The organism is Niallia sp. XMNu-256 (genome assembly GCF_036670015.1).
GTDB lineage: Bacteria > Bacillota > Bacilli > Bacillales > Cytobacillaceae > Bacillus_BD.
Map to the genome: position 1 here is coordinate 1,711,137 of NZ_CP137636.1, position 115,343 is coordinate 1,826,479.

Here is a 115,343-nt window from a genome sequence, read left to right on the forward strand (position 1 = left end):
TAGCAGAGGTTGACTCAAGTAACCAATTAACTATAATTAAATAAGGAGGAAACAACAGGGGAATTTAAAATAAATAAAAATGGAAATCATTTAATTGAAAAAGCAATTTCTGAAAATAAAATTCAAAAGTACAATGATGATGCAAAATTTCGTAAGATTCATTATTTAGTTTTACCTTTTAAATTTGACCAAAAAATTTACGTTATTGTTTTAAACGATTATCAAATTGGCTTTGTAAACCTCGATGAAATAATTTTGGAGAGCTTATTTAGAATAGTTGGGTTAAGCAAAGAATCGCTTGAATATTTCATACTATCCAGGAAGTTACAAGCAATTCTTAGGAGTCATGGTTTGATTTAAATTTGTGTTTTGCATTACTTTTTCTTATAATAATTTAAAGGGGGTAATAATTATGCCTCATGATAATGATAAAATTAAATTAACGGAGCATGATATTAAATTACTAGCCAAGGCAGCAGACACGATTCTGATTAAAGATAATGGAGAACATCTGGTTGTAGAAGTAAAGCATCATGGCGGAGCCATTCAAAGAAAAAAACGAAATTTAAAAACAGAGCAAACTAAAGAGGATAATCTTGAAATTAGGCGTGCCTATTCAAAATTAGGAATTTAACCATATCTCAAGGAGATATGGTTTTTTTTTAACAAATTCTTAAATTATACATAAATTATTCCAGGAGGTGCTGAAAAGATTATGAGCCTTAAGGAAGTTTTGGACGATTACTTCAATGGTATTAGAACAGAACCGAAATTAAAAGTTAGGAACTTAATTAACCGCCCTAAAAATCTGGAGGATGTTAAAAATCAAACAATGGGATTTCCTATAATCAATAAAATACTCACTGATTATTATCGTAGCTTATGGGAAAAGGACAATAATAGTAAAGAATGACATAGGTACGGTTGTAAAAATAAAAGAGAAAATCATTCAAACGATGGAATTGCTTAAATAAATATTGAATTTAGCTACCCTTTACGTAATCTGGCTTTTTATATTTTATTGCTTAACCTTTTGAATCCTAGACCGTCGTATTTACCATTATACAAATACATTTTTTGCAAATCTGCTTCATAGAACTAACTCAAGTTTTATCGAGTTGCATCTTTAGTGAAAAGGCCATTTAAATGCAAGTTATTCTTATCTGCAATTAGAAATAATGGTCATATTCTAGTCACGTAACAGATAGAATTAAATATAATTTGGTTTCCGTTTTGCTAATTAAATATATTCACCCCTTGCTATTTCGGTAATATTTTATTTCCTATTACTTCTTATTTAAGTTGCAAATTAAAGGGCGTAAGAAATACGGCCTTAAAGCTGCCCGTCATGCACCAGAATTCTCAAAACGTTAATTTGTGGGCATTCAGAAGGCTCTCAACCATTTTTGTTGGGGGTCTTTTTTATGCCTGAAAACTACTTTTGGCCAAATTTAAACCACCAAAAAACTTTTTGACCAACATCGTATTAGGCAGGCTGTTTCCACTTTTCTTGATAAGACATTTATCCATCTTTTTATATTTAATTGGCTGTGTTAAAGGTATATGTTGATAATTGAAACCTCCCTGATTCCCTTATATTATTAATATAAGAACAAGTAGTCGGGGAGGTTATAAGAATGGACAAGGCGTTTAGCAATTTAATAAAGCACATTGATAAATTAGCCCTTACAAAAAAAGAACAAGTCTATCAATGGGTAAAACGCTATGTTGATCCTTCTTCCTCTGTCGGCGGACGTTTAATCAATGAAATGAGGGAAACTCGCTTTAAAGACGGGTTCGAGTGCCCTCACTTTAATTCAGAGCACGTTGTTCGATTCGGAAAATACAATGGTCGTCAACGTTATCGTTGTACATCTTGCAGGAAGACTTTTACAGACACAACAAATACCGTTTTGTTCCGCACTCGAAAAGGCGACGAATGGATTACATTTGTTGATTGCTTGTTTAAAGGCTATTCTCTACGAAAATCGGCTGAAATCGTAGGGGTTACTTGGGTTACGCTTTTTTATTGGAGGCACAAACTCTTGAACGCTCTTAAACAAATCGAATTTGAACAATTTGAGGGTATTGTTGAGGTCGATGAGACCTATTTCTTATACTCTCAAAAAGGTCAACGTGGCATTACTGACAGAAAACCCCGTAAACGCGGTGGCAGCTCTAAACACAGAGGAATCAGCCACGAGCAGGTTTGTGTTCTTGTTGCCAGAGATCGTACAAAAGAGACTGTTTCAAAAATAGTTTGTATGGGGCGTATTGTTAAGACGAAAGTTGAAAAAATGATTGGTTCAAAGTTGACACCCGAAAATGTACTTGTAACAGATGCTTGGAGAGCCTATAAAACGTATGCAAAAGAAAAAGGCATTGAGCATTACAGAATTAAAGCGAATGATGGTAAACACGTTATTAAGGGCTTATATCATATTCAAAACGTTAATGGTCTCCATTCCCGATTGAAACAATTTATAAACCGATTTAAAGGTGTAGCAACGAAGTACCTTGATAACTACCTAGCCTGGTTTTTGTTCGTTGATAGCCGCAGTAACGAAAACACAAAGCCAATATTAAAGATTTTCTATTATCATCATTTGTCTTTGAAATGACAGATACTTACGATAGTTACGCTTATCAAAATTCGCTGTATAGTGCTTATTTAACTATCGTGGCAGGAATTTGCAATAAGTTAATTGAATAATTCTGGAAGAGTACTTGATCTCAAGGAGGTATTAGATATGAAGATCAATAGAATAGATCATGTGAGTATAAACGTAAATGATCTTTCAGAGGCTAAAGCGTTTTTTCTTGATTTAGGACTTGAAGTGCAAGCGGAATGGGAATTGGATGGAGAACAGTTGGACAGAATAGTTGGGCTTAATGATGTTAAAACGGCATGTGTAGGATTGGGGATGCCAGATGGTCAAGCATGGATAGAACAGAACTAGTCAAATTTTATACGCCGTCAGATGAAAAAGATATTCAGCAACCTTTTGCAAATACGCTGGGTATTCGACATTGCTTTGCTGTTGAAGATATTGAAGCTATTATTGCAAAATTGAAAAAGAAGGGCACGGAAGTCTTTAGTGAGATACAGCAATATGAAGAAAGTTATAAGTTATGCTACGTTTGTGGTCCAGAGGGAATTATTTTAGAGTTGGCGGAGAAAATCAAATAAACAGACGATATTTTTACATCTATTGACGAAATGGATCTGGCGGTTCGTGGGTTCTTATATAAATTCAAATCATCTCTATCAGAGGGGGTAATCAAAGTGTTGAATTTCCTGTGGAGATATTCAGTGAAAGTGGTTGGGGTGTCCTTTGCGAAATATGATACCATTGCAAACGAAATCAGTTTGAGCTGCAGAACGGTCATTCGTGCGGTGAAGTTGTTAGAGGAACTTTCCTTTCTTAAAAAAATTCCGACGGCTCGAATGAATGGAAAGCAAGGAGTGAATCTATTAGTGATCCAGCCTTTTGAATCAATTGACTCCCTTTTACAACCTGTGTCACCCCATGATGTCACTCTACCTGTCACTCCTAATAAAGCAGAGAATAAACAAAGCTCACTCTGTGAGATTAATAAACAAAACCGTTTTGACGTAAAGGGGTCTAAAATTAATCAACAGTCCATGGAATCTACTAATTCTTCAAATACTTATACAGAGGAGAATCAGGATAGAAATTTAGAGGAGCACACTAACACTAATCAGAATCGTCATGCTGTAATCGATGCAACGGCATGGCATGAATTAGACTCAAGCTTCTTACCGGAATATGTTCATGAAGACTTTATAAAAGCAGCTAAGCCATTCTTTCCCGTTGACGGCATTTACAATCTTTGGTCCAAAGTCCATCTTGCTTGTCAAAAATTAAACCTATCCATCTCTTTAGATGGTGTGATCGAATCCATTGTCACGGACTTTAAACAAACCATCTTCAAGTATAAGAAGGGGAAAATTCATACAACCTTTGAAGGATACTTTTACAGAGTCGTGTATAGCAGGCTTTGGCATGTGAAAAAAAATGAACATATCCAGCATTGGTATAACAATCTATTAAGCTAATATTTTGGCTTAAGAATTCCAAAGAGTGAACACCTTCAAATCTTGGGTGATAATTTTGTTTAATGTGTTCCGCAGTAACTCCCTGTATTATAGCTACGATCATTTACTCAGCTTTACCGATCGTATAGTCTAAAATACCTAAAATGTTGAAAAGCAGACACACTTTAGAAAGAGTTCTTTTTAATCGGCAAAAAGCAATATTCTTATAAAATAGGTAACAAAGGTTCAATTTTGTCCTTGTTTTTAAAGAAAAATTAGGCTCCTGAGTTGTTAATAAAATCTAAACAAAAGAAAGTTTTGCCCTAGACCAACTTTTGACTGATGGGTCACGTTTATTTATTTTCTTATAAATTATGTAATAGTCTTAAAAGGAGAAATTCTTTTGATAGACTATAAAACTTTAGGAATAGGAACAGTAATTGAGAACTTAAGAAGGAGAAATGGACAGACGCAAGAGGAACTAGCAGATAATGCTAATCTTGAGCGCTCAACGATTAATTATATTGAAAGGGATCAAGGTATTCCAAATTTGTCGTCCATATTGAATATTGCGCTTGCCTTGAATATGACTCCCAGTGAGTTTTTTGCAGAAATTGAGAAACAAATCAAAATTCTAGATTATTATCAAGATTAGAAGTGATAATCAGCAATTGAGACAATGAATATATTTATTAAGTATAATTCATTGTCCTCTTATAAAATGTAAGCAGTTACAAAATAAGGGCACAAGTGTGGAATAAATTTAAGGAGGTGAGCTATTTATGTATTATAAATTTATATGATCTTTATCATATTAATATGTGAATAGTTACACAAATTTTTCTAAGAAAGAAGCGGCAAGTATGAATTTTATAACTTTACCGAAAATAGGAGGAACATAATGAACAATAAATACATCATTAATTTAGCAACATCTGCATTGATTTCTTATTTTGACAATGGATGTGAGTATACACAAGTAATTGAAGGGAAAGAGGTCTTTATCGTTCCCCAATCCCCTGAAGAAATTGTGAAAGACTCATTCTTACATTATGGAAAAAGTGTAGAGGGAGCTATCGAGGCGGCTCGATTAATCTTAAAAAAGAAATACATTCTGCCAATTGGATTGTCCATCCACCATAATATTTTCCTCATTCGATGCCACGCAAAAGGGAAAGCCGGAACTGTTTGGCTGGTCAGTTCTCATATCGCGGATATCATCGCAGATCCAACTAATGTAAAAAAGGCCATTATACATACGAAACATCGTCAATCGCTAACCATTGATATAAAATCAGCAATACTCCAATCAAAGCGAAGTGAAGCCTCTCTGCTGCATAGTGTCTTATTAGAACGCAAACAAATGATCCATACAAGGACCTTTGTATTAGAAAAAGATAAGGGCATCCATTTTGTTAAAGATCCCAAGCAATTAACCTATACTATCTTTCGTAGTGAGTAGTTGGTCAGAACAATATACTTAATAAGAATCAATAAAGAATAAATTTATCAAACTTCTAAAATGACTGATTGCCAGGTTAACTTGAGTCGATTCCAAGACAGTCCCTCCAAATAAGGACTTTTAACATTGAAATACATACGTCCTAACCACTGAAAAGCAGGAATTACAAACCTGTTAAGTTTCCCAGTGTGGTAATATATAACTATATAATATAAGACTATTGATATGGTGGAGTTAGGCGCATTAAAAATGTGACGATAACAGTACGGTTTTGATTGGAGGAGGTATAATGAACATGAAGCCAGGGCCTAAGGCAATATATGAATTTCTATTATCAAAAAAAGAAAAAAAAGCAAATGTCACTGAAATTATTGAACAATTACCTAAGCTTTATCTTAAAAAAGAAAAAATAGAACGGTTGGCGAATTTGCATTCCGATACTTTTATTCTGGATGAGGATCAATTATCGATATCGCAACAGGAGGTTGCAGTAACAGAAAATGAAGAAAACGCTGAGAAATCTAAAAATGTGGGCCCATATATAAAACGCCGTTCTCTCTTAGTGAATGACTTAGAAAAACTATTTGTTGGGCCATTAGAAGAAAATGAGATATTAGGAAAAAGAAAGCCACCTATGTCCTTCTATTTAACTGGAAAATTAGCTCCTTATGGTTCCACTTTTGAAGTTATAAATGAAGAAGAAAATGATATTAAAACAAAAGAACTTTTAAATACAGAAGGCATTGATGAAATGCTCTCAAATCGCAACCCATTCCGGCCTTCCTCAATGGGATTTAGTTTTCGAATGAAGAAGCTTGTGCTTATTACCGTCTCAACTTCATGGGGAACATATGATGATGAGGACCATAAGCGCACAAAGGTAGAAAAAGAATTTACGTTTATCCCAGAAACAAAAGAATTTCATCTGCAAGAACCTGGAGTTTTAAAGTGTAAAGTAAGAGAAAGAAATGGAATTTATCATGTGAGCTTATTTTTAATGAATGAGTATAAAAGGGATTCCTACCCACTTCAAAGTGAAGTTATGTTTCAAACAAAACTTTTGATTTCTTTCAACGCTGATGCGGCAGCTGCTTTTTCATCTAAAGCAGATAAATGGAATTATGAAGATGAACTCTTATACCGTCACGTAAAAGAGTATGCCATTGGTCATGGAGTTGGAGTTAACTATAAGATCAAATCAGGGGTTTGTACCATTCAATCTGATTGGTTGCCTTTATATGAATTACCATCAGTTGAACATCGAAGCATTGATGAGTTAAATGTGAAAATGATGGACTTAGCTTCAATGCCACCCAAAAAACTAAAAGAAAACTTGTTAATGATACCGGAAACTTATCGTAACTGGTTACAAAAGCAAAGAGATCAAGTGGGTGATTTACCGTTGCATTTGCAGGATGTAGCCAATGAAAATATTAAACAAGTTGAAAAAATAATCCGTCGAATCGAATCAGGCATTGATACGATTACTGATTTAGGAAATCCATTTGAATATAATGCCTTCCAATTTGCTAATAAAGTAATGGCGATGCAGCAAGCGCAATCTGGCGTGGCTCTACATTATCGTAATAAAAAAGAACGAATTGAGCCTTCTTATAAAGGAGAATGGCGTTTATTCCAGGTCGCGTTTTTTCTGATGAATATCAACGGAGTCAGTGACTTCGAGCACGAAGATCGTCAACTTGTTGATTTATTATGGTTCCCAACGGGTGGAGGAAAGACCGAGGCATATCTTGGAATCGCGGCATATCTAATGGGATTAAGACGTTTAAAAGGCTTTGCGGAGGAACCTGAATCATATGCTGGTGTGACCGTATTCATGCGCTATACGTTACGTTTATTAACAACTCAACAATTTCAGAGAGCAACGACCATGATTTGTGCGGCTGAAACCCTTCGAAGGGAAGATCCCGAAATATGGGGAACAGAACCATTTCGAATTGGCCTTTGGATTGGACAATCTTCCACACCAAATAAATTTGAAGAAGCTCAGGAAAAGTTAACAGAAATTTTGCAAGGGAATGAAGTGCAAGAAGGAAATCCGATGCAGCTGGAGCATTGCCCATGGTGCGGAACAGAGCTAACTGTATATGATTACCATGTGACATCTAATAAACAAATGATTGTATGCTCTAATCATCAATGTGAATTTTCAAAAGATGATGGTATCCCAGCTTTAACGATTGATGAAGGTATTTATAATTATGTTCCGACTATTGTCATCGGGACAGTCGATAAAATTGCACAAATCGCATGGAATAAACGATTGGGTGAGTTATTTGGAAAAAAGACACATTACAGCCCGATTGAAGGATTTGTCAATGATCTAAATTATAAACAAAGCCATCGAGTAAATGGACGAATGATTCGAACGAAGAGAATTCATAATCTTATCCCACCAGAGTTAATTATTCAAGACGAATTACATTTGATAAGTGGACCACTAGGCTCATTAACTGGATTGTATGAGATTGCTGTTGATTACTTATCTCAATATCAAGGAGCCGGACCTAAAATCATTGCATCTACAGCGACGATACGTGGAGCAAACGAACAAATTAAACGTTTATATGGTAGAGAAGTATCCCAGTTTCCACCTTCAGTGTTAGATGCTAGAGAGTCGTTTTTCTCTGAAGAAATCCCGGTGGAGAAAAAGCCGGGTCGTTTATATATAGGTGTTTGTGCACCTGGTGTCAGTGGTTCCATTCATACGATACATGCTTACTCGGCTTTATTAGCATCTATGAGAAAAGAAGAGCCAGACTTTTCATTTGACCCATACTGGACTGTCCTCGGTTATTTTAATACCGTAAAAGAATTATCAGGTACTACGACTAAATTGAAAGATGAAATTCCAATTCGATTAAAATTGATTAGTCAAACGAAGCGTGATTGGGATGATCTGCATACAGAAGAAATGATGAGTGGAAAGAAGGCAACCGAAATTCCAAAACTCTTGTCATTAATGGAACGAAGTTATGATGAAGAGGGAGCATTGGATGTAGTTTTAGCGACAAATATGATTTCCGTCGGTGTCGATGTAAACCGTCTAGGCGTAATGGTGATGCACAATCAGCCTAAAACAGCTTCGGAATATATACAAGCAACAAGCCGCGTCGGTCGTAAATACCCAGGATTAGTATTAACGTTATTTAATTCTCTACGTTCAAGAGATTTATCTCATTATGAAAGATTCCTATCATTTCACGAAGCGATGTATCGACATGTCGAATCAACGAGTGTGACATCTTTTGCACAAGGTAGTCGTGATCGAGGGATGGAAGGATTAGTTGTTGGGATGATTCGTCAAGCCCATGAAAACTTAGGAAATGAAACAAGTGCGATTCATTTTAAGAAAGACGCTGTGACAAATGAGATTCTGAACTTTATTTGTGAGCGAGCTCAAGCAACAGGTGAGATTAATCGTGATGAAATAAAAAGTGAAATCGAGGAAATCTATGATTGGTGGGAAAAACAAACACTGGAACATGAAAAGTTATCCTATCGTCAAAATCAATATCGTAAAGTGCATTTATTAAGAGACTTTAATGAAAAAACACCATATAAAGAAGCACGACCAGCTTTAAATTCATTAAGAAATGTTGAATCCGAAATTGAAGTAATTGAGGTGAGAAACTATGAATAAGGTTATTGGAAAGCTCCGTCCGTCTCAATTAATTCAATATCATGCTCCTGGAGCGATTGCCGATCTAATTGAAGATAGTGTCATGATTACAGCGGCAGATGATTGGAGAATTCCATATACTAATAAAATACATGAACAACGATTGGAAGGGTTTCTGGGTGTTTCTCATCTGAAGTTGATCAATGATCAAGAAGATAAAGTGAAAGTGACGGCAACTCCTTTTCCGAAATGGAGAATTTGTCCAACTTGTGGCATGATGGATCCTTATGCGAGTAAAACATGTTATTACTGTGAAAAACAAGATCATAAGGAGATTAAATTATATCCCGCAAGGTTTATTACCGTTTGTGAAAAAGGACATATCAGTGATTTTCCATGGGTTGAATGGGTTCATGAAGGGAAAGAATGTACAAGTGATAAACCAGTGTTAAAGTATGAATCGAAAGGTAATGCAGGTTCTTTATCTGATATTAAAGTCACTTGTGTTAAATGCTGGAAACCTAGAACATTAGGAAAAGTGATGAAAAAAGATGAGTTGCAAAAAGTTTTGCCTAACTGTACTGGAGACAGGCCATGGCTCAATGACCAAGAGGAATGTCATGAGGACATGCAAACTTCGATACGTAGTGCATCAAATATTTATACACCTACAATTACAAGTGCTTTATCAATTCCTTTAGAAGAAGGGATGGAAGATGAACTACAAGTAAAAGTAGAAGAATTTCGAGGTGGGATTACGAATTTAATCAGTAGTATTCCCGTTGAAGATGTGTTAAAACAAGCGATTTGTGGAATGTTGTCTATTCCGCTTCAACAATATGATCGTGCTATGAAATATTATCATCGTGAAGGACAATTTTTTACATTTGACTCGATTCGTAAACAGGAGTGGGGAACCTTTCTACGAAGAAATGTTGACGATCGCTACGAGACGGGCTTTCTATCAAAAGAAGTGCCTGTTCCTAAAGAGTTAGAGGAATATTTCCAATCCATTATTAGGGTAGATAAGCTTCGTGAGATTCGTGTTTTACGAGGATTTAATCGACTGTATTATCCAGATCCATTTTCAGAAGAAAAACATGACATATTGCCGATTATGAAGTCTAAACAAGACTGGTTGCCGGCTATTAATGTATTTGGGGAAGGAATTTTCTTTGAGTTTAACCTATCAAAGTTATTAGAATGGGAGAGTAACCCGTTGGTAGAAGGGGAAGCGGAGAAAATCATTGAACGATATAATCTCCAGAGAGAACAATTTGGATATAATTCAAGAGCTTTACAACCAAGGCATGTATTAATTCACTCTTTTTCACATATGATGCTGAAAGAATTTGCAGCCCACTCTGGTTATGCAACTACAGCACTAAGAGAGCGATTGTACTGTAGTGATGAGATGGCAGGAGTCCTGATTTATACGGCTTCCTCAGATTCTGAAGGTAGTTTAGGTGGATTGATTGAATTAACATCTTCTGAAAAGCTCGTTCCTATTTTTCTTCGTGCATTAGAGAAAATGGAGTATTGCTCTTCAGATCCACATTGTGCAGATGGTGATTTCAAGATGCAAACGGCTATTAATGGAGCAGCGTGTCATTCTTGCAGTTATGTCTCAGAAACATCCTGTGAATGGAATAATCAACTGTTAGATCGAAGAATGTTAACTCCACTAATTGATTATGAAGAATTAGCTTATTTTTATATTTGATCTGTTCCTATTTATAAAACTATAAAGTCATGATTCTTGTTATGCAAAGTTCAAGAATCATGACTTTATTATGAAAGATCCTCACTATGATAACCGTTTCTTTGAAAATATTCTTTTGCTGTTATTAAAGCTTTTTGTTCAATTTGTCTTATTCTTTCTCTCGTAACACCATATAGTTCACCAATTTGTTCAAGTGTATGTTCTTTTCTATGGTGGTTCATCCCAAACCGAAGCTTTATAACAGATGAAGGAGGAATGGATCTGTTTTTCTTGTCTAAATAAGTCCACAAACCAATCCAGAAATCTTTATCCCACGAGTCATAGATATCTTCAATCATTAAATTTGAAAAAGTTGTGTAATCTGGCTCGGACACGTCAATAAAATCTGAAGTAGCTTTCGACATTCGATAAGTCTCTAAGTCACTTGGTTTAGAAAAATAAGAGAAGATATACCCGCGAATGGAGTCATCCTCGCAGTTTTCGAATTGGCTTTCATATAAGTATAATTCTTCTAAGCTTATATAATTTGTTTTAAACAATGTATAGTCATCCATAATATTATTATCGATATGAACATATCCATCTAAAAGTAACTGCATCTCTGCTTCTTTATCAAATTTTTCCAGTTCTTCTATTCTATGAACGGGGATACGGATTAGATTTTTTTTGTTTTGCCTGTATCGTTTGAAGGCAGCACTTAAATATATTTTGAAATATCTATAAAAGCTATTTTTATTAGAAGGTTTATAGTTTTTATACGCTTTTTTCAATGCGAAATAAGCTTGTTGAATATAATCTTCCAGTGGAATTTCATTAGAAGCGTATTTTTTAGCGTATCGGTAAATATTATGAGCATAAATCGTCCAGGCCCGTTCTAGAAATGCTGTTTCATCCATATACATATACATATACATTTCGTTCGTTAAACGTCTTGGATTTTTTTGAGCTACGATAGCAAGATCCCTAAAATATTCCGCCATTGATTTAACTTTTTGAGGAATATGTTTTGTTGTTTTATATTTCTCTTGATTAATTGTTTGAATGGAATGAATCGCTTTTTCGATATTACCCTTTTTCCATTTTGCAGGATTGAATATCCAAAAACCCTTCTGTTGTGGTACTTTTTCAAAATATGGTTGCCCAGAAAGTGTTGCTGTAATACTATTTTCGGCATAAGGTACTTCTTTTTTTACTAATTTAATAATCTCGGAGACATGTAAACCAGAAGGATGATAGATTAATGTTTCCGTTACTATTTGTAATAGGGATTTTTCTGTTAGTTGATTTTCCTCTGCTAGCCTGGCAATGTCTAAATATCGTTCCTGTTCTTTTACCCGTGCTTCATTTACATGGCTAATTTTTAATGTTAATCGACCGTCTTCCATTTGAAAATGCAATTGTTGACCAGGAACGATGGCATAATCACTCATAAGATTTTCAAGATGTGTTCCATGAAGAATATTATGAGAACGATCATAAAAAAATGTAAGATTTAAAGTTTCGCTATTATCTATTAAATTGACGTGCAGTTCGTCAGCTGTTATCCAATCTTTAAAATAATGAGCGGCTATTGTTTCTTGAATCCGATCATAATATCTAACCGTATAAGAAAGAGATGTACGCGTTTGATTTTGTCTAGATGTTGCTACAGAAGTATTCGTAATCTCATCTACTGCGATAGGGGAAGGGAGTTTTTCAATCTTTTGATCGAGTAAGGATGTATCAGTTACACCCTGTAAGAGAGTTTTTTCTATAATCGTTACATCCTCGTTTTCGATAAACATAAAACTGTCACCATGTGATGTCAATCGAATAGAAGGAAATTGCTGTAAATGCTCCCTCACAGACAGAAAGTAAGCAGGAAACTTGGGATAATGTACCTCGATATTGAAGACAGCTTTAATCAATGAGCGAATTTTCACTTCTTCACCATATTGATTTTTTAAATAAGTAACTAATTTAGGTGTACTACGGGCAACTTCCTCCCGAATATAGCTTGTAACTTCTGTTGATAAAGAATGTAGGTTTGATTCATCATATGATTTGAGGGATACTTTCCCGTTACTTTTTACCGTAAATCGATTATCAAAGTGAGGAAAAAAGAATGCATTTGGATCAGAAATTTGATAATGTTCTTTAATCACTCGAACAGCCTCGAATATCGAAATATTTTCAATATGTTCTTTTATAAAAAGTTGTAGGGCTAAGTCGTTGATTAGATTCCATTCGCTTAAAAGAATATATTTTTCACTAGCTTCCGTTTCCATAATAGTAAAACGAGGATCCTTAAATAAATTACTTATTTGATATAAAGGATTTCTAAGCTGTTGTTTCATAGGAACTTTAGAATGGAAAAGTGTATCATATAATTCATCCAAATGGCTGCAATGGGACTGCTTCCTTTGATAATGCTGTTCCTCTACTTCTTCATAATAAAACCCAGCATTAAGCGCAACATCTAACACATATCTAGCATCTTTTTCACTTGTGCCAGCACCATGTGCCCAGTTTACTCGAAGGTAATCAACAATGAGTCTGTAATGTAGAGGACTTCCTTGTTCTAAAAAAGCCTTATTAATTAGGGAAATATTACTAATAACAGGGCCGTTTTTCACTAATGTCACTTCCTAAACAAATACATTTTAGTATAACTTCGACATAATCTCCAAAAAACCTTTGTTTTTCAGAGGAAATGGGGGATTTGATAAGAAGTAAAAATAAAATGTATCGATTTTTATATATCGATTGAACTAGTCATTTTTTACTATTTGATTCATAATAAATGTAAAAGTTAATTATTTCATTTATGATAGTAGTAAGAAACAAATAAATAAATTAATGATAAAAGGTTGTATCATAAATGGATTTTTCAAAGCTAAAAATTGAAATTCAAGAAATGAAAAGTCAATGGCACAAACTTCTCTTTTTATGCGATAATAGAGAGTTGATTAACTCATCATTAAGCATACATAACTATATAAAAGTATTGAATCTCAATCTATTGCTTAGTAAAGCATTGTTAGACATACCTAAGACGAAATATCCAATGTATGTAGAAGAGTTGGTTCGAGGGTTATTTCATGATCCATTAAAGATTTATCTCCTACAACATATTGAAATTTTATTTGATCCGGCTCTTCAAACACATCCCATTCGATTACTGGAGAATATTAGTAAACAAATTAAAATCATCGTGGTGTGGCCAGGTACATATGAAAATGGGAAATTAAACTATGCTGAAAGTGGCTATCCTGAATACTTTACTTGTGCTGACTTTGAAGGAAAAGTGATCTGGAATTAAGGGGGAAAGACGAGATGTTACGTTATCAAGATTTAGTTCAATTTGAAGCGGTTGAGCGAGTCATTCAACTAAAACAGGCCAATGATACAGATTATGCCATGTCTTTATTAAACCAATATGTTATATCGGAAAATATGGCTGAAAAACTAACAAATGAAATTATTGAAAACATTCAATTTGACCGAATGGTTGACAACAAAGGTTCACTAATAGTTGGAAACTACGGAACGGGTAAATCGCATTTAATGGCAGTCATTTCAACAATCGCCGAAATGCCTGGAGCAATTGAACATTTACGTAATCGTGATGTAGCAGAGAAAGCAAAAGAAATTGAAGGGAAATTTAAAGTCGTTCGTGCTGAATTTGGCGCTGTTACGATGCCACTGCGCGATATTATTTGCCGCGAGTTAGAACGAGGTCTCGAAAATATGGGAATTGATTATTCATTCCCTGCTGCTGATCAAGTGACAAACAATAAAGACATGTTTTATGAAATGATGGAATTGTTTCATGAGCAATATCCAAACAAAGGTTTACTGTTAGTCATTGATGAGTTGCTTGATTATTTGCGTGGTCGTAAAGAACAAGAATTAACACTAGATTTAGGGTTTTTACGAGAAGTAGGAGAAGTTGTGAGCAAATCTCGTTTCCGTTTTATTTCGGGTGTTCAGGAAATGTTATTTGATAACCCTAAGTTTAGCTTTGTAGCGGAATCGCTTCGTCGTGTAAAAGAACGTTTCAATGAAATTCGAATTGTTCGTGAAGACATTGCCTATGTTGTATCAGAACGTTTATTGAAAAAAAATGACGAACAAAAAGCGTTAATTCGTGAGCATTTAAGTAAGTTTACAAAGCTTTATAACGGCCTTGGAGAAGACATGGAGACATACGTTAATATGTTTCCAATCCATCCTGCTTACCTTGAAACCTTTGAACGAGTAAATATTGCCGAAAAACGTGTCGCTCTTCAAACCATTAGTAAGGAAATAGAGAAATTGCTAGCTCAAGATGTACCAGAAGAAGCAACAGGGATCATCTCTTTTGATCGTTACTGGCAGTACATTGTAGATGATTCTTCTCTACGTACAAAAGATAATGTAAAGCTTGTTATGAATAAAGTAGAAACATTAAAAGCGGCCATCCAAAATACGGTGAAACGCCCCTATAAAAGTATCGCAACTCAAGCAGTGAATGCACTGGCTGTGGATCGTTTGACGACGGATGATCTTAAAACACCAATTGGTCTGACATCAGAAGCATTGCGTGATCGCTTATTTATAAGCAGTCCGATGTTATTAGATTTGGATGACGAAGCCGCCGACATGTTGACAACGACGATTGAAGCGGCAATGAAAGATTTAATGACGGCTGTCAGCTATCAGTTCATTTCTTTAAATAAGAACAATGGTCAATATTATATCGATATTGAAAAAGTCACCGCTGTAGACGATCTTATTGGGCAGCGCGGTGAAGGATTGGCCGATAACCAATTAGATAGCTACTATTTCCAAGTCCTAAAACAAGCAACAGAAGTAGCAGACAACACCTATGTTTCAGGATATAAAATTTGGCTGCATGAAATTCCATGGTTTGATCGACGAGTAAAACGAAGAGGATATCTTTTCTTTGGAGCACCGAATGAGCGGTCCACTGCACAGCCTGAACGGGATTTTTATATTTATATGCTTCAACCATTTGAAGAACCGAAATTCAAAGATGAACAGAAAGAAGATGAAATTTTCTTTCGGTTAATTAAGAAAGATGACGATCTTATTCATTTATTGCGTTTATATGGTGGTGCATGTGAAATGTATAATGATACAACGACCAACCGCCATTTATATAAACCGAAGATGGATGATTATTTAAAGAAAATTGTCAAATGGTTAAAAGAAAACTTTGTGGATGTTTATGAAATTGTTTATCGAGGAAAACGTGCAAGTGTCATGGATCATGGCTTTTTCCTTCCAGATAACCCAGATACGTTAACACAAATAATCGATTCCGTATCACAGGATCTTCTATCTCAATGGTTTGAAGTTAAATACAGCGATTATCCAACGTTTAAAAAGCTTGAACGTTCTTTTGTGACAAGAGACAATATTCATACGTATGTAAAAGATGCCCTCGATTATTTAAATGGTAAAAAAACGAATCAAGGGGAAGCCATTTTAGATGGACTTTTGTTACTTGATCAAAACGGAAATCCAACAACAAGAAATTCAGGTTATGCAAAATGGGTAATCAATGAACTTAATCGAAAAGAGCACGGCCAGGTGTTAAATCAAAATGAGTTGATTGAAGTGATTTCGACCGTACATGGATCACCAGATCAACGACTAACAAAAGAATTTCTCATGGAACCTGAATTATTAGTCGTTGTATTGGCAGCATTAGTGCAAAGCGGAGAAATGGTTGTAACGGTTGGCGATAAAACGTATGAAGCCATGAATTTTGTTGAATTTACGCGATTGCCGATCAATGATTTAACTTATTTTAAACATATTAAAAAGCCAAGTGGAATCAATGTGCCTGCCGTACAAGCATTAATCTCGATGTTTGACGCACCAAAAGCTGACTTCACTGATCCAAGTTCTGTTGACTTTGCGATTAAGCAAATTATTTCCAGTGCAAAAGATGCAACAGCTAGAACAGTGGAAATGATTGCCAATGTAAAAAATAAATTTACGATTTGGGATGGACAGTTATTTTCGAAGCAAGAGAAGGCTGAAAAGTTGGCAGAGCTAGAGAGTTTGAGTGAGTTCTTACAAGGACTGCAAGTATATAATACACGTGCAAAAATGGTGAATTTAAAATATGATGTACAACGCATTGAAGCAGAGAAAGAACATTTAGATCTTGTTGCAAAACTAGAAGGGTTACAGCAAAAAATTAATGAATACACAAAAGTAGCGGATTATCTAACAAAAGCGAGATACATTGTTTCTCCAAGTCAAGATTGGAACAATGACGTAGATATTGCACTAGATAATTTAAGTTTAGCGCTTAAGAATGATGAAAGCTGTACAAAAGAAGTAGCAGAATTAGACCGGTTAAAGAAACAATATATTGATCATTATATGGATCTTCACCAAAAAGCGCGGTTAAATGCAACCGAGAATAAAAAGAAGGCTGATTTATTAAGAGACAGACGCTATGAAGCGTTAAGCACGTTGTCATCTAAGATTTCCTTTTTGCCAAGCCAAACGTTTGAAGATTGGCAGAAAAGTTTAAAGTCCCTAAAAGATTGTTACAGCTTAACAGCGGAAAAGTTGGATTATACACCAGAATGTCCTCATTGTCGCTTTAATCCGCGGGAAGAACAAAACAAAGTAAAACCATCTTTAGCGGAATTAGAGGATGGGCTAGGGGAATTACTCCATACATGGACGGATATGTTATTAACAAACTTTAAAGATCCAATGGTTAAAGAAAGTATTGAATTGTTGAACGAAGAACAAAGACAATTAATCAACGAGTTAATTTCAAGCAAAACATTTACATTGCCGATTTCATTAAACTTAATCAATGCGATTAACAATGTATTGAAGGGGATTCATAAAGAACCAATTGAAATGGAACACCTAATGAAAGCACTAGGAGATGGAAATCCGATTACGGTTGATGAAGCAAAGAAAAATTTCGAACTCTTATTAAAAGGGATTATTGGCAGTAATGATGCAAGTCGAATCCGTTTAACAATCAAGAAGTAACGAGGAGGAAGGAAGCTTGTCAAAAGATCCAAAGCAAATAACATTTATTCACGAGAGTACCCAAACAGACAACGGTCCCGTTGTCTGTTTGGGCATGACATTTGAAAATGATGAAGCAAGACGGGAATATTTTCGTAATGAATTAAGAAAGAAATTACCGGATTTAAAACAAATCGAGGGATTTCCGATTGGGGAAGATGAGGATATTATTACGTTATCCGATCCACCTTATTATACATTATGTCCAAATCCTTGGATGAATGATCTTATAGAGGAATGGGAGTCGAATAGAGGAGCAAAAAAGGAAGTAAATCAAGCACTAGCTATTGATGTAAGTGAAGGAAAAAATGATCCAATATATGTAGCACATACTTATCATACTAAAGTGCCTTATAGAGCTATTATGAGATATATGCTTTATTACACAAACCCAGGTGATATAGTTTATGATGGTTTTGCAGGAACTGGAATGACTGGTGTAGCAGCAGAAAAATGTCAAGATAGTGAACTCGTTAGAAAATTGATGGGCGATGATTATTCGGAAGAAATAGTTGGAAAACGAAATGCCGTATTGATTGATCTAGCACCTGCTGCTACTTTTATCGCTCAAAATCATTCAAAAAAAACCAAGTTGCCTGAAACACATGATATTCTGAGAAAGGTTATAAATGAATTAAAAACCGAGTACAATTGGTCAGTGTCTACTCTTGGATCAACTTTGGCGAAAGTCCCGGGTAAGAGTCTTAATGATACGTACACAATGTATACTTCTTATTTTGGTGAAATAAACTATGTTATTTGGAGTGAGCTTTATCAGTGCTCGTCATGTAATCAAGAGTTAAACTATTGGGACGCTACTGTTGAGGAGCAAGACGGAAAAGACGTAAACAAAGAATTGGTTTGCTATCATTGTGGTGCAAAATTAATAAAAAGAGATCTTGAAAAAATCTTTATTTCTCATTTTGACTATGTTGCAAATAAAATAGTAAGAGTTCCAAAGGTTGTTCCAGTAAGAATTAATTATTCATATAAAGGAAAAAGATTCAACAAGAAGCCCGATTGGTATGATCTTGAAGTCTTTAAGTGGTTTGAAAATTACTCGGGATATTCAAAAATCACAAAAATGAAGTTTATTGAAGGTGTAGAGACAAGTAGACCTGTCAGAAATGGATTATTCTATTTCCATCAAGTTTATACGTATAAAAACTTAAGTTTACTTGATAAATTTTTAGAGTTAAGTGATGGAACAGGTAAGGAGAATGAAGCTCAGTTTTTATTAGGCAGTGCAATATCTCGATTGTCTAAATTTAATCGATATATGCCTCAGCATAATCGACATGTTGGTCCAATGGCGAATGCATTATATCTTCCATCTTTATCTGTAGAAATCAATCCAATCTCGCAACTTGAATTGCAGTTAAATAAATTGTTAAATGCTTGGTCTGAAAATCAATATTCAGGAAATGTTTTATCTACTCAGAGTAGTACGAGTTTACCAATTAAGGATAATTCAATAGATTATATTTTTATAGACCCACCTTTTGGTGCAAATATTATGTATTCTGAATTGAATTTTATTAGAGAAGCTTGGTTGAAAGTGTTCACCAATAATAAAAAAGAAGCAATCGAAAATAAGGCTCAAGGAAAAACTTTAGGAGATTATACTGATTTAATGCTCGAATCCTTCCGGGAAGCATATAGGATACTAAAACCAAATAGTTGGATTACTGTAGAATTCTCAAATACTTCAGCTAGTGTTTGGAATGCTATTCAGTACGTAATTCAGAATGCTGGATTTGTTATAGCTAGTGTAGATGCTTTGGATAAAAAACGTGGTGGATTCCATGGGATTATAACAACAACAGGGGTAAAACAAGATTTAGTAATCTCAGCATATAAGCCTGCTGATGAAAGCATAATTCAAATGAAATCAGAAAGAAATACGGTCGCTTCGGCATGGACCTTTATTAATCAGCACTTGAAAAAGTTACCTGTATTTACAGGTGTTAAGGGAAATGCATCGATTATTTTAGAGAGAACACCAAGAATTTTATATGATAGAATGATTGCCTATCATGTCCAAACTGGCTTGCCTATACCTATAAATGCTTTAGATTTTCAAAAAGAGCTTGCACAACGTTACTCAATGCGTGATGGTATGGTGTTCTTGGAATCTCAAGTTGCTGAATATGATCGAAAAAGAATATTGGCAAAAGATTTTGTTCAACAAACTCTTTTTGTTTCAGATGAAACCAGTGCCATTGAATGGATTCGTCAACAGCTTCTAAAGAAGCCACAAACCCGTCAGGATATTCAACCAAACTTTATGATAGAAATTCAACATATTGCCAAACACGAATTACTCCCAGAATTAGATGATTTATTACATCAAAACTTTTTAAGATATGATGGTGATGGCAATGTTCCAGACCAAATCGTTTCCTATTTAAGAAGGAACTACAAAGATTTACGTGGTTTAGAGCCTGACGATCCGGCTGTAATAGATAAGGCAATAAATCGTTGGTATGTTCCAGATCCAAATAAACAAGCCGATTTAGAAAAACTTCGTGAAAAAGCCTTGTTACGTGAATTTGATGGGTATATCGAAGAGTTAGAAAAGAGCAAGAAAAAGCTAAAGCAATTCCGAACAGAGGCGATTCGAGCTGGGTTCAAAAAAGCTTACGGTGAGAAGGACTTTGAAAAAATTGTAAAAGTCGGGGATCGACTTCCTGAAAGCATTATTCAAGAAGATGATAAATTGCTAATGTATTACGACAATGCGTCTATTCGATTAGGATTATAAGTTGGTGATAATATGAGTAGTTGGCGCGAGGAAGTTTTAAAGAAATTTCAGAATTTGAACAGTGCTTTGGTTTTAGTATATGATATGGATTATTTGTTAAATGATGAGGAAATTGTCGATGTGTTAAAAGCATTGGGATATGAGATTTTTCGTTTTGAGGATAGTGTCTCATTTCGCTATCTATATGAGCAACATTATCGAAATCTAGAGGATCAATGGAAACTCATTGTTTATAGCAACGAGGACCTTGTATTTCCATATGAGTTTTTACAAAAAGGTTTTCTTCTTCATCTTCATATTGGTTCCATTTTTCCAAAGTTTTCTGCGCCAATCCTACGAAGTATGAATCGAGAGAATTTTGATGCCTTGTTTACTGTGCACACGCAGTATCAAGGCTCTTCTTCTGAAAGGGAAACGTTGGATTATATCGTAAAGCGGTTGTATAAGATCCCATATGAATTGATTGATAGTGAAGTTGAACTGTATAAATTATTGCTTTCTCTTCATTATGGTCAAAAGGAAATGCCTGAGGTCGTACAAACTTTTTTGTTTGAGAAGTTTGAAAAAATAGCCGTTTTTAAGGATTTACCGTTAAAGGAAATGATTTCTTCGTCAGCTTCATTCTATAGCTTTGTAGAAAAACAGTGGGCTTCTTTAGTAGCTGATACGATCGCGACACAAAATGGACAGGCTTTAGAAAAAAGAGAGGACTATCAGTCACATCCTTTTGCCAATCATGATATACGTCGTTTGATGAATGATTTATTTCTGGAAGGATTGTTAGCAAAAGCAAAAGATGTCCCGATAGAGCTCGTTCCAGATTGGATGAAAACGGGAATTGAAGAAAAGGGTACTTATGAAGAAATGGTTCAAAAACTGAAACATATCAGCGAAAAAATTGAGCATAAGCTTTCAACGATAAAATGGTATAAAGATTGGCTTGAATTGGCAGATTTAGTGGCCGAATATAGATATACGGTATTGGAAAGTGCGGATGCTGGATACAATCAAGAGACAGAAAAGTTGATGGTGAAAGTCAATAAACGTTTTCAAGAGTGGATGCTCCATCAGTATCACACGTTAACAAGCTTGCCCCCATTTCCAAAACCGAAAATGGTTCACCATATCCCGCACACCGTTCATGCTCATAAAGCTGATGGAGAGAAAGTAGCTCTACTCGTTTTAGATGGAATGAGTTTTGTGCAATGGAAACAAGTGAAAAACGATTTGAAGAAACATGGTTTTGCTTTTGAAGAAAGTGGAGTTTTTGCGTGGGTGCCTACACTTACATCTGTTTCACGACAGGCGATCTTTTCAGGAAATGTTCCTTACACCTTTGGTAATCGTATTAAAACCACTTCCTCTGAAGAGAAATATTGGAAGGCGTTTTGGGAAAGTAAAGGAATCTTAAAACAATATATAGCGTATCAGCGAGGATTAGGGAGAGAAGAATATAATCCCCAGCATATTCATGCGTTAAAGAGAAGTTCGGTAAAAGTATATGGTGCTGTAATTGATGTGATTGACCAATTTACACATCATGCCGTTCTTGGTGAAAAAAGTCTTGTTTCAAATTTAACTCTTTGGCTAGAAAGCGATTATTTAGTACAATTATTATTAGATTTAATGGCTGAAAAATTTACGATTTATATCACTTCAGATCACGGGAACACAAATGCAATAGGAATAGGCCGGATTTCCGAAGGTGTTTTAGTGGATCAAAAGGGAGAAAGAGTTCGGATTTATAGTGATCGTACACTATATGCTGATTCTTTGTCTAAAGTCGATGCTATTCCTTGGAGCAATATTGGCCTTCCTGATGATTATTATGTTCTCTTGTCCCAGTATGGTGAAGCTTTTGTATCAAAAGGAGAGAAAGTTGTGACCCATGGTGGAATAAGTCTTGAAGAAGTGATTGTACCCTTTGTTAAGGTGCAGCAGAAATAAGGAGAGGATACTTGATGAAAAAGCCTGTTGGATTCGATCAAAAGGTCTTATTACATCAATTAGATTTTACAGCACATCATACAAAGAAATCTTCTCGAAGTGAGATGTATGAACTTTTAGATGGATATTTACGTAATGATATTACAGGAGCAAAGTCAAGGAAAAATGCGATTACCATGTTAATGAAAATTTGGTATTTAGTCGATCCCGACATGGTGCCAGTTCGCGATAAAATGTTAGAGATATTCTCTTCCTTATCAAAAGAAGAACGACTTTTAGTTCATTGGGGAATGACTCTAGCTGCTTATCCCTTTGTTAAAGATTTAGCGTATGTATTTGGCAAGTTATTTCGCTTACAAGATGTAGTAGCTAGTGTAGAAGTTGGAAAGAGAATGAAGGAAGCGTATGGAGACCGGCGCCGGGTGGAAGTTGCGACAAGTGCTGTCTTGATGAGTATGAAATCATGGGAAGTCCTACTTCCAGAAAAAAAACGTTCTTATCGCTTACATTCAACCATTGCAATCCAACATCCTGACTTACAAGCTTTTATTATCCAAGTGCTATTACAAGTATTAGAAAACACATCTTTGCAGCTAGATATGATTCAAAATCATCCGCTGTTTTTTCCATTTTCGTATGATTTAAATGTGCTTGAATTACGTGAAAAAAGTGAATTCGCTTTTTATCGACAAGGAATAGATACGCTGGTCGTTGAGCGAAGTGTAGGATAAACGGAACCTTATTCAAAAAATGGATAAGGTTTTCTTTTTATAGACGGAGGGGTGCTTATGCTAGGAATAGGCGATATCATATCCAGCTCATATTTCCCAGAAAGTGTGGAAATTAAAAAATGTGAAGTTTTTGTAGATTATTACATCATTAAGGCAATTGGACAGGAAACAAATCAATATTACGAAATTATGTTAGAAAAAGAAAAAATACAAGATTTTACACGCTTGAATCGAGAAAAGGATTCTTTAACGATATCCTCAATCGACGTGCAAAAATACTTGCAATATTTACATATGAAAAATGAGATGAAGTTTTCAAAAACGAGAGCACTGGGCAATAAACAATTATTGCCATTGCCACATCAAATTGAAGCGGTTTATAGCCGAATGCTTCAAGTTCCTCAAGTTCGTTTTTTACTAGCTGATGATCCTGGAGCCGGGAAAACGATTATGGCGGGGATGTTGATAAAAGAATTAAAAGCAAGGTTGGGTATTGAGCGAGTTCTAATTCTTGTTCCACCGCTAGTACTAAAACAGTGGCAAGAGGAATTAGAACAAAAATTTGACGAGTATTTTCATATTATTAATCGAGCCACAATAAAGGAATATGGGGGGAAGAATCCCTTTATCGCGAATGGTTTTTGTCTCGCTTCTATGTATTGGGCTTCAAGAGAAGAGATAAAAGCTCTTATTCAAGAAGCCCAATTTGATCTAGTGATTGTTGACGAAGCACATAAGATGGCTGCTTATACACACGGTACAGTAAAAAGAAAAACGTTTCGAACAAAGTTATATCAATTGGGGGAATCATTGTTAAAAAAGACCCATCATTGCTTATTATTAACCGCGACACCGCATAAAGGAGATTCTGAAAACTTCCGACATTTAATGAGGTTAATTGATGAAGATATTTTTTCTAACAAGTCGAATGAAAGCTTAAAAGAAAAAACAAATCCATTTATTATTCGACGATTAAAAGAGAATCTCAAAAACTTTGATGGGTCTCCAATATTTCCAAGACGGACCACTAAAACAATTCAATACCAATTAACAGATGAAGAACTAGCACTTTATGAAGCTGTAACAGAGTATGTACAAAACTACTATAATCGAGCGATTAATAATGGCAGTCAAAGTACGGCTTTTGCGATGATGTTACTTCAGCGCCGGCTCAGCTCATCGATTGATGCTATCTATCTTTCGTTAAAGAGAAGGTACAAGAGGTTATATAAGCTTTATAAGCAAACGGAAGAAGAGCGTCAAAAGTTTATGCGAAAAATAAAATCGGTAGATACCGAGAATTATTTGGAAGAAGGAAGTGAGATTCAGGAACAACTTGAAAATCAATTTGAACAGTCCATTGATGTGATTGATCCAAAAGAGTTGAAAAAGGAATTATTGATATTGAAAAAGCTCATTCAACAGGCGGAAAATATTAAACTCTATGCTGTTGAAAGAAAGTATCAAGAACTAGAGGACACTCTATTTGGTCCAAGTGGACTTTTAAATCATAATGAAAAAATCCTTATCTTTACAGAAGCAGCTGATACGTTGAACTATTTAGAAGAAAAGTTGTTAAAACGGGTTTCCAGAGTGGCTAAAATCGTAGGAAGTTTTTCAATGGATCAACGTAGGAAACAAGTTGAATTATTTCGCAATGAATGTCAAATTATGATTGCAACAGACGCAGGTGGGGAGTCCATCAACCTTCAATTTTGTAACCAAATGATTAATTATGATATTCCATGGAATCCAAATAAACTGGAACAACGAATGGGGCGTATTCACCGGATTGGACAAAAAAATGAAGTCTTTGTTTTTAATTTAGTCGCGCAAAATACACGAGAGGGTAGTGTTATGACTAAGTTATTAGAAAAAATGGAATTAATGAAGTCTGATCTAGGTTCTGATGCTGTTTATGATTTTATAGGGGAAATATTAGAGGATCATTATGATAGTTTAGCTGATTTAATGCAACAAGCAATCCTACATCGTGAGAATTTAGATGACATTATAGCTGATATGGATAAAACATTGTCCCAGGAACATAGAAATCTTTTGAGAGTTATGGAAGAGGAGAAAATGATCGAAGATATTGTGGATCTTCCGGAACTAAGGCGTGAAAAGAATACTCTTTCAGTCCAAAGAATTCCTCCGAGGGCATACACGGATTTAACGACTTATGTCTTTGAAAAAAAACGTGTTCGAGTGTTGAAGTCCCAAGACGAAAAAGTGATGCGGATTGAGAGATTACCAAAATTTATCCGTGATTATCTTCCGGAACTACAGGATTATCAGGGAGAAAGCTATCGTTTTACGAATTCATTAGAATTTGAATCGGAAGAAGTTCCAATGATCAATGAAAGTCATCCATTATTTCAGGTGAGTCTCCAGTTGATGAAAAAAGAAAATGAAGGAAAGGATTGGCAACATTACACCGTTTCAGCTAATGTTCCGGAAAAGCTCCATGTAGAAGTTTATCATGTTCGTATTGTTGATGGGACAGGAAAAGAATTAGAAAATGAATATATTCATTTAGCTAAACGCAGTAATGGAGATGTGATTCCAATCGATCCATATTGGTTATTTGCCAATGAATTTCTGGATCAATCATTTAGCGTAGAAACGAGTGTAACGAATCAATGTACAAATGAGATCTTTAAAGAGTCTATTACGATTCGGGATAAAGTCTTATCCAAAAGAGAGAAGCAATTGGATAAGATGGTTGCGTTTTTAGAGAAGTCATTTAATCAACAGTATCGTGATACCCTGGAACGATTGGAAAAATACCAACAAGAAAACATCGATAATCGCAATAGTGCATTAATCAACCAAATGAATGCCCAACTGATTGATATAGATATGAAGAAAGAGCAACGACTGACGACGATCCAGCGTCAGAAAAATATTTCGATGAAACCTCCGAAGAAAATTATTTCTTTAGAAGTTCTTCCATCAGCTAACTGTGATCGGGTAATTGCTGTTGATTATTTTGATGTAGTATTGAACTATGAAAGGGAAAATGGTCGTTTAAATGTTAGGATGTTTAATAATTTAAGTTTAGTTGATTTTTATAGCGAGCGGTTTAATGGGGAAGAACGATATATCATCTTAACTGAAAACGAACAATTTATTCCAGGTGGGTTTTATTTGGAAGATTTACATGACATTTTAGAGAAGGTTTATATTTATGTCGTAAGGAACGGGGAGGTAGTTAGTGAGAAGGCGATGAAAGATGAAATCGTTTTTTGGAGATGACGGACGGCGAACAGTGTTTGAAATTGTTCGCCAAAGTTTCATAGGGATAATCGACAAGTCACTAGTGAGCTATGTTACAATGTAAAAAATGAAACGGAAATTAAAAATTATTGCCTTTCAGAAGTTATAATAAATCCTTAGTAATTCGTGAAAACATTTTATCCGAAGGAGAGAAGCGGCTAAATAAAATGCATATGTTTTTGGAAAAGTCGTTTACTCAACAATATTGTGAAACTTTAAAAATGTTAGATCAATAACAACAGGAGAATTTAGATAATCGTAATAGTACATTAATTAATCAGATGAATGTTAGGTTAATGGATATAGACATCAAAAAATTTTGGGTGCCTGGTTACAACATAAAACGACTCCAGTTTGTTGAAATTTGCAGAACACTTGAATTTGGAAAAGAGTTGCTTTAATAACCGCAGAGGTTTACCTCTACAGATCATTTAGCTATAGTAATTAATATTCATGAAACATATATGTTTCTCTGAAAATTACTGTCCATGTGTTTAATTTTGGGTTAAAGGAAGTAAATAAAGTACTTAAGTTGCTACCTATAAACTTGTGACAAAAGTTACAAAACTGGATCGTAATAGAAGTAGAGAACTTAATAAACAATTCTAAGTCTTGCGTATTTTAATGGTTATAGAGGTAATTCAGAAATCAGAGAGTATATATTATCTTATTTAGGCCTTTTATAAGGACGGGTTTTTATGTTTCAAAATAAAACATAGGAACCGTCCTTTTTGTGTTTTTACTTTTCTCTATTATCGTCAATAGGTATATTGTAGTATAATATAGAAAAATAGGAATATTAGGAGCGGATACTATGGCAATTACAGTCGCGGAATCGATTCGATCATCGGCTACGACGGGAGAAAGGTTATTGTTCCGCACGTTAAAAACCTTTCTACGAGATGATTATATCGTTTATTACGAACCTGATATTCTTGGAGAGAGACCGGATTTTGTTATTTTTGGTCCTGATTTAGGTCGGTTGTATTAGAAGTGAAAGATTTTACAAAGAATACATTATTTCAAATTAACTACGATGAATGGCATATTATTGCTTCCTCAGTCGAGCAAACCATTGTGAAAAGTCCATTGAAACAGGCAAGAGATTATACTTTTCACATTGTTGATGTTTTAAAAAAGGATAAAAACCTCGATCAATTGGATGGGAAATATAAGCTTCGGCTAAAATTCCCTTATGATACGGGGTGGTATTTACACGACTTTATTCAAAGGATTTTGTTAAAGATGGTCTTTATTCAGTCATTGATCCGGACCTTTGCTTAACAAGAGATGAGATTGATCCTGAGAAAGAGGAATTTTCTGAGGAAATACTCATGGAAAAGATATTAAATATGTTTGTTGTTCCTTTTCGACTAAAAGAACCTCTTTCATATGAAGATATTAATGCGATTCGTTATCACTATATCCTGAAGTGCGGATTAGTGCGGAATTTAAACCTCCTGTACCGTATCAAGACCAGTTATTATTGTCTCTTCATGATTATTAAAACAATGGATTTACATCAGGAAAATCTAGCAAAACAAATCGGTGATAAAAATCTGCTGATTCGAGGTGTTGCAGGCAGTGGGAAGACGCTGATTTTAGCAGGCCGAGCCAAAATGCTGTCAAAAGAACATCCAGATTGGAAAATCTTGATCCTATGTTACAATATTTCACTGGCCAATGGAATCCAACAAATGGTGACCCATATGTTGAATGAACCAGAGGATTTATTTGATTTTGATTTTACTAATAACTCTGTCGAGGTTCCAAAAGACAATAAAAATGTGATCGTACGAAACTTCCATTCCTGGCTGAAAAACGACTTAAAAATAAGAGAGCAGCAAATTCCAACAATGATCTCAAAACTAGAAAATAACGAGGCGATTTTTTTACCTAAATATGATGCGATCTTAATTGATGAAGGTCAAGATTTTGAATCCGATTGGCTCCGCTTGGTGAGTCTCCTTATTAATAAGGAAACCCAATCCTTTTTATTGGTGGAGGATCGAGCTCAAACCATTTACAAAAGAAAGCGTTCTTATACAAGATACCGGTTTAAACTTCAGGGGCAGGTCTCGAATTCTATCGATTAATTATCGGAATACAGCGCAGATTATTAAATTTGCTTGGGACTTTTACCAGAAGCATTCTATTTTTAAAAATAAAGTCGTGAATCGAGAATCGAAGGGGAGATCATTGCCCCTCAAAGTACAAGACGTAAGGGTCCAGAGCCAGGCATTATTAAAACGAACAACTTTAATACTGAAATTAAAATGGTGGCTAGGCAGATTCAAAAATTAAATGAGGAGAAGAAAGTTCCCTATCAAGAAATGTTGATTCTATATCGAGTCAAACGAACGCTGAAATACTCGGTCATCGATATGATCACAAATGCCTTGAAAGAATATGGGATTGACTATTATTGGATTACCGAAAATGATCAATCCAAACGATTGTTTGAAAAAGAGGATGGGAAAGTAAAAATTAGTACCATCGATAGTAGTAAGGTGTAAATTAGATGTGCATCATCCGAAAGACGTTGAAAAGTTTAAACGTTATTGTATTGACACAAAAGTTATAGAGAGTCCGTCCCAACCTTATGTAAAAATTGGAACGGTTTGTTTAGAATCAAATGCTAGGTATGACAATCAATCTCGCTTACATTTACTGTACAAGATTATTGAACAATCAATAGAAAAACTGGATCTACTATTGTTTCCAGCCGGATATTTTAGTACAGATCACTTGCCAGCTCGTTCCAAGTTGTTGTGGTTGGAACAAAAAATTAAAACGCATTTAAATAAATTAGATTCTGATCTTGTTGTTTGCTTAGGAATTGATGGAAACCAAGGAAGAGACCAATACGCAGTTACTTGTTCAAGAAAAGGAATTCAATCTATAGGGAGAAAGTTCCATCCGGCTCCAAATGAATATATGGATCCAGCAGAATCTTTTCTAAGTGAAGAAGAAGGGTTTAACCGGATTATCGAGATCAAAGGGAAAAAGTTTTATACAGCTGTTTGCTATGATTCATTTGGAATTAAGAATCATCAGATAAAAAATCCAGGTGTTGATGGAATTCTAAACTTGGTTCATCAGTTTTGGCCAAAAGGTGAAGGAAATTCAGGGGATGTCTTTTTTGCTAGACACGGATTTGCCGGTGCAGCAAAACAGTGGAATTGTCCAATATTCGGTGCAGCCGTTTTCTTTAACAGGGAAGTACCCGTGAATTGGCCCACAGGTGTAACGTGGTCATTAGATGATAAATTAACAACTAGATATTGGAAGTATGAAAATAATACATATACAAGCTATGATGAGTTCAAATTGATAGATAAAGAGAAGGCTATTGTAAAGTTTTATAAGCTTTAATAATAAAGATATTTGTAACTATCGATGGTGCAAGGAGTCGTAAACGGGGTGAATCCTATAGAAAAGGTACTTAAAGCCTATGTCGCTCAGAATCTTAAGCGAGTATCAGCAGATCTTGCATGGGAAGTATCCACACTGGACAAAGGCTATTATTTATTTAATCAATCTAAACAGTTTGCTTTGCGTCCTGACCTGGTGATGACACGAAAGGATCAAAGTAAAATTATACTGGATACAAAGTGGAAATCGCTCTGTAATCAACCTCAGCGAAATTACGGGATTTCACAAGCAGACATGTAGCTTTGAATCCTTTCTTAAGGACGATGGACTTGAAACGAGGGTCCGTTTATTTTTTGTAGATGTGACAAATGTTGATAGAAGTCTTGATGCATTACGTGAAAAGCTGTTAAAAAGTAATTACTAGAGACAGGTGGTCAAACAAGGCCACCCTCATTTAATTGTTTACTCTCGTAACACCTTCCTTTTGGTATCCCCTTATAAACCAGGTTCTTTCATTTATCATACATTAACCATTTTCAGAATCTATGAAATAAACATACCGAAATTCAAAAAGTTGGAGTGAGACCATTGTTAACCATTCAAATTAAACTAGGGAAAGTTTTTAATAACGAGGACATCACAAAGGTGTTTGGATGTGCACCCCAAGGCGGGATGCGGCGTTCCCATAAAACCAATACGCTCGTTCTAGTGTCTGATCATACAAAAGCATTATATGAAGATCGCTGGGAAGGTCCTATCCTTCTCTATACGGGGATGGGACGGGAAGGAGACCAAACATTAACCTCACAAAATTTGACATTAGCCCAATCTAATTCTAATGGTGTTGAGGTTCATTTATTTGAAGTATTTGAACCACAAAAATATGTGTACATGGGTATTGTTGAATTAGCTGGAGAGCCGTATCAAGAAAGGCAATTAGATACCTTAGGTCAAAATCGTCAAGTTTGGGTATTCTCATTGCAAGTAAAGGGGAAGAAACAGAATGTAGCGATCCCTGAAAAGTGGATAAAAAGCAAGCAAGAGCTTCGTAAGAAAAAGGCAAAGAAGCTCAATGATGAGGAATTAGCTGCTCGGGCAAAAACAATTGTCCATCATCATGTAAAAAGGAAAATTACTTCTATCACTTACGAACGAGATCCATTTGTAACCGAGTTTGCGAAGCGATGGGCCAATGGGGTTTGTCAACTGTGTGAAAAAACCGCGCCTTTTCTCAATAAAAATAGGGAACCACATCTTCATACCCACCATATCAAATGGTTATCTCGTGGAGGAGAGGATTCCATTGCCAATACGATCGCTCTGTGTCCGAACTGCCACGACAAAATGCATGTTGTTGATGATCCAATTGATGTCGAGAAATTAAAGAAAAAGGTGCATCAACATATCAACGAAGATAAAGAAGGCGGACATTTTTAATGGAACCAAAATATAAGATTGGGACCTTTTACAATTAACGGAAGTTCAATTTATTAGCGATCTCTATTGGCATAGGGAGAGAAGACGATATACAAGATTGGAAGAATGCCCGTAAGAGGATCAAAAAAAGATTATATCATGGATAGATAGTTTACGATTTTTGAAAAGATATTTCTCTGAAGCCAATCAGGGTCTCATACATGATGCCGACATCAGAATACCCTGTTTTACTTTAGCTAATATATTCAGAAATCTGTTAAAAGTGGCGTTAGTAATTTCGTTCTTCTAGTATTTCACTGCTCCTTCCCTCGGAGTAGAGATCTAACACTAATTTCAAGGAAAATGAAACGCGAGAAAAGTCCAGTCCCCGCGTTTCTTACCATAAATGAAGAAAATTGTGTTTGAAATTAGAGTGCATATTAAAGTACCGGAATACCAATATATTCAGTCAAAATTCTCCAAGTTTCGTCTAAACAAGTCTTCGGTGGAATATAAATAATAGTTCCATCTCTGCCCCTCGTTAAGATCACTCGGTATGAATTGAGTTTGATTTGAAACGGATCTTCTACACTCCTTTGGAGATGCTCGGCATTCCATTTCCAATCTTTTAAATACAGATCATTATCCCAGTGGACAATGGTCATGTCCAATTCTAACCCTTGTGTATGAAACTCTGTTGTAGAGTAGTTTAACTTTTTACAATAAAACTTTGAATCAGGGTAGTTAAAGTACTGAGCGACTTTAGAAGGTTTCTCGTATAGCGCATCTCTTGGGATAACTGGCACTTTCTTTTGACCATCTGCGCCGCTAGCACAAATAACCCCGGTTGTTTTAAAATCATCAATATAAAGTTTACTTACGACTGATCTTGCTCTATTTAAATCTCTTGTAATGAAAAGTGAATAGCGATCTTTTGAAAGCTTACCAACAAGCTCTTTTGTTAAGTCAAATTGTTCATCTAATAATGAGTTAACAATTGCATAATATTCTAAAGCTGCATGTGCGCGGAATGAGCAATTTAAGTGTAGATGGTTGTGTGTATTATATTGTCGCGCATTCGTAAATAATGAGCTATGATGTTTAGAGTGAACAATAATATTTTTGCCTGCTATCGCAGTATTCCAAAGTTTTAATCCGCCTTCTTCACCAGAATAAATTTCTTGACCTTCACCAATTAAACCAATTGTTACACTCCATGGTTTGTTTGAAGTAGCAATTTGCATAATGATATCTGGTTCACTTAAATGCATTAGAGGCCTGTTTCTTCTTTTTAGAGATTGATCTACTTTTCCTGAATCCCAGGCTCTTTGGGCCTCATCCAAAATAATGACTTGTTCAATCGGAATAATTCCTCTTTCAAGATAATCCATTTTATAACCATATAGACCTTGTACAAAGGTTCTATTTTTTAACGTATCTTGTAACACATCTACTAATGGTCCATTCCCTGATAAATAAACAGCATTATTCGTATTGTGTGCAATATTTAGACCTAGGTAAGTTTTACCTGCACCAGGTTCACCAGATACTAAAATTAAATGATGTGTTTTCGTTAATTGTGCTTGTTGAATAATTTGCAAAACGGTGTGTTGAACTTCTTCAAAATTGCTACTAGCAACAGCTTTAATGTTTGGTAAAGGTTCATTGTTTAATATGGATCTGGCAGCCTCTAACATGGAAGGAGAAGGTTCGTATACTCCATTTATTAATTGAGATAAGTCAAATGATCTAGAAGGTTTATTAATAATTCCGTTGATCAACTTATGAAAGCTATTAACCGTTGAAACGTATATTTGATGATCTGGATTTAAAATTAGACGTCCATCATGATGATTTGTGAGTAAAAGTGTACCAACGACTGTTGTATTTGTACTATGTATTTCAGAATGATAATGTTCCAGGTCACGGACATATAAGGAAGTTTGAATGTACTCAGAGGGAGAAAGTCTATTATAACTTTTACATTCAATTACAACGACATATCCATTTAAGATTAAAATAACATCAGGCCGACGTCCGCCACCACGTAATATTTCATACTCAAATATAAGTGAACCATCAAGAGTGTCATATTGCTGGAAAATCATTTGAAGTTTGTGGAAACTATCTTTCCATGCTTTTATTTGTGATGCTCTTTTTTGATGTTCCGTAGCTGTTTCTACCGTACTGTCTCCGTAGACGAATAATTCAATTTTATTGATGAAATCACCTAAATTAAGTTGCAAGAATTGTTGAATTGTTCCAGACCATCCATTATTCACTTTATACACCTCGTTTTAGTTTTAAATATAGTATAATTTTACTAGTAATTCCTATTATACAATACGGGCTTTGTATTGATAGAAATTTTTTCAATTCGAATGATAGAGTAATTGAGTTAGATTTAAACGAAAAAGTGTTAGTATATTACTGGTTTTGAAGAGGGAATATGAGTGAATAATTTATTAAGTATTTTTAGAAATGAATTAAAGAATGATGCTGCGGGCTATTTTATTATATATATAGGGAACAGTACAGGGGCATGGCGACGTTGATTTTACTGCTTATAATTGGTCAACTAGTAAATTTAATAGAACGTAGAGCGGTTCTAATGTTTCAAAAATACTATAAAAATTAAATTTCTCATTGGTTATTTTATGTTTCGAGCTCTGGCTCTTTAGTAGCCAAAATCAAATTTGGTAGGCTAAAACACGAAAACCGTCCCGGCGTTTCAGAATGAATAGTTTGGTATAAGGGTATGAGCAGTCAGTTCTCCAGTCTGTCAAAGCATAAATGCAGCGGGAGGATTGATCTTATTTTTTCTCTGTTTCACAAGTCAAAAATCTTCGTTCCTAATAAAGAATAAGAAGGTTTTTGTTTTTGCTATAATAAAATCAATCAATTACACGGAGGATTTTACATGGCGGTTCATAACAAATTAGTTCGTGATCATATGAAACAAATTATTTTAGATGCTGGAAGAAAGCCAATTATGAAGACGTTAAATCATGAAGAATATGTAACGGAACTTCGTAAAAAAAGCGAAGAAGAATTACAAGAATATTTGAATGCGGAGACGAATGAAGAAGCTTTAGAAGAGTTAGCGGATCTACTTGAAGTCATTCATGCATTGGCGGAAACTCATGGCTCATCCATTGATGAAGTAGAAAAACGACGAGTGGCTAAAGCCGAAAGCAGAGGCGGGTTTTCCGACAGGGTATTTTTAATAGAGGTAAAAGATGACTAAGGTTGAACTGATTACCAAACGATTAGTCGATCATCTCCTTAAAGAGATAGATCGTGCAAACAGTATTTACATTCTGACTTCCTTTGCGATGAAATCTGGAGTAGATATCCTGAGTGATTCATTAAAGCAAGCAGCTGAGCGGGGTGCGGATATAAAAATATGTACTGGAGATTATCTTTTTATTACGCAGCCAGAGGCATTAATGGCTTTAAAGGATATTCATCTTAGAATAGAGGTACGATTATGGCAAAGTAATGGAACTTCCTTTCATCCGAAGGCATATATTTTCCAATTTAATGATAGTGGAACGCTGATTGTCGGTTCCTCCAATCTTTCTCGTTCAGCATTGACATCAGGAGTGGAATGGAATCTTTCGATGGATAAAGATAGTGGACCTGAAACCTATGATTCGGCTGTGAAAATATTTTTAGAGGATATATTTCATAGTGATCAGACAATACCTGTGAATGAAGAGACGATAAAGAATTACCGTGATCATTATGCCCAGTATCATCAAAAGCATCATAACTTAGTCAAAACTTGGACAGAGTTAGAAGAAATTGAATTAATGTTGCCAGTTGATGATCATGATAATTCAGAAGCTGAGATTGTTAAAGAGGAAACTCCAGCTTATGGAGAAATCAGGCCACGCTTTGCTCAACCTGAAGCACTCCAACAATTGGAAACGACGCTAGAAGAGGGATATCATAGTGCCCTCGTTGTGATGGCTACTGGATTGGGGAAAACGTATTTGGCCGGTTTTTTTGCGAGGAAATTTAAACGGATTCTTTTTATTGCTCATCGTGAAGAGATTTTGTATCAAGCAAAGAAGTCTTTCAAGCAGATCATGCCCGAACGGACAGGTGGCATTTATAATGACAGGGTTAAGGATGCAGAAGCCCAGTGTATTTTTGCTTCAATTGCCACGTTAAGTATGAAGCAGCATCTAGAAATTTTTAAGTCTGATACATTTGATTTAATTATCATTGACGAGTTTCACCATGCTGCTGCAAATACTTATCAAAGGGTTTTGGATTATTTTAAACCTGAGTTTCTACTAGGGATTACAGCAACCCCTGATCGGAACGATAATAAAGATGTTTATGCTCTTTGTCATGGGAATGTTGCCTATCGAATTGACTTTTTGGAAGCGATTCAAAGGCAATGGCTGGCACCATTCCATTATGTAGGGGTATATGACGATACCGATTATTCGCAGTTAACTTGGCTTGGAACTCGCTATGCAGAGGATGATTTGTTAAAGGTCCAATTACGTGAAGAAATGGCACAAAACATTATAAAAGCATGGGAAACGAACAAACAAACACGGACGCTTGTTTTTTGTTCATCAATCCGTCAAGCTGTGTTTTTATCCAATTTTTTTAACAAGCAAGGGTACAAAACTGTTCCATTGCATTCGAAGCAAGTGGATGTGAGTCGGGATAAAGCAATTAAGATGTTAGAAAAAGGGGAACTAGATGCCATTTTCACAGTGGATCTTTTTAATGAAGGTGTCGATATTCCAGCGGTTGATACACTTCTTTTTGTAAGGCCAACGGAATCCTTAACCGTTTTTACCCAACAAATTGGTCGTGGACTGCGGCTGTATAACGATAAAGAAAAATGTGTCATTATTGATTTGATTGGAAACTATCGAAATGCGGATATTAAATTAAGTGTGTTTGATACAGATCCAGATACTAAAAAGAAAAAGAGGATGGTCGAGCCAACTGTTCCACAATTTTGTTCTGTTGATTTGGACGTAAAAGTTATTAACTTATTAAAAGAAATGGCTAGAAAAGGGCAACCACGAAAACAGAAACTGTACGATGATTATATGGCATTAAAGCAGGAACTGGGCAGAAGGCCTACGTATAAGGAATTGCATTTAAAGGGTGGCTCAGATTCTTCTATTTACAAACAGGAATTTAACTCCTATTTGGGCTTTCTATTGTGGGCGGGTGAACTAACAGAAATAGAACAAGAGGTTTTTAGACGATACGAACCTTGGATTGTACAAGTCGAAAAAACAGATATGAGTAAAAGTTATAAGATGGTTGTTCTCAAGGTCATGCTTAATCGGGGTGCTGATCATTGGTTTGAGCCCATTACACCAACAGAAGCAGCTCCTGGTTTTCATAAATTTTTAACGGAAGAAGAGTACCGTAAAAACACCGATCTATCTGATAAATCTGGCAAGCAGCTATGGAAATACAACGAGGCGAAGGTTAGTCGTTTAATATCAAGAATGCCCATGACTAAGTGGAGCGGTAGTTCGAAGGGATTAATTACATTTGAAAATAATGTTTTTCAACTAACTTTTGATATTTTAGAGGAAGATCGGGAGATGTTGTATCAATGGACATGGCAGATTTGTGAATATCGCCTTCATTGGTATTTTGAGCGGAGAGCGGGTAAATAAATTCAATGTATTGAGGGAATGGTTATGAATTGTATATTTTGTAAGATTAGTGATGTTGTATTAGAGAATGAACTTGCTCTAGCTTTTTATGATAAATATCCCGTTAATAAAGGACACCTGCTCATCATACCTAAAAGGCATGTTGAGCAGTATTTTGATTTGACGGAGCAAGAGAGGGTTGCGATCGATCAGCTGATTTTTCAAGGAAAGAAAGTGTTGGATGAGCAATTTGAACCGGATGGTTACAATATAGGAATTAATTGTGGGGAAGTTGCTGGTCAAACGATTTTTCATGTGCATGTTCATCTCATTCCTCGATATAGCGGTGATATGGAGGACCCGCGTGGTGGGGTGAGAGGGGTAATACCGGAAAAAAGGATATATTAAATAGTTAGAAAGAAAACTATTGTTTGTAAAGAAGAACCGTGTTTAAAGTGCTTTTACAGTTTATGTAATTTAAGGTGAATTAATGAAATTAGACAGTTCCAAGCCCATTTTATGGTAGGGGGTAGGTTAATATTAAAGAAGAGAAGGTATGTAGATGATTTAATTGGAGAGGTGTAAAAAATTGAATGAGAAGGATCTACAAATTAGATTATTAAAGGATTCATACATAGATATAACTTTTCAAAAATATTTAGCCTTTAAAAAGACAGAGCTTTATGATGAGTTCTATAAACAGGAAATATTAATGGGACTTAATGAATTTATAAAGGGACAAGAAATTAATGATTCAACGGTTGTTGACATCGTGAAAAAAATACAAAAAGAAAATCCAACTTCAGGTAGTTTTGTTCATTGGAGTAATACGGCAGATTTGGTGAAGTATGCTGAGGATGAACCGGTAGAAGTCGCACAGTTAATGAATCAATTATACGATTCAACATTACCGATTGAACAGCGAATTGAAGCCTTTCGTGAAAAAGGAAAACAGTATAATCCTAATATCTCTTTAGGTGCGCCTCTATTTGGTTATCTTTTTGCGGCTAAGGATTACAAGAGATATCCATTATATAAACAAGAAGTTTTTACGGATTTAAAAAAATCCTATGGGATCGATATGAAGTTAGGTACGGTAGGTAACAATTATGAAGCTTTTATACATATATGCCAGATTATTCTAGATTACTTTAAAAAGACTGATCCTGAATTATCGATGTTAGATATTCAAGATTTCTTTTTCTGCAGTACTCAATATAAACAAATATACGTGGAAAGTGCTGTTGTCTATTTATATCGATTAGCATCAGAATTGGCAGGTTATAAGGACCAACCGTCCAAGTTATTAGAAACTATAATGGAATTAGATCAAGAGCAATTGTTATCGCTTAGAGAAAGGTATCGGAAAACTGAAAAAATCAATCAGATTCGTTTTTTAGTAGTTGATAAGATCATTGAGACAGGTACGATTGATATAGATGAATTAGAAAAGATTAAAAATGAAGTAAAAGTAAGATATGAAACAAATATATTACAAGCATGGAATAATTTCTCTATCTTATTTGAGCTCTTTTATGCAGATAAAAAAGAGAAAGTACGTGAAGAACTTCGTAAAATTCATAGTGCGATTCGTAATATGAAAGAGTTTCAAGATTTTACCTTTGTAGAAGACAAAGTCTTGAATGGGTTTAACTGGAATCAGAATTTTGGTTGTTCAGAGAGTTGGATTGCTGTTTATCCTACAGAACATAGCAGTCACCGTACAGCTCCACAATTTTTTGTTACAATCGATGAAAAAGGAATTCGATATGGCTTGTTGTATGGAGATCAGCATCCTAATAATGGACAATCAGATTTAACGATTTATTCTAACGTAGAATCGTTTACATATAATGATTTTCATCAAAAGATGGTAGGCGTCTTAGATCAATTTAAGAGTTCCAACAATGTGAAAGAAACGACAAAACCTTACGAGCTAGAACATGAAATTAGCAAAGAAACCTGGATGGAGCTTCTTCAAAGAGATGACATCTTTCAACCATTTGATTTGGTTTATATCAATAAGATGTATGAACTAGGAGGGGAAGCCACTGCGACACAATTAGCGGAGGCATTGGACAAGCATTTTTCCTCTTTTAATTCTCCGGTTGTTCAGCTTGCTAAACGTATACTTCAAGCGACAAATCAAAATCCACCTAAACGGAATGATGGTGGAAATAGTTATTGGAGTGTGCTTTTTACTGGCGAAACAATTAATAACGGTCACTTTCTCTGGAAATTGAGATCCGAATTAAAAGCAGCCATTGAAGCAATTGATCCAACGACAATCGTTGAAACGTTTGAAACATACACAAAAGATGACTTTTTAAAAGAAGTATTTATGGATGAAACCCAATATGAAACCATTCTAAACCTACTGCATTATAAGAAAAATATTATTTTACAAGGACCGCCTGGAGTTGGAAAAACGTTTGTGGCCAAAAGGCTGGCTTATTCCTTGATGGGTGTAAAAGACACTAACCGAGTAGAAATCGTTCAGTTTCATCAAAACTATGCGTACGAAGATTTTGTTATGGGTTATCGACCTACTGAACAAGGCTTTATACTTCAAAATGGGATCTTCTATGACTTCTGTGAGGAGGCAATTAGGAATCCAGAGGAATCTTATTTCTTTGTGATTGATGAAATTAATCGCGGAAACTTATCCAAGATTTTTGGAGAATTGTTCATGTTAATTGAACGAGATAAACGCGATGAGTATGTCACAATGGGTTATTCTAAAGAGAAATTTACTGTACCGAGTAATGTGTACTTGATTGGAACGATGAATACGGCTGACCGTTCCTTAGCCCAAATAGAAGTGGCTCTTCGCCGTCGTTTTGCCTTTGTCACACTAGAACCTTCTTTTAATGAAAAATGGAGTCTTCATCTTCAAAAAATGGGAGTTTCGGATGAAATGATCCAGCGTATTCTATATGCAGTTGAGAGGATCAATACAGAAATCATTAAGGATTTTCAATTGGGTAGAGGCTATGCTATTGGTCATTCCTTTTTTACCACGAAGCCTGAAAATATGAGTGAACAAACATGGTATGAAGGAATCATAAATTATGAAATTAAGCCATTGTTAGAAGAGTATTTCTTTGATCGGCCAGAGATTGTTAAATCAATGATCGAGGGAATTTAAAATGGAAAAACAATTCAAAGTACCGATTCGGAATTTATTCTGTATGCTTAGCTATGTGAATGATAGCATTGAGCTAATTGAAAGTTTAAATGATGTGGATGAAGACTTGATTACGTATGATTTCATCGTGAATCAATTTCTAACAGAGGTAGTAAAACTAAACCGTCGTGGATTTGTAAAGGATTATGTAGCTTCTACTGAATCGACCAGTAGATTAGGTGGACGAGTAATGATGAGTGAGTCGATGCCCTATATCCTGGCGAGACAGCCCGTTGTTGTATGTGAAAAGGATCAATATACAGCCAATATTTTACTTAATCAAATCATGAAAAGCACTCTTCAAGGAATATGTAAAAATCGTTATGTTAAAGAAGAGACACGGATCAGAAGTTTTACTTATCTCGATTATCTTGCTGAAGTAGATACACCACCGTTAACGGCGGAAAGCTTCAGCAGTGTTTATTTCACAAGACATAATGTGCATTATCGAAGAATGATTCATCTTGCCCGATTATTGTATGATTTGACTTTGTTATCACACAAACAGGGGAATTGGAGTTTGTTTTCTGCAGTGCTGAATGAAAGCTCATTGAATTCGATCTTTGAAAAGTTTTTGTTGAACTTCTATCGTTTCGAGCAGCAGGAATATCGAGTATATTCAGAGGTGATTCAATGGAAACTGGATGGAGATCGAACACTCTTACCATCCATGAAAACAGACATCTCTTTACTACATAAAAACGGGAAACAAAAGATCATCATAGATGCTAAGTTTTATAAAAATGTTTTTCAAGAGCATTTTGGCAAGTCTTCGTTCCATAGTCACAATATGTACCAACTGTTTACTTATTTAATGCATCAGTCGAAAGAGTTAAATCTAAGAGGAATTTTGATTTATCCATTTAATGGGGTGGAGGTCAATGAAACCTATCAGTGGGAAGAACGGATGACGATGGAGGTGATTACTTTAAATTTGGGTGATTCTTGGAGGAAGATCTATAAGAGATTAATAACGTTGTTAGTTGAGCAATAGTGAATGATTTGGAAGGAGAAAATCAGCAGAAGACCTTTAGCCAATTTTAATTAGTGTAGGAAGTTTAACTTTTCAATTAAAATAAAGATGGAATTTATCAGTATAGCCTAAAAAGTGGGTAAAAGAATTAAGTCATAAAAATTTTTAACAGAATAGGAGTCACAACTATTATTAAATAATAATTAGGAACATTTTCAGAAGTATAGGGAAGCCTCAGTTTAAAAGGATTCCCTTTAAATATGTTCAATCACACGACTAAGATTTCTCAGAGCCTTCTTCCTAAATAGAATAATGATCTATTAGAAGACCTTCAAGTGTAATGAGATCTTTCGTTAGAAACCTATCTAACTCACTGTTGATTTTATCTTTAATGTCATTTATATCGTTTTGTTCAAAAAATGACTTTGAAATCAGTTCTTTTGCAAAGATTTGTGTGTATTGGTTAGCTAATTTATTTGATTTCCCTTTAAATTTGTCTTTTTGCTGATTACAGATCTCATAAAGGTGATTTCTAACTGTATTGTCTCCTGGACCAATGATTAGTTTTAAAACAACTTTATCATTTCTATTTTGGATTTCAAATAACAGGATTCTATTTGTATTTGTCCAACCGCTCCCTTTGGCAGGTATGACACCATCTAATTTTGTAGTAGTAAATCGAGTATAGGTTTTATTTGAAACATCTAGAATAATATTTGGAAATTGCTTTAACTTTTGCATTACAGTATCGGATGTTTCTGAATAAATATCAGGTTTGTATTCAAAAATTAAATCTAGCGCTTTTTGATGTTTAAAGTATATTTCTCTACATATTCTCTCTAATTCTTTATCTCCCACAATATACCTCCTCAAAATCTCTAAATAGTGATCGATAAATGTTCTTGCTTGAACACTGATATTATTACTTTTTAAAGAAATTGATTTTTGTAAAGCTTCTATTATGTAATGATAATCGATACTAATCCAGTTTTCTTCATCACTTTGGCCGGTCTCCATGTGGTGTTAAAAATAAAAAGATCCTATGATAGTCAGGAAATTCATCTTGGATAATTGTGTGGTATTTTTCTAACTGAGTTTTAGATTCTTTACTCCAGATTTTATTTTCAATAACAATAACCATTTTGTATTCTTCAGAGAAAATAAGTAAATCAATATTTCTCCATTCTCTGCGAACACGAAAACTGTGATAATCCATCAGTGAAATTTGGAACAAATCTATTTTTAAATTTTGTATATTATTACGGTGATTGTACAACACCTCTTGTAAAAACTTTTTGATAAAAACATCGTCTAATCCATGAGTTTCATTTGGAGTCATTAGCCATGCAATCACATTGCTATGCCTAATTTCAGCATTCACAATACCTAAGGTTTCAAAAATATTGAAGTTAGATATCTTAGCTTCTAGCCTGTCTAAAATATCAACATCCATGAGAAAATCTTCGATGGCTTTTCTATCCTCTTCTAGCATATCGTTCACTTCCTTTCGATAATAATTTTATCGTGCTTTAAATAACTTTTCCATATAAGCGGGACAACCGCTAAAACGCCAGGGAAAAATAATGTATAGATCTATGTAGTTATAACCCACTTTTTATTCTCAGTCTCCTCCTTCCAGAAGATGAAAATGCATTATTTTAAGGGAATTTTAGTATTATAGATACTTTTTACCCATTATATAAAAAACATGGAATATTATGGTAACATTGTACTGTGTCTAATGTTTGGTAATGAACACAAGACTTAAAGGTTAACAAAATTAGACTTTTATATACTTGACTAAAGGAGGAAAAAGCATGAGTTTACTAGACAAAGCAGTCTATCGTCTAATGAATGGCAAAAAGGCCATCACTAGGCCAATTTTCATAAAAGACTTTGAAAGAGAAAATCAACAATTAATGGACTTAATTGAACTTTCCGATAGAGTTAAATCAAATAAAAAGAAGTTAATTGATAAAGATATTGCTTTACTGAAATATGGTATGGATGGCGAGCAAAATGTTTATTATGAATTGAAAAATTCATTTATTCCTATGCTATGTTTGCATGATATAAGACTGGAATACAATGGTTATGCTGCTCAATTTGATTTTATTGTCATTACCAGTAAATATATCTATGTTATAGAAACAAAAAAGTTAAGTGGAGATGTTGAAATAAATTCGGATGGAGATTTTATTCGGATCTTAAAAAATGGTTATGGAAAAATCATTAAGAAAGAGGGGATGTATAGTCCCATTTCTCAAAATAAACGTCACGTAAATATATTAAAGGAAATTCTTATAAATGAAGGGGTTATTAGAACATTACCTATAGAATCTGCTGTTGTGATTGCCAATGCGAAAACAATTGTAAAGAAAGATAAGGCTCCCAAGGAAATTAGTAACGTTATATATAAGTATGATCAAATAGTCAATCTATTAAATAGAGAATTAAATGATAAAAATAACGAAAAGAACATGCTGGAAAAATATATGTATCAAATTGCTAATTTTCTAATGGACCATCATAAGCCGATTACCTATGACTATATGGCGAAATATTCTTTAACAGAAGGTGATTTTCAAAAAGAAGACCCTGTTATGAACTTACCTCCATCTGATTTATATAATGATTTAAAAGAATACCGGTTACGAAAGTCTAAAGAAGAGAATAAAAAGGCATTTATGGTTTTTACAAATGAAATGCTGGATACATTAACTAAGATGAAACCTAAGTCTAAAGATGAACTTCGGAAAATCAAGGGTTTTGGAGATAAAAAAGTGGAACAATATGGGGATGAAATTATTTCTATTATTAATCGATAAATTTATTGTAATAAAGTATAAGAATCTGCCGCCTAGCGAAAATATCTTCTTTGATCACATTTTGATCCACCGATATAAATTATTTTAGAAGTCGCTCAAATTGTTGAGCGGCTTCTTTTTGCATGTTTGGTAACAAATGAGTGTATGTGTCATAGCGATTCCAATTGTTAAATGACCTATTTGATTTCTATCCTAAATATAATTTTATATTTAAGTGCCAATAAGCTACTTCGATCATAGATATATATGTAAATCTTGATGAGATTTCAAAATTCAGAAAGAAAACTGTAGTAAATAGAATTTATAATCTATGGATTTATAAACATTTTTTGAGCGAATGCTTTTGTAAAGTGCAATATTTGGGCTGATAGGCAAGCTACCAAAACTAGCTTGGAGTAATAAGTTACATGTATAAGCCGAAGGGAGTGAGAACATGGGGAGACGAATAAAACATACTTCACGTGACGTTGAGGAGTTAGCGAGGCTCATGATGGCGGAAGCGCTCGGTGAAGGAGTCGAAGGGATGAACATGGTAGGTACAGTTGTGGCCAATCGGGTCGAGGCTGACTGTGCTCCTGACTTCAAAGGGTTGCGCAATATCAGACATGCGATCTATCAAACGATTCCAGGAACTGACATTCCTCACTTTGAGCCCGTTTTAAATGGATCATTATATACACAACGTCCTAAAGAAGATGACCTCCGGAGGGCTAGAAATTTGTTGCATGGCGATAGGGAACCTCGTTCCAGAATGAGTTTGTGGTTTTTTAACCCCAGTCCGGGGAGAGAGTACCGAGCTCCTTGTACCGCCACGATGCCAAGATCACCTATGACACAGTTTGTTTATGCACACAGGAATCATTGCTTCTATGTCGGTGTACCGGGCTACTGCCCAGAGTTTTATAGATAAATGAAAAAGGAGTGAATCTTCTCATGACTTGCGAAGACTGTAATTATTATCCAATGAATTATTATCCTGGTTATTATCCAAATTCAATGGTGCGAAGCACACAACAACCTGTTGGGGGCTTCCCGTCGACGATGCCCCCTGGAGCACAACCTGGAGGCTTCCCGATGACTATGCATTCTGGACCCTCGTTTGCCGTCCCAACGGTCCCGTTAGGAGGTGTGAGGCAAGAATCATTTATTGAAAATATCATACGCTTCAACAAAGGTAAGGTTGGTACATTCTACTTTACTTACCAAGGTAACAACAAATGGAATGCGATGGTTTACCACGGGCGCATAGAAACAGCTGGCCGTGACCACATCATCATCAGCGACCCGTCCAGCGGCAAACGCTACTTGCTACTGATGTCAAATCTCGACTGGGTAGAATTTGATGAACAAATAAACTATCCTCTGGCGGAAATTAGTCCGGAAGTTCAGTCGTCCCTGACGACATCGGAATGAGTTGATAGAACGTAAAAAACCCGCTTACTTCCTTTTAGAAAAATGAGCGGGTGGATTTAAGATTCATACAATCGGTTCTGCTTAAGCGACAGAAGACTTAAACGATTGACATTCTCGGGACAATTGGTGTTTATCGCAGGTAGCCCCGACTTATCGAAAATTCACCATTCCCTCTCGTCTTCCATTCATGAGGCTACTTTAGGTGCAGCCCTAGCAGTGCTTCCATTCAGGCGAGAAAAAACTTGGCATTTATTTCCAGGGGATTAATCCAAAGAGTTAAAAATGGAGCACTCCATCCGATGGTAAAAGAAGTGTTTCCCTGTGAAGAATTACCTGCTGATTTGAAGGAATATAAAGGATGTCATGTACGGGGAAAAATGATCCTTAGAATGCAAACATAATCACAGAAAACATTTCTATTTTCAATTACTTTGAAGAAGTCAAAGAGGAGGGGGCACTTTGTTCTAAACTGCACCCTGTCAAAAACACCGTGTAAATAATAAAAAGGTTCTAAGCTGCTTTAGCTCTGTATTCCATAGGGCTAAGGCAGCTTAGTCTTTTTGATAACGGTCATGATTATAAAAATGAATATATTCATCTATTGCTCTAGATAATTTTTAACTGATATTGGTGTAGAGGCTTCAGATCTGAATCTGACTTAAAAATGGTAGAGATGGTAGCTAAGTAAGCCGGACTTAGTGACGAGGTAATGAATGTACTTCTTGATTATATCCTTCGTAGAACGGATATGAAGTTAACAAAAAATTATTTTGAAAAGATTGCGAGGCACTGGTCTTGAATGAAAATCCAAAGAGCAATTGAAAGGATCCATTGTTAAATGCAAGTTACCCATACTTATTAGATAGATTAAAGAACAACACTCCATTTTAACAAATTGGAAAACTTATGGAAACGTAAGATATGAAACCGTCCCTTTGTTTCCGAAAGGGACAGTAACTGCAAATTACAGAGAAAGAACTGTTCTTATAGAGGAGTCAAGGACTAGCTTAGGATGAATCAATTAGTTCCATAAAGTTTTTTCCTAGTATAAATTCCTTTTTATAATCAGGAATTGAAAGTGAATCGATCCATTTTCTCTTTTCGCCATAATCATATTGATTAAATTGTTTCATCCCATAGGGTCCATCACAGCCAAAAAGAACTTTTCGATAGCCTAGAACTTTCACGGCCTCTTTTACAATAGAGGGGGTCAGATAATCACTTGAGGTATCAACATATACATTAGGTTGATTGGTTGCATATTTCCATAGTTTCCTCCAAAAAGGGAGACCGGCATGAGCATATATGACCTTCAGTTTAGGGTATTGTTCAGGTAAATATTTATATGAATCTCTTTCTGATGATAGATGAATGAGCAACGGAATGCCTTTTGCTTCACACATTGCTGCAACAGGATCAAGTGCCCTGATCGAATATTGATGCATAAATGGATGTGCTTTGACTCCAATAAAACCGGGTTGTTTGAGAAAGAGTTCAACTTCTTCCATGGATTCAGGAATCTTAGGATTTACGGCTGCCCATCCTAGAAAACGTTCTGGAAATCGGTCGATTGCCCGAGCTACAAGACTATTGTTCGGTTTTGCAAAGATTTTGTATGACTGGCCATAAAGGTGGAAAAATCCATCGCGAACCAGTCTATCATAAATACTGAATCCCATAGGAGGGACACGGAGGATGAGAAAACGAAATAGGTTTTGTACATGATGTTGAATGGTGCTATCTACATCAAACATCGTTTCATTCATGGGAGCAATCAAGGCCGTTTTCGCTATGTGATTTTGATCCATTCCTTCTATCATTTTTTCTAATGTCAACATCGTTTCATCTACATGAAAATGGCAATCAACGATCATATTCATCTTCTCCTTCGAATGAACCTAACCTTTTTTTTCAGGATGCTTCCACATATCAATAACTATAAAATTATATTAAATATGATATCAATAGATGATGGTTTTTAGGGAGGCAATTGGGAATCCAGCTCAGATGATTAAATTTATTTGAGATTTTTATCGGAAGCTTTCCATTTTAAAAAATAAAGTCGTGAATCGGGAAATCGATGGGGAGATCATTGCTCTTCAAAGTTCAAGACGGAAGGGATCTGAGCCTGGGCCTAATAGAGGAAACAACTTTGTATTTGGCATTTAGAAGATGTTTTTTAAGGCAGTATATGATTTGAATGTAAAAAGGCTGAATATAAAAAAGACCGTATAAATAACGGTCATAGGCATTTAATCTGTTAAAATATATTTGAATTTAACGAGATTTTCCGATTACTAATCTTTTGTCTTAATTAAGTGGAACAATCGTAAGAAAAAAATATCTCTCTAAACATCCTTTTGTTTCTTTTCCTCTTTTCTTTGTTTATCTTCTTCTTTTATGCGTTTCTTTTCTTCTTTTTTGAGTTTCTCTTCCTCTTTCTTGAGTTTCTTATCTTCCTTTTTGAGCTTCTCTTTATTTCCGCCATTTTTAGGATTCTTAGGTGGAACTTCTGCAGAATCATTTCCTTTTATATAAAGTTCATTGTTCACTTTGTAGACACTTTCTGGTTGCTGAAATTTTGCTGTATCCGTTCCGAGATTTTCCATCATTGCTTTAAACATTAACTGTGGTATTTTTGTCGTATTTCCACTCATATAGTTACCCTGTCCGTTTCGAGCGTAACCCGTCCAGACAGCCATGGTGTATTGAGGGTTGTATCCTGCAAACCAGCTATCATTTGTAGCAGAGCTTGGATATCCATATTTTGCTCGAGTTTTTTCATCGAAATTGGTTGTGCCTGTTTTCCCGGCAACATCCAGTCCGGGAACATTTGCAGTTTTTCCTGTCCCAGCATTTACGACTGTGCGTAACATATCAGTTACCATATAGGCCGTGTAATCTTGCATAACACGTTTTGGTTTCTCCTTAAAATTAACGACTGTGCCATCCGCAAGGACAACCTTTTGGACGAAATGCGGTTTATTGTATAAACCGTTGTTTCCAAAAGCACTGTAGCTTCCTGCCATGTCTAAAGGACTAACGGTATTGCTGCCGAGCGCGTAGGATTCGTATACTTCATTATTTTTAAACGTAATGCCTAGTTGTTCTGCAAAGTTCTTAGCCTTATCCAGCCCAACTTCTCTTAATGTAAGTAGTGCCGGGATATTGTATGAATATTGCAGTGCCGTCCGTATCGTCATCATTCCATGATGTTGATTATCCCAATTGGAAATAGGTTCACCCGATGAATAAGTTGTCTTCTGGTCATTAATCAAATGAGCAGTGGACCATTTTAAGTTTTCAATCGCCGGTCCATAATCAAAAATCGGCTTAAAGATGGATCCAGGTTGACGTTTAATATCGACCGCCATGTTGTGGCCTAAAAATTGAGCTTTATAGTCATTTCGACCACTCCCGATTGCCCTGACTTCACCCGTTTTGTTATCTAATAAAACGAATGCTCCCTGAATATTCGCATCCGGATAGGCAATGATTTCATTGGTATTCATCATTTTGTCTGCAAATTCCTGTGCTTGTGGGTCCAGCGTTGTATAAATCGACAATCCGTCCTCGCTGATGTCCACATCTTTCAGTTTTCCCTGAACCTCTTTCACAGCTGCATCCAAAAATGCCTCATATGGCATACTTTGCTGCGTATTTCTTGCTACAAGTCCCTCTGTTACAGGAACTTTTTCTGCTTCTTTCAATTGTTCTTCCGTAATATAGCCTTCTCGAAGCATCGAGCTTAATACAACGTGACGGCGGTTTGTGGCGGCTTCTTTGTTTTCCTGTATGGTTGGATCATAATTGTTCGGACTCTGTGTCAATCCAGCCAACATCGCCGCTTGCGCAAGCGTCATTTCTTTCAAATCATCGGGCTCTATACCGTAATAATACTTCGCTGCGGCAGCCACTCCGTAAGAGCGGTTTCCAAGGTAGATTTTATTTAAATACATCATTAAAATGTCCTGCTTGGAATATTTTTTTTCCAACTGATACGCTAAGTTCCATTCCTGCACTTTACGTTTAATCGTTTTCTCTGGCGACAGAAAAGAATTTTTAATGACTTGCTGTGTAATCGTGCTACCTCCCTGAGATCCGAAATCTCCGGTTATGTTCACGAAAATGGCCTTGGCCGTCCGTTTAAGGTCGATCCCAAAATGTTCGTAAAATCCGGAATCCTCAGTGGCAATAAAGGCTTGTTCCAACACTTTTGGCACTTGATCGTACGTAATTTTTGTCCGTTTTTCTTTCCCGTATTCATAAAGGAAGTTTCCGTCTTTATCATAAAATTTAGTAGAAAGCGGATCGATTAGCTTAGTAGAATCAAAGGTAGGTGTACCCTTAATCATTGAAGCTAACGTAATGGCTCCTACTCCTGTTGAAACAAGACCGAGTACTAAAAAGACAATGACTATTTTTTTAAACAACGATCCCTTTAACGGTTTACCTATACTTCTTTGTTTATATTTGTTTGCTTTTTCCGCTTTTTTTCGTTCCACACGAGACTGATACGATTCTTCTGACATTCCTATTCTCTCCCATTTAAAGACAATTAAAGTTAATATAAGATAAAAAGCTTGTGTAGATAGGAGAGTTTAATGTGATTTAATCTCAAGTCACCTTTTTCAAGAACTCCTATATAACGGTTTGAAGAACGAGTGGTACAATAAAGTATTGGCGCTGTTCAATCTTTTCTACCATTCCTTCTATAACTAGTTCCTACTTATATTTACCTCTTTCATTAATCTTCGCATTTAATATCATTCTAGCTATCACAAACGATAAATTCCCTCAACTAAAAGTTACAAAGTTGATCAAGCTCTACAAATCTACAGTTGGATGTTAAATTACTTGAGCCTATTTATATAGGGGCGTAAGAACTCTTAACTTTATCAGGCTAAACAGGCAGTTAGACCAACCTCAAGATTTTAAGTATTAAAAGAAGATAGGTGGGGGATCAACTGCCCGTAAAGCTCCGCAATAATAAACATAGACTAAATACGCCCGGCAACGTCTACGTGACCAGCAGTCTGCAGGCTTCGGGCTTTTCATCAGTGGGGGATGATAGAAACCCCCATTGAGGGAAGTTGGGGTTAACGGGGGATTATTTTAAACCAAAAATAAAAAAGAGCCGCCGCAGCAACTCATTCCACTCCAACAACCTGCCAGTTCGTAATAGCGACATCTCTCCTTAGTCCATCGCTATGATAAGTAAAATGCTTCACAATATATTTTTTGATGTAATTTCTTTCGTTCTAAATCGACTTTTTGGGTTATCAATGTCGAAACCCCAAAAGTAGAGTAGTTTGTTTCAACGTCTACATAGCTCTTCTTCTGTAATACTTTCTAGCAGATCAAGAATATTTCTGTGTTCAATTTCGTTATACAATAAACTTGTAAAAGAATGGTCTAATTGGATTTCGGTTGCTTTTAAATACGTATATATCAATAATTCATCGGATAAACTTTGAAGTTCCATATTTTCCACCTTTGTTAATTTAAGTTTTTTATATTTATCATACACGAGAAATACCATCTGGGGTTTTACAATGTGATCAAATGTTTATGACAAAATTTAAAAATATGTAATTTAATTTACATCATTTTTGCACATTATAATTTATTGTGTTTATTCAAACGCATTTAATTGTTGAATTAAAAAAACATTACAATGATCTCTTTTTGATTACAATGAAAGCTATAAATTTTTGACGGGGCAAGAGAGGGTTGCGATTGATCATCTCCCTTTGTCCCTACGAGGCAAGAGAAAACAAACGTAGTTGATATGAATGACCGTATGGCAAATGGTACGGGTTTTTAACAAATGAAGATGATTGTGGGGGAGGATCTGGACTTGATTGTAGAAATGACAGACCTTTCTGAGTAAGAATTAATAAAGTTAAAAAATGAAATAAGTGAATTTTGATAACAGGTTTCCTCTTAAGAGAATAGTACTAGGCACTGTTCGCTTAAGGACTTATATCTAGTGAAGTTAATTTTTGAGAAGTATAAACATATACAAACCTAAAAAAATCCCCGCCTTTTATAGGACAGGGCTTTTTTCTTTTCCTAGGTCAAAACAGTTTGGCTTGTGGAACTTGCTGAAACTTAATTATCATATCTAGAATCTTAATTTTTGAGGTCACAACACCTGTTGTTGCTCATAAAGCCTTCTTAATAGAAGAATTTCCCAAGGTTAATAAGATTACTGAGCATTCCGAGTCCGCCTATGGTGCCTTTTCCAAGGTTGAACAACCCCCCGAGCATACCTGGCTGACCTTGGCCGATATTATTCCCTAAGCCCATCCAGCCCATTGGATTTCCATAATTTCCCCAGCCTGGCGGCCCCCCAAGACCTCCTAGACCTCCAGGCCCTCCAAGCCCCATCAATTGTCCAAGAGGATTGAAACCCGTCTGATTTACTGGTGCCATCCAATTTGCATAACCTAGATTACCGAAGTTCCCTAAACCACCTGGATATCCTAAACTTTCTAGATTCCCTAAACCACTTGAATTCCACAAACCTGCTGGATTAACTAGCCCACTCCAGCTTTCTGGTCCTCCAAGACGATTTGTTTGGTTGAGTTGGGGCATGAATGGCGATGCCGAAATTTGGTTATGAAATGGCTGTCTTTGACTCCTTAATAATACAGGCCTATATTGGTACATACCCATATTCCCCCTTTTTTTAAAAAAGCACTGTGTTGGGATTAGGGTATGTCATTTGGGTTTTGTTGATTGGTTAGGTAACTAGAAAGACAGGCCGAAATTTTATCCTAAAGAAATTAAAGTTGAGAAGTTTGTTAGCACCCGAGTTGAATAGTGCTAATTCAATTAAAAATATATAAAAGTCGATTTAGAAATTTAAATAGTGTGAAAATTGTAAAAATATAGTCAAATCGGGTTTACTATTACATTTTTTAAGGTATATAAGAGCTAATATAAAAGAAAGGGGGTGTGTTGAATAATGTCGTTTGTTCATTTTGATGAGGTTTACGATATTTGCTGTGAAGCGTGTATAAACTCAGTTGAAAGGAGAGGGCCTATTGGAATCATTCCAATAAAAAAAGCAACTTATAGTAAGACCTTTCGGAACATAATCTATCCCAATTCTAACATTTCTCTCTTAGAAATTTGATGGTTTTCATCGCTTTTTTTCTGACAGAGGAGGTGTTTCACATTGGAAAAGTATGACTCTATATGTATTTATTGCGATGAACCACTTTCCAAATGGGAAAGAATTAGAAGTTATTGCTGGAATTGTAGTGAATTAACAGCATCTGAGTCTTATCAGGAAGAAGATAACTGTGATTAGTTTGAATCGTTCTTTTAATCGTTATCGTGAAACAAATAAACGAGTGAATGCCCCTTCAGAAGAATCTTGGATGAAAAACTTTTTTCAATAAAAGCAAAGCCACATAGATCTTAGGAAACAAAACACGAATCAAAAGATAAGTGGGGGTTTTCTAATAGTATTAAAACAGGTTTATGATTAAGGCTCCCACAACTTTTTTGATTACGTCTGTTGAAATCTAAGATAAGAGACCATAAGCAAAAATAGTAATGGTTGTATTGTTAAATATTCCTATTTGCTAATTTTTTAATATTTTGTATAGCAAAGAAAAGGGAGGAATCAATATAAGACTACTTTGTCTCCATTGAGAAGACCAAGGAAGTTAGGGAGTGGTAAGTGGGCTTTTTCAACGAAAATTTATTTGTGCCTGTCTTAAACTTTCAAGGGATGAGACACAATTTAAGTGTGTTCCAATAGCCTCTGTGACAAGGAAACGGTATATTACGTTAATAGTTTTCGTATTTTTTTGAAAATTAATGTAAATGTAATATAAATAACGTTTTCTATCGTTTATACTAAAGTAAAGTGAAGCTAGAGGGGGAAATGTAATGGATACTGAAAAGAATAAGCCATCAGTACCTCACTTAGTTGAAAGCCTTAAAAATAACTATGAAACTAACGGTAATGAGCTGCATCTGGCCATAAAGCAAATAATAGCTAAAAATCAAGAACTAATAGAGAAAAATCGTGAAATTTTACAAAGATAATCAAATTGTTCATTCTCTTAATGGAGTATCGTTTTGGAAAATAGGAACAGAGTAAGAATCTCTATTTTTCGAGGGGGAGTGATTATATATCGTATTTTCTATAACTCATAATCGGTCGTTATGATGAGTTTACAGGTAAAAGCCTAATTTCTCAGTTTTAATGTGTGAGGAATTGGGCTTTTTAGTAATTTTTCTAGCGTTGGTGGTATTTCCTAATAGGTTAATTTTCTTACGATTCTACTATTGAAGACCTTAAGCTATTAGGTAATAATGTTTTTTCCGTTCCTAAATAAGGTATTCCCAACTATTTTATGTTGTACTTTTTCTAAAAATGAAAGCATTCGTTAAACACTCTTTAGATTGGAGTGAAAGTAAGGAATGCCCTTTTCTTTAACTTTTTATTTTGTATGTAATTGGTAAAGTAAACGGTGCTTTCTTTTAATAACGATCCTCAACAATCGGGCCAGATTGTTTAGTAAAGCTAATGGATATTGTGAAGAAGTACACTTAAACTAAAGAGGCAGGTTAGCTCAAGAAGGATTTATAATTTCCCCACCGAATATGTACTGCACCATTTATTTTTGAGGAGGGTTTATGCGTAAAAACATTATTATGCTTATGTGGTTAGTTTTTATCCTAATTGGTTGTCAGAATGTACCCGAAATACCAGATAATTTAACTGTCAAACAGGTCCTAAAGCAAAATATAGAGGAATGGGATATATCTGTAATTCCCAGAAAAGAAACTGACAACTGGGTATATGACACACAATTAGAATTCCTCGGTGATACGCCTGTTAATGTCACTGTTATATATTATGATAAAACCAAAGTTACTTATAATGAACTTAAACCTTTGGAACCAATACTGACAACTGGAAGTGCTGATTATAAGGACAGCGTTTATTCGAAGGAAAATTCCCGACTTGAGTTTGAATTGGAATGGGAAAAGAAAGGTATCAAACATTACGGGAAAACAGTTTTTAAAGTTACGCCTAAATAATTATAATGATATATATCGCTGCTAATCTGGAGCTTTATTTGTTCAACTATCGGGGGCGATTGTTCAAGAGCAATCGTTTTTTTTTGTGCTAACGAAGCAGTTTAGTTTCACAAGGAGGTATTATTGGGAGAATGTCAAAGTGATTGTCTTATGAGGAATTCGACATAATACAGGAACAGAATAATGGGATATTGTAATGTTAATGGGAAGAATCTTTATGAATGGGGTGAAATGATGAAAAGAACTCATAGTCTATTAATGATAGTCGTTTTATTGTTGCTAAGTTCTTGTGGTCATGTCTCATCAACTTACTCAGCTTCACTGTTAGTTGTAACTGAAAAAGGTCATACAAGCGACAAAGAGTATTGGATTAAAGCATATGACCCGAACAATCAAACAAAAAAGGAAGCATTTAAGCTTTTCGTTGATAGTGAAGTTTTATGGGAAAACTTAGAGGTTGATGAAGAGTACGCTTCTAAATATGAGAAAAAAGACAATCAACCATGGAGATTGACGGAGATAAATTGAATATGCACAATCAACATTATGGTAAACAATACTGAGTAACATTGTTGAACTAACGGGTGCTTTACTTCAAGAAGGAGTGAAGCTTTTTTCTTCTTGAACTAAAGCGGCAGGTTAGTTTAAGAAGATTTTTAAGAAAGGGGATGAAAGATGAAAATATTTAATAACACTAATTTAGCAATTTTAACATCCTTGTTTATTCTAATTTCTGTTATTTACAGTTTCATTGTCAATGAACCAATATTTAAATTCACATCATTTTTACACACTGCTATTATGATAGTGTCTATCATTACATTAGGTATTCACTTTAATGCTTTAAAAGAGAATAAAGAGAAAAAGAAACTAATATTATTTAGTCTTGGAATACCAATTGCAGTGATAATATATTTTATAATTGGTATTACCTATTGGGTTACCATTGGAAACCCAATAGTGATTTAGAGATATATTTTCTTCTTCAACTAACGGGTGCTAGAGTTAAATAAGTGCGAGCCATCTTCAGTAGCCACTGATCTTCAACAAACGGGCGCATTTCCAGAGTATGGATCTGCGTTTTTCGCATGAAAGGGCCATATAATGAAGGAAGAATATCAAGAAAAATTAATTACTTAGGGTAATAATAGTATGGTGTTTGTGAATGATTCTACTTAAACTTTAGATGCAGGTTAGTGAAATAAATTTATCGGATAGGATATCGGGAATTATTTATAGAAAGGATACCACTCTAAAAATTGGACAGCATAACTTTATGATAAGTAGAACAAATTTAAGGGTGAATGTTAAAAATGAAAAAAACAAAAATAACTACATTATTAGAATTATTGAATGCTATTTCTGAGAATGTGCCGCAAATTTTGGAAGTACAAGGATCCATTCTTTCCCCTCATTCAATCACTATACCTGAAGGCTATCATTTAACTGGAAAAAATATTGAATCATGTATAGTAAGCTTCAATAATAGTGATGGTTTTGGAGTGACTCGCAACAATACCATCTCAAACCTAACTGTAATGACAAAACAAACAAACCGAGCCGTTTATACAGTGTGTGGCATTCCGGATATGGGGAATCTTGTCTTTGAAAATCTGCATATTACAGGTCAGGTTTCCGTTATTTCTAGGCAAGGAACGGACAGAATTAACCTTTATGGAAACAATATCCATATTACTTCTTGCGATTCAAGGCATTATAGTGAGCAACCTCAAAAGTATGGTGTTAATGTGTACCAAGGAGCAATGACTGTATACAATTTTAATTCAGATCCCAACAGTCAAATAGATTGTAAATTAACAAACATCTCCATAGGCATTAAAAATGGTCCTGTAATTGGCTCAGGTATTTTTGTTTGTGGATTTGGCGATGAAGGTGGGAAGGTTAATTTAGAATCACTAACTACAGGTGCTGTCTATTCAAATGGAATGCTGCCGTATGGGACAGCTGATATTATTACCGCGGCAGTATTCATTGTGTATGGCGTGGAAGCAAAAATAGTTGAACATCATGACGAGATTGTGACTTACGGTGTGAATGACATGGTGCTGGATACATGGGGAAAAGTTGAAAAATGGATTAGCCATCGTCCGGTCATATCTTATGGACCAAGCGGCATTGGATTTGTGAATTTTGGAACAGTAAAAGATTTCCTGGCGCAGGATATTATTACATATGGATTAGGATCGAGAGGGTTTAACCAATATGACGGTACAGTAGAAAATATTAAATTTAAATCCATCACAACCTATGGGGATGGTTCCATTGGAATACAAGTCAGTAAGCCCATTGGAAATATGATTATTGAAGAAAATGTCGCAACCTATGGGTCTGTTGGCAATTCCCTAGTTAAAGGCGTAATCATGGAACTTGCGGCAAATGCCGTAAGTATTAAATCAGGGGGGGAAATTAAAAGTTTGACCGTTAAAGGAGACATTATTACGTACGGTGATGGTGTTACAAGTTACGCACTGGAAGGCGGAGAAGTGAAGGAACTTAACGTTGGGGGTAAAATCATTGCTAATGGTAAAAATGCGAAAGAATTATTAAAGGACGAGGACCTTGATTAAAGTCAATTATTAATGTCCAAATCTTTTAGTAAATCATATCACATGTAGCTAATCCTTTTCCTTGTGGAACTAACGGGACGTTAGTTGAATAACGATCTTCAACAATCGGGCGCATTTCTTGAGTAGAGAAAGTGCCTTTCTTCTTGTCTATTAAGGGTTTTCACGTTTCGATAATTGGGTATTGTCTACGATTGTTGAATAACTTGCGTATAAAAAAGGCTCTCCTTGAACATAATAGTGTCTAGATTAATTGATTTATAACATAGGAGAGTGAAAGAATAATGTTATTATCAGAGGCTTGGAAAAAGTATCAACAAGATAAAAAAATTGAGGGATATTCACAACTTACATTAAAAACATATTGTTTTCAATATAATCTCTTGTTACGATTTTTTGGTGATATTGAAATGAGTCAAATTACTACTGAGAAACTAAAAGAATATCTAATACAGGTAGGAGATCACTTAAAGCCATCTAGTTTAGGGCATAGGGTTCGTTGCATTAAATCACTATTCAAATGGACACATGAAGAAGGTTATATCCCTAAAAATCCTGCTGCTAAATTAAAAGAGCCGAAATTAGGTAAAAGAATTCCAAAGTTCCTTTCAGAACTAGAGATAGAACATCTAAGAGAGGCTTGCCATACAACGATGGAGAATGCGCTGTTTGAGTTTATGTATTCTACTGGCTGCCGTATTGGGGAAGTTGTAAAATTAAATCGTGATGATATTAATTTCGCAATGAATTCAGTCATTGTACATGGGAAAGGTGATAAAGAAAGGGAAGTGTACTTTAATACTCGTTTCCATTTGGTTAAAAAGATACTTTGATGAACGAGATGATGAAGAACCTTGTTTATTCATTACGGAAAGAAGGACGAAAAGGCGTATGAGTATCGATAACTTAAGATATATAATCAAAAGAATATCGAATCGTGCTGGAATAAAAAAGTGTATTCATCCACATCAATTACGCCATAGCTATGCTACACATATGATTAATAACGGTGCACCTTTTGAAGTGATCCAGAGCTTGCTTGGTCATGAGAAGAGTGAGACCACAAGAATATATGCCCAGCTAAGTGGAAAATTGAGGCAAGATTTTTATAGTAAATATTTTTAAAATTTTAACCGAAATGGAGGCATGCATATGAAAAGGCATGCTTTTTTGTTATCGGGCCATAATCTTGAGGAAAGTAACCACTTATTTATTTATAATCCATTCAAGATTGTTAAGGATTACACTTAAACTAAATGGGAGTTTAGTTTAAGAATAACCAAAAATTAGTACCAACTACTAATATCAAGTGTTAAAGTTAAAAGGGGAACTTTCAGCAGTAGGAACGCTTTTTCACTAACATGGAATTATATCACTTCTTTAAATAAACGTGACCAATTGTTTAAAACGTTCCTCCACATCAGTACGAAGGAATATTTTTCTTCTGGATCGAGGACAAAAAACAAAATGTTAGTTAATAAATGATACGGTTGTCTTCATAGATCCGATTGGTGAATGAATCAGACTCTGCGTGATCAATTATCAGTGGGGTGAACCCCCACTGATGAAGATCTTGCTTTATCCTGGCTGTATACGCGGATGTTTTATGCTGGATAATTTCTTCTTTTTAGCTTCATCCGCTGCCGTTTTATTGCTACCCATGAGATACAATACCAAAATAATAATCATAAGAGCTGCAGAATAACTAAATGTCATGCCGTACCCAACGATGTTTGCTAAGAATCCAAGCCCCACTGATCCAATGGCCAAACCAAAATCTATAAAAATAAGCAGCATCGAATTGGCTGTTGCTTTTTTCTCAGGTGGAACAAGAGTTAATGCCCAAGCCTGGGAAATGGGGTGGATGATGCCGTAAGCAATTCCGAATAAGGCCCCTGAAATCCAAACCATCCACATACTAGTAGAAAATCCCAATAGGATTAACCCGCCTGCACCTGAAATAGCGGCTGGGATCATCAGTATTCTATGACCAAATCGATCGAAAATTTTACCAGAGAAAAATCGAACCAACACCATAGCAATCCCTTGTAATATAAAAAAATGTGAAATTCTTCCCCCAACTTGAATCTCTTTTCCAAACGCTCCCATAAAGTTGACAGTTCCTGCAATGGTCATATAATTTAGGGCTACCAAAATACATGGAAGAAGAACACGCTTATCGAACATGTACTTATAAAAAGGTTCATCCTTTGTCGTCTGTTTACTTTCCTTTTCGGTATTAACTGGATTTTTAGTGAACAAACTACATACAAATGCAAAAGCCATAAGACCTAAAGTTATCATCAGTAACGACTGGAATGAATAATTTGCAAGATAAGAAATGGCGATGAGTGGCCCAAGTGTTGTCCCAACGCTAGTAGACATTGCGAAAAAAACAATCCCTTCCCCTAACCTAGACTTGGGAACGATTTGACTGGACATGGTGAAAACTAAAGTGGTAAGCATGCTTAATCCAATCCCTTGTATAGCTCTAATGAAAATTAAATATACGATCGATTCGCTTACAAAAGTAAGAGCGATTGTGCCCAAAAAGTAAAGAAGAGCAATAATGAGCAGCCATTTCATATTCACTTTTTGGATAATAACACTGGCAAAGAAGCGCGTAATTAATGATGCTAACATTAAGGTCGTTGTCATGATTCCTGCAATCGCAGAATTGTCAGTCATGGTTGATACAAAAATGGGGAAACCTGCTGTAATCATATAAAAAGAAGCGAACATGACTAAAGACAATAAGATAATAATGACATATTGGTTTGTCCATAATTTCACTTTTACTTTACCCATTGTATAAGACCACCTTTTAAGGCTATTTCTAAAAATAGGGAATTCTACGTGAAGATTACTTTCTAATTCATGATAAATTTATTCTTTACTCATTTTTTAAAAATATTAGGTGGATTTCAATAAAAAAGATTTGAATGGTTCAAATTCCAAAATACTTAAGTCCTGTAGAAATTTTTGTGCCGTTAATGCATGGCTATTATGTAGTAGAAAATATAATTGTTATAGGTTCTATACAATAAAATGATTGTTGCATTTAAACTATCGGGTCCTTTAATGAAAGAAGAATTAATTGATTTTCAGATTGAATCCCTATCATAGGGGTATTCCATTAAAGGGCGCGATTGTGGAATAACATAGGCGGAAACTGATCCTAGTACCATAAACACTTAAATGACTTTGATCAAATCTTTTATAAATCAACAAATTACTGTGAATTTATATTAGGAAAATGGCATCCACCGTGGCATGCATTTGGCAACAAAATTAAATTAACAATCAATAATTAACAATTAATGAAAAAACAAAAAATCTAAAAAAACCTTGATGTATAAGGATTTGCAGATACTGTCGGTAACAATAAATTATTATAAATAATACAAGGCTCGTCCTTTACAGGCAAGGGGTCACTGGTTCAAATCCAGTACGGTTCATCCCAAAAAGCACTTTCGGTGGAAAGTGCTTTTTTCTTGTTTTGGCCACGGAATTGTCACGGAATAAATACTGTCTAATTTATATAAAAGGAATTATTAATGGATAAAGTAACCCCTTATATAGAAGATAGATATGTTACGTTTACAACATCATAATAAGTGGAAAACTAAAAAAGCTATGTTAGGGATTGTAATATTTTAAATTATGGAAAATAAATATGATATAATAGGGGGTGAAGGGGTGGTTTATTTATTAGCTGAACAAGTGGAAACTATTGCTAATGAAATCATAAATGATATTAATCCTCATAAATTAAAAAAGTTAAGCGACCTTGTAGGAGTACAAGAGTTTGAACAGGCTGTTTTAATCAGCTTCTTTAAAGAATATTTAAAACAAGTTGTACAGATTATCGAGTTAGATGACATAACAGTTGAAAACAAACAAGAAGTTATTTCATTCCTAAATGATATTGATAATTTATCAATTACTAATCAAATAAGAGTTGTACAAGATAAATCTAAAAAATTGTTTAAAAATCCTAAGTTTAGGTTAGCATTCCGAAATGATTATGAAGCTGGAACTAAAATTCTTTCTTTCTTAATTAAATCCGATGGAACACTTGAAGAAAACATTGCCTCTTTACATGCCCTTGACCAATATACTGAGTATGATAGCAATTTTATTGTTGATTTAGACCATACTTAATGTTTGATTTTAATGAGTATATTGTTTTAGCGGAGCAATTAATAAAAAATAGCGATGAAGCATCGAAACGATCCGCTGTTAGTAGAGCGTATTATGGGGCATTGATGAAGGCTAGAAAGCATCTGAAAGAAAAGGGCAAGCTACCAGATTTAAGTGGTGGAGAAACCCATAAAAAGATTTGGGATGCGTTGGCAAAATTAGGTGGTAAGAATTCTAAGGAAGAAAACATTTCCAAAAGAGGTAAGAGATTAAGAACGAAAAGAGAACAGGCAGATTACGAAATAGTTATCAGAGAAGATTATAAGAGAGTGAATGTTCCTTCTTGGGCTCAGCAAGGCTTGGCAGAAGCTAAATCCATTATATCTGCAATTGATGACTTAAATAATAGTAAATAAAAACATTAGCGATTTTAGCTAATGTTTTATATATATTTGAATTAGGATAATATATAACGAAATCCCAACTCTTAGTAATTTAAGTGATAAACAATCTAATTTTTTTATTGCTTCCTCCTGCATAGATGGCAATACATGTGAGTAGGTTTCTAGCGTAATCCTTATATTGCTGTGACCGAGCCTTTCACTGATTAATTTGATGTTTACTCCTTGTGATAATAGAAAGGTTGTGTGTGCCTCAAATCATGAAAGCGGATTTTCGGAACATCTGCCGACTTTATTAATCTATTAAACGTCCTTTTTAAATTTGCCGGATTAATTGGTGTCCCAACCTTAGAACATACAACCAAATCTTGTCCATTGTTAGAAATGTCAGTTATTCGGCAGACTATGGAAGAAACAAGTTTAAAAATTGAAGTTAGTAAGATTTTAGTTGCTAGAAGCAATTTTAAGTACAAGGACATCACACTCACTTTCTTACCAAACTAAAATATAATCTCACCTATTGCTCGGAAGTAAGGTTTACACTTTTCAACTACATCTCCTGCTCCGGATGTACCACCGAAAACAGGAGCATCTACTAAATGAAATGCCGCTTTTCAACTTTTTTATCTAACTTTCTCATAGTTGAAGGATCTAAAGTACACTTGTTATGATGGTCGGTCCTCGTTCTGTCCGCTGACGTAATCCCTTGTTCTTCTATAATAACACATTTGCCTGTTCTTCAGTTCGTATCATGGATATGACGGCTCTGTGGGGGTTCTCAGCCACTTCTTTTATTGTATCGTAAATGACAATACCATGTTGATTTGCTTTATTTAAGGCTTTTTCATTTTTCTCACGGGCATATACTTAGAAAATCCGAATTTTATAAATTCAACGCCATAGAAAGTCCTATTTCACCCAAGCTAATGTTCACGCTAAATAAGGAAAGCATTCTGTCCAACACAGAACACTTTCCGATTGGAAAGATTGAAAAATAAACCCATAAGGGGTAAATTTATTGAATTATTAGGCTTCAGATTTCTCTTTTTCCATAGCATCATATAATTGTGTAATCGAAGTTCGGCAAGTAGCCTCCAAACGGGATAAAAAGTGTAAAGAACAGAGAATCTATTTAAAAGTGTATTCTCAAACTTAGGCAACATTTGAATCATAAATTTTAGTTCCTTTGTGAACTATCGTGCACTTGAAACTTCCAAAACAGTTAGTATTTTTCGGATTACTTGTTCAGTTTTAATGCTGATCTTTGCCCCCTTATTTCACTAACAGGAGCTTTAACAAAAAACTGAGGAACTATTATGTAGCTTTCGTGTTTTTCAATATTCAAGAATCGGGCGCTTTTCTTCAGTTAACCTTTGAAACGATCTTCCGTAATCAGGCGCATTCTTGCAACAAAATTGCAATCTTTTAACAGAAAAAGCCATTGAATAGTCTTACATAATTTGAAATAATCATTTTTAAGTGAAAGGCTATTCATCTAGTAATGATCTGAAAATGAATATTGTATAAGCATCTGACAAAACGACAGATGCTTATTTTATTGTTAAAATGTCTCACCTTTATAATATATTTGATAAATTTGCGAATTTATTGTTACCTTTTTACTTTCGAATCAGGTTTTATTAGTAAAGGGAGGAGCAGATGAAGGAAAATTTTGATGACATTTATAAAATCTATTTTCATGAAATCTATCGCTTTCTCCTTTCTCTTTGTCATGACCACCATCTGGCTGAGGATCTAGTCCAAGAAACCTTCTCCGTGCTTATCTCTATATTGAGAATTACAATGGAGACAAGGTGAAAACAGGAAGGGTGAGAAAGGTGAACAATGAATTTAAAAGAAAACTGGAAGCCTATGAAAAAGGTGAATTATCTGATGGTGAATTAGAAGATTTCGAAAAAGAATTAGAAAAACTAGAATCCTATCAGGAGTTTCTTGAAGAAAATGGTACCCAGGTGAAAGATTCTAATATCAATGAAACGAAGCAGCAAAAGATATTAAGACGAAGTAAATGGAAGGCCAGACTGCAAACGGCCTTTACTGCTCTTGGAATCATCCTGCTATTTACTATTATTTCAACATTTCTAACTGCTGGGTACTATTCATGGGGGAAACCGGATCGTGCAGATGTGTTTAGGAACATTATTGATCAAACGCTGACTGTGACGAATCCTTATGGATATTTAGGGGGGACCAGTACGAATACAAGCCCGTTTTTTGGATTAGAAGCAGTAAGGGATTTAAATAAAACGATTGGGAATGAAACGGTAAAAGTAGGGGAAGTGAAGGCAAAGTTTTTTTTCTCAATGATGTCCTTCCCAGAACAGGAATATTTCGGAAATGTATCAAATAATACTCCGACCTTTTTATATCCTAGGGCAGGAGAGCGGAATTTATCAGATTGGAAGAGATTAGAGCAACTACCTGAAGGCACAGTCGTTTCAGCTTATTTGTCTTTTGCTGAATTAATTGATACAGAGAAAGTTTTTCAACTGTTTGATGGGAGAGATATGGATTTAATTTGGTTCGCTGTTGATACTGGTTTTGAAGGGAAGGATGGGGCAGTTATTCTTGAACCCATTGGTTTTCCAAGCTATCCCATTTGGCATGATGATGATATGATTCTAGATTCCAGAGAAGAGGAAGAGGGCCTATTTGGCAGCAGGATCATATCGGAAGGTCACTCATCGCCTGAATATACTGTAGGCGATCACGAGGTTCTCCATGAGCAATTTTTGAAAACATTAACCTTTTTACAAAATCATGAACGGAAAGCGAACAAACTTTTATTTGAGAAACTTGAACTTTCAAAGCGAATTCAATACATTGAAAATAACGGATTTCAGCATTATGGCGTCGTTATCACAGGCCCGACAAAGGAAGTCTTGAAGCTGCAAGAAGAAAAATGGGTTGGTGAATTAGTAGTTGATGAGGTAAGTTTTTGGAATTGGAGATAAGGAGATTTCAAAAACAAGGATTTAGTTAATTATTCCATAAAAGGGCGCGATTCCAGATTAATGATTGCGCTCTTTCTTGATAAGGGCTATTAAATTGAGTGACCTCTTATGAAAATGACGGTAATTTGAAATAATTGCTATTAAGCAAAAGGCAATTTAGTGAAATTAGCAATACTTGTAAATGAATTGTTAGATATGATATCAATTTTAGATTACATAGGTGATTAAAATTTAATCCATTATTTGAGTTGAGAAATGGTATGGGACAGTGAAACTAACTCTTACACAATCTAAAGAACACATTTTTTCTTAGGAGTGGTTATAATGGCACGTGTTTTATTTATTAATGCTGGATCAGAAGGACATGTCAATCCAACTATTGGAGTTGTGCAAGAGCTCATTTCGCGTGGAGAAGAGGTAGTATACTTTACGATAGAAGCTTTTCGAGAACGTATTGAGAAGACGGGAGCTACTGTACGAACAATTGACGGTGAAAAATTTATAAACGCTTTTATCTCAGGTGGAAGAAATTATTTACCCGAAAGAATCAACGGTCTTTTGCATACGGCAGATATCATGATACCTAGTGTTCTGGAGCAAATCGAAGGAGAACATTTTGATTATATCATTCACGATTCCATGTTTGGTTGTGGTCGTTTACTTGCACAAATACTTAAACTTCCGGCAATTAATTCTTGTACTTCTTTTGCACAGACAAAAGCATCATTTGATAAAATGTTGGAACATTCTACACAAAATATCCCAACAGAAATTGTTAAAACGATAAATGATGATTTTCAAAACCTAAAAACAAAAGTTAAAGAAAAATATGATGTTGAAATCCGTTCTCCTTATGAAGTTTTTTGTAACCCTGCACCACTTACAATCATTTATACAACTAGGGAGTTTCAACCCTTTGGAGAAACATTTGATCAAACTTACAAATTTGTAGGTCCATCCATCGCTTTACGATCAACCCAAGAAAACTTTGACCTTACCGGAATCAAGGGAAAAAGCCTAATTTACATTTCACTCGGTACTGTCTTTAACCAAGCAATTGATTTCTATAAGCTTTGTTTTAAGGCATTTGGGAACACTGTTCATACTGTTGTTATGTCTATTGGGGAAAAAGCTCAAATAGCTGATTTGGGGCAGATTCCTAAAAACTTCATTGTCAAAAATTATGTTCCACAAACTGAGGTGCTGAAATACGCTAAATTATTTATCACACATGGTGGAATGAACAGTACCCATGAAGGTCTCTATTACGGAGTACCTTTAATTGTAATCCCACAAAGCGCTGATCAGCCTATAATTGCTCAACAAGTTGCCAATATCGGAGCCGGTATTAAATTACAAATGCAAAACTTAACAGCAAATCAACTGCATGAAACCGCAGATCATGTGTTAAACCACTCAACTTTACATAAAACTGTTGTGAATATTAGGGAATCCTTTCGAAAATCGGGTGGATATCACCAAGCTGTTGATGAGATTTTTGAATTTAAAAGTGAATATGATATCTAAATACAAATACTTCTCAATTGCCATCATTGTTGACTTTTTCTTAGTGGACAGCAACTTCTTTTTTAATTGCAGTAATGCAACAATATCTAGATTGTGGAGTTATACACGGTAAAGTAACTAGGGCGTTCGTTCAACAAGTCATAGTAATTAAAATCTTCAACAAAACCATCAAACCACCAGTGGGAGGAATCGAAAAAAGACGAGCTAGTTTTTATCAAAGAAATGGATTTAGCCTTAATCAGTGGGGCTATGTTCAACAAACACTTGCAAAAAGAGCAAAGCCCAGTTTCACTTGTATAATGTCTTACCCGAAACCATTACAAGAACAAGAATATCAAACCTTTAAAAACTGGGTATTTAAACATGTCTATTCAAATATTAGATTTTTTATATAAACTTGTAGTTACAAAGCGTTACAATATAAAAAAAGCATGGTTTAATGTGAGTACAGGTTGCCGGATGATGTAAAAAGTAACCGCTCAAACGATTAAATAAGGCAGAATTTTATAAGATGGTAGAACGGAGTCACTGGGGCGCCCAGAATAAGTTTTTGGCCCAAACCAATATTGCCATAGTACAACCAGAGACAACGATTAAGCATCCAACTGCTCTTGCAATCCGCCGCCGATTAAATCATCAAATGCAATAAAAGCATTCGTTAAAGCCTCTTTAGAATGAAGTGAAAAACCTTTTCTTTCACTTTTATATTTTGAATGTAATGGTTAACGTAAACAGTGCTTTCTTTTAATAACGATACTCAACAAACGGGCCATTTAATTGAATAAAGTTTTGCTCAAATGATGGAACTTTGAAATAATACTATTGAGTTAAAGAGAAGGAATGGAGTTGAATATTCTTGAGTAATGATAACCCTTCAAAATCAGAAAAATAGCGAGCAAAACATGGGTGTTAGTTATTGCATTATGTTGTTTACTTAGTTTGATTAATAGCTGGGGTAATAATTGGATTCTTACAGGTATTTTAGGGTTAGGTGTATTAGTTTGTGGTACGATAGGAATTTTTGATATAAAGCGATCTATAACGAAAAAAAATTAAAAGTCGGGGACTTTTAATTAAATAATTGCACCTTATTTCATGTTTGGCCCATTTAATAGAATAATAGTATATTTACAATTAATTTTCATCCTTCATTTTTCGTAGAAGCAACCATTCGATTAATCCAGAGAGCACAATAGGCAAAACAATACCTAAAACGATAAAAGGTGTATTTTCACCATTTTGAAAAAAGTCCTTCGTTTGTGGAAATCTTAATAATAAACCAAAGGTTCCAATACCGAGAAGGAAAGTTAAACCGCCATAGAATTCTCGTTTCTTTTTGAAGGCAACATAAGAAATTGCCATGATTAATATAACTATAATGGCTATCCAATCAATAGGGGAAGCAATTTTTACAATACCTTGTTTCGGTGCGTAAAACTGAATAAGGAAAAATAAGCCAAATGGAATCATTACCAGGATCCATACTATGAGAAACTTGACGAACTTTGGTAATTGTATTTTTATATAAATACTCAGATGTAACAACTTAAGGACACCATAAACCATTGCAATTGATAAGATCCCCGACAACAAGATAGCAAATACGTTTATTTGTAATGTGGGTGCTGCGAAACTACTGACAATGATGTAAAAGGTACTGATTATAAAAATCATACCGCTTATTTTAAACATTGATTTCCAGGATGGTTTATCAAATTGCTTTGTTAGTTGATCGACCACTTCTTTCGGATTTTTACCGAAATACTCTTCTGCGGATTCACCATGATTTTGCGCTTCTAAAATATCTTGTAATATTGTCATTAACTGTTGTTCTGTTTCTAATTCTTCATAAAAAAATCCAAATGTCCGCATATACAGAAGAATATCTTCGTAGTACACTTTATTTTCCGGGGATAGGTATTCTCTAAGCTTGTTATTTTGCTCCACTAATTGTTTGGCTGTATTATTTTTCAACTCATTCACTCTCCGTTCTTTTCTAAAATCTGATTTACTTTTACCATCAACGAACTCCATTGTTCTTTAAAACCTTCTAATTGTTGTTCTCCTTCAGGCGTAATAAAGAAGTATTTTCTATTAGGTCCATCTGGTGAAGGAAGCTCCGTACTTTTAATTAGCCCTTGTTTTTCTAACTTTTGCAAGAGAGGATAAATCGTTCCACCTACAATGGTCGTAAATCCATAATTGCGCATCATTTGTACAAGTTCATAACCATATACTTGTTGTTTTTTAATAATAGATAATACACAGCCTTCAAGTACACCCTTTAATAATTGCGTTTCCTTCATTTAATCACCTCACTACTTTGCAATACATACTAGTTAATACAATGACTAGTATGTAAAACATATTAGTTAAATATACTGTATCATGCAATTACTAGTTTGTAAAACATATTAGTTAGATAAAAATTACCATTTGAATCATAATCATTCTGAAAATATTGTTTTTTAATAAATGTCCGGATTTTTTATTCAACAAAAGGGCGCTATTGTGGGATAAGAATCTGAGCCCTTTTTAACTATCAAGCCATATTGTGTTAAAAAAGAGGCATAGGATATAGGAAATAATTTTAGAAGAGGGTTGTTCTTTTGAATAATAGAAAAGTAAGTTATATATTAGGAGGACTATCTATTTTATCTACGATAATTAGTTTTATATTTTTTTATAATGAGAGGGCCAAATGCTGATATTTATTTTGGAAATACTATTTTCTGCAATTTATCAGTTCTTGGTATTCTATTAGCCATATTCTCTGTGGTGATATCCAAGCGCCTTGTTCTTTTTATAATCGGAATACTGGGAAACGGCTTTGTTTTGGTTTGTGCTATGCTCTTATTATTAGCAATGGGACTTAGCGAACCATAATCTTTATTCTATGCAATTATCAGGCGCATTAAGAAATACCAGGAGGGAGGAATGTGAAACGTGTGGACGGTTTTCACGTTTCGCTTTGCCCTAGGTGACCGATTTGATGTCTCTACAGTTGCAGTCAAATCTACAATTGAAGATCTTAAGCTATTAAGTAGTAATGTTTTTTTTCGTTCTACATAAAGTATCCCCAACTCTTTTATGATGTATTTTTCATAAAATCAAAGCATTCGTGAAACCCTCTTTAGAATAAAGTGAAGGATATTTAGAAGGTTTATAGAATTTGAAACTTTATAGTTTTTCCTACCGAATTAAAGTCAAGTTGATTATGAACGGAAGATAACAATTGATTTGGAAAGTGTGTTAGGAATGAACTATGAATATAAAGAGACAAAAAGGAAATATAAGTTATGTGTTTCGATTAGAGATCGAGGAGAGAATTCATTACTTGAGGTGGAAATAAAAGGAAATAACGTAAAGATCGTAACGAATGTTCGAAATGAAAAAACAACACATTTCGAAATTTGCAATAATTGTTGATTATAAACTATTTGATTTATCACGAAAAAAAGAAATAGTTCTTTATAGTAATGAAATAGCAGTCCCTTTGTTGGTCAGTATTGACTATATTTCAACTCTAAAGAAAAAATAAAAAATACATAACATTACTAACTTTAGATTATGGTTATTAATTGAGGATAAATAAGTAATGATTGTGAAACCGTATACTTAAATTAATGAGCGCTTTAGTTAAATAAAGACATTCAACAATCTGGTCATTTAGTCGAAGAAGGACATGGTAAGCTTAATTACAGATTAAATGGTTAAAAGGAAGAACCTAAATGACGATTGATAAAGCCCTTGAACAAAATATTGAAAGTACAAAGAAAAAAGCAAAATGGGGATGTCTTACTATTGCCGTACTTATATTAAGTCCAATCATTTTATTTATAGGCTGGTTTTCTTACGGTATGTATTTCAAGGAAGTTACACTTGTGAATAGTCATTCTCCAAACAATATTCATACGATTAGAGTTGTTCAAAAAGGTTCGGCTTTTTTCTTTGGTCCATCTTCCGTCAGAATTAAATACGGTTGGTGGAAACATTTAGATAAAAGTATTGCCAATGATGGAAAAAATCTCGATTCCTCAAACGTTTCAGTTAGTTGGAAAAGTGATAATGAAGCAACGATTACTTTATATGGCGAAGAACAAGAACCTGAAGTTGTGGAATTTAAAATACCGAATAAATTCAATGATTCTGCTGTTGATGATAAATCAGATTCAAAAACTTTTGAAGAAGTACAAGAAGAACTCGGTTCCTTCACTTTTAAAGCAAGTGAATCTCCAAATCTAATAAATATTATTGAGTTTAGAGAAATAACAAAATCCAAAGGACCAGAACCTAGCTCAACTGTAAGAATCTACTATGGGAAAAGGGGCAGCATATTAGAAAAATATAAAGAATTTACTCCTACACAAATGTATACACCTGACAACTTCAACGCTTATTGGAAAAATGATGAAAAAGTTACGATTGATGTAAAAAGGGAAAATGAAAAAGGAGAAATCTATATCGAGGACACCATAGAGATTGATTTGTCAAAGTAAATTAATTTCTTTACATGTTATAAAATAGAAAATAATCCAGGTATAAATATTATCAAAAAAGATGGATCGCCCGTCTTCTAGAATTTTATGATAATAAAATTGGTAATACTTACTAGTAGAAGAAAGAGGGGGAAATCATTGAAGCTATTAAAAGGATTCAGTATTTTATTATTTGGAGTTCTTCTGTTAAGTGCTTGCAGTTCAGAAAGTTCCGTAGAAAAGGCCGAAGAACCAAAGAAAGAGGGAGCTAAAAAAGAAGAAGTAAAAGTAGATTATGAGATTGTTTTAGATGAAAATTTTGAAAAAACAGAGCAAAGAGAAATCAGAGCTACAACAGAAGCAACCAAAGAGATTGAATTTGAAACAATAACGAAAGAAATTAAAGAAGAGTATAAGGATAAAGGCTTAGACTCAATCCATGTATACATACATGCTCCTGCTGGTAATTCGTTTGGGCAGCTAAAAGCACATTCTTTTATTGCTTATACGCAAAAAGGAGCCGCTCAAACGGGATTAGATAAGCCAGACTCTTATAAAATTGAAGTGGCGGAAGTAAAAGAAGAAGCCAGTAATGAGGATAGCAATGAACCATCCGATGAAGAATGGCAAGCTTCTTTCCAACGAATAGCAATATCTGAAGCTGGTAGATATGTAGAGTTAAAAGAAAAGGGAACACTTGCAGCTGACCGCCTAGAAGAGCATGCAGGAGTTGTCCAGCAGCAAGCCGATAAATTGACAGACCCAGCCAAGAAAGAACAGTTTACAAAGCTTGCTGCTCTTATAAAAGAGGACAAACTAGAGGAAGTAAAAGCATTAATTAGTGAATTACAATAAAGAAATCCCCAGCTTTAAAAGTGGGATATTGTATTGCATTATTGTTTGATCATTAGGTCTGCGTCACAGGGACACCCCGAATAATGCTTAGGCCACCAGGATTCAATACACTAGCAGTTCGTGTGTACTATGAAGCGTCGTAAGCAATCTATCAATTGGCTACACCTGTTATATTAATTATTATTCTAGTATCCGTTATTCCGTTAAGATATTTATTGAAAAAAACTTAACTATGTTCAAAACGAGCTGCTTCTTAGCAGTTCTTTTTTGTGTATAGAAAGCTAAAGTCATAATGCAAATCGTTCCTCGTATCTCTCATTTATGTTACAATAATGTAGAATTCCGAAAAGACAAAATAATACAAAAACGTTTATTCGCAATTAGGAGGCTAACAGATGAACATTAAAACAAAACAAACTTACTACAAGCTTTTCATTAATGGAGAATGGGTTGAGGCACAAGAGAGTGCAACATTTGAAGTGGTCGATCCAGCAACAAATGAAGTGATTGCTCATGTTGCAAAGGGAGAAGAAAAAGAAGCGACTTTAGCCGTTGATGCTGCTGCAGAAGCGTTCAAAACATGGTCAAAAACACCAGCAAGAAAAAGAGCAAACTTGATGTGGGATCTGTATGATAAAGTTCTTGAAAATGAAGAAGAACTTGCTCAATTGATTACAAAAGAGGCTGGAAAACCATTAAAACAAGCTCGTTTGGAAGTGAAAAATGGAGCAGAGTATATTCGCTGGAATGCGGAAGAAGCGCGTAGAGTTTACGGAACGACTGTTGAGTCAACATTCCCAAGTAAGCGACTTCATATAAAGAAAGAAGCTGTAGGACCGGTCGCTGCTATTACTCCTTGGAATTTTCCATTTAGCATGATTGCAAGAAAAATAAGTCCTGCAATTGCAGCAGGTTGTACGATTGTTTTAAAGCCAGCAGAACAAACGCCATTGTCAGCGATTAAATTCTTTGAAATTGCTGCGGAAGTTGGCTTTCCGAAAGGAGTGATGAACTTAGTAACAGGCACACCAAATGCGATTGGAGATACGTGGTTATCAGATAAACGCATTCGCAAAATCACATTTACTGGATCAACAGCCGTTGGGAAAATGCTGTATAAGAAAGCTGCCGATCAAATGAAGCGTGTATCAATGGAGCTTGGTGGACATGCACCTGTGATTGTGTTTGATGATTGTGATCTTGATGCCGCGGTGAAACAAATCGCGGGAAGTAAGTTCAACAACTGTGGACAAGCATGTATTAGTCCAAATCGCATTTACGTACAAGAGTCGATTATCGATGAATTCACAGAGAAGCTTGAGAAAATGGTTGCTCGGTTGAAAGTAGGACATGGATTGAACGACAATAGTGATGTTGGTCCGCTAATTAATGCTAGTGGATTAGAAAAAGTAAAGAGCCATGTAAACGATGCCGTTGAAAAAGGAGCGACTGTTGTAACGGGCGGTGAACCTTTTGCTGAAAACGGTTGTGAAAATGGATTCTTCTATATGCCTACGATTTTAAAGGATGTCAATGAAACAATGAAAATCGCTAATGAGGAAACGTTCGGCCCAGTAGCTCCGATTCTTTCATTTACGAGTGATGAAGAAGTGATCGAGAAAGCCAATGATACCGATTATGGACTCGCAGCGTATATCTTCACAACGAATTTATCTCGTTCACATAAAGTATCAGAAGCGCTTGAGTACGGAATGGTCGGGGTTAATGATACGCTGCTTGCTCAAGTAGAAGGAGCGTTTGGCGGTGTGAAAGAAAGTGGAATTGGTAGTGAAGGTGGACCAGAAACGTTACGAGATTTCTTAGAATCGAAATTTATTTCTACAACAATATAGGACTAAAAAGCCAACGGACTCGATAGGTCTGTTGGTTTTTTGCTATGTTAGCATTGTTAAAATGGTTAAAGATGTAGCTTTGAAAATAAGTCGTACCGTTTTGACTCTTTGGAATACAGAACTGCTCTATTTTTGATTCGAACTACAATTCTATCATTTTTAAAAAACTGGAAGGAGTTCCTCTGATTATAAAGAATATATAATTATGGATGAATATAAATCACCATGAATAAACATACAGATAAGGGGAAGAGGATTTTCATGAATGCAAAAATGGTAAAAAGGTCAATCATTGCAGGGGTATTTACGTTTTCAGCTTTATTTGCAGCTGGAAGTGTAACTGCAGCACCAAAGAAATTTGCCGGAGAATTGGCGTATCAGCATGTTCAGTATTTGACGGAGGAAATCGGACCGAGGGTTGCGGGCAGTGAAAATGAAACGAAAGCGCGCGAGTACATCATCGATGAGCTGGAAAAGTTGGACCTAAAGGTTGAAGAGCAAAAATTCAGTTATACAAAAGGGGAGTCCGCCAATGTCATTGCTGTAAAAGATAACAAGCATACAGACAAACAAATCATTGTTGGCGCGCACTATGATTCGGTTAGTAATGGAAAAGGCGCTGATGACAATGCTTCAAGTGTCGGGGTCATTCTCGAAACGGCAAAGGCACTGGAAAAGCGTAATCTCGCCTATGATATTAAATATGTCTTTTTTGGTGCAGAAGAAGTAGGGTTACGGGGATCAAACTATTATGCCAACAATATGTCTACAGAAGAAATCGATAACACCATCGGGATGATCAATCTTGATAGTTTACTAGCTGGCGACAAAGTCTATGTTTATGGTGGAGCTGGGGAAGATGGATGGATCCGTGACTTAGCACTTGATATTGCTAATAAAAAGAACATTCCTCTCGAAACGAATCCTGGAATAAATCCTGAATATCCTGAAGGAACCTCGGGAGATTGGAGCGACCATGCCCCATTCAAGGCAAAAGGAATCACGATTGCTTATTTTGAAGCAACCAACTGGGGACTTGGCGATCTGGATGGCTATACACAAACCGAGAAACACGGTGGTATTTGGCATACACAGAATGATCATCTTGAATTTTTAGATAGAGAATTCCCTGGCCGTGTTCAAGAACATCTTAATCATTTCACGAATATGCTTACTTGGGTTTTAGCTGACATTAAAAAGGAACTTTAAAAATAAAATACACCATCCAGTCTCATCTGGATGGTGCATTCATGTATAGCTAAAATTCTCCACTACGATGTAAAAAGGCTCAAAATAAAAAAATAAATGGATAAAAAACTGCGGTTGTAGATAGGTAAGTTAGGAGGATTAAGGCAATCCACGATTTCCGAAATACTACGTAGAGGATCGAAACACCCTAAAAAAGATACCATCACCAAATACTGCTTGTTTTCATTCGAATAGAATCGGGTACATATTATTATCACCTAAAACAAGGAGGTTATTGAAATGAAAAAAGAAAACAACAACTCTCTTGAGCAGGAAAGGAAAAAAGAACATAATATTGACATCGAACCTCAGCGTGAAGGGGCAAAAACAAAGCAGAAAGAGGAAAAGAAATAATTAGACAGGATAAAGCTTAAGTCCAGTAGGGGTTAACGATTGCTAGCAGATATACGAAAATTGTTAGATAAATACCTATAACGAACAAGTAGTATTTAAGCTTTTTCTATTTAAAATAGGGGTCCTACCAACAAAACGCGGAAAATATACGCTAAAGAATTTTCAGGTTAAAAAAGCTGATTTCTCCTACTATAAGGGAGTATCATCAGGTAAATACTGTAAGAAAATCCAAATATAAGAAAGCCTAATTTCTTGTTTTTAACACAGAGAAATTAGGCTTTGTTGCATTAGTAAAGCGCCTGTTTATGGAGGATGTTATTGAAGATTAGCACCTAATAGTTTAAGTGGAAGTCTTCATAATCTTTTCTTTCCCTTACAAAATCATTACAAAAAGACGCCCTCTTATGAAAGAAAAGCGCCCTTTCAAAATACTAACTACATTCCGCCTGTTACCCCAATTCTTTCACCTGTTATCGCTGCTGCACCATCTGAGGCAAATTTAATGAGATTGACCCTAATAATCTTAAGTTGAAAATATTGCGACTTGTTGAACCAGAAATAAATTGGACCAAAAATAACAGGACTCCTATCCATAAAATTTGTAAGTTTCCCCTGGTTTAGAAATAACCAGTCCTTTTAAGTCGCAAATGCAAGCTACCTTTGTTTAACTTTGCTTGTCCACGGGAACTAAAAGTACAAGAGTATGGGAGGAATTCAATGAAAAAAGTTCAGAAGAAATGGAACAGCTGGAGTCTCAGAAAAAAAGTTATAAGCGCTCTTATACTTCTTTTTATTTTGCTATATATAGGAGAAATGGTATGGCATACATATAATCCGTTGCCTGAAGGCATTTCCTATGAAGGAGACTTGCACAGAACAGACCATATTGAAATGCTAACGGATTTAACTTTTGCGCAAGACCAAAAAGGGACCAATCGGAAACATGAGAATCATATACTTGATGAAGTTTATACATTGATTGATGAAGCCGAACAGTTTGTGGTGGTGGATTTCTTTTTGATGGATGGGTATTTCGACGAAAAAGAAGATTTCCCGCCAATCGCGAATATCCTCTCTGACAAGCTTGCCGAGAAAAAGAAAAACAATCCCGATATGCCGGTTGTTTTCATCACCGATCCGCTAAATAAGGGCTATGGCTCCTATGAAACCCCGTGGTTCAAGAAGATGCGTGAAGCCGGGGTAGAAATTGTTTACACCGATTTAGAACGACTGCGGGATTCCACGCCGATTTATTCAGGCTTATACCGATTAATTTTTCAATGGTTCGACCACGACGACAAGGGATGGATTGCCAACGCCATGTCAAGCAAAGCCCCAAAAATGACCTTATCTTCCTATTTAGAACTGCTCAACGTGAAAGCCAACCATCGCAAAGCGGCCGTTTCGGAAAAGGAAGCGATTATCACATCATCAAACCCCCATGATGCAAGTGGCTTCCACGGAAATCTTGGTTTTAAAGTAACGGGGCCCGTCATAAATGATATTCTGGAGGCTGAAGAAGCGGTGTCGCTCATGTCGGATGGTCCGAAATTGCCGAGGGCTGATATGCCCCAGCAAGGTAACGGCCAGTATGCTGTACAATATTTGACCGAGAAGAAAATTTTGAACGCCTTGCTTGAAGATCTAGCGGCGACAAAAGCAGGAGATCAAATTTGGATTGGGATGTTCTTTATTGCCCAGCGTGACATTGTCAACAGCTTAACAGATGCAGTAAACCGGGGCGTGCAGGTGAATATGATTCTAGACCCAAATGAAAACTCATTCGGCCAGGAAAAGTCCGGTCTGCCGAATCGACCGGTTGTGAACGAGCTGCTTGAGGATACAAGCGAACAAATCAACATTCGCTGGTACAACACCGTAGTCGGCCAATACCATACAAAAGCCATCTGGATTCAAACAGCGAAACAAACAATCATTTCAAGCGGTTCTGCCAACTATACGGAACGAACATTGGAGAATTACAACCTGGAAAATAACATACGCATCCTCGCTCCAAATGATAGCGCGCTCGCCTTAGATATGGAACGATATTTTAAACGGCTTTGGAAGAATGAAGATGCCCTCTACACTGTTGGTGCGGAAGAATATCAGGATAACCTGTCCTGGTGGCAACGCTGGATTTACACGGCTCAAAAAGCAGCCAAGATAACTACTTATTAACGGAATAAAAGAGATGCCTCCTATTTGAATGTGGCATCTCCTTTTTCTCTCCCTGAAACATCTCTTATGTATATAAACCTTCAACAAGTAGAGTGTTAAATCCTTGTTATCAACATACGTTAATTTAAGATTAATCCTTTACAATTTCATTTGTTGGTCAAACGGTGCGGTCTGACCCTTCCCACTCTTCTGAAATCTCACCAAATCAACGATGTATAAAAAATGAATAATACATATTTATACTATTTATGTATATATAATATTTCGCCTTGGATAAGATCGATTCATTGGTTTTCTAAAATACGTACATCCTCCTTTTTTACTAATTCGACAATTTTATAAGACGTCCTTGAATTGTATTTTTCAATTTCTAATTGTCCATTTTCGTAATCATATATAACCGTATAGATTTCATCCCCATAGACAACAATTTGCCCTTTCATAAAGTAAACCTCAAATATTCGAATCTTTGAATATTATTGTAACAAAATTTATTGATTATAAAAGATATAAGTCCCACTATTAATAGTCAAGCGTTGTGGAAAGATTGGTTGATTTATTTTATAATATTTAAAATATTGAGATAATTCTCTTGAAAATGTATTCGTCTATTGTTTATAATTAAGAGTAAAGTCATACCAGAAGGGGGATTATTATGGATACTAAAAATAATAAGCCATCAGTACCTCACTTAGATGAAAAACTAATAAAAAATCATGAAACTTACGGTAATGAAATTCTAAACATAAAAGAAACAATAGCTAAAAATAAAGAAGTAATAGAGAAAAATCGTAAAATTTTAGGGAATTTTAAGAAAAGGCCGGTCAATTAACGGTCTTTTTTTACGATAAAATGTCAAAACTCAACTGTGTTGAACAAGGTTTTATGAGATGTGATATAATCATATGTGACTTCAGGAGATAAATTGCACCCTTTTTAAATGCTATTTTGCACTATAAGTAAATATAAAAAGCCCAATTTCTCAACGTTAGAATTGAGAAATTAGGCTTTTTCGTTGCTCCATTATAGCGAGAAGATAGTGATTACTGCTTTTTGCTTGTTAAACTAAAGCTACCCTATAGTTAAAGTGTATTTTTTCACATTTTTTTACAAACAAAAAAGCTACTGTACCAACGATACCACCTCGAATGTAATATACCCGCTATATTACATTCGGAAAAAATTGATATTTGCTGTATCCAAACCCTTTTTCTTTTTTTGATAGACTGTAATTGCAAAAGCTAAAATAATCATCGTTACAGTAGTGAAAATTTTTACCTCTATACTATCTTGAATAATCCATACTAAAGATAGTGCATTTATCATACTATGAAACAGAATGCATAACCAAATACTTTTGCTTACATTGTATATCGTCGCCAATGCAAACGACATACCGAATACCATTATGGTGAATAATCCAAAATTGTTTGCCGTACCTTCAATCAAAAATAAAGGCAGATGCCATACGGCCCAAAAACAGGCGGTAATTAAGGTGGCGACTCCAAAAGAAAGTTTTCTTTGCAAATTAGCTTGCAGAACATATCGCCAACCAAGTTCCTCTAATCCTCCTAATGGAATCATTAAAGGAATGTTAAGAAAACCGATATAGAGTTTTTCTCCGATAGAAACACCCTGTATTATAGCAGGAACTCCAAAATATAGTCCCAAAAAAGCTATTAATAAAACATAATGTAAATAATGTTGTTTAATTGCAAATGCCTCTTTTGCAAATTGTTTAATTCCAGTTATTACTTTTTGTTGCTTCAAAACAATGTATGCCACAATTAGAGGAGCATTTCCTCCTATAACAATTAAAACCCTAGAAATAGGTGTTCCAAATTCGAGAAAATCTATTTGATTTGCAACTAAAATAATTCCCCACATTATGTAAGTTATTAAAAATGTTCCCGTTAAAAATTTAAAAGATATTGATTTGTTCATATACACCACTCTTTTCAATTACTTGTTTATGGTTATATACACTTATGCAAAACTCTCAATATACTTATAGGAAAATTATACTATAAAGTAGATAATCGAACGAGTTTAATGATTATTTGTCCCGAAGTTTATTGCAGTTGTAGAAACTTTTGTAACGTTACTTTTTATATGCGATTTACAATCAAAAACACATCTTTTTTTATCAAAAGTGTCTTTATTTCAATAAAAAAGGACATCCAAACCATTTGCGATTTAATGTCCATTTTCTTATGTTTTTTAATAAATTGTACTCGAAAACAGAACCCGTTAATTTATAGCACATCCTTTTCATTTTTGCACCTAACCTTCCCGTTACTTTAAGTACAAAGTTTCACAATCTCCTTTAAAGTTTAACATTGAGATCTAATTTTCTTTAAAGTAGTTGCTACGTTAAATGGCCCGATTATTGAATAAGCGCAATTCGATTTATTAGGGACAGACATAACAGGTGATCTAATAGCACCTGTCACTAAATCTCTGCCTTTATAAAAAAGTAAGTTTCAAAAATACTTACTTCATCTCCAATTTGGGTATAACACTATGAAAAAGTAATCGTAATCATACGCTGTTATTTAGGGAGGAGAAGAAATGAAATGGAAAGGTAGACGGGAGAGCTCAAATGTTGAAGACAGGAGAGGCATGAACGGCAAAATGGTGATGGGAGGCGGTGTAGGAGGAATCATTATTATTCTTCTGGTTACGCTCCTTGGAGGGAACCCGGACGAATTAATCAATAGCATCTCAACGAATAATACAGCAGGTTCAAATGTTACATACCAAGAATCAGCGCAAGAGGAGGAACTGGCAGACTTCGTATCGGTCGTCCTGGCTGATACAGAAGATGTATGGTCAGCTGAGTTTAATCAGAGAGGACTGCAGTACGAAGAGCCTAAGCTTGTTTTATATAGCGGCAGTGTTCAGTCGGCCTGCGGCTCCGCTACTTCAATGGTCGGACCGTTTTATTGTCCAGGAGATTACAAGCTGTATATTGACTTAAGTTTTTATGAGGAATTGAAGCGAAATTTCCAGGCACCTGGTGATTTTGCGATGGCCTATGTCATTGCCCATGAGGTTGGTCATCATGTACAGACACTTTTGAACACAGGAAATCAAGCAACAGCCGCCCAGAGGAATTCCAATGAATACTCTATCAGATTTGAATTGCAGGCTGATTATCTGGCTGGTGTGTGGGCTCATCATGCTCTAGGAAAAGGTTATTTAGAAAAAGGGGATCTTGAAGAGGCACTTAATGCAGCAAGTGCAGTCGGAGATGATACCATCCAGAAAAGAGCGCAAGGCTATGTGGTACCAGAAAGCTTTACACATGGAACGTCTGAACAGAGGATGCGTTGGTTTTACAAAGGATACGAAAACGGTACCATTGAAGGCGGGAATACGTTTAAAGCAACGAACCTTTAATCACGGGGGAGGATAAATTTGAAAGGCGTTAGCCAATCATGCTTATCCACCCTTTTTATTAAGGTAAAATTTTTATAATAATAACGAAAAGAGGACTGTAGAAGAAGCGGGACGCAAAGGCGGGGAAGATCGTGCTAAGTAACGTGATCATGATTAAATCAATGAGAGACACCCTTTGTAATTAATTTAATCATTTATTCCCCAAAAGGACGGGGGCTTCTAAAAAGTCCATAAGATAAAAGAAGTTGGAAAAACAATTTATCTTTCGCTATCTTCTTTTTCGTTTTATTTCTGTGCGAAAAAGCCAAGCGGAAAGCCAGCCAATCTAAACAACAAGCCCATGAAGTTGCAATGATTCTCGAACTAAGGACACTTGAATAATTATTTATTGTTTTGCTTATCGACAGGTTCAGGTAGAGTTCATCGCTTGTTCCCAATGGATCATTAAATGGACTCATTTCATTTTCCGTTTTAAATTTTATAAGATTGGATGAGTTTAGGCAAGCCATTTATTTAAATATTTCCGGTATGGTATCGGAACAAGGAACTTACAGTTTGTTCCAACCATCTCTGTGTCTGGCAAATAATTGATGTATGTTTCGGCAGTATGTTTATTAATCGTTTTGAATTATTACTAGAAGAAGGATTATATAGGAGACAATAATTACTCGAACCTTTTAAGAGAGGCGATTAAAATTTGAAGATAAATATAAGCTACTTCCCTCTGGAAAACACTTATCCTTTTGAGATTAACAGTGAGGCCCAATATATCATTGAGTTTTCTTGTTATATGGATGGAGATTATACAGATGCCCATGAAGAATTCTTTTGCAATTGGATGGAGAGCCCAGATTATTACCCTATTTATTCGCTTGCAGAAATTTATGAGTTTCAACAGCCAGAGTACGAAAAGCTGTTTAAGATGCAAAATATAGAGTTCAATTTTATGAAGGGGAGTCGTAAAGACTCGTTCTTTGTAAAGACAATGATCCGCCGCCCTCAGCAATTTAAGGAATATTATCCTTATTTGCACGGGAATGGAAGCATGTTGAACTTATCATTATGGTCCTTAAAACAGGATATATTCAAATTAGAGGAAAGGGAATATGAGTCATCTTATCCTGTAAAAAGGACTAAAAAAAACCGAACCAGACTTGTTAAATTAAAGTGGATAGCCAATACTCCAATAGTAACTTTAACTGCAGGTTCCACTATGTTCTGGGTAGGACATGATGGTGATTATATTACTGCGTTCTCAAATCATGAACACTTTTCAACCATAGAATCTCTTCAAAAAATAATACCAGAAAAAATCGAGCTGGTGATTGCCGATTATGAGTGGGAGTAGTGTTCTCGCCTTCCATATCTTTGTTGAGCTAAAGGGTACTTTGCTTTAGTAAAAAGGCATTTTCCTTCTTCAAGTAACGTGACAGGTTAATTGAAGAAGGATTTATTTGTTAATTAATAGAATTATCCGTTAAACAGGCAACAAAGGAGATGGTAATGATGGGCAAAAGTAAACCAGTTGATGAATTAACCATATCGGACTTTAAAGAAAGTCCGATATGGGAATGGGCAATAGATGAAGAGGAAAATGAAGACCAAGATGAAACTTGGGTAAGACCATCAGAAACAAAAAATTTCACAGAAGAACTAAATGGCTCAATAATATCTGGGGAATTATCAACAAATGATGGTGAGAAGTTTCCAATAATGGGCAGTCTTGATATTGAAGATGGTGAATTAATTATTAGTTCAGTTGTTTGTTATAACAATAGAGAAGACGAATATAATGCCTTAGAGGAAGTAGTTAAAACAATTCAATTTCCTATATCAATAAATGTTGTTCTTAAAATCAACGGAAAGAATCAAATATTGAATTTTTCAGCAAACAAAGTGGACATTTATAAAAAAAAATAAGAACAAGTTTATAATACTTGCTTCTTATGCTTACGGGTGCTTTATTAAAAAAATGGACATCAAAATACAACGAGCTTGGAGATACATTTCCCAGCTCATTTTTTATGTGCATTTTAAATCAACCTTTACCTTTAACATAGCCTTAATAAAAAAGTAAAGTGCCTTTATTCGCCTTATTAATTGAATGTAATATCTAGATATAAATGTGAATTAGTGTCTCCTTTTTTGTTGCTACATCAACACTGCAATTGATTTAACTCATTAATTAACACATCAATTCGCAAACAAATTGAAGATACCGCATAAATTTATGCGGTGTTGTTAAAATACGTGCTAAATCTAAGGTTAGTTTGGTTAATAGTAAGTGAACTTATTTCTGAAGGAATTGGGAGACTTTATGGTAAAATGAATTTATATATTGTGAAAGATTTAACTTAATTTGACAGTCAGGATACTAGGATATGATGACTGTCAAATTAAGTTAATGGAGGTGCATTAAAATCGATATATTATTCGCTCTAATTGCCTTTTTCTTTATGTTCTGTCTACTTCATTCAATACGGGCTATTGTAAATAAAGAAAATACAAACATAAACACGCTTATTTTATTTACTTCTATCTTCTTCGGGGGAATGTTTTGGATTATCATTTTTATTTCTATTAACTAGCAGTAATCATTATTTTAATCTTCCCCTAACGGGCTATTGCTATTTTATGGTATATCTGTTATTCTTAGGAAGAATTATTTTTGTTCTTTTTTCAGATAGAATTTGTTTTTCGTCTAAGGCATTTGAGCAAGGATAGTAACACAATGTGTGGAGATCCACACGAGGAGGCAACAATAATGGAACAAGGTAAAGTTAAGTGGTTTAATGCAGAAAAAGGTTTCGGATTCATCGAGCGTGAAGCAGGAGAAGACGTATTCGTACATTTCTCAGCAATCCAAAGCGAAGGTTTCAAATCTTTAGACGAAGGTCAAAGTGTAACTTTTGAAATTGAACAAGGACAACGTGGCCCACAAGCTACAAACGTTCAAAGCGCTTAATAATAGCAGATGGCAGACCCTTAATGAAGGGTCTGTTTTTTTTATTTACTTTGGACATGTTGGATTTACGTAGGTGATGGAGAGTTTATAGAAGCACAATCGTCTACGCGATGATATAACTTGGAAGTTATTGGGTAGAAGTATTTAACGGACGTGTTAATAGAATATGAGATTTAAATTAAGTCATAATTGTAGCTTTAAAATAGAGTTTGATAAGTTTTAAAGGTTAATTTCTTATAAAAAAATTGATCAAGAATCCTGTGTTGTACAGGGTTCTTTCTTATTAAGCAATGTGGCCATTTTCTTGAATAAGAACGTTTTGGCTAGAAATTGAATGGAATCTCAAAGTGATTCAATCAGGGCTTAGTTAAAGAAAGTCCTCTTGACATCTTTTTCATAAAAACTCATAGTTACTATTGGTAACAGTTGTTCATAGTAATTATTTTCTATAGGAGAAAGTGAAAGAATTGGAAGGTTTTTTCAACGTTATTTAAGTCTGTATAGATCACTTAACACTACATTGAATGAACTAATGAGTACTTATCAGCTTACCTATTCTTTATGGCAAGTTATGTTTTATATAAAAAACAATGGACCTTCGACGCTTGTGGATATTTCAAATCAATATAATGTTGAAAAGCCAACCATTACGAGGAGGGTTCACCGTTTGGAAGATCTGCAAATAGTGAAGCAAATTCCAGGCAAGGATAGGCGGGAAAAAGTCATTCAGTTAACAGAATTAGGAGAAGAGATTTATAAAGAATGTAGAAAAAAAATATCGGATTTGGAAAATAGGGTTATGGAAGGGATCGCTAATGAAGAGCAAATGATTACGTTTCAAACTCTTCCTAAAATACAGGATAATATTTATGAATCGAGAGGGGAGCAAAAGTGAGTAAACCTAAATTGTGGACGAAGAATTTTATCATTGTATCCAGCGTCAATTTCTTGTTAACACTAGTCTTTTATTTATTAATCGTGATTATAGGTGTTTATGCGGTAGATGAATATCATGCTACTGCAAGCCAGGCCGGGCTTGTTACAGGGATTTTTATTGTTGGGACTTTAATTGGGCGTCTGTTTATCGGCCGCAGTATTGATTCAATTGGCCGTAAAAGAACATTGTTCATTGGATTAATTCTTTATATTTTAACAACATCTTTATATTTTATCCATTTAGGCATCACCTTCCTGCTTATTACCCGTTTATTACATGGTATTACACTGGGTATTGCGAGCACAGCAACAGGGACCATTGTAGCCCAAATTATCCCGGAAACAAGAAAAGGAGAAGGTATCGGTTATTACAGTATGAGTGCGACGTTGTCTACCGCAATCGGACCGTTCATTGGACTATATATGAGTCAGCATACAAGCACTCAAATAATCTTTAGTCTCTGCCTAGCTTTAGGAATCATTAGTTTGATCACAGCATTCTTTGTGCATGTGCCGGCATTGGAAGGATCAACAAAGACAACTGAAATAAAAGGATTCAAACTCTCTCAATTTATTGAGCCCAAGGCAGTTCCGATTGCATTGATTACACTAGTTGTAGCCTTCTGTTACTCCAGTGTTCTATCTTTTATTAATTTCTATGCCATTGAAATTGACCTGGTTAGTGCAGCCAGTTTCTTCTTTCTTGTATATTCAATAGCGGTATTGATTTCACGTCCATTCACAGGCCTTTTAATGGACGTGAAAGGAGCAAACTATGTTATGTACCCAGCGTTTATTCTCTTTACAGCCGGAATGCTTCTTTTAGGTTCAGCCCACAACAGTATCACTTTGTTATTATCAGGTATCCTTATTGGACTTGGGTTCGGGAATATGCAGTCATGCACTCAGGCAATCGCTGTTAAGTTGACTCCCCCTCATCGTATGGGATTGGCAACGTCGACTTTCTTTATCTTTCTTGACGCAGGGCTTGGGTTCGGTCCTTATCTGCTTGGCTTCTTCATTCCATTCACGAGCTATAGTACTCTGTATATGATCTTAGGAGTTGTAGTTCTGGCATCTTCTGGTCTTTACTTTTACCTGCACGGCAAGAAAGAAAGGGCTAGTATCAATGCTTTAGCTCGATAATAAATAAGAAAGGACCCCTTGTAAGGGATGTTCCTTTTTTATATGAGAATGGGTCTACTATACCATTTGCTATTTTATAGTATGTGTGCTATTCTTAGAAAGAATTATTTTTGTTCTTTTTCAGATTGAGAATAGATTTTGTTTTTCGTCTAAGGTATTTGAGCAAGGATAGTAACACAATGTGTGGAGACCCACACGAGGAGGCAAAACAATTATGGAACAAGGTAAAGTTAAGTGGTTTAATGCAGAAAAAGGTTTTGGATTCATCGAGCGTGAAGCAGGAGAAGACGTATTCGTACATTTCTCAGCAATCCAAAGTGAAGGTTTCAAATCTTTAGACGAAGGTCAAAGTGTAACTTTTGAAATTGAACAAGGCCAACGTGGCCCACAAGCTACAAACGTTCAAAAAGCTTAATCCTAGCAGATGACAGACCCTAAATGAAGGGTCTGTTTTTTTTATTTACCGTAACAAGAGACTTTTTCAATAAATAAAAGCCCTATTCAATAAATGAATAGGGCTTTTGCAACAATCATGAAACACAATCAGTAATAGTATAAATGGTAAAGTAAGTATAGCACACTGTAGTAGTAATCCCTAATTTAACATTCTATTTTATGTTTATTTTCCCTTCTACAATTAAGATTGAGATCATGTTTTAGTTATTCAGTTTTATGTGTAAGTGTTTTTTTACTAATGATAATTGCAAAATACTACACTTAAAGTTACGGAGGCAAGAGTTTAAAATCTGGGTGCTGCGGCACCTTTTTCTGGTATGGAAATCGACAAGAGGAAGAAAAGAAGCAAAATATATTACAGAAGGGCTAGGTATATTTAACAAAACTGACATAATAAGACCTTATAATACGAACGGGGCAGAATAGTTGAAGAGTGCTGTAAAAGACGAAATAATAGCATTTATAGTGTATTGTAATATTTGTATTCGTAAAAAGGAGGATTATACTTTTGAATATTTTAATTTTAGGTGCAACTGGACGAGTCGGAAGTCAAATAATAACTTATGCCCTTCATGATAGACATCATGTTACTGTATTAGTTCGCACTCCAGAGAAGATTCAAATAAATAGTGAAAATTTAACCATTATTCAAGGGAATGTTTTAAATAAAAATGATATAGTACGTGCAATGCATGGGATTGATGTAGTTATTAGTGCACTAAATACTGATGGCACAACCACTCTATCAGAAAGTATGCCACTTATTATCGAAGCAATGGAAAACGAAGGTATGAAACGAATAATAACAATAGGAACTGCGGGTATTCTGCAAAGTAGAACCACGCCAAATTCTCTGCGTTATCAATCAAGTGAATCAAAGCAGAAGTCAACCCGTGCAGCGAAAGAACATCATAAGGTGTATGATCTGCTTAAACAATCAACACTTGAATGGACCATTGTATGTCCAACGTATTTACCTGATGGAGAAAGATTAGGTGAATACCGTGTGGAACGTGATTTTTTGCCAGTGGATGGAGCTAAAATAAATGTATCGGATACAGCAGAATTTACATATAAGCAGATTGAAAGTAACAATTATATAAAATCACGTGTAGGTATCGCCTACTAATAATATTCTCTTACATTATTACTTGATGTCACAAGGTAAAACTTATTGTTTGTGAAAAAATGTACTTAAACTAAAGGGTGCGATTCTTCATAAGCGAAGGGTCGCTATTTTGCTTATTCAAATAGCGGCCAGGATCGTTCATAAGCGGAGGAACAAAAGATGATTTAATTTTATCGAATTAGACCTATATTGTGTTTAAGAAAACAGAGTTTTGCTTATTATATCCTCAGTAAACAAAAACTTCAAACCACTAAGAAACGGTGGGCTCAAGTACAGTCACTGTATTCTCTATTGCATTCAGATTTACATTAGCGCCTATTGGAATAGCAGCTTTATAAACGCCGTGACCTGAACTAAGATTGACGATCAATGGTTTTTTTAGAGGGACTAATAAAGCATTAATTAAATCCTCATATGATGTACCATAAGATACAGGACAATTCGTACATTCTCCTATAATAATACCAAGACAATCTTGAAATTTACCTGCCATTGATAATTGAGTTAGATACCTAAAAATCATTGTAGTCGGAGAGTGTGTTTCCTCTAAAAAAAGTATCTTTCCTTTTGTATCAATTTCATATGGTGTACCGATTGCATTGACTAACGAAGTCATATTTCCACCCACTATTGGACCTGTTACATTTCCTGGTACTAAACCACTTAGGGCTATGTTCGGTGGATTCTGGATCACCCTGGGAGAATTCAACGTTGAAGTTGCTTCAAAAAATTGATTGAAGTTATAAGCTGGTGTAGCTGGTCTAAAGTCAATGAGCATTAAACTATGGAATGTAATTAAATTACTAAATTGATAGAGACTATTTAATAATACGGTCATGTCACTATAACCAGATATAATTTTCGGATTCTGTCTTATGACATCAAAGTTCAGATAAGGAAGAATGGTCTGAATCCCAGTCCCACCACGGGTGGCAAGGATCATTTTGACACTCGGATTTCTAAACATATTCATTAAATCATCTGCTCTTTGTTGATTGGATGCCGCTACGATGCCACTACTAGAATAAACATGCTCGCCTAAAACGACATTAAAGCCCATATCTCTCAAAAATTGTACTCTAGTATTTATAGTAACTGCATCTAGAGGGGTGCCGAGCGTAACTAATCCAATGGTATCTCCTCTTTTTAACAACGGGGGTCTGATTGCCATATTTACCACTCCCTTAACACAATGAAAATTATGATAATAAAAGGTATTATAAAGTGATCTGAAATATGTCATATTTAAGATCACTACTAATTAAGTGCTTAAACAATTAATCTACAGTACGAAGGTAGTATTAAACAAAAAGAGAATTTACTAACTTAACTGACGGGTGCATTACTAGCATAAGGTAAAGCCTTTTTCTTATTTAAGCAACGGGCAGAAACCTTTAACAAGATGTTTGGATTTTTATGGTATTTTAAGTGTATGAAGGGGGAATAAAATTGAGAAAAATGACGAAGCTTTTGTTCTATTCACTATTGGTCATTCTTTTTTTAAATGGGTGTAATTCAAATGATACGAATATAAAGAATGATATTTTTCAATATAAAGATTCGTTCGTTGGTGATAACAGTGCAGTAGGAAACATTGCTAATCAATTAGTAGGTGCAGAGCAATTAAACGGTTTTGAACTTAAAACAAATGAAGAACCGTATGGAATAACGCTAAATTATGATTTGATAGAGTCAGAGCAAAAATTCAAAGAAACAGTGATATTTAATGCAACATTTTTATTTACATTAGTCCAAAATGTGGATTGGATAACATTTAACTCCGATATCCGTGAATATACAATTACGAGAGAAAATCTACAAGAATGGTATGGTAAAGAATTAACTGAATTCCAAAACGAGGATGAACTAAGAGAACTTATACAAGAATTTTTAGAAGGCGAAAACAAAGTGAATCAGTTATTAAATTAACAGGCGCTTATGTTGAACAAGAGGGTTGCTACGCTAATTCTACTAACTGATAGATTAGCACAAAAAGGAATTGTCAGCTTTATATTTAACATGGTTATGATTAATTAAACTTAGGTAAGATTTTAGTGTAGATATGATTAAACAAACAACTTTTGTGATTCTTTTTATTCCTTTAAGCCTTTGTGTGTTAGCGATTGGAGTAATTCAATTTAAAAAAACCTATAAAAAATAGAAATAATATTTAAGAAGAAGTAGATACATATAAAACTTCGTCTGAACAAAGAAACAAATAATAGAGAAACTTATAAAAAGTTGATATTGTTCTATTATCATGTCTCTTCAGGATTTACTGAAAAAATGGTTCTATTGAATAACTCAGAGAGCGTATACCTTATTACACGAACGGGTGCTAGAGTTAAAGACTAATGGCTGTATTATGGCAGTCTTTTCTTATTGAGAAAAAGTGGTAGGTTAATTGAACAAGGGTATATAGTAGATGGTATAATTTACATTATAAGGAAAATTTATTTGTTAGGAGGAGGGTTATTTGAAGCTAAAGCCTTTGGGACTTATTTTCTTTAGTATGCTTTTTATGATTTTAGGTTGCGCTAAAAATGAAACGGTTGAAAGTAAGTTGACTTTACCTGAAGATATACCAAACTTTGTCAAAGAAAGTGATTTAGAGAAAGTTGATTGGGATAAAAAAGCTACGACATTCAATGGCAATATAATCGGGAATGAGAATAAATCAGGCGTTATTAGTGCTGACATGCCCAGTTTAAACGGTCAAAAGTGGATGTGGCATCTTTGGGGTGTTGAAAATCCCCAGGAAACCGAACTGACGGTCGTTGGTTTTCACAGAGAAACGGGAACCGTTCATCAAATCCTAACAACAGGTTGGACAATAGGTCTTGGAGGAGAGAATAATGGGGCAGATGCACATGCACCTTCCACTGTGAACATTCCAAAGGCAGGAGAATGGGCAGTATTGCTTTACACTGGTGGGAAATTGTTTGATACCGTAATTTACGAAATCAATGAATGATGAGTATGCTTTATAATTATTCTTACTATGGGGTGCGAGAGTTAAAGAGGAGGACTGCTGTGGCAGTCCCTTTTCTTCTTATTCTAAAGGGGCAGGTTAGCACAAGAAGGAAATAATATTATAGAAAATAGAAGTTATTAATATTTTGTGAGGCAAGGGGAGAAAAAGGATGTCCTGGTATTTAGATAATGTTTACGACTTAAACAATGAATCGCCGTACACTTTTTATATTCCTAGTTCAGAGGTATTGAACAAATTAAAAGTCGGTGATTCTGTAAAGTTAATCTTCGTAACAGAGAAAGCCAAAGAGGATGGATATAGAGCAGAGAGAATGTGGGTTCAAATCACCAACATAAAAGGAAAGAAATTTATGGGTAAACTAGACAATAAACCTCGTCTTTTACCGTTAAAAATAGGGAATGAGATTTCATTCGGAATTGAAAACATATGTGATACCCAATATGAAGATCCGAATTCATCTGAATGGGACTTTTATTTTGACACTTTAGTAACGGTCAGCGAAGATGTACTTAAAAAGAGAGAGTTCAACTTTATGCTAAGAGATTATCCAAATAGCGAAGGCGATTCTGGTTGGTCTATATTAAGTGGCTATGAAGATGATGACGAGCTAAGTAATCCCGAAAACTTTCAAATTGTCTCTGTTGGAGCAATCTTGAATATCGACGATTCCATTTTAGAATTTATCCAAGAGGCGCCTTTATGTGCATATGAAAAAGATGATGAAGGCAAATTTTTTAAGATTGATGATTATGATTGGGAAAGTTATTTGAACGGTTAATTGTAAAAGGAGCGAATTCGCTCCTTTTTTGCTATTCTTAATGTTTTTTCCTATATTAATTTTTTAAGAATTCGTCTGTTATTTTTATTGTTATTTAACATTTTGGACTTCTCAACCAATCCCGTTAGTAGCTTGACTCTTTTTCTTTTTCCACTAACGGAGCAGTTTAGTTAAAGAAGAATGTTGGTTGTTCTTAGTAGCAAAAATTAAGATAGTAAAATGATATGATTTAATGGCAGAACATCCGTCTGCCATTTTTTTTGATTTTATGTAACGAAACTTACTTAACTTAGTCTTACTTATGAAAGGAGGTAGAAATGTGACCGAGTTTGAGAGTATATACAATCAATACTTTCGGGAAGTTTACTCGTTTGTATTATCGTTAAGTCGTAACGATAAGGTAGCAGAAGAAATAACACAAGAAACGTTTTTCAAGGCATTGAAAAACATAGATAAATTTAAAGGTAATAGCAAACTTAGTGTTTGGCTTTGTCAAATTGCTAAGAATACCTACTTTACCTATCTGGACAAGCAAAAGCGATTTGTTACAGACGAAATACCAGAACAAGCAAGTGAAAAAAGTATTGGAGAAATGATATTAAACAAAGAAGAGACTTTTCGTTTACATAAGGTCTTGCATCATTTAGAAGAACCTTATAAAGAAGTTTTTACACTAAGAGTATTTGGAGAACTTTCCTTTAAAGAAATAAGTGAGCTTTTTGAGAAAACAGAAAGTTGGGCGAGAGTTACATTTCACCGTTCTAAACGCAAAATACAAGACTTGTTAGAGGAGGAGTAGAAATGAGTAAAATATCCTGTGAAGTAATTAAAGATATGCTTCCGTTGTATTACGACAATGTTTGTAGTGATGATAGTAAGAGAATGGTGGAAGAACATCTTTCGTATTGCGATAACTGCAAAATAGAATTAGAGAAAATTCAAAATGAAGTTCATATTCCCGAGAAAAAAATAATAGAAAATAGAAATGATGGCAATGTTATAAAAAACATTTCTACTGCGTGGAAAAGAGTACGATTAAAAGCCTTTATTAAAGGTGGACTAATAAGTGGATTGTTAATGAGCATTATCATTCTGGGATACGTTGGCTTATTCAAATGGGAAATCACCAGTGTTGCCACAGATGTAGTGGAAATTAGAGATATTAGTCAAATGGAGGATGGGAAGATTGTATACTATGCTGAGATAAACGATGGATATAGTTTAAATAGAATAAAATATGATATGGACAAGGAAGGGAATTTTTATATTACTCCACTACGACCGATAGTAAAGAAAGAAGCAGAGCCTCCTTATGCATTAGAAAAAGGGTATGATTTTATTGATATTAAAGAACAAGAAGAATACAGGGGTATAGAAGTACAAACAGTTTATTACGGTACGCCAAAAGATAAAGTTTTAATTTGGGAAAAGGGAATGGAATTACCAAAGACAAGTGAGGAAGCAGAGAAATCCCTTGGAATCTAAGTTTATCGTTCTTGAACTATAGGGGGCTTTAATCTAATAAAAAGGTTGTCTAGTAACTGAGGCAGCCTTTTTATATTCATACAAACTTACTACGTAAAAGCGTATTTTTATGTCATACTTCCCTTTCTACTCTATTTTTTATATAAACTTAATAGAATTTTGTCATAATTTCGGGTAATTATTTTGTTATAATATATTGAATATTCAAATAATTTAATGTACAATTAATATTGTAATTGCACTCACCTCTTTGGATTGCTAGTAAATAATTTAAAAGGGGGGTACTGTTATACTTTTTTTAAAAAAGGTCTTTAAGGGTTAATACAATGCAGGAAGGGGTGCGTTAGTTATTGTCGCTTGTCCACTTTGATGAGGTTTACGACATTTGCTGCGAAGTAAGCACAAACTTAGTTGAAAGGACAGAACAAGATATTGAAATAATTCCAACAGAAAATGTTAACTTGGAATAAGATTTCTCGGAATATAATCTATGCTGATCCTCACTTTTGCTTCTTAAAAATTTGGTGATTTTCATAGCTTATCTTCTGATCTTGGAGGTGCTTCTTATTGGAAAAGCATGACCCTGTATGTATTTATTGCAATGAACCACTTTCCAAATGGGAGAGAATCAGAAGCTATTGCTGGAATTGTAGTGAATTAACAGCATCTGAACCTTATCACGAAGAATGATAGTGATTGGTCCTTTAATCGTTAATGGTGCAACAAACGAATGAATGCCCTTTCAGAAGAAACATGAGTAAAGTTATTTCTTCAATAAAAGTAAAGCCAAATAGACCTTAGGAAAAGGAAACAAAACACTAATCAAAAGAAAAGTGGAGGGTTTCTATGAATATTAAAACAGGTTTATGGTTAAAGCTTCCACATTCTTTTCGATTACATCTGTTGAAGTTTAAAATGAAAGAACAAAAAAATAAACGCAAATAATAATGGATTACAAGTTGTATTGTAAATTATTTACATTGGTATTTGCTAATTTATAATACTTTGTATAGTAGATGGTGTTGCAAAACTAAAATAAATATTCCAAGTTGTGTATAAGTAGTATATTGAGTTGAACATGCAATGAGTAACCCATTAAAACCGAAAAGCCGTGGTTGTTCCAATCCTTTTCTTTTAAAATATTAAATTGGCGCTCAATGTCGGTGCGTTGTTTCATCAGCCATTTGCCAAAGGTTGTACCTAAAAACAAGGAATTTTTCTCAGAATTTTTTATTCAACTAATCTATAAACCTAAAGGGAGATAGATGATATGAAACAAAATCTTAATGAAACAAAAGTTTTAAGTCAGGCAATGGTACTGTTTTGGCAAAAAGGGTATAAAGCTACCACAATAGAGAGTATTTTAGAAGTGACAGGACTTGATAGGAATAAATTTAATGAAGCTTTCGGTAGTAAAGACGAACTATACCTATCAGCTTTTAGTTATTACAGCTTTTAAAGCGTAAAGGGATAGACTATCTAGGTGGTGAGAGTCCACTGTGGGGGGATACACATCAACTAACCACTAGAGAAACGCAAGGTCCTTATAGCAAGATCTTAGCTCGACGAACAGAAACCTGATACCAAGGCTATTTAGGTGGGATAAGGCTCCATAACAAGCTAAAGTCAGGAGATGTTTTCCAATTCCTCAAAAAAAATGGTACTTACGCTTTTGGACAGGTGGTATGGAAAAGCGAGTAGTCATGATGCTCGCTTTTCCTCTCAATTTTCTTGAAAACTAGACAGGTCAGAAGAACTAGCAATTCAAATCATTTATTACTTAAGAGAAAGCTCTTGTGGTGGTTCACCCTCAAGGTTTAGAAGACGGACTGTTTGAGGCTGTATTTCTAAAAATACATAATTTGGATCATGGGGACCATCAAACCATTTTTTAAATGATTCTTCCCAAAGTCGATCTTTCAACGATTGATTTTCATTAATCGATGCTTTACCCAAAAGTTCAACATACCCATCGCGTTGCCCTTTATCCTCATAGCCGAGCAATACGGATACGTATGGATTTTTTTCAATTTCAGCGATTTTTTCTGTATCTTTTTTTGTAGGACTGTATAAGGTTAATTCCTCATTGTAAAAGGTCATATATCTACAATGCGGCTTATTATCTTCTACAGATGCAAGGATGCCGGTTTTGTGATTTGAAATAATCTCAATAACCTTCTCCTTTAGTTCTAATTCTTTCACTAAAGTCCCTCCTATGATTCCACATTTTCATTTACTATTTTTCACCTAATTGCTACAAATCATGCAACGACTAGACTGTATAGAAGATGTTCAATATGAACACCTCAAAATCAAATTACATTATGTGCTAAATTCACAATAAATTTGAATTATTTCAAGGAAAGCTATTCTGTGATAATACAGGTTGCAAAAGTGACAAAACTAAATCGTGAAGAAATAGAGAATTTATAGATATTTCTGGCAATTAACTCATATCGCAGTATGTTTAATAATCCTTTTGAATCCTTACTAGAAGAAAAGATGTATAGATACTAACATTTATGCATATTTATCTAATCAATTGGGGATATGTAGTAACGGACATTCAAAGGGGGCACAAAAGTGAAGGATATTTTTAACCAATCACACGCAGAGGAAATTTTAAATCGAATCGACAAATTAAGTCCAAATTCAAAACCGCAGTGGGGTAAAATGGATGTTGCCAAAATGCTGGCACATTGTTCATCCTTTCAAGACATTGCAATGGGAAAGACTTTTCCTTCAAGAGGTTGGTTAGGAATATTAATTGGAAAGTTTGTGAAACCAATTTTTTATAATGACAAGCCTTTATCCCAGAACATGTCAACCATTCCTAGTATTTTGATTGTAGGTGAAAAAGAATTTGAAACAGAAAAGGAAAGTCTAAAACAAAAAGTTATTACATTCCAAAAGAATGGTCCTCATAAGTGTACAACTCATCCGCATCCTTTTTTCGGTAAACTTACTTCCGAGCAATGGGGAAAAGGAATTTACAAGCATCTTGATCACCATTTAAAACAGTTTGATGTTTAGTAATCCCATTTGGAAACTTTTTAATAACTGGAACAGCAGTATTAATGCTTTTATTGAAGGATTGAGAGTTTAGTAGACTTACAATTCCAAACGAAAGAGGGCGATGGAATGAATGCTTCATTTCTACTCCGTTTCAAAGCTTTCATTATTGATTACATCCTTATTCTCGTTTATTTAACCGGTCTCTTTGTCATTAGTGTATTTTTATTTCCATCTATACAGAGATTTTTCACAGGATCACTTATTGTAGCTCAGTTTACAGGTTTTTTATTGGTGACTTTTCCGGTTTCACTTTATTTTATAATTAGTGATTCGTATGTTGGTGAACAGTCTTTTGGAAAGAGGAAAGCTAATATAAGAGTTGTTGGAACCAATGGAGAGCCATTATCTATGGTGCATCTAACTTTTCGGACCATTCTAAAGTTTTTACCTTGGGAGTTGTCACATTTCCTTGTGTATCGACTAATTTATATAGGTGATGGCGGAGTACCATTCAGCCATTATTTGCTTGGTGTACTTATATATGGTCTGATATTTACATATATTTTGACAGCCATTTTTACGAAAAAGAAACAATCCTTTTACGATATAGTAGCAAAAACACATGTGGTAAAGGTATAAATAACAACCTTAATGATATTTCAAAGTTTTATTGTGCTAAAGGGTGCCATACTTCAAGAAGGAAGTATGGCTATTCTTATTGAAGTACATGGACGATCGTGCAGGAAGGAGAGAAGGAAAATGAGTGCATGAAACGAATTGTAACTATATAAAAGTAAAAGGGAGATTTCTATGAAATTAAAGTATTTTACCATCCTCATGTTCGTTGTATTAATTCTTCCTGTTTGTAATAATGGTGCAAATCCGAAAGAGGATTTAGGAGAAATATATAGAATTGCATTGAATTCCATAATGGAGCAAGATGAGGCATTAAGTCATGATATGGAATACATAGCTATTGATATGAGTAATTTTGAGAAAGTAGTTGAAAGTGATAAAAAAGAGATTTTAAGTTACTTTAAAGATAAATATAAAGTGGATGTAATGGAAGCTACATTTGAACAGCTGAAAGAAAAGGGATTGTACGATCCAGAAAAAATGGCTTTGGATGGCGTGCTTCTTAGATTAGAAAAAGTTGAATTTAAGTCCCGTAATAACATCTTTTTTGAAGGTTCTAAATATCGTTCGGGTTTAGGAGCAATTGGAGTAGAAGTTACCGTTCATTATAAAGATAATAAATGGAAAACCAAAGAAGTGAAACAGACTTGGATTAGTTAATGATTATTGTGATAGCAGGTGCGATTGTTCATTGAGTAGTCGTTTTTTCACTATTGGCGAGGCTTATTGAAGTCAACTATTAATTAAAGATGTTAAACTTATAGGGAGCGGAAGTAGTTAAATAATAAATAGAGGTGTAAACGTGAAGTTAGATGAATTTGCAATTGGACAGGTGTTCGAAACGAAATCATACAAATTAACAAAAGAGGATATTATGAAGTTTGCAGGTGAATTTGATCCTCAATATATGCATGTAGATGAGGAAAAAGCTAATCAGGGAAGATTTAATGGAATTATTGCCTCTGGAATCCATACGTTAGCGATTTCATTTAAGCTTTGGGTTGAAGAAGGTAAATATGGCGAGGATGTGATTGCTGGAACACGAATGAATAATCTTAAGTTTGTAAAGCCAGTATATCCTGGAGATGAATTACATCTCATTGTTGAGGTTGTTGATAAGAAAGCAGCAAAACATGAAACGGGTATCCTTACGGTATTGTTATCTACTTTTAATGATAAGGAAGAAAAAGTTTTTGAAGGTGAATTATCCGTGTTGATCAAACGATAAAGGGTTATTTGTGGTATTCTTGTTTAATAGTAGGGCTTTATCCAAAAGGGATGGAGGCTCTTTTTTTGTTGTAAGTATTGCATGAACGGGTGCGATAACGTAAGTTCAGGGCTGTCATTTTGGAAACTCTTTATTGAACTAAAGGAGAGTTTAGTGGAATAAATGAGATTCAAATTTTTTCGTATAAGAAATATAGGTTTCTATTAAAAGCTATAAAAGGGTGAGTAAAATCAGATCCATTTTTAAAACATCAACCGTATTATTTATGATTATTTTTTTAGTTGGATGTTCTGCATGGAATGAACCTTCTGTTGGATTAACAAATAAGTCTGTGGATATTCACATTGCTGATAAGGATATACAGCATTTAGACGCATCTAATCAAATAGAGGAAAGTTTCTCAACCGTTTCTCTAAGATATAATTTTTCGATAAAAAACACAGGCTCTCAAACGGTTGGTGGAATAGAAGAGCCTAATCCAGAGACATTTGAAATGGATGATGGCTTAAAATATACAATTGAGCCCAGTGAAGAACTATTAAAACTGACAATTGAACTTTTTGGATTTAATATTTTTGATGAATCGGAAAGAGTAGCAAATAATCTTGGTATGGGTAAGTCTATTATTCCGATGCTTAAAGCGGGGGAAGTTGGAGATAATGTTTTAGATTTTGATTTAGGTGTCAAAGAACAAACAGACCAATATATGACAGCACCATCAATGGATTTATTAAATACTTTAAAAGAAAATGCATTAAATTCCACTTTAATAGTATCAGTAAAAGATAGAGAAATAGCACGCTTTAAACTAAATGAATAACTATAAAATGAGAAGTAGTTCACTAATTACTAATTTGTGGTCCTTCATTTACGGCTGCCCCTCTATCCCGCCGTGTTTCATCATAATTTTAATACCCTCATGTAAATATAGAAATCTTTGACTACCTCAGACCGAGGCTGATTAAATATTTTTGAATTTCTGCTTCTTTACCATTTATAACTTGTTATGTTTTATAGAGCATTTATATTTCCTTTTTGTTTTAGGTTGTTTCGTAATACTTGTTGTTTTTTTTAAAAATAATATTTTAAGTTTTAATAATTTATGGAGGTTTATTTATGCAAAAATATAGTTACACGATACCAGTGGTGAAGGGGGTAAAAAAGGAATTCAAAATAAATGACGAAAAAGGCGTATCCAAAGCTAAAATACAAAGATATTATCCTAATTTGCTAAATATATTAACGGAGATATTTTTAACAGGTTGGGAGGTTAATATAAAGGCTATACAAGACGATAAAGAATATCTAATTAAAGAGCATTTTCGTTGGACAAAAAATGAGTGGTCAATTTTAGAAAACGACTCAGAAATAGGAACCTTAACTGACATTAAGAAAATTGAATTTGGTGATACGAAAGAATTTTCTATTCAAGGTAAAAAATATTACTATCTGGATAAGCCGCTACAAACCCAAACTTCAATTCAAGATGAAGACAACAATGTTATTGCAATTATTGATTATAAACTATTTGACTTATCTCGAAAAAAGGAAATAGTCGTGTATAATAATGAAATCGTACTCTCTTTGTTGGTATGCATTGACTATGTTTCAACTCTAAAGAAGAAATGATACTTTAGAGTTTTTATAGTTAATAGAAAAATATACTTTTAACTAAATAGTATAGGAGACTCTCTATGGAAATCTCATTGATTAGACATGGTAAATCCAAGTTTACTGAAAATCGTCTAATAACATGCAAAGAGTTTAAAAACTGGGTTGAAAAATATGATTATAATGGGGTTTTGGAAGAAAACTCTTACCCATCAGAAACGCTTGAAAAAATGGCAACAGCAAATATTGTGATAACAAGTGATTTGAAAAGGTCGATCGAGTCAGCAAAGTTATTGAATCCTAATTTCAAAGCAGTTTCAATCCCTTTGTTTCGCGAAACAGAGTTACCTTCTCCTTTAATAAAATTTTGGGGAATTAAATTAAATCCGAGTGTTTGGGCAGTGATTTTAAGATGCTTATGGTTTGGCGGTTATTCAAGTGGTTGCGAGTCTTTTAGTAATGCAAAAGATAGGGCAGAAAAGGCATCCAGATTATTAGTTGAATATGCTAAAGAACATGATACCGTAGTATTGGTTGGGCATGGATTCTTTAATATATTGATCGCTAAGGAACTACAAAAAATGGGTTGGAAGGGTAAAAGAAAAACAAGCTCTAAGCACTGGGTTTGCACTACATATTCTTTATTCAGCTAACGGAGGTGTTTCTTCAACAGGAAGAGACACTTTTTTGACTAATGTAAAGTCGTAATTTAGGATTTCTGATTACGGCTTTTTTCTTATTTAAAGGGAAGAGTTGTTGGAGAGTGTAGTTTCTCTATAGATGAATCTTCTTAGTTGACGTCTCTCATGCTGATCGTTTAGAATACTCCAAATGAGTATTTCAAAACATTGTCCAAGTTTTTCTAGTTTATTCAACGCTTGTTCAATTACTTGGAGGCAAAGAGAAACTAAATGTTTGAAGGCTTTTTTTAGTTAAAGAGTTGTTTCTTTGCACTCTTCTCATTCAATAAATGATTTGTTTTTTCTTTAAAACTTTCAACAGTTATCGTAAGATTAGAAAGAATATTATAATGATCAATTAGGTGGGGAATTGGATGTTTAATAGTGTGAACTATTCAGAGTCAATAGAAAAAAATTACGAACTTGTTATTAAGCAATTAAAAGCGCTGCTCGATGGGGAAGATGATTTAATTGCTAACTTATCAAATGCTTCTGCTTTATTAAACCAATTTTTATCAGATATTAATTGGGTTGGATTTTATTTAACAAAAGAAAACAACCAACTCGTATTGGGCCCTTTCCAAGGTTTACCCGCTTGTGTAAGAATTCCTTTTGGTCGTGGCGTTTGCGGTACAGCTGCGGCTAATAACGAAACATTACGAATTGCTGATGTCCATCAATTCCCTGGGCATATCGCATGTGATGCAGCATCGAATTCAGAGATTGTTATTCCTTTAGTGAAAAATGACGAGGTTATCGGTGTATTAGATATTGATAGCCCACTGAAAGACCGTTTTAGTGAGACAGATGAAAAGTATTTAAAGCAATTCGTTGATGTGTTAGTAGAATATATTTAAGAACAAAAGCTCGAGCGCCTAGTATCATGAAAATTTGTTGCTTAAAACTACTTTGCATGTATTTTAGTACATGCAACTTGATGCGGTATAAGAAAATGCGGATTAAGGAAACCCTAATACTAAAAAGCCTAATTCCTCGGTATTAAAACTGAGAAACTAGGCTTTTTAATTGCATTAAAGCTCCTTCTTTTGCTGTGCTGGAGAGTAGTATCTTAGCTTTTCCTTGGCTGTAGTAGGGTTTAAAATCTGATGCGCTTTTGAGTTTAGACCTATATAACAAGCCACTCCCATAAATATTAAAGGGGATCCAAAGAAGACAGACAAAATGATTAAATCTGATATGCTTATTTCATTTGGATTCGGTCCAGCTAATAATTGGTTTGGAATGGAAAACGGAATACTTACCATTATTATTACAATTCCAATACCAAGTGTTCTTACTGCTTTTGCAAACATAACCCTATTTTTATTTTCGATTAAATAGAAAAAACCTCCGAAAATAATTAGTAAAATTCCTAAAGTACAACCAATTGTAGTAACAGTTAGCCCAATTTTCTCCAACGGCATTTTTCACACCCTATTTTTATTTTAGTTTTATTTTTTGTTTATAACATTAGAATAACGAGTTTATAGAATAAGATGATATATTTTTAAGGAATTATAGCACAAAGAACATAAACATAGTGATAGAATTTTGAATGAGCAACATACCAATTTTTTCCTTTTTGTTTCTATAGTTTCTGATTTAAAATTACAGATAAGAGATTAGTTTAAGGAAACTAGTTATTCAATTAGCGGGGGTAAGAGTTGAAAAATCAAGCTGCTACGGCAATCCTTTTTTTTTGTATTAACGGTGCCGGATAGTGGAGGAATTGTCTTTAGCCTTTATTCTACATTTGGGCCATCTTCTTGAATAACAGTTAGATTGTATAGAGGAAAAATTATCAATAAATGTACTTAAACTATATAGCGGTTTTTTGGAAGAAGAAAATAGCAGAATGAGGGGTTCCCTTGATTAAAAAAATTGACATTAATAATAGTAAAAACGCTGAAGATGTTCTAAACATTCAAATGCCATCATATAAGGTAGAGGCAGAAATAATTGGTTCATATGAAATACCACCATTAAGGGATACAGTTTATACTTTGCAACATTGCAGAGAAACTTTCTTTGGTTATTATGAAAATGATGTATTATGCGGAGTAATATCTATAAAAATAGACGACTATGATGTTGATATACATAGGTTAATCGTACATCCAAACCATTTTAGAAAAGGAATTGCGCAGTTGCTATTAAATTTCATTGAAACTAAGTGCCAGATAGAAACAATAAAAGTAGCGACAGGTTCTAAAAATATTCCAGCAGTTCGTTTTTATAAAAAGAATGGATTTCGAAATATTAAAGAGGTCATTGTAAATGAGCAACTATCCTTAACCTTTTTTGAAAAGAAATTATGAAGTTCTTATTGAAGTAAGAGGAGCGTTAATCCAAAATGAATAACGCTCTTTTTTGTTGGAGTTATTATACTAACGGGCAGCAGGACTGACATCCACCTCATGGAAAGGGTGAACGAATGAATTTTGTCGCAAAGACTATGTGAGATATGTGGAGATCTAACAGTACTAGAACCATTTAAGGAAGTAAATGTTTTTATTATATTAATGAAGGTTGCTCTTCTATTATAGATGGAGAAAGCTTTATTACGATATATGATACAATAATAAAAAAGGTAAACTTTGGAGACACACCCCTGCAATAAGACTTATAACGAAATTAAGTTCTTGATCTATCCCATTAAGGACATAACTATGAAACCGTGCTTTAATAAAAGGAGTTCTATAAAATGAGTGAAAATAAAGGTACAGAAATAACACGCTCTTCAAAAGCAGAAAACATTCTACTTCAGATCAATAGTAAAACTAAGCTAGGCGACTTACGAAAAATCGCGAAGGACATAAAAAAAGATCACGAACTAGCTATGGAACTTTGGTCAACCGAAGAGTTTTTGCCAAGACTATTAGCCATCTTAATTATGGATAAAAAACTTCTCTCACAAGATGTGCTAAATAAACTTGATAAGGATATGCAGACTCACACTTATGATGAGCGGAATAACTTAATGGATTGGTTAATGGCTAATCAGCTCACCAAAGACAAAAAGACAATTGCATTAATGGAGTCATGGGAAAATAGCCCTTCTGCTCTTCAAAGGCGAGCTTTCTGGTATTATCAAGCGCGATTAAGATGGACAGGAAAAACACCGCCTGATAACACCGCAGACTTACTAGCTGCAATAGAAGCTAATATTACGCAGGAGGAACCGGAAGTTCAATGGGCTATGAATTTCACTGCAGGCTGGATAGGCGTTTATGATGAAGAGAATCGTACACGTTGTATTAAACTAGGTGAGAAAACGGGTCTTTACAAAGATGAAATAGTTTCAAAAGGATGTACTCCCAGCTATTTACCGGAGTTTATTACGATTGAAGTCAACAAACGACATTAGTCATCTTTGAAAAAATTATTAAGGTTTAAGCAATAAATGAAGAGATTCCAAACCTCAATATGAAAATTGTAATAGGCTTGGACCGAAACATAATGAAAACAACGCGTTATGGCAGCTAGTTAGTAAATATGCAAGGAAGATGGAAATGATTAACTCACTTTCTCTTTTTGATCTTTAGGGCGCACGCTTACCTTTTAGAAGAACAACTTTCCAGCTGCATAATACAACGATACTATTCAATAGAAAAAGATCTTCCACGATCGGGCGAGATTGTGGAAGTTTATCCAGCTAAAGGGGCAATACTCAAGATGGAAGTATGGCTATTCTTTTTGAAGTAAAGGATTAATTTAACAAAAAATATAGATGATTCTTTGGTGTAGTCACATTATGAGGAATTGAAATTCAAAAGGGGAAAATTACAACTCATGAAAAAGAAAGCAATATTCATTGGTACAGTCATTTTAATCGTTTTTCTATTATTATTTGGTACTTATAAATTGATGAATTCGAGAACGTTTCAATTATTCGGTGGATTAACAAATAAAGTGGAAACGAACCAGAAAGTAGTTGCCTTAACTTTTGATGATGGTCCAACCGAGAATGTAGATGACATTCTCGCATTGTTAAAAGAATATGAGATAAAAGCTACTTTTTTTCTAATTGGAAATGAAATTGAAAAAAATCCGGAAGAAGCAAAAAAAATAGTCAACGAAGGTCATCAAATTGGAAATCATACTTATTCACACCAACGTATGATTTTTAAATCACCGTCTTTTGTAAAAAAAGAAGTTGAAAAAACAGACGATTTAATTCAAAACCTTGGTTATAAAGGGGAAATAGACTTTCGACCACCAAATGGAAAAAAGATTGTAGGACTACCTTATTATTTATCTAAGCATAACAAAGATACGATAACGTGGAATCTCGAACCAGATACTTTTTATAATGAAGCTTCCGAGAAGATTGAATATGTTAACGAAAATGTTTCACCAGGTTCAATTATTTTAATGCATCCCATGTACGATAAGACGGGTGAAGGGTTAAAAGCCATCAAAGGAATCATACAATCATTATCAAGACAAGGATATGATTTTGTAACTGTCAATGAACTTCAGGAATTACAAGTTAAATAGTATAGATGATTTGTTTAAATAATGGCTGCGATAGCAAAAAAGAGCAACGCTGATACAATCTGCGTTGCTCATTACATTTTAGATATACTTAATAAGAAAACTCCTTCATAAGGTTTTGCGGTATCAGATAATAACATATCAGTACACTCCCAAAAATATTATTTACAATATCATTTCCGGAAAGTTGAATAGTATAAAAATTTTAAAATATTTGGGATAGTTGAATGGAGGTTAATGTTAAAATATAAATATGTTACTAATCTAACGAAGCGGTTTAATGGAAGAGACAGAATCTTTTTTAAGGGGATTGGAATGTTGAACAAAACAATATTAATTTTTGTAAATGTGATTACTGGACTATTTGTTACTATTTCTAGTGTTCTTGGATATGGCTTTAGTGGGATTGGGGAAGGTTCTACTAATGACTTCACAATCTTAATTTGGTTTTTTATTTGGGTGATCGGTTTATTTTTACAATTCAAATTAAAAACTAGGATAATTGGATTAATTATTACTCTCATTCCAGTTGCATTTTTCTTTTACGTTTATATTGCAGCTATAATGATGTAATTAAATTTTTGAATAGTTGAAATTTATCTAAAGGGTGTTTTTAAGTTACCCCAAATGATAATAAGCTGAAAATATACAACTTTTACACATTCATTAAATATTTCCAGCTTTTTTATATTCAAAAAACAAACTGCTATTTTCTTAATACACTAAGATAGAAAACTAAAAGTCAATTATACCGGGTACAGTCAATAAGTAAGTGTAAAGCTATAACAATAATTAACGAATAAAAAGTACGAGATAATCTCTTCAAATGACATTGAAGAGTTTTTTCATGGCCAAGAGTTTTTCAAGAATTATATTTTAATATTTCGGCTATTTTGTTGTATCCATCAGACTAGGTTGATTGATATGATTGTAGTAGAAAGGAAGTGAAGCCGTGTTTAAACTTAAGAAAACAATTGCCATGATTTGGATCATTTTAACCGTCATTATGGGGTATTTTGCCTTTCAGCTGCCTAGCATTTTAACAGGCAGTGGATTTGAAATGGAGGGGAGTTATGCCGAAACCCAAAAAATATTAGAGGAGGAGTTTGATCAATCGGCCAATTCTATCATTCTCTTGTTTGAAAAAGATCAAGATGCTTCAGCCTCTGATTTTGAAAGCTTCATTGATAAAACGATACATAAGAATGTTGTAATCAATCGCAACGATCCATCACCTGCTGTATTTAAAGGGAACTATGCCTATGTGACCATTCAGTCCGACGATCAAACCGATTTAAATGAATTAAAAGCCGCATTGCCTAACCACAAAGGTTTTTCCGTTTCATTAACAGGAGGATCGATTATTGAAGATGAAATGAGTAAAAAATCTCAGGAAGATTTAGCGAATGCTGAGATGATCGGCCTCCCCATTGCCATGATCATTCTACTTTTAGCATTTGGTGGTCTAGTGGCAGCTAGTATTCCGCTTTTAATTGGGGTTGTAGCAGTCGTAATCACAATGGGTGTCGTTTACTTCTTAGGTCATTCTATCAATTTATCCATATTTGTATTAAACGTAGTACCAATGATCGGTTTAGCTCTTAGCATTGACTTTGCTTTATTGTACATCAATCGTTTTCGAGAGGAATTAAGCCATCATTCTGTCGAACAAGCGATAAAAATAACAAACCGGACAGCCGGCCGTTCAATTGGTTTTTCTGGATTATGTGTCGCACTTGGATTATCCGGAATGCTCGTGTTTCAGGTTGATATTTTCAAATCTGTTGCTATTGGGGGAATCGCAGTCGTAGTGGTTTCTGTTCTTTCAGCTTTAACGTTTTTGCCGGCGATTTTATCCATTCTTGGGCACCGAATTAATAAAGCCATGATCCTTAAAAGAAAGGATAACGACCAATCATGGTGGAGAAATTTTGCTACTTTTGTGATGAAACGTCCATTGGTCATGTCACTTGCAACACTTGCCATTCTTACGATGGCTATTTTACCAGTTAAAGATATGGAATTAGAAATCCCCGATGCATCTGCCTTACCAGCTACTAGTGAAGCAAGAATCGCCTATGAAAAATTTGAAGAAACGTTTGTACCGAGTGATCAATCAACTGTCACTTTCATCGTCGAGACAGAGGATTCTCTTTTAGCAGAAAACTCTCTTTCTAGTGTGGAAAGCTTTATTTCGAAATTAGAAAAAGAAAAACTTGTCGATAAAATCGATTCGATCTTTACCGCTTCAGGAGATGTAACATCTCAACAATTTTATGCGATGTTGCAAAATCCACAAATAAAAAGTGGACTGGAACCCGTACTGGATACATTAACAACCGAAGATAAAACGATTCTGTATGTAACCATCAACGCCCCAGCTTCATCAGAGGATGCAAAGGACTGGGTAAGAGAGATAGAATCCACTGACATGCCATTGAATTTTACAATGGGGGGATATCCTAAGTTTAATCAGGAAATATTCGATGAGGTATACGATAAAATCCCATTAGGACTTTCCATTATTCTTGGTTCCACATTTATTATTTTACTAGTTGCTTTTCAATCAATTTTAATTCCATTGAAAGCCATATTAATGAACATGTTCTCATTAGGTGCTGCTTTTGGAATTGTCGTTTGGATTTTCCAAGAAGGCCATTTTGGGATTGACCCCTCGTTAATTGGGTTGATGATTCCTATTATTGCCTTTGCTGTCGTTTTTGGTTTAAGCATGGATTACGAAGTATTTTTAATTTCGCGTATCCATGAGGAATACTTGAGGACAAGGGATAATAACTTTGCCACTTTGGAGGGACTTACGATCACAAGTAAAGTGATAACCGCTGCAGCCGCAATCATGATTGTAGTAACCGGGGCATTCGCTTTCACTGAAATTGTTCCCGTTAAGCAAATTGGTATCGCCGTCGCCCTTTCGATTTTTATCGATGCTACACTTGTCAGAATGATCCTAGTCCCATCATTAATGAAATTACTAGGCGACTGGAATTGGTGGCTGCCCTTTAGAAAAAGAAAGAGAGTGGAGAAAAATCCTGGGCAGTAGAACCAGGATTTTTTTTTAGACAGGGAGGGGCATGAACTTGCCCCCAATAATAAAGGTATTAGAATTCCCTTTTTAAAGAGGATTTTTTAATTTCAAACAATTTAGATAAAGTGGTTTCAGCTCTATAAAATAGTGGTAATAAAAGCCAAAAGGGAGGTGTATCATATGTCTCAAGCACAATTTGATGACTTTCAAGATCAGAGAAATGAAAAAGATGAATTTGTAGCGGTATTCAAAGATAAAGACAACCATGTGATCGATGGAATTGAAATTAAAACATCAGAACAGGATATTTATTCAATCAACGATGTGGCCACTAAACATGCACAGGACTTAATGGCTGAAAGAGGCATGAGTGAAGTAGAAGTTGAAATCCGTAAGAAATAGATAGTTCTAACAAGATGGATCATAAGAGAGAACATTTCTCCTCTCTTATGATCCATCAATTACTGCAAAATTTTTCTTCTTTATCTTCTTGAATATCTTCTCACTTACCAACTGATGTAGAGCTACAAACATTATATACCGAAGCAGCCATTCGATGGACGCTCCAGTTTTGTCCATATAACTCAGTACGTCCATTTTAAACTCTAAAGAATATTTTCTATAAGTTTCCTCATTCAACCCTTTTACACCATGTAATCCAAAACTTTTTACCTAACGATGTAATACTGTTTTAGCTATATGAACTTTTTAGCAGTAACTCTATTAGCATCAGATTCATTTATGTAATATTGAACAGCTGCTCGTTGAGTTTCAAATGAATATTTTTTAGTCATAAAAACTGCATCTCCAATTGTTAGTTGGTCTAACAATTAGGGTGCAGTTCACGAATTGAATGGTGCCTCACCCGTTATAAATGCCTTATGTGAAATAATAACGTTTAATAGGCGTTATGAAGAAATAAGAGCGGTTCATGTTGGGGTAGGGTAGAATAAAAGACTAAGAGTGTCAAATGCATTCTTTTTCAGTGGCTTCGTGTACCGTCCCCATGTTTCTCCCAATGCTACTAGCACAAAACAATGATTCTATTGGGAGTGGTTTGGGCTGGAATGCTAAATGTGGAAAAACTATATTCAACTAGTAGGTTTCGGTTTGCAGGATACAATGTGAAGGGTTGATTGTTTTGCAATAATATTGGAGTATCACGAGAAATATTCAAATGTAGTTGACCATCGCTACTAACTAGCTCGCGATTAAAATAGTCTACCTTTACATTTTGGTAAGGGTTATATTTTGCAACGACGAGGGCTTGATATTGTGGCGGATAAATAAGAATGACAGGAACATTGGCATCGTAAAAACCAGTTACATAATCCCCCACTGAAACGATGACATGGTTTAGAAAATAGGTTGTTGGACTAATGACAAAGTTCACGATTAAACCATCATTACTTAGTAAGGACATTAATTTAAAGCATCCTCTTCCTTCTTCCTCTGCACCTGTAGGATAATCCTGAATCAATGTAACCCTGCCAGAAGACGAACCATATTTCCTCATCTTTTTCCCTCCATTATGATCAATCATAAATGTCATTCAATCCTATGAAATTCAAGAATCGAGGAACGTATATTATTGGTCCTTATAAATTTTATGATGTAAGGAATGAGATATGACCGTGACAAGGTTCTAAATAACAGTTCAGGAATTCATGGCTGGGTATCTGACTGCAGACTTTGTATCATGGGTCGGCTGGAGCCTGCTGAAACCTAAAACAGAAGGGTTCCGATAGGACAGCATACTTTAATAAGGGTTTTGTATATTTATGGTAAAATTTATATTAAATTTTATATTTTAGATTAGGGTGATAGCAATAGAAAAATTAGTCATGAAAAAGTGGATGGAATATTCCTCAAACTTGAATTTCGTTGGTGGACAAATAACAAAGGATGGGGTGTTACTGCTAATTGAAAGCAGCTTAAAGGAGATAGATTTTTTTCAACGTCCTATTCCGAAGAACAACTGGACCATTCGAATGATTAAAGGTGAAACGATAGAAACAATTAATTTAAAAAACGTTCCTCTTATACCGAGTGAAGTAGATGTATTTTCCGACGGCTCATTGCTAATTGTACAATCCCGTTGTCGTAAGGATGGTCATTACATTGAAAGAAATGCCAGAAGATACAATAGTAATGGGGAATTAATTGAAGCATTTACACTTGGCGATGGGATAAGCCAGGTTCAAATTGATGAAACCAATACAATTTGGGTAAGTTATTTTGATGAGGGTATTTTTGGTAATTTCGGATGGGAACAGCCTATTGGGAGTGATGGCCTTATTGCCTACACAATGAATGGGAGTAAGTTATGGAGTGCTCGTGATTATGAAATTTGTGATTGCTACGGATTGAATGTTGTAAGTTCAAATGAAGTGTATTTTTACTATTATGACGATTTAAATCTCGTCCAACTAAAGGAAATGAAGGAGTCTATTCGTTATCGGGTTGAAGGGAATGATTCCTTTCAACAATTCATAATTGACCAAGCAGGATTAATTGGTCAAATTGATCTGTATTCACTAAAGCGTTTTCGAATTAGAAATCGTACAATTACTCCAAAAGAAAAATTGCAATTAACAGATACAAACGGCAAACGCATAAATGGACCTGTGTTCATGCGTGGTAAGTTTCTTTATGCTTATGGGAAAGATGGGGTATATACAAGGAGTTTATGAAGAGTTGCACTTAAGTTAAAAGGGTAAGAGTTGGAGAAAAAAGCTGTGGCGATTTAAAAGGTGAAAAATAAACAGGGAATACGATCGAGGGAACTGAATCTAAGCTTGAAATTTGAAATCATTCCCGTTTGCTAATGGAGCAGAAAACCAGCCCCAATGTCCCTATCCTAAATTAATAACGGGGAAGAAGATCATGCATCTTCCCCGTAAGTGTGAGCGAGGTTATATTTCTCTTACGACAATTCGCGAACCTTCAGCCTTTACCACTCTGATTTTGGCTCCTTTACGAATAAAGGCACCTTCACTGACCGCATCGATTCGTTCGTTTTCAACGAGTATGGTTCCAGCTGGACGCATGTCTGTAACCGTATAGCCTTCCATTCCAATTAATTCTAAACGGCTTTTATTCGAGATATAACCGCTTTCTGTATTCGTGGATTCGGTTAACGTGATCTTTTGGAACAGCCGCAACCTTTTCCCAAACACCTTTATTAATAAAATAGATAGGACAATAGAAGCTGTAAAGGCGATGAGAAGAGAGATTCCCATATGAACAGCATTATCAGATGCCATAAACAAACTAGCGATAACGGCTATAAAACCGAGAATCCCCGCAATGCCTCCAGAGATAACAAACTCTAATAGGATGAGACCCAATCCGATGATAAATAAAATTAGTGATTCAAAACCCGTAAGCCCTGCGATGAGATGTCCAAAAAAGAATAGAAGCAGTGCAGACAATCCGATAAATCCTGGAATACCGAAACCTGGTGAGAATAGTTCCATGACAATCCCCACGCTGCCAATCGTCAGTAAGATCGAATAAACAATTGGATTTGTAATAAAGCGGGCAATTTTTTCGGCAAAGCTTACCTCAAGTGGACGTACTTCCGCGTCGGAATAGCCTAGTAGATCGAGCAACTCATCAAAATTATTAACAATTCCTTCCGCATAATTAACTTCTAAAGCCTGCTCAGAGGTTAGTGTTAATAATTTTCCTTTTTCGGCTCCATACTCGGGTAAATCGACACTTTCGTCTGCCATTGCCAATGCATAAATAGGATCCCGATCAGCATGCTTGGCTGCGTTTTTCATTTCGGCAAACCAATAGGATTCTGCTTTCTTTCCAGCTGTATTCCCCTGCACATCAATAATGGCAGCCGATCCCATCGTTCCTCCTTTTACCATATAAATTTCATCCATATTCAGTGAAATATAGGCACCAGCAGATAACGCTTGGTTATTAATAAAAGCAACTGTCTTGATCGGGGTGGAGGTTAGCAACTTGCCAATATCAGCCGCCGCATCTACTGCTCCACCAGGTGTATGAATTTCAAATATAATGGCGTCAGCATGATTTTGTTCAGCCGTTTCAACAGCCCTTTTCAAAAAGGCGTACAATCCCTTTTCCACTGTTTCTTCAATCGGTACAACATAAACAACTTCCCCTTTAGCAGAGCTATCCACGGGAAGCATCATAAATAAAAAGCCCAAGAACAAGCATAGAATGAAAAACAGGCGAATTCGTTTCAAACCTTATCTATCCCTCCTTATATTTAATGGGTAAAACATACGGTAAAATATAGAAAAATGTCCTCCATCAAAAGCAGTATTTTATTACTCTATTCATCTTATTCCCAATAAACCAAACGCTACTACCATCTTATCATATTTATGTTTGAAACTAGATTCCCTCTAGCGATTTCCTTTTGAATAAATCGACTACTTGTGGGAGATCAGGAAAGTGTCTTTCTTCATGAATTGAAGAGTAAATAGGTCGACCTAATAAGTTGGTATTTGTTAAAAGAAAAGAACTTGGAGTTAATTGAAATGAAAAAGTTACAGCACGAAGCAATAAACAAGAGAAGCGTGCAAAAAGGGTGTCAATCATATGTAATACATTAATAATTTCATTATTAAGAAAATAGGTTGTTTATGGAAAAGTATAACGAAAAGGAGTGCTAAAAAGTGAAAAATAAAACGCGAATAATTATTGCCCTGATTGGTAGTTTTCTTGTTTTTGCTATTGGTATGTTTAGAATGCTTACTGAATCACTTTCTCAAGCACCTATGTTTGTAGCCCATGTTTTCGCAATTACTGGTTTTATTGGAATTGTTGCAAACGGAATAATGCTAAGAAAAGCACAATCTAATTAGACAAAATAAACCTAGGTTCCTAAAATGAAACACTTTTTGATTGTTGTAGATAAGTAGTCTAATTCCTCCGGACTAAACGGAGGGATTGGACTTTTTTTGATGAAGTTGACGACATGTGCTGTGAAGCGTGTATAAACTCAGTTGAAAGGAGAGGGTCTATTGGAATAATTCCAACAAAAAAGTAACTTACAGTAAGACCTTTCGGAACATAATAGCCAATCCTCAAATTTCTCTCTTAAAAATAAAGAAGTTGGTGAAAAAACATTTTATCTTTCGCCAACTTCTTTGTCGTTTTATTTCTTAGCGAAAAAGCCAGGCGAAAGGCTAGCCAATCTAAACAACATCCCATGAAGTTGCAAGGAGTCTCCAAACGAAGGACAATTGAATAATTTTTTATTGCTCAATATTTTCTTATCGACAAGTTCAGAATTCCGTACTCCAGATGCTGCTGAATGGATAAGTATTTCTATGTTACTGGGACGATAACCCTTTGTCCCACGAACTTTGTTTGGCATCGTGTTTATGATAGAATTTAAGAAATCTAGTGTAGAAGAGTATAGCAATTAAGCGTGCTATAGCCCTTTTCTATGATGAGCTTTAATCGACTACGAAAGGTAAAATTTATGAAAAAAAATATTGGTTTAGCATTGGCTGTCGTTTTTTGGACATTTGTTGCATTTATGCATGCAGGAATTAACATCTATATTCCGAGCTCTTATATTGCAGTGATGATGTTGACAAATGCGATATTTGCTTTCTTTTCAATCTTTGTTCAGCGTCTAGTCATGGTTTTATATGAAGTAAACGTGTTTGAAGAACCAAAAAGTATTTCTGGATATTTCTCTAAGTATACTGCTATCTTCACATCTGGTGTAAATTATTACGTTCAGGATGTGTTAAGCAGGCTCCCTTTTATATTGAATAAATTAGGGAGTTTACTCTTTTTTGTTTTATTATTTTTAACAGGAGTATTGGTGGGGGGGATTTTTTTCTAATTAATGACACTTAATCATCTACTAAGCTAGTTGGAGGAGAAACGGATATGGAACAAGGCCAAAGGATTCGTATTTCTGCACATGATTTTATAGCAGTTCTTGCTCATTCAGGATCAGTAAAAAGAGCAAAGGAATTTGCCAAAGAAAGTAATTTCTCAAAAAAACAAATACAACAGATAAATAAAACCCATCCAGAAACAAACATCTCGGATTCACTAGGACAAATAGTAAAGACCGTATTAGGAGCCAGCAAAATGATCAAACTTGAAAATAAGGATCAATTCCTGCTGTTTTACCCTAATCAACAAGGGGGAGGAGGCATTCTTGAATATATACATAATGGACATTACGAGTTTACTACGTGTCCTTCATTCAAGGATTTGAATGATGTTATTTGTGAATTTTATGGACTCAACCCTACAGCTGAAGAGGATCCTGTGAAGATTAACATAGAGATATCCAACGATATGTATGATCACCTCCATTACATGAGTCCTGCCGATTTGCATGAAATGATGAATGATGAAAAAATTGAAATCCAAAACCGTCAATTTCTAGGTGATTTTAAAAGAAATAATCAACAAGTTTCCAAGATTGTTTTTAAAAAGAGAACTAACGAAAGAAGTACCATGCAAGAAGATTTGGTGCTGCTTTTTGTTCAGGGTGAGGACTATATTTGGCATCTAGATTACGAAGAATCTATCAATGATCAAATCTTTCTAAGGAGCAATAGTGTAAGTAAGTATATATATGTATTACAGAAGATTTATAATGATTTTTTTCAAGATGAAACCCCCGCTTTGAAGAAAACTTCCAGTAAACCTAAACAAGAGGAAGATCGAATTTCTTTTAAACGAGGATTGTCATTCTTTTGGAAAAGTAATCTAGCGTTATTAATCGTCATTTTATGCTTCAATATCAACAGTTCCAGCTGGAGTGAAAGCGCCGGTAATCTTCTTCTACTATTTGTTCTTCTATGGGAAGCATTCATCATCCTATTATCCCTTATTGCCTGCCTCAAAAGGAAACATGGGGACGGTTCTCGCGTTTCAAAATTTCCTTTTGAAACATGAGTACCGTCCCTTGTTTCACAGATCACCTTTATAACATCATTAGGGAATTGGAAAACGCTGCAAACGAGGTTGATAGAGTCAGAGAAGAGCTTGAAAGACAAAGGCACTAGAGAGAGTAGCTAGGTTAAACGAGAAGTAGGTATATTATTAACTGTATGAATGGGTGATGTAAATGGCGGACAACAAGAGAAAAGATGACAATGGGAAAAAGGGGCATGATGATAATTGGATGCCAGGCTGTGTGGACTTTTTTATAATGCCGATTCAGGTTTTAATTGTAGGATCCCAACTATTAAATCTGGTTTAATCGATAAAGAGGATAAGCTAAATAAAGAGAAACTTCCATCAATCAGTGTTTTTTCCATCCTTCCACTGACTGTCGGTTAGTCAAGCAGAGCCTGATTGTTTTATCTAATGGCTGAAAGTTTACTTTATCGTTTTAAGAAAAAATTAATTCAATGGTATACTTAATTAGAATTAGTTTTTGGAATTACAGATATTTTTAAAATAGGAGACGATTTGATTGGTTAAAAGTTTACAGGATATAACCACCCTACATAATGGAGTAAAAATGCCTTGGTTTGGGCTTGGGGTCTATTTATCTGAAGAAGGACAAGAAACGATCGATGCGGTTAAAGAAGCGATAAAGGCTGGATATCGCAGCATCGATACAGCAGCTTTCTACAGAAATGAGGAAAGCGTTGGACAAGCGATTAAAGAAGTTGAAGTTCCTCGTGAACAATTATTTATCACGACAAAGGTTTGGAACTCCGATCAAGGTTATGATTCTACTCTAGCTGCTTTTAATGAAAGTTTGAAAAAGCTAGATCTAGATTATATTGATTTGTACTTGATTCATTGGCCGGTTAAAGAAAAATATAAGGAAACATGGAAGGCGCTGGAAACTTTATATAAGGAAGGCAAGGTCCGAGCAATTGGGGTTTGTAACTTCCAAATTCATCATTTAGAGGATTTATTAGCAGATGCTGAAATTGCCCCTATGGTGAATCAGGTGGAATGCCATCCTCGATTAACTCAAAAAGAATTACTGAGCTACTGTCAAGAACATCAAATTCAATTAGAAGCATGGTCACCATTGGGTCGTGGCAGAATGCTAGAAGAACCAACATTAAAAGAACTTGCAGCTAAATATAATAAATCAGTTGCCCAAATCATCCTCCGCTGGAATTTACAATGTGGCATTGTGACGATCCCTAAATCCGTCAAAAAACAACGAATCATTGAAAAT

Annotated in this window: 99 protein-coding genes and 7 pseudogenes (2 of these 106 cut by a window edge); 85 read left to right on the forward strand and 21 right to left on the reverse strand. The window is 34.9% G+C overall.

Annotated features, from left to right (window positions below; all coding sequences use genetic code 11):
- The 10 genes and pseudogenes from R4Z10_RS08745 to R4Z10_RS08790 all read left to right on the forward strand — a co-directional run.
- Positions 1 to 44, forward strand: the final stretch of a protein-coding gene (locus R4Z10_RS08745) for a hypothetical protein (RefSeq protein ID WP_338472795.1). It extends 625 nt beyond the left edge of the window; the window shows 44 of its 669 coding nt (coding positions 626–669); its start codon lies beyond the left edge, outside the window; the stop codon is at positions 42 to 44.
- Between the two features lie 368 nt (positions 45 to 412).
- A complete protein-coding gene (locus tag R4Z10_RS08750; protein ID WP_338472796.1) occupies positions 413 to 634 on the forward strand; it encodes a hypothetical protein in 222 nt (73 codons plus the stop codon).
- An 81-nt stretch (positions 635 to 715) separates the two neighbouring features.
- Complete coding sequence (locus tag R4Z10_RS08755) at positions 716 to 913, forward strand: hypothetical protein (RefSeq protein ID WP_338472797.1); 198 nt, start codon at positions 716 to 718, stop codon at positions 911 to 913.
- 724 nt (positions 914 to 1,637) lie between these two features.
- Positions 1,638 to 2,664: pseudogene (locus R4Z10_RS08760) on the forward strand (IS1595 family transposase).
- A gap of 86 nt (positions 2,665 to 2,750) precedes the next feature.
- Positions 2,751 to 3,190: pseudogene (locus tag R4Z10_RS08765) on the forward strand (VOC family protein).
- 30 nt (positions 3,191 to 3,220) lie between these two features.
- Positions 3,221 to 4,081 (forward strand): helix-turn-helix domain-containing protein, encoded by an 861-nt coding sequence (locus R4Z10_RS08770; protein WP_338472798.1) that lies wholly within the window; start codon positions 3,221 to 3,223, stop codon positions 4,079 to 4,081.
- 382 nt (positions 4,082 to 4,463) lie between these two features.
- Positions 4,464 to 4,715 (forward strand): helix-turn-helix transcriptional regulator, encoded by a 252-nt coding sequence (locus R4Z10_RS08775; protein ID WP_338472799.1) that lies wholly within the window; start codon positions 4,464 to 4,466, stop codon positions 4,713 to 4,715.
- Between the two features lie 246 nt (positions 4,716 to 4,961).
- Positions 4,962 to 5,522 carry a competence protein ComK gene (locus R4Z10_RS08780; protein WP_338472800.1) on the forward strand — a complete coding sequence of 187 codons (561 nt, stop codon included), beginning with the start codon at positions 4,962 to 4,964 and terminating at the stop codon, positions 5,520 to 5,522.
- Between the two features lie 295 nt (positions 5,523 to 5,817).
- Positions 5,818 to 9,186 carry a DISARM system helicase DrmA gene (drmA, locus tag R4Z10_RS08785; RefSeq protein WP_338472801.1) on the forward strand — a complete coding sequence of 1,123 codons (3,369 nt, stop codon included), beginning with the start codon at positions 5,818 to 5,820 and terminating at the stop codon, positions 9,184 to 9,186.
- A complete protein-coding gene (locus R4Z10_RS08790; protein ID WP_338472802.1) occupies positions 9,179 to 10,888 on the forward strand; it encodes a DUF1998 domain-containing protein in 1,710 nt (569 codons plus the stop codon). Before drmA ends, R4Z10_RS08790 begins: the two co-directional genes overlap by 8 nt.
- 68 nt (positions 10,889 to 10,956) lie before the next feature.
- Here R4Z10_RS08790 and R4Z10_RS08795 read toward each other — a convergent pair whose 3' ends face one another.
- Positions 10,957 to 13,503, reverse strand: coding sequence for a sigma-70 family RNA polymerase sigma factor (locus tag R4Z10_RS08795; protein ID WP_338472803.1), 2,547 nt, complete (start codon positions 13,501 to 13,503; stop codon positions 10,957 to 10,959).
- 245 nt (positions 13,504 to 13,748) lie between these two features.
- Between R4Z10_RS08795 and brxF the strand changes: the two genes are divergently transcribed.
- From brxF to R4Z10_RS08860, 13 genes are all read left to right on the forward strand, one after another.
- Positions 13,749 to 14,189, forward strand: a complete 441-nt coding sequence (gene brxF, locus R4Z10_RS08800; protein ID WP_338472804.1) for a BREX-3 system P-loop-containing protein BrxF — start codon at positions 13,749 to 13,751, stop codon at positions 14,187 to 14,189.
- Positions 14,190 to 14,203: 14 nt separating this feature from the next.
- Complete coding sequence (locus tag R4Z10_RS08805; protein WP_338472805.1) at positions 14,204 to 17,902, forward strand: DUF6079 family protein; 3,699 nt, start codon at positions 14,204 to 14,206, stop codon at positions 17,900 to 17,902.
- A 16-nt stretch (positions 17,903 to 17,918) separates the two neighbouring features.
- Entirely contained in the window at positions 17,919 to 20,705 is a 2,787-nt protein-coding gene (locus R4Z10_RS08810) for a DNA methyltransferase (protein ID WP_338472806.1), read from the forward strand.
- A gap of 12 nt (positions 20,706 to 20,717) precedes the next feature.
- The gene (gene pglZ / locus R4Z10_RS08815) at positions 20,718 to 22,652 is read left to right on the forward strand and encodes a BREX-3 system phosphatase PglZ (RefSeq protein ID WP_338472807.1); all 1,935 of its coding nucleotides are present in this window, start codon (positions 20,718 to 20,720) and stop codon (positions 22,650 to 22,652) included.
- Between the two features lie 14 nt (positions 22,653 to 22,666).
- On the forward strand, positions 22,667 to 23,383 hold the full coding sequence (locus R4Z10_RS08820; protein WP_338472808.1) for a hypothetical protein: 717 nt from the start codon (positions 22,667 to 22,669) through the stop codon (positions 23,381 to 23,383).
- 57 nt (positions 23,384 to 23,440) lie between these two features.
- Positions 23,441 to 26,641 carry a helicase-related protein gene (locus tag R4Z10_RS08825; RefSeq protein ID WP_338472809.1) on the forward strand — a complete coding sequence of 1,067 codons (3,201 nt, stop codon included), beginning with the start codon at positions 23,441 to 23,443 and terminating at the stop codon, positions 26,639 to 26,641.
- An 835-nt stretch (positions 26,642 to 27,476) separates the two neighbouring features.
- The gene (locus R4Z10_RS08830) at positions 27,477 to 27,653 is read left to right on the forward strand and encodes a hypothetical protein (RefSeq protein ID WP_338472810.1); all 177 of its coding nucleotides are present in this window, start codon (positions 27,477 to 27,479) and stop codon (positions 27,651 to 27,653) included.
- A gap of 2 nt (positions 27,654 to 27,655) precedes the next feature.
- Positions 27,656 to 27,946, forward strand: a complete 291-nt coding sequence (locus R4Z10_RS08835; protein ID WP_338472811.1) for a hypothetical protein — start codon at positions 27,656 to 27,658, stop codon at positions 27,944 to 27,946.
- A gap of 50 nt (positions 27,947 to 27,996) precedes the next feature.
- Complete coding sequence (locus R4Z10_RS08840; RefSeq protein ID WP_338472812.1) at positions 27,997 to 28,758, forward strand: UvrD-helicase domain-containing protein; 762 nt, start codon at positions 27,997 to 27,999, stop codon at positions 28,756 to 28,758.
- A gap of 147 nt (positions 28,759 to 28,905) precedes the next feature.
- The gene (locus tag R4Z10_RS08845) at positions 28,906 to 29,178 is read left to right on the forward strand and encodes a hypothetical protein (protein ID WP_338473200.1); all 273 of its coding nucleotides are present in this window, start codon (positions 28,906 to 28,908) and stop codon (positions 29,176 to 29,178) included.
- 7 nt (positions 29,179 to 29,185) lie between these two features.
- Positions 29,186 to 30,037 (forward strand): hypothetical protein, encoded by an 852-nt coding sequence (locus tag R4Z10_RS08850; RefSeq protein ID WP_338472813.1) that lies wholly within the window; start codon positions 29,186 to 29,188, stop codon positions 30,035 to 30,037.
- Positions 30,038 to 30,064: 27 nt separating this feature from the next.
- Positions 30,065 to 30,337, forward strand: a complete 273-nt coding sequence (locus R4Z10_RS08855) for a hypothetical protein (protein WP_338472814.1) — start codon at positions 30,065 to 30,067, stop codon at positions 30,335 to 30,337.
- Between the two features lie 288 nt (positions 30,338 to 30,625).
- Positions 30,626 to 31,474: an HNH endonuclease gene (locus R4Z10_RS08860; RefSeq protein WP_338472815.1), complete on the forward strand. Its 849-nt coding sequence runs from the start codon at positions 30,626 to 30,628 to the stop codon at positions 31,472 to 31,474.
- Positions 31,475 to 31,893: 419 nt separating this feature from the next.
- Here R4Z10_RS08860 and R4Z10_RS08865 read toward each other — a convergent pair whose 3' ends face one another.
- Positions 31,894 to 33,735: a DNA/RNA helicase domain-containing protein gene (locus R4Z10_RS08865; RefSeq protein WP_338472816.1), complete on the reverse strand. Its 1,842-nt coding sequence runs from the start codon at positions 33,733 to 33,735 to the stop codon at positions 31,894 to 31,896.
- A 638-nt stretch (positions 33,736 to 34,373) separates the two neighbouring features.
- On the opposite strand from R4Z10_RS08865, the gene R4Z10_RS08870 reads away from it, so the two are divergent.
- The 5 genes from R4Z10_RS08870 (at position 34,374) to R4Z10_RS08890 (ending at position 41,282) form a co-directional block, all read left to right on the forward strand.
- Positions 34,374 to 34,700 carry a nucleoside triphosphate pyrophosphohydrolase gene (locus R4Z10_RS08870; RefSeq protein WP_338472817.1) on the forward strand — a complete coding sequence of 109 codons (327 nt, stop codon included), beginning with the start codon at positions 34,374 to 34,376 and terminating at the stop codon, positions 34,698 to 34,700.
- Entirely contained in the window at positions 34,693 to 37,122 is a 2,430-nt protein-coding gene (locus R4Z10_RS08875) for a DEAD/DEAH box helicase family protein (RefSeq protein WP_338472818.1), read from the forward strand. Before R4Z10_RS08870 ends, R4Z10_RS08875 begins: the two co-directional genes overlap by 8 nt.
- Positions 37,123 to 37,146: 24 nt before the next feature.
- A complete protein-coding gene (locus tag R4Z10_RS08880; protein ID WP_338472819.1) occupies positions 37,147 to 37,509 on the forward strand; it encodes an HIT family protein in 363 nt (120 codons plus the stop codon).
- A gap of 181 nt (positions 37,510 to 37,690) precedes the next feature.
- A complete protein-coding gene (locus R4Z10_RS08885) occupies positions 37,691 to 40,249 on the forward strand; it encodes an AAA family ATPase (protein WP_338472820.1) in 2,559 nt (852 codons plus the stop codon).
- Position 40,250: 1 nt separating this feature from the next.
- Positions 40,251 to 41,282 (forward strand): hypothetical protein, encoded by a 1,032-nt coding sequence (locus R4Z10_RS08890; protein WP_338472821.1) that lies wholly within the window; start codon positions 40,251 to 40,253, stop codon positions 41,280 to 41,282.
- 279 nt (positions 41,283 to 41,561) lie between these two features.
- Here R4Z10_RS08890 and R4Z10_RS08895 read toward each other — a convergent pair whose 3' ends face one another.
- Entirely contained in the window at positions 41,562 to 42,278 is a 717-nt protein-coding gene (locus R4Z10_RS08895; RefSeq protein WP_338472822.1) for a hypothetical protein, read from the reverse strand.
- On the reverse strand, positions 42,259 to 42,753 hold the full coding sequence (locus tag R4Z10_RS08900; protein WP_338472823.1) for a PD-(D/E)XK nuclease family protein: 495 nt from the start codon (positions 42,751 to 42,753) through the stop codon (positions 42,259 to 42,261). Before R4Z10_RS08900 ends, R4Z10_RS08895 begins: the two co-directional genes overlap by 20 nt.
- A 325-nt stretch (positions 42,754 to 43,078) precedes the next feature.
- On the opposite strand from R4Z10_RS08900, the gene R4Z10_RS08905 reads away from it, so the two are divergent.
- The 4 genes and pseudogenes from R4Z10_RS08905 to R4Z10_RS08920 all read left to right on the forward strand — a co-directional run.
- Positions 43,079 to 44,089 (forward strand): NERD domain-containing protein, encoded by a 1,011-nt coding sequence (locus R4Z10_RS08905; protein ID WP_338472824.1) that lies wholly within the window; start codon positions 43,079 to 43,081, stop codon positions 44,087 to 44,089.
- A gap of 490 nt (positions 44,090 to 44,579) precedes the next feature.
- Positions 44,580 to 44,999 (forward strand): cell wall hydrolase, encoded by a 420-nt coding sequence (locus R4Z10_RS08910; protein ID WP_338473201.1) that lies wholly within the window; start codon positions 44,580 to 44,582, stop codon positions 44,997 to 44,999.
- Between the two features lie 23 nt (positions 45,000 to 45,022).
- Complete coding sequence (gerQ, locus tag R4Z10_RS08915; RefSeq protein ID WP_338472825.1) at positions 45,023 to 45,502, forward strand: spore coat protein GerQ; 480 nt, start codon at positions 45,023 to 45,025, stop codon at positions 45,500 to 45,502.
- Positions 45,503 to 46,205: 703 nt separating this feature from the next.
- A pseudogene (locus tag R4Z10_RS08920) lies at positions 46,206 to 46,301 on the forward strand (hypothetical protein); the annotation flags it as partial.
- Between the two features lie 208 nt (positions 46,302 to 46,509).
- Here R4Z10_RS08920 and R4Z10_RS08925 read toward each other — a convergent pair.
- The 4 genes from R4Z10_RS08925 to R4Z10_RS08940 all read right to left on the reverse strand — a co-directional run bounded on the left by R4Z10_RS08925 (position 46,510) and on the right by R4Z10_RS08940 (position 52,177).
- A complete protein-coding gene (locus R4Z10_RS08925) occupies positions 46,510 to 47,376 on the reverse strand; it encodes an amidohydrolase family protein (RefSeq protein WP_338472826.1) in 867 nt (288 codons plus the stop codon).
- Between the two features lie 474 nt (positions 47,377 to 47,850).
- The gene (locus tag R4Z10_RS08930; RefSeq protein ID WP_338472827.1) at positions 47,851 to 50,034 is read right to left on the reverse strand and encodes a PBP1A family penicillin-binding protein; all 2,184 of its coding nucleotides are present in this window, start codon (positions 50,032 to 50,034) and stop codon (positions 47,851 to 47,853) included.
- Positions 50,035 to 50,819: 785 nt separating this feature from the next.
- On the reverse strand, positions 50,820 to 50,987 hold the full coding sequence (gene sda / locus R4Z10_RS08935) for a sporulation histidine kinase inhibitor Sda (RefSeq protein ID WP_338472828.1): 168 nt from the start codon (positions 50,985 to 50,987) through the stop codon (positions 50,820 to 50,822).
- 695 nt (positions 50,988 to 51,682) lie between these two features.
- Positions 51,683 to 52,177 (reverse strand): hypothetical protein, encoded by a 495-nt coding sequence (locus tag R4Z10_RS08940; protein ID WP_338472829.1) that lies wholly within the window; start codon positions 52,175 to 52,177, stop codon positions 51,683 to 51,685.
- A 511-nt stretch (positions 52,178 to 52,688) separates the two neighbouring features.
- On the opposite strand from R4Z10_RS08940, the gene R4Z10_RS08945 reads away from it, so the two are divergent.
- The 6 genes and pseudogenes from R4Z10_RS08945 (at position 52,689) to xerA (ending at position 58,281) form a co-directional block, all read left to right on the forward strand.
- A complete protein-coding gene (locus tag R4Z10_RS08945) occupies positions 52,689 to 52,823 on the forward strand; it encodes a hypothetical protein (RefSeq protein ID WP_338472830.1) in 135 nt (44 codons plus the stop codon).
- Between the two features lie 587 nt (positions 52,824 to 53,410).
- On the forward strand, positions 53,411 to 53,569 hold the full coding sequence (locus tag R4Z10_RS08950; RefSeq protein WP_338472831.1) for a hypothetical protein: 159 nt from the start codon (positions 53,411 to 53,413) through the stop codon (positions 53,567 to 53,569).
- 594 nt (positions 53,570 to 54,163) lie between these two features.
- On the forward strand, positions 54,164 to 54,571 hold the full coding sequence (locus tag R4Z10_RS08955; RefSeq protein WP_338472832.1) for a hypothetical protein: 408 nt from the start codon (positions 54,164 to 54,166) through the stop codon (positions 54,569 to 54,571).
- A 234-nt stretch (positions 54,572 to 54,805) separates the two neighbouring features.
- Positions 54,806 to 55,099: a hypothetical protein gene (locus R4Z10_RS08960; RefSeq protein WP_338472833.1), complete on the forward strand. Its 294-nt coding sequence runs from the start codon at positions 54,806 to 54,808 to the stop codon at positions 55,097 to 55,099.
- Positions 55,100 to 55,884: 785 nt separating this feature from the next.
- Positions 55,885 to 57,159 carry a hypothetical protein gene (locus R4Z10_RS08965; RefSeq protein ID WP_338472834.1) on the forward strand — a complete coding sequence of 425 codons (1,275 nt, stop codon included), beginning with the start codon at positions 55,885 to 55,887 and terminating at the stop codon, positions 57,157 to 57,159.
- 281 nt (positions 57,160 to 57,440) lie between these two features.
- Positions 57,441 to 58,281, forward strand: a pseudogene (gene xerA / locus R4Z10_RS08970) (site-specific tyrosine recombinase/integron integrase).
- 267 nt (positions 58,282 to 58,548) lie between these two features.
- Here the strand turns inward: xerA and R4Z10_RS08975 are convergent.
- Together R4Z10_RS08975 and R4Z10_RS08980 are read right to left on the reverse strand one after the other, a co-directional pair.
- Positions 58,549 to 58,656: pseudogene (locus R4Z10_RS08975) on the reverse strand (IS200/IS605 family transposase); the annotation flags it as partial.
- Between the two features lie 78 nt (positions 58,657 to 58,734).
- On the reverse strand, positions 58,735 to 59,964 hold the full coding sequence (locus R4Z10_RS08980) for an MFS transporter (protein WP_338472835.1): 1,230 nt from the start codon (positions 59,962 to 59,964) through the stop codon (positions 58,735 to 58,737).
- Positions 59,965 to 60,819: 855 nt separating this feature from the next.
- Here R4Z10_RS08980 and R4Z10_RS08985 point away from each other — a divergent pair.
- Together R4Z10_RS08985 and R4Z10_RS08990 are read left to right on the forward strand one after the other, a co-directional pair.
- Entirely contained in the window at positions 60,820 to 61,320 is a 501-nt protein-coding gene (locus tag R4Z10_RS08985) for a hypothetical protein (protein WP_338472836.1), read from the forward strand.
- On the forward strand, positions 61,320 to 61,715 hold the full coding sequence (locus R4Z10_RS08990) for a hypothetical protein (RefSeq protein ID WP_338472837.1): 396 nt from the start codon (positions 61,320 to 61,322) through the stop codon (positions 61,713 to 61,715). The genes R4Z10_RS08985 and R4Z10_RS08990 overlap by 1 nt, the downstream gene beginning before the upstream one ends.
- Positions 61,716 to 61,733: 18 nt before the next feature.
- Here R4Z10_RS08990 and R4Z10_RS08995 read toward each other — a convergent pair.
- A pseudogene (locus tag R4Z10_RS08995) lies at positions 61,734 to 62,068 on the reverse strand (tyrosine-type recombinase/integrase); the annotation flags it as partial.
- 1,291 nt (positions 62,069 to 63,359) lie between these two features.
- On the opposite strand from R4Z10_RS08995, the gene R4Z10_RS09000 reads away from it, so the two are divergent.
- The 5 genes from R4Z10_RS09000 to R4Z10_RS09020 all read left to right on the forward strand — a co-directional run bounded on the left by R4Z10_RS09000 (position 63,360) and on the right by R4Z10_RS09020 (position 66,851).
- A complete protein-coding gene (locus tag R4Z10_RS09000) occupies positions 63,360 to 63,518 on the forward strand; it encodes a sigma factor (protein ID WP_338472838.1) in 159 nt (52 codons plus the stop codon).
- A gap of 20 nt (positions 63,519 to 63,538) precedes the next feature.
- Positions 63,539 to 64,675, forward strand: coding sequence for an anti-sigma factor (locus R4Z10_RS09005; RefSeq protein WP_338472839.1), 1,137 nt, complete (start codon positions 63,539 to 63,541; stop codon positions 64,673 to 64,675).
- Between the two features lie 324 nt (positions 64,676 to 64,999).
- Entirely contained in the window at positions 65,000 to 66,202 is a 1,203-nt protein-coding gene (locus R4Z10_RS09010) for a macrolide family glycosyltransferase (RefSeq protein ID WP_338472840.1), read from the forward strand.
- 74 nt (positions 66,203 to 66,276) lie between these two features.
- Positions 66,277 to 66,597, forward strand: a complete 321-nt coding sequence (locus tag R4Z10_RS09015; protein WP_338472841.1) for a hypothetical protein — start codon at positions 66,277 to 66,279, stop codon at positions 66,595 to 66,597.
- Between the two features lie 116 nt (positions 66,598 to 66,713).
- Positions 66,714 to 66,851 carry a hypothetical protein gene (locus R4Z10_RS09020; RefSeq protein WP_338472842.1) on the forward strand — a complete coding sequence of 46 codons (138 nt, stop codon included), beginning with the start codon at positions 66,714 to 66,716 and terminating at the stop codon, positions 66,849 to 66,851.
- Positions 66,852 to 67,336: 485 nt separating this feature from the next.
- Here the strand turns inward: R4Z10_RS09020 and R4Z10_RS09025 are convergent, their stop codons facing one another.
- Both R4Z10_RS09025 and R4Z10_RS09030 read right to left on the reverse strand, forming a co-directional pair.
- Entirely contained in the window at positions 67,337 to 68,236 is a 900-nt protein-coding gene (locus tag R4Z10_RS09025) for a hypothetical protein (protein WP_338472843.1), read from the reverse strand.
- Complete coding sequence (locus R4Z10_RS09030; RefSeq protein WP_338472844.1) at positions 68,182 to 68,508, reverse strand: PadR family transcriptional regulator; 327 nt, start codon at positions 68,506 to 68,508, stop codon at positions 68,182 to 68,184. The genes R4Z10_RS09025 and R4Z10_RS09030 overlap by 55 nt, the downstream gene beginning before the upstream one ends.
- A 1,428-nt stretch (positions 68,509 to 69,936) precedes the next feature.
- Here R4Z10_RS09030 and R4Z10_RS09035 point away from each other — a divergent pair.
- The 5 genes and pseudogenes from R4Z10_RS09035 to R4Z10_RS09055 all read left to right on the forward strand — a co-directional run.
- Positions 69,937 to 70,701 (forward strand): annotated as a pseudogene (locus R4Z10_RS09035) (hypothetical protein); the annotation flags it as partial.
- A gap of 138 nt (positions 70,702 to 70,839) precedes the next feature.
- Complete coding sequence (locus R4Z10_RS09040) at positions 70,840 to 71,535, forward strand: hypothetical protein (protein ID WP_338472845.1); 696 nt, start codon at positions 70,840 to 70,842, stop codon at positions 71,533 to 71,535.
- Positions 71,536 to 71,930: 395 nt separating this feature from the next.
- A complete protein-coding gene (locus R4Z10_RS09045) occupies positions 71,931 to 73,388 on the forward strand; it encodes an NAD-dependent succinate-semialdehyde dehydrogenase (protein ID WP_338472846.1) in 1,458 nt (485 codons plus the stop codon).
- Between the two features lie 261 nt (positions 73,389 to 73,649).
- Positions 73,650 to 74,597, forward strand: coding sequence for a M20/M25/M40 family metallo-hydrolase (locus R4Z10_RS09050; protein ID WP_338472847.1), 948 nt, complete (start codon positions 73,650 to 73,652; stop codon positions 74,595 to 74,597).
- Positions 74,598 to 74,876: 279 nt separating this feature from the next.
- Entirely contained in the window at positions 74,877 to 74,990 is a 114-nt protein-coding gene (locus R4Z10_RS09055) for a 3-methyladenine DNA glycosylase (RefSeq protein ID WP_338472848.1), read from the forward strand.
- Positions 74,991 to 75,425: 435 nt separating this feature from the next.
- Here the strand turns inward: R4Z10_RS09055 and R4Z10_RS09060 are convergent, their stop codons facing one another.
- Positions 75,426 to 75,584 carry a hypothetical protein gene (locus R4Z10_RS09060; RefSeq protein WP_338472849.1) on the reverse strand — a complete coding sequence of 53 codons (159 nt, stop codon included), beginning with the start codon at positions 75,582 to 75,584 and terminating at the stop codon, positions 75,426 to 75,428.
- A gap of 123 nt (positions 75,585 to 75,707) precedes the next feature.
- On the opposite strand from R4Z10_RS09060, the gene R4Z10_RS09065 reads away from it, so the two are divergent.
- Entirely contained in the window at positions 75,708 to 77,171 is a 1,464-nt protein-coding gene (locus R4Z10_RS09065; protein ID WP_338472850.1) for a phospholipase D family protein, read from the forward strand.
- A gap of 284 nt (positions 77,172 to 77,455) precedes the next feature.
- Here R4Z10_RS09065 and R4Z10_RS09070 read toward each other — a convergent pair whose 3' ends face one another.
- Positions 77,456 to 77,614, reverse strand: a complete 159-nt coding sequence (locus R4Z10_RS09070) for a hypothetical protein (protein WP_338472851.1) — start codon at positions 77,612 to 77,614, stop codon at positions 77,456 to 77,458.
- A gap of 212 nt (positions 77,615 to 77,826) precedes the next feature.
- Here R4Z10_RS09070 and R4Z10_RS09075 point away from each other — a divergent pair, with 212 nt between their 5' ends.
- A complete protein-coding gene (locus R4Z10_RS09075; protein WP_338472852.1) occupies positions 77,827 to 78,003 on the forward strand; it encodes a hypothetical protein in 177 nt (58 codons plus the stop codon).
- A gap of 335 nt (positions 78,004 to 78,338) precedes the next feature.
- Here the strand turns inward: R4Z10_RS09075 and R4Z10_RS09080 are convergent, their stop codons facing one another.
- On the reverse strand, positions 78,339 to 79,115 hold the full coding sequence (locus R4Z10_RS09080) for a CPBP family intramembrane glutamic endopeptidase (protein ID WP_338472853.1): 777 nt from the start codon (positions 79,113 to 79,115) through the stop codon (positions 78,339 to 78,341).
- A 627-nt stretch (positions 79,116 to 79,742) separates the two neighbouring features.
- Between R4Z10_RS09080 and R4Z10_RS09085 the strand changes: the two genes are divergently transcribed.
- The 8 genes from R4Z10_RS09085 (at position 79,743) to R4Z10_RS09120 (ending at position 87,205) form a co-directional block, all read left to right on the forward strand.
- Positions 79,743 to 80,573 (forward strand): neutral zinc metallopeptidase, encoded by an 831-nt coding sequence (locus R4Z10_RS09085; RefSeq protein WP_338472854.1) that lies wholly within the window; start codon positions 79,743 to 79,745, stop codon positions 80,571 to 80,573.
- A gap of 790 nt (positions 80,574 to 81,363) precedes the next feature.
- Positions 81,364 to 81,921: a hypothetical protein gene (locus tag R4Z10_RS09090; RefSeq protein WP_338472855.1), complete on the forward strand. Its 558-nt coding sequence runs from the start codon at positions 81,364 to 81,366 to the stop codon at positions 81,919 to 81,921.
- A gap of 158 nt (positions 81,922 to 82,079) precedes the next feature.
- Entirely contained in the window at positions 82,080 to 82,493 is a 414-nt protein-coding gene (locus R4Z10_RS09095) for a hypothetical protein (RefSeq protein WP_338472856.1), read from the forward strand.
- An 844-nt stretch (positions 82,494 to 83,337) separates the two neighbouring features.
- Complete coding sequence (locus tag R4Z10_RS09100) at positions 83,338 to 83,538, forward strand: cold-shock protein (RefSeq protein WP_338472857.1); 201 nt, start codon at positions 83,338 to 83,340, stop codon at positions 83,536 to 83,538.
- Between the two features lie 532 nt (positions 83,539 to 84,070).
- Positions 84,071 to 84,433 (forward strand): MarR family transcriptional regulator, encoded by a 363-nt coding sequence (locus R4Z10_RS09105; protein WP_338473202.1) that lies wholly within the window; start codon positions 84,071 to 84,073, stop codon positions 84,431 to 84,433.
- Entirely contained in the window at positions 84,430 to 85,620 is a 1,191-nt protein-coding gene (locus R4Z10_RS09110) for an MFS transporter (RefSeq protein WP_338472858.1), read from the forward strand. The genes R4Z10_RS09105 and R4Z10_RS09110 overlap by 4 nt, the downstream gene beginning before the upstream one ends.
- Positions 85,621 to 85,834: 214 nt before the next feature.
- On the forward strand, positions 85,835 to 86,035 hold the full coding sequence (locus R4Z10_RS09115; protein ID WP_057998306.1) for a cold-shock protein: 201 nt from the start codon (positions 85,835 to 85,837) through the stop codon (positions 86,033 to 86,035).
- 549 nt (positions 86,036 to 86,584) lie between these two features.
- Positions 86,585 to 87,205: an SDR family oxidoreductase gene (locus R4Z10_RS09120; protein WP_338472859.1), complete on the forward strand. Its 621-nt coding sequence runs from the start codon at positions 86,585 to 86,587 to the stop codon at positions 87,203 to 87,205.
- A gap of 250 nt (positions 87,206 to 87,455) precedes the next feature.
- On the opposite strand, the gene R4Z10_RS09125 is transcribed toward R4Z10_RS09120, so the two are convergent.
- On the reverse strand, positions 87,456 to 88,376 hold the full coding sequence (locus R4Z10_RS09125; RefSeq protein WP_338472860.1) for an LD-carboxypeptidase: 921 nt from the start codon (positions 88,374 to 88,376) through the stop codon (positions 87,456 to 87,458).
- Positions 88,377 to 88,663: 287 nt separating this feature from the next.
- Between R4Z10_RS09125 and R4Z10_RS09130 the strand changes: the two genes are divergently transcribed.
- The 6 genes from R4Z10_RS09130 (at position 88,664) to R4Z10_RS09155 (ending at position 93,922) form a co-directional block, all read left to right on the forward strand.
- Entirely contained in the window at positions 88,664 to 89,134 is a 471-nt protein-coding gene (locus tag R4Z10_RS09130) for a DUF4825 domain-containing protein (protein WP_338473203.1), read from the forward strand.
- 547 nt (positions 89,135 to 89,681) lie between these two features.
- Entirely contained in the window at positions 89,682 to 90,179 is a 498-nt protein-coding gene (locus R4Z10_RS09135; protein WP_338472861.1) for a hypothetical protein, read from the forward strand.
- 169 nt (positions 90,180 to 90,348) lie between these two features.
- Entirely contained in the window at positions 90,349 to 90,978 is a 630-nt protein-coding gene (locus tag R4Z10_RS09140; RefSeq protein ID WP_338472862.1) for a DUF2185 domain-containing protein, read from the forward strand.
- A 319-nt stretch (positions 90,979 to 91,297) separates the two neighbouring features.
- Positions 91,298 to 91,777: an RNA polymerase sigma factor gene (locus tag R4Z10_RS09145; protein ID WP_338472863.1), complete on the forward strand. Its 480-nt coding sequence runs from the start codon at positions 91,298 to 91,300 to the stop codon at positions 91,775 to 91,777.
- Positions 91,778 to 91,779: 2 nt separating this feature from the next.
- On the forward strand, positions 91,780 to 92,463 hold the full coding sequence (locus tag R4Z10_RS09150; protein WP_338472864.1) for a zf-HC2 domain-containing protein: 684 nt from the start codon (positions 91,780 to 91,782) through the stop codon (positions 92,461 to 92,463).
- Positions 92,464 to 93,733: 1,270 nt separating this feature from the next.
- A complete protein-coding gene (locus R4Z10_RS09155; protein ID WP_338472865.1) occupies positions 93,734 to 93,922 on the forward strand; it encodes a helix-turn-helix domain-containing protein in 189 nt (62 codons plus the stop codon).
- A gap of 317 nt (positions 93,923 to 94,239) precedes the next feature.
- Here the strand turns inward: R4Z10_RS09155 and R4Z10_RS09160 are convergent, their stop codons facing one another.
- Entirely contained in the window at positions 94,240 to 94,665 is a 426-nt protein-coding gene (locus R4Z10_RS09160) for a pyridoxamine 5'-phosphate oxidase family protein (RefSeq protein ID WP_338472866.1), read from the reverse strand.
- Between the two features lie 381 nt (positions 94,666 to 95,046).
- Here R4Z10_RS09160 and R4Z10_RS09165 point away from each other — a divergent pair, with 381 nt between their 5' ends.
- The 8 genes from R4Z10_RS09165 to R4Z10_RS09200 all read left to right on the forward strand — a co-directional run bounded on the left by R4Z10_RS09165 (position 95,047) and on the right by R4Z10_RS09200 (position 100,490).
- Positions 95,047 to 95,496 (forward strand): DUF1569 domain-containing protein, encoded by a 450-nt coding sequence (locus R4Z10_RS09165; RefSeq protein WP_338472867.1) that lies wholly within the window; start codon positions 95,047 to 95,049, stop codon positions 95,494 to 95,496.
- Between the two features lie 108 nt (positions 95,497 to 95,604).
- A complete protein-coding gene (locus tag R4Z10_RS09170) occupies positions 95,605 to 96,117 on the forward strand; it encodes an RDD family protein (RefSeq protein WP_338472868.1) in 513 nt (170 codons plus the stop codon).
- 171 nt (positions 96,118 to 96,288) lie between these two features.
- Complete coding sequence (locus tag R4Z10_RS09175; RefSeq protein ID WP_338472869.1) at positions 96,289 to 96,774, forward strand: peptide ABC transporter substrate-binding protein; 486 nt, start codon at positions 96,289 to 96,291, stop codon at positions 96,772 to 96,774.
- 142 nt (positions 96,775 to 96,916) lie between these two features.
- Positions 96,917 to 97,342 (forward strand): MaoC family dehydratase, encoded by a 426-nt coding sequence (locus tag R4Z10_RS09180; protein WP_338472870.1) that lies wholly within the window; start codon positions 96,917 to 96,919, stop codon positions 97,340 to 97,342.
- 265 nt (positions 97,343 to 97,607) lie between these two features.
- The gene (locus R4Z10_RS09185) at positions 97,608 to 98,162 is read left to right on the forward strand and encodes a hypothetical protein (RefSeq protein ID WP_338472871.1); all 555 of its coding nucleotides are present in this window, start codon (positions 97,608 to 97,610) and stop codon (positions 98,160 to 98,162) included.
- 296 nt (positions 98,163 to 98,458) lie between these two features.
- Positions 98,459 to 98,971, forward strand: coding sequence for a hypothetical protein (locus R4Z10_RS09190; RefSeq protein ID WP_338472872.1), 513 nt, complete (start codon positions 98,459 to 98,461; stop codon positions 98,969 to 98,971).
- A gap of 65 nt (positions 98,972 to 99,036) precedes the next feature.
- Entirely contained in the window at positions 99,037 to 99,606 is a 570-nt protein-coding gene (locus R4Z10_RS09195) for a phosphoglycerate mutase family protein (RefSeq protein ID WP_338472873.1), read from the forward strand.
- Between the two features lie 401 nt (positions 99,607 to 100,007).
- The gene (locus R4Z10_RS09200; protein WP_338472874.1) at positions 100,008 to 100,490 is read left to right on the forward strand and encodes a GAF domain-containing protein; all 483 of its coding nucleotides are present in this window, start codon (positions 100,008 to 100,010) and stop codon (positions 100,488 to 100,490) included.
- A gap of 174 nt (positions 100,491 to 100,664) precedes the next feature.
- Here R4Z10_RS09200 and R4Z10_RS09205 read toward each other — a convergent pair whose 3' ends face one another.
- A complete protein-coding gene (locus R4Z10_RS09205) occupies positions 100,665 to 101,057 on the reverse strand; it encodes a hypothetical protein (RefSeq protein WP_338472875.1) in 393 nt (130 codons plus the stop codon).
- A 444-nt stretch (positions 101,058 to 101,501) separates the two neighbouring features.
- On the opposite strand from R4Z10_RS09205, the gene R4Z10_RS09210 reads away from it, so the two are divergent.
- From R4Z10_RS09210 to R4Z10_RS09235, 6 genes are all read left to right on the forward strand, one after another.
- Positions 101,502 to 101,951 (forward strand): GNAT family N-acetyltransferase, encoded by a 450-nt coding sequence (locus tag R4Z10_RS09210; protein ID WP_338472876.1) that lies wholly within the window; start codon positions 101,502 to 101,504, stop codon positions 101,949 to 101,951.
- A gap of 386 nt (positions 101,952 to 102,337) precedes the next feature.
- A complete protein-coding gene (locus R4Z10_RS09215; RefSeq protein ID WP_338472877.1) occupies positions 102,338 to 103,000 on the forward strand; it encodes a DNA alkylation repair protein in 663 nt (220 codons plus the stop codon).
- A gap of 425 nt (positions 103,001 to 103,425) precedes the next feature.
- Complete coding sequence (locus R4Z10_RS09220) at positions 103,426 to 104,133, forward strand: polysaccharide deacetylase family protein (protein WP_338472878.1); 708 nt, start codon at positions 103,426 to 103,428, stop codon at positions 104,131 to 104,133.
- A 315-nt stretch (positions 104,134 to 104,448) separates the two neighbouring features.
- The gene (locus tag R4Z10_RS09225; RefSeq protein ID WP_338472879.1) at positions 104,449 to 104,703 is read left to right on the forward strand and encodes a hypothetical protein; all 255 of its coding nucleotides are present in this window, start codon (positions 104,449 to 104,451) and stop codon (positions 104,701 to 104,703) included.
- Positions 104,704 to 105,082: 379 nt separating this feature from the next.
- On the forward strand, positions 105,083 to 107,191 hold the full coding sequence (locus R4Z10_RS09230) for an MMPL family transporter (protein WP_338472880.1): 2,109 nt from the start codon (positions 105,083 to 105,085) through the stop codon (positions 107,189 to 107,191).
- A gap of 165 nt (positions 107,192 to 107,356) precedes the next feature.
- The gene (locus R4Z10_RS09235) at positions 107,357 to 107,578 is read left to right on the forward strand and encodes a hypothetical protein (RefSeq protein ID WP_338472881.1); all 222 of its coding nucleotides are present in this window, start codon (positions 107,357 to 107,359) and stop codon (positions 107,576 to 107,578) included.
- A 622-nt stretch (positions 107,579 to 108,200) separates the two neighbouring features.
- On the opposite strand, the gene R4Z10_RS09240 is transcribed toward R4Z10_RS09235, so the two are convergent.
- A complete protein-coding gene (locus R4Z10_RS09240; protein WP_338472882.1) occupies positions 108,201 to 108,692 on the reverse strand; it encodes a hypothetical protein in 492 nt (163 codons plus the stop codon).
- 304 nt (positions 108,693 to 108,996) lie between these two features.
- Between R4Z10_RS09240 and R4Z10_RS09245 the strand changes: the two genes are divergently transcribed.
- A complete protein-coding gene (locus tag R4Z10_RS09245; protein ID WP_338472883.1) occupies positions 108,997 to 109,869 on the forward strand; it encodes a hypothetical protein in 873 nt (290 codons plus the stop codon).
- Positions 109,870 to 110,091: 222 nt separating this feature from the next.
- On the opposite strand, the gene R4Z10_RS09250 is transcribed toward R4Z10_RS09245, so the two are convergent.
- Complete coding sequence (locus R4Z10_RS09250) at positions 110,092 to 111,345, reverse strand: nodulation protein NfeD (RefSeq protein ID WP_338472884.1); 1,254 nt, start codon at positions 111,343 to 111,345, stop codon at positions 110,092 to 110,094.
- Positions 111,346 to 111,837: 492 nt separating this feature from the next.
- Here R4Z10_RS09250 and R4Z10_RS09255 point away from each other — a divergent pair, with 492 nt between their 5' ends.
- The 4 genes from R4Z10_RS09255 to R4Z10_RS09270 form a co-directional block, all read left to right on the forward strand.
- Entirely contained in the window at positions 111,838 to 112,026 is a 189-nt protein-coding gene (locus tag R4Z10_RS09255; RefSeq protein ID WP_338472885.1) for a hypothetical protein, read from the forward strand.
- A 623-nt stretch (positions 112,027 to 112,649) separates the two neighbouring features.
- The gene (locus R4Z10_RS09260) at positions 112,650 to 113,021 is read left to right on the forward strand and encodes a hypothetical protein (protein ID WP_338472886.1); all 372 of its coding nucleotides are present in this window, start codon (positions 112,650 to 112,652) and stop codon (positions 113,019 to 113,021) included.
- Positions 113,022 to 113,068: 47 nt separating this feature from the next.
- The gene (locus tag R4Z10_RS09265) at positions 113,069 to 114,094 is read left to right on the forward strand and encodes a hypothetical protein (protein ID WP_338472887.1); all 1,026 of its coding nucleotides are present in this window, start codon (positions 113,069 to 113,071) and stop codon (positions 114,092 to 114,094) included.
- 571 nt (positions 114,095 to 114,665) lie between these two features.
- Positions 114,666 to 115,343: the 5' portion of an aldo/keto reductase gene (locus tag R4Z10_RS09270; protein ID WP_338473204.1), read on the forward strand. It continues 105 nt past the right edge of the window; 678 of the gene's 783 nt are visible here — the first part of the coding sequence; it begins with the start codon at positions 114,666 to 114,668; the stop codon falls past the right edge of the window.

Bases quoted from the DNA above. Each gene is read 5' to 3' on its own strand.
- R4Z10_RS08750 (WP_338472796.1), top strand. From the start codon at position 413: ATGCCTCATGATAATGATAAAATTAAATTAACGGAGCATGATATTAAA.
- R4Z10_RS08755 (WP_338472797.1), top strand. From the start codon at position 716: ATGAGCCTTAAGGAAGTTTTGGACGATTACTTCAATGGTATTAGAACA.
- R4Z10_RS08770 (WP_338472798.1), top strand. From the start codon at position 3,221: ATGGATCTGGCGGTTCGTGGGTTCTTATATAAATTCAAATCATCTCTA.
- R4Z10_RS08780 (WP_338472800.1), top strand. From the start codon at position 4,962: ATGAACAATAAATACATCATTAATTTAGCAACATCTGCATTGATTTCT.
- drmA (WP_338472801.1), top strand. From the start codon at position 5,818: ATGAAGCCAGGGCCTAAGGCAATATATGAATTTCTATTATCAAAAAAA.
- R4Z10_RS08790 (WP_338472802.1), top strand. From the start codon at position 9,179: ATGAATAAGGTTATTGGAAAGCTCCGTCCGTCTCAATTAATTCAATAT.
- brxF (WP_338472804.1), top strand. From the start codon at position 13,749: ATGGATTTTTCAAAGCTAAAAATTGAAATTCAAGAAATGAAAAGTCAA.
- R4Z10_RS08805 (WP_338472805.1), top strand. From the start codon at position 14,204: ATGTTACGTTATCAAGATTTAGTTCAATTTGAAGCGGTTGAGCGAGTC.
- pglZ (WP_338472807.1), top strand. From the start codon at position 20,718: ATGAGTAGTTGGCGCGAGGAAGTTTTAAAGAAATTTCAGAATTTGAAC.
- R4Z10_RS08820 (WP_338472808.1), top strand. From the start codon at position 22,667: ATGAAAAAGCCTGTTGGATTCGATCAAAAGGTCTTATTACATCAATTA.
- R4Z10_RS08825 (WP_338472809.1), top strand. From the start codon at position 23,441: ATGCTAGGAATAGGCGATATCATATCCAGCTCATATTTCCCAGAAAGT.
- R4Z10_RS08830 (WP_338472810.1), top strand. From the start codon at position 27,477: ATGGCAATTACAGTCGCGGAATCGATTCGATCATCGGCTACGACGGGA.
- R4Z10_RS08840 (WP_338472812.1), top strand. From the start codon at position 27,997: ATGGAAAAGATATTAAATATGTTTGTTGTTCCTTTTCGACTAAAAGAA.
- R4Z10_RS08870 (WP_338472817.1), top strand. From the start codon at position 34,374: ATGGCGGTTCATAACAAATTAGTTCGTGATCATATGAAACAAATTATT.
- R4Z10_RS08875 (WP_338472818.1), top strand. From the start codon at position 34,693: ATGACTAAGGTTGAACTGATTACCAAACGATTAGTCGATCATCTCCTT.
- R4Z10_RS08880 (WP_338472819.1), top strand. From the start codon at position 37,147: ATGAATTGTATATTTTGTAAGATTAGTGATGTTGTATTAGAGAATGAA.
- R4Z10_RS08890 (WP_338472821.1), top strand. From the start codon at position 40,251: ATGGAAAAACAATTCAAAGTACCGATTCGGAATTTATTCTGTATGCTT.
- R4Z10_RS08895 (WP_338472822.1), bottom strand. From the start codon at position 42,278: ATGGAGACCGGCCAAAGTGATGAAGAAAACTGGATTAGTATCGATTAT.
- R4Z10_RS08900 (WP_338472823.1), bottom strand. From the start codon at position 42,753: ATGCTAGAAGAGGATAGAAAAGCCATCGAAGATTTTCTCATGGATGTT.
- R4Z10_RS08905 (WP_338472824.1), top strand. From the start codon at position 43,079: ATGAGTTTACTAGACAAAGCAGTCTATCGTCTAATGAATGGCAAAAAG.
- R4Z10_RS08910 (WP_338473201.1), top strand. From the start codon at position 44,580: ATGGCGGAAGCGCTCGGTGAAGGAGTCGAAGGGATGAACATGGTAGGT.
- gerQ (WP_338472825.1), top strand. From the start codon at position 45,023: ATGACTTGCGAAGACTGTAATTATTATCCAATGAATTATTATCCTGGT.
- R4Z10_RS08925 (WP_338472826.1), bottom strand. From the start codon at position 47,376: ATGATCGTTGATTGCCATTTTCATGTAGATGAAACGATGTTGACATTA.
- R4Z10_RS08930 (WP_338472827.1), bottom strand. From the start codon at position 50,034: ATGTCAGAAGAATCGTATCAGTCTCGTGTGGAACGAAAAAAAGCGGAA.
- sda (WP_338472828.1), bottom strand. From the start codon at position 50,987: ATGGAACTTCAAAGTTTATCCGATGAATTATTGATATATACGTATTTA.
- R4Z10_RS08940 (WP_338472829.1), bottom strand. From the start codon at position 52,177: ATGTACCAATATAGGCCTGTATTATTAAGGAGTCAAAGACAGCCATTT.
- R4Z10_RS08950 (WP_338472831.1), top strand. From the start codon at position 53,411: ATGGATACTGAAAAGAATAAGCCATCAGTACCTCACTTAGTTGAAAGC.
- R4Z10_RS08955 (WP_338472832.1), top strand. From the start codon at position 54,164: ATGCGTAAAAACATTATTATGCTTATGTGGTTAGTTTTTATCCTAATT.
- R4Z10_RS08960 (WP_338472833.1), top strand. From the start codon at position 54,806: ATGAAAAGAACTCATAGTCTATTAATGATAGTCGTTTTATTGTTGCTA.
- R4Z10_RS08965 (WP_338472834.1), top strand. From the start codon at position 55,885: ATGAAAAAAACAAAAATAACTACATTATTAGAATTATTGAATGCTATT.
- R4Z10_RS08980 (WP_338472835.1), bottom strand. From the start codon at position 59,964: ATGGGTAAAGTAAAAGTGAAATTATGGACAAACCAATATGTCATTATT.
- R4Z10_RS08985 (WP_338472836.1), top strand. From the start codon at position 60,820: ATGGAAAATAAATATGATATAATAGGGGGTGAAGGGGTGGTTTATTTA.
- R4Z10_RS08990 (WP_338472837.1), top strand. From the start codon at position 61,320: ATGTTTGATTTTAATGAGTATATTGTTTTAGCGGAGCAATTAATAAAA.
- R4Z10_RS09000 (WP_338472838.1), top strand. From the start codon at position 63,360: ATGAAGGAAAATTTTGATGACATTTATAAAATCTATTTTCATGAAATC.
- R4Z10_RS09010 (WP_338472840.1), top strand. From the start codon at position 65,000: ATGGCACGTGTTTTATTTATTAATGCTGGATCAGAAGGACATGTCAAT.
- R4Z10_RS09015 (WP_338472841.1), top strand. From the start codon at position 66,277: ATGCAACAATATCTAGATTGTGGAGTTATACACGGTAAAGTAACTAGG.
- R4Z10_RS09020 (WP_338472842.1), top strand. From the start codon at position 66,714: ATGGTAGAACGGAGTCACTGGGGCGCCCAGAATAAGTTTTTGGCCCAA.
- R4Z10_RS09025 (WP_338472843.1), bottom strand. From the start codon at position 68,236: ATGGAGTTCGTTGATGGTAAAAGTAAATCAGATTTTAGAAAAGAACGG.
- R4Z10_RS09030 (WP_338472844.1), bottom strand. From the start codon at position 68,508: ATGAAGGAAACGCAATTATTAAAGGGTGTACTTGAAGGCTGTGTATTA.
- R4Z10_RS09045 (WP_338472846.1), top strand. From the start codon at position 71,931: ATGAACATTAAAACAAAACAAACTTACTACAAGCTTTTCATTAATGGA.
- R4Z10_RS09050 (WP_338472847.1), top strand. From the start codon at position 73,650: ATGAATGCAAAAATGGTAAAAAGGTCAATCATTGCAGGGGTATTTACG.
- R4Z10_RS09055 (WP_338472848.1), top strand. From the start codon at position 74,877: ATGAAAAAAGAAAACAACAACTCTCTTGAGCAGGAAAGGAAAAAAGAA.
- R4Z10_RS09060 (WP_338472849.1), bottom strand. From the start codon at position 75,584: ATGGATAGGAGTCCTGTTATTTTTGGTCCAATTTATTTCTGGTTCAAC.
- R4Z10_RS09065 (WP_338472850.1), top strand. From the start codon at position 75,708: ATGAAAAAAGTTCAGAAGAAATGGAACAGCTGGAGTCTCAGAAAAAAA.
- R4Z10_RS09070 (WP_338472851.1), bottom strand. From the start codon at position 77,614: ATGAAAGGGCAAATTGTTGTCTATGGGGATGAAATCTATACGGTTATA.
- R4Z10_RS09075 (WP_338472852.1), top strand. From the start codon at position 77,827: ATGGATACTAAAAATAATAAGCCATCAGTACCTCACTTAGATGAAAAA.
- R4Z10_RS09080 (WP_338472853.1), bottom strand. From the start codon at position 79,115: ATGAACAAATCAATATCTTTTAAATTTTTAACGGGAACATTTTTAATA.
- R4Z10_RS09085 (WP_338472854.1), top strand. From the start codon at position 79,743: ATGAAATGGAAAGGTAGACGGGAGAGCTCAAATGTTGAAGACAGGAGA.
- R4Z10_RS09090 (WP_338472855.1), top strand. From the start codon at position 81,364: ATGGATGGAGATTATACAGATGCCCATGAAGAATTCTTTTGCAATTGG.
- R4Z10_RS09095 (WP_338472856.1), top strand. From the start codon at position 82,080: ATGGGCAAAAGTAAACCAGTTGATGAATTAACCATATCGGACTTTAAA.
- R4Z10_RS09100 (WP_338472857.1), top strand. From the start codon at position 83,338: ATGGAACAAGGTAAAGTTAAGTGGTTTAATGCAGAAAAAGGTTTCGGA.
- R4Z10_RS09105 (WP_338473202.1), top strand. From the start codon at position 84,071: ATGAGTACTTATCAGCTTACCTATTCTTTATGGCAAGTTATGTTTTAT.
- R4Z10_RS09115 (WP_057998306.1), top strand. From the start codon at position 85,835: ATGGAACAAGGTAAAGTTAAGTGGTTTAATGCAGAAAAAGGTTTTGGA.
- R4Z10_RS09125 (WP_338472860.1), bottom strand. From the start codon at position 88,376: ATGGCAATCAGACCCCCGTTGTTAAAAAGAGGAGATACCATTGGATTA.
- R4Z10_RS09130 (WP_338473203.1), top strand. From the start codon at position 88,664: ATGACGAAGCTTTTGTTCTATTCACTATTGGTCATTCTTTTTTTAAAT.
- R4Z10_RS09140 (WP_338472862.1), top strand. From the start codon at position 90,349: ATGTCCTGGTATTTAGATAATGTTTACGACTTAAACAATGAATCGCCG.
- R4Z10_RS09150 (WP_338472864.1), top strand. From the start codon at position 91,780: ATGAGTAAAATATCCTGTGAAGTAATTAAAGATATGCTTCCGTTGTAT.
- R4Z10_RS09155 (WP_338472865.1), top strand. From the start codon at position 93,734: ATGAAACAAAATCTTAATGAAACAAAAGTTTTAAGTCAGGCAATGGTA.
- R4Z10_RS09170 (WP_338472868.1), top strand. From the start codon at position 95,605: ATGAATGCTTCATTTCTACTCCGTTTCAAAGCTTTCATTATTGATTAC.
- R4Z10_RS09175 (WP_338472869.1), top strand. From the start codon at position 96,289: ATGAAATTAAAGTATTTTACCATCCTCATGTTCGTTGTATTAATTCTT.
- R4Z10_RS09185 (WP_338472871.1), top strand. From the start codon at position 97,608: ATGATTATTTTTTTAGTTGGATGTTCTGCATGGAATGAACCTTCTGTT.
- R4Z10_RS09190 (WP_338472872.1), top strand. From the start codon at position 98,459: ATGCAAAAATATAGTTACACGATACCAGTGGTGAAGGGGGTAAAAAAG.
- R4Z10_RS09195 (WP_338472873.1), top strand. From the start codon at position 99,037: ATGGAAATCTCATTGATTAGACATGGTAAATCCAAGTTTACTGAAAAT.
- R4Z10_RS09200 (WP_338472874.1), top strand. From the start codon at position 100,008: ATGTTTAATAGTGTGAACTATTCAGAGTCAATAGAAAAAAATTACGAA.
- R4Z10_RS09205 (WP_338472875.1), bottom strand. From the start codon at position 101,057: ATGCCGTTGGAGAAAATTGGGCTAACTGTTACTACAATTGGTTGTACT.
- R4Z10_RS09215 (WP_338472877.1), top strand. From the start codon at position 102,338: ATGAGTGAAAATAAAGGTACAGAAATAACACGCTCTTCAAAAGCAGAA.
- R4Z10_RS09220 (WP_338472878.1), top strand. From the start codon at position 103,426: ATGAAAAAGAAAGCAATATTCATTGGTACAGTCATTTTAATCGTTTTT.
- R4Z10_RS09235 (WP_338472881.1), top strand. From the start codon at position 107,357: ATGTCTCAAGCACAATTTGATGACTTTCAAGATCAGAGAAATGAAAAA.
- R4Z10_RS09240 (WP_338472882.1), bottom strand. From the start codon at position 108,692: ATGAGGAAATATGGTTCGTCTTCTGGCAGGGTTACATTGATTCAGGAT.
- R4Z10_RS09250 (WP_338472884.1), bottom strand. From the start codon at position 111,345: ATGCTTCCCGTGGATAGCTCTGCTAAAGGGGAAGTTGTTTATGTTGTA.
- R4Z10_RS09260 (WP_338472886.1), top strand. From the start codon at position 112,650: ATGAAAAAAAATATTGGTTTAGCATTGGCTGTCGTTTTTTGGACATTT.
- R4Z10_RS09265 (WP_338472887.1), top strand. From the start codon at position 113,069: ATGGAACAAGGCCAAAGGATTCGTATTTCTGCACATGATTTTATAGCA.